The 107136-nt window shown below is 67.9% G+C and carries 91 protein-coding genes and 1 pseudogene; 46 read left to right on the forward strand and 46 right to left on the reverse strand.

Translation table 11 applies throughout. The annotated features are described in order from the left end of the window. Positions 1–72: 72 nt before the first annotated feature. Positions 73–375 (reverse strand): dTDP-4-dehydrorhamnose 3,5-epimerase family protein, encoded by a 303-nt coding sequence (locus tag ACFE71_RS00700; RefSeq protein WP_375426896.1) that lies wholly within the window; start codon positions 373–375, stop codon positions 73–75. A 253-nt stretch (positions 376–628) separates the two neighbouring features. On the opposite strand from ACFE71_RS00700, the gene ACFE71_RS00705 reads away from it, so the two are divergent. The 7 genes from ACFE71_RS00705 to ACFE71_RS00735 all read left to right on the forward strand — a co-directional run bounded on the left by ACFE71_RS00705 (position 629) and on the right by ACFE71_RS00735 (position 10127). Beyond that, entirely contained in the window at positions 629–1495 is an 867-nt protein-coding gene (locus ACFE71_RS00705; RefSeq protein WP_375426897.1) for a class I SAM-dependent methyltransferase, read from the forward strand. 86 nt (positions 1496–1581) lie between these two features. Next, on the forward strand, positions 1582–2907 hold the full coding sequence (locus tag ACFE71_RS00710; RefSeq protein ID WP_375426898.1) for an O-antigen ligase family protein: 1326 nt from the start codon (positions 1582–1584) through the stop codon (positions 2905–2907). Positions 2908–2967: 60 nt separating this feature from the next. Further along, complete coding sequence (locus ACFE71_RS00715) at positions 2968–3678, forward strand: polysaccharide biosynthesis/export family protein (protein ID WP_375426899.1); 711 nt, start codon at positions 2968–2970, stop codon at positions 3676–3678. Positions 3679–3703: 25 nt separating this feature from the next. After that, the gene (locus tag ACFE71_RS00720) at positions 3704–5887 is read left to right on the forward strand and encodes a GumC family protein (protein ID WP_375426900.1); all 2184 of its coding nucleotides are present in this window, start codon (positions 3704–3706) and stop codon (positions 5885–5887) included. A 105-nt stretch (positions 5888–5992) separates the two neighbouring features. Beyond that, complete coding sequence (locus tag ACFE71_RS00725) at positions 5993–7465, forward strand: flippase (RefSeq protein WP_375426901.1); 1473 nt, start codon at positions 5993–5995, stop codon at positions 7463–7465. After that, positions 7462–8877 (forward strand): hypothetical protein, encoded by a 1416-nt coding sequence (locus tag ACFE71_RS00730; RefSeq protein WP_375426902.1) that lies wholly within the window; start codon positions 7462–7464, stop codon positions 8875–8877. Before ACFE71_RS00725 ends, ACFE71_RS00730 begins: the two co-directional genes overlap by 4 nt. 95 nt (positions 8878–8972) lie before the next feature. Further along, complete coding sequence (locus ACFE71_RS00735; protein WP_375426903.1) at positions 8973–10127, forward strand: glycosyltransferase; 1155 nt, start codon at positions 8973–8975, stop codon at positions 10125–10127. Positions 10128–10580: 453 nt separating this feature from the next. Here the strand turns inward: ACFE71_RS00735 and ACFE71_RS00740 are convergent. From ACFE71_RS00740 to ACFE71_RS00775, 8 genes and pseudogenes are all read right to left on the reverse strand, one after another. Then, positions 10581–11111 (reverse strand): annotated as a pseudogene (locus ACFE71_RS00740) (DUF1972 domain-containing protein); the annotation flags it as partial. Beyond that, a complete protein-coding gene (locus tag ACFE71_RS00745) occupies positions 11108–12397 on the reverse strand; it encodes a hypothetical protein (protein ID WP_375426904.1) in 1290 nt (429 codons plus the stop codon). The gene ACFE71_RS00745 and the pseudogene ACFE71_RS00740, both read right to left, overlap by 4 nt. Continuing rightward, positions 12397–12993: a hypothetical protein gene (locus tag ACFE71_RS00750; RefSeq protein ID WP_375426905.1), complete on the reverse strand. Its 597-nt coding sequence runs from the start codon at positions 12991–12993 to the stop codon at positions 12397–12399. Before ACFE71_RS00750 ends, ACFE71_RS00745 begins: the two co-directional genes overlap by 1 nt. A gap of 38 nt (positions 12994–13031) precedes the next feature. Further along, positions 13032–14315, reverse strand: coding sequence for a glycosyltransferase family 4 protein (locus tag ACFE71_RS00755; RefSeq protein ID WP_375426906.1), 1284 nt, complete (start codon positions 14313–14315; stop codon positions 13032–13034). After that, the gene (locus ACFE71_RS00760) at positions 14312–15169 is read right to left on the reverse strand and encodes a glycosyltransferase (RefSeq protein WP_375426907.1); all 858 of its coding nucleotides are present in this window, start codon (positions 15167–15169) and stop codon (positions 14312–14314) included. Before ACFE71_RS00760 ends, ACFE71_RS00755 begins: the two co-directional genes overlap by 4 nt. Next, positions 15166–16275, reverse strand: coding sequence for a glycosyltransferase family 4 protein (locus ACFE71_RS00765; protein ID WP_375426908.1), 1110 nt, complete (start codon positions 16273–16275; stop codon positions 15166–15168). Before ACFE71_RS00765 ends, ACFE71_RS00760 begins: the two co-directional genes overlap by 4 nt. Positions 16276–16295: 20 nt before the next feature. After that, the gene (locus ACFE71_RS00770; protein WP_375426909.1) at positions 16296–17516 is read right to left on the reverse strand and encodes a hypothetical protein; all 1221 of its coding nucleotides are present in this window, start codon (positions 17514–17516) and stop codon (positions 16296–16298) included. Further along, the gene (locus tag ACFE71_RS00775; protein WP_375426910.1) at positions 17513–18805 is read right to left on the reverse strand and encodes a sugar transferase; all 1293 of its coding nucleotides are present in this window, start codon (positions 18803–18805) and stop codon (positions 17513–17515) included. Before ACFE71_RS00775 ends, ACFE71_RS00770 begins: the two co-directional genes overlap by 4 nt. 900 nt (positions 18806–19705) lie before the next feature. Here ACFE71_RS00775 and chrA point away from each other — a divergent pair. Further along, positions 19706–20932 carry a chromate efflux transporter gene (gene chrA / locus ACFE71_RS00780; RefSeq protein WP_375426911.1) on the forward strand — a complete coding sequence of 409 codons (1227 nt, stop codon included), beginning with the start codon at positions 19706–19708 and terminating at the stop codon, positions 20930–20932. A 68-nt stretch (positions 20933–21000) separates the two neighbouring features. On the opposite strand, the gene ACFE71_RS00785 is transcribed toward chrA, so the two are convergent. Next, positions 21001–22458, reverse strand: coding sequence for a hypothetical protein (locus ACFE71_RS00785; protein WP_375426912.1), 1458 nt, complete (start codon positions 22456–22458; stop codon positions 21001–21003). Between the two features lie 83 nt (positions 22459–22541). Between ACFE71_RS00785 and ACFE71_RS00790 the strand changes: the two genes are divergently transcribed. Further along, the gene (locus ACFE71_RS00790; protein ID WP_375426913.1) at positions 22542–23549 is read left to right on the forward strand and encodes a glycosyltransferase family 2 protein; all 1008 of its coding nucleotides are present in this window, start codon (positions 22542–22544) and stop codon (positions 23547–23549) included. Here ACFE71_RS00790 and ACFE71_RS00795 read toward each other — a convergent pair. The 8 genes from ACFE71_RS00795 to ACFE71_RS00830 all read right to left on the reverse strand — a co-directional run bounded on the left by ACFE71_RS00795 (position 23482) and on the right by ACFE71_RS00830 (position 34787). Beyond that, positions 23482–24720, reverse strand: coding sequence for a glycosyltransferase family 4 protein (locus ACFE71_RS00795; protein ID WP_375426914.1), 1239 nt, complete (start codon positions 24718–24720; stop codon positions 23482–23484). The genes ACFE71_RS00790 and ACFE71_RS00795 overlap by 68 nt on opposite strands. Before the next feature lies 1 nt (position 24721). Then, positions 24722–25474: a class I SAM-dependent methyltransferase gene (locus ACFE71_RS00800; protein WP_375426915.1), complete on the reverse strand. Its 753-nt coding sequence runs from the start codon at positions 25472–25474 to the stop codon at positions 24722–24724. Then, positions 25467–26762, reverse strand: a complete 1296-nt coding sequence (locus tag ACFE71_RS00805; protein WP_375426916.1) for a glycosyltransferase family 2 protein — start codon at positions 26760–26762, stop codon at positions 25467–25469. Before ACFE71_RS00805 ends, ACFE71_RS00800 begins: the two co-directional genes overlap by 8 nt. Then, complete coding sequence (locus ACFE71_RS00810) at positions 26759–27970, reverse strand: glycosyltransferase family 2 protein (protein WP_375426917.1); 1212 nt, start codon at positions 27968–27970, stop codon at positions 26759–26761. Before ACFE71_RS00810 ends, ACFE71_RS00805 begins: the two co-directional genes overlap by 4 nt. After that, positions 27967–29664 (reverse strand): ABC transporter ATP-binding protein, encoded by a 1698-nt coding sequence (locus ACFE71_RS00815; RefSeq protein WP_375426918.1) that lies wholly within the window; start codon positions 29662–29664, stop codon positions 27967–27969. Before ACFE71_RS00815 ends, ACFE71_RS00810 begins: the two co-directional genes overlap by 4 nt. 257 nt (positions 29665–29921) lie before the next feature. Further along, complete coding sequence (locus tag ACFE71_RS00820; RefSeq protein WP_375426919.1) at positions 29922–30944, reverse strand: glycosyltransferase family 2 protein; 1023 nt, start codon at positions 30942–30944, stop codon at positions 29922–29924. A gap of 2 nt (positions 30945–30946) precedes the next feature. After that, positions 30947–33361, reverse strand: coding sequence for an NAD-dependent epimerase/dehydratase family protein (locus ACFE71_RS00825; protein WP_375426920.1), 2415 nt, complete (start codon positions 33359–33361; stop codon positions 30947–30949). 295 nt (positions 33362–33656) lie between these two features. Further along, positions 33657–34787, reverse strand: a complete 1131-nt coding sequence (locus tag ACFE71_RS00830) for a zinc-binding dehydrogenase (protein ID WP_375426921.1) — start codon at positions 34785–34787, stop codon at positions 33657–33659. A 191-nt stretch (positions 34788–34978) separates the two neighbouring features. Between ACFE71_RS00830 and ACFE71_RS00835 the strand changes: the two genes are divergently transcribed. The 4 genes from ACFE71_RS00835 to ACFE71_RS00850 are packed head-to-tail and all read left to right on the forward strand — an operon-like array spanning position 34979 to position 39867. Next, positions 34979–36772 carry an IlvD/Edd family dehydratase gene (locus ACFE71_RS00835; RefSeq protein WP_375426922.1) on the forward strand — a complete coding sequence of 598 codons (1794 nt, stop codon included), beginning with the start codon at positions 34979–34981 and terminating at the stop codon, positions 36770–36772. A gap of 43 nt (positions 36773–36815) precedes the next feature. Continuing rightward, positions 36816–37955, forward strand: a complete 1140-nt coding sequence (locus tag ACFE71_RS00840; RefSeq protein WP_375426923.1) for an aldose epimerase family protein — start codon at positions 36816–36818, stop codon at positions 37953–37955. Between the two features lie 26 nt (positions 37956–37981). After that, positions 37982–39154, forward strand: a complete 1173-nt coding sequence (locus tag ACFE71_RS00845; protein ID WP_375426924.1) for a cellulase family glycosylhydrolase — start codon at positions 37982–37984, stop codon at positions 39152–39154. Between the two features lie 26 nt (positions 39155–39180). Further along, on the forward strand, positions 39181–39867 hold the full coding sequence (locus tag ACFE71_RS00850; RefSeq protein WP_375426925.1) for a hypothetical protein: 687 nt from the start codon (positions 39181–39183) through the stop codon (positions 39865–39867). Between the two features lie 12 nt (positions 39868–39879). Here ACFE71_RS00850 and ACFE71_RS00855 read toward each other — a convergent pair whose 3' ends face one another. Beyond that, positions 39880–40617, reverse strand: coding sequence for a FadR/GntR family transcriptional regulator (locus tag ACFE71_RS00855; protein ID WP_375426926.1), 738 nt, complete (start codon positions 40615–40617; stop codon positions 39880–39882). Between the two features lie 153 nt (positions 40618–40770). On the opposite strand from ACFE71_RS00855, the gene ACFE71_RS00860 reads away from it, so the two are divergent. The 3 genes from ACFE71_RS00860 to ACFE71_RS00870 all read left to right on the forward strand — a co-directional run bounded on the left by ACFE71_RS00860 (position 40771) and on the right by ACFE71_RS00870 (position 45665). Further along, positions 40771–41769, forward strand: coding sequence for a family 43 glycosylhydrolase (locus ACFE71_RS00860; RefSeq protein WP_375426927.1), 999 nt, complete (start codon positions 40771–40773; stop codon positions 41767–41769). A gap of 160 nt (positions 41770–41929) precedes the next feature. Further along, positions 41930–44797 carry a TonB-dependent receptor gene (locus ACFE71_RS00865; RefSeq protein ID WP_375426928.1) on the forward strand — a complete coding sequence of 956 codons (2868 nt, stop codon included), beginning with the start codon at positions 41930–41932 and terminating at the stop codon, positions 44795–44797. 7 nt (positions 44798–44804) lie between these two features. Then, the gene (locus tag ACFE71_RS00870) at positions 44805–45665 is read left to right on the forward strand and encodes an SMP-30/gluconolactonase/LRE family protein (protein ID WP_375426929.1); all 861 of its coding nucleotides are present in this window, start codon (positions 44805–44807) and stop codon (positions 45663–45665) included. A 238-nt stretch (positions 45666–45903) separates the two neighbouring features. Here ACFE71_RS00870 and ACFE71_RS00875 read toward each other — a convergent pair whose 3' ends face one another. Then, complete coding sequence (locus ACFE71_RS00875) at positions 45904–46257, reverse strand: DUF1622 domain-containing protein (protein ID WP_375426930.1); 354 nt, start codon at positions 46255–46257, stop codon at positions 45904–45906. A gap of 149 nt (positions 46258–46406) precedes the next feature. Between ACFE71_RS00875 and ACFE71_RS00880 the strand changes: the two genes are divergently transcribed. Continuing rightward, positions 46407–47972: a Na+/H+ antiporter gene (locus tag ACFE71_RS00880; protein WP_375426981.1), complete on the forward strand. Its 1566-nt coding sequence runs from the start codon at positions 46407–46409 to the stop codon at positions 47970–47972. Between the two features lie 10 nt (positions 47973–47982). Here ACFE71_RS00880 and ACFE71_RS00885 read toward each other — a convergent pair whose 3' ends face one another. Both ACFE71_RS00885 and ACFE71_RS00890 read right to left on the reverse strand, forming a co-directional pair. Continuing rightward, positions 47983–50472: an ABC transporter permease gene (locus tag ACFE71_RS00885; RefSeq protein ID WP_375426931.1), complete on the reverse strand. Its 2490-nt coding sequence runs from the start codon at positions 50470–50472 to the stop codon at positions 47983–47985. Then, a complete protein-coding gene (locus tag ACFE71_RS00890) occupies positions 50469–51125 on the reverse strand; it encodes an ABC transporter ATP-binding protein (protein ID WP_375426932.1) in 657 nt (218 codons plus the stop codon). The genes ACFE71_RS00885 and ACFE71_RS00890 overlap by 4 nt, the downstream gene beginning before the upstream one ends. 110 nt (positions 51126–51235) lie before the next feature. On the opposite strand from ACFE71_RS00890, the gene ACFE71_RS00895 reads away from it, so the two are divergent. Further along, complete coding sequence (locus ACFE71_RS00895) at positions 51236–51850, forward strand: arylesterase (protein WP_375426982.1); 615 nt, start codon at positions 51236–51238, stop codon at positions 51848–51850. Positions 51851–51921: 71 nt separating this feature from the next. Here the strand turns inward: ACFE71_RS00895 and ACFE71_RS00900 are convergent, their stop codons facing one another. Genes ACFE71_RS00900 through ACFE71_RS00915 form a run of 4 tightly spaced genes read right to left on the reverse strand, consistent with a single transcriptional unit; the run spans position 51922 to position 57525 of the window. Then, a complete protein-coding gene (locus ACFE71_RS00900; protein WP_375426933.1) occupies positions 51922–54261 on the reverse strand; it encodes a TonB-dependent receptor in 2340 nt (779 codons plus the stop codon). Between the two features lie 60 nt (positions 54262–54321). Then, complete coding sequence (locus ACFE71_RS00905) at positions 54322–55560, reverse strand: MFS transporter (protein ID WP_375426934.1); 1239 nt, start codon at positions 55558–55560, stop codon at positions 54322–54324. A gap of 13 nt (positions 55561–55573) precedes the next feature. Continuing rightward, a complete protein-coding gene (locus ACFE71_RS00910; RefSeq protein ID WP_375426935.1) occupies positions 55574–56677 on the reverse strand; it encodes an LLM class flavin-dependent oxidoreductase in 1104 nt (367 codons plus the stop codon). After that, positions 56632–57525, reverse strand: a complete 894-nt coding sequence (locus ACFE71_RS00915) for an aldo/keto reductase family oxidoreductase (RefSeq protein ID WP_375426936.1) — start codon at positions 57523–57525, stop codon at positions 56632–56634. Before ACFE71_RS00915 ends, ACFE71_RS00910 begins: the two co-directional genes overlap by 46 nt. 69 nt (positions 57526–57594) lie before the next feature. Here ACFE71_RS00915 and ACFE71_RS00920 point away from each other — a divergent pair, with 69 nt between their 5' ends. Continuing rightward, the gene (locus tag ACFE71_RS00920) at positions 57595–58644 is read left to right on the forward strand and encodes a Gfo/Idh/MocA family protein (RefSeq protein WP_375426983.1); all 1050 of its coding nucleotides are present in this window, start codon (positions 57595–57597) and stop codon (positions 58642–58644) included. Beyond that, positions 58641–60023, forward strand: coding sequence for an FAD/NAD(P)-binding protein (locus ACFE71_RS00925; protein WP_375426937.1), 1383 nt, complete (start codon positions 58641–58643; stop codon positions 60021–60023). The genes ACFE71_RS00920 and ACFE71_RS00925 overlap by 4 nt, the downstream gene beginning before the upstream one ends. Here ACFE71_RS00925 and ACFE71_RS00930 read toward each other — a convergent pair. Next, complete coding sequence (locus tag ACFE71_RS00930; RefSeq protein ID WP_375426938.1) at positions 60020–60643, reverse strand: PRC-barrel domain-containing protein; 624 nt, start codon at positions 60641–60643, stop codon at positions 60020–60022. The genes ACFE71_RS00925 and ACFE71_RS00930 overlap by 4 nt on opposite strands. Before the next feature lie 113 nt (positions 60644–60756). Here ACFE71_RS00930 and ACFE71_RS00935 point away from each other — a divergent pair, with 113 nt between their 5' ends. The 6 genes from ACFE71_RS00935 (at position 60757) to ACFE71_RS00960 (ending at position 72346) form a co-directional block, all read left to right on the forward strand. Further along, on the forward strand, positions 60757–63285 hold the full coding sequence (locus ACFE71_RS00935) for an EAL domain-containing protein (RefSeq protein WP_375426939.1): 2529 nt from the start codon (positions 60757–60759) through the stop codon (positions 63283–63285). A 119-nt stretch (positions 63286–63404) separates the two neighbouring features. Further along, positions 63405–65573: a penicillin acylase family protein gene (locus ACFE71_RS00940; protein ID WP_375426940.1), complete on the forward strand. Its 2169-nt coding sequence runs from the start codon at positions 63405–63407 to the stop codon at positions 65571–65573. A 158-nt stretch (positions 65574–65731) separates the two neighbouring features. Next, entirely contained in the window at positions 65732–66157 is a 426-nt protein-coding gene (locus ACFE71_RS00945; protein WP_375426941.1) for an organic hydroperoxide resistance protein, read from the forward strand. Between the two features lie 97 nt (positions 66158–66254). Beyond that, a complete protein-coding gene (locus ACFE71_RS00950) occupies positions 66255–68324 on the forward strand; it encodes a TonB-dependent receptor (RefSeq protein WP_375426942.1) in 2070 nt (689 codons plus the stop codon). A 79-nt stretch (positions 68325–68403) separates the two neighbouring features. Then, on the forward strand, positions 68404–70335 hold the full coding sequence (gene acs, locus ACFE71_RS00955; protein ID WP_375426943.1) for an acetate--CoA ligase: 1932 nt from the start codon (positions 68404–68406) through the stop codon (positions 70333–70335). Between the two features lie 121 nt (positions 70336–70456). Beyond that, complete coding sequence (locus tag ACFE71_RS00960; protein ID WP_375426944.1) at positions 70457–72346, forward strand: potassium transporter Kup; 1890 nt, start codon at positions 70457–70459, stop codon at positions 72344–72346. 109 nt (positions 72347–72455) lie between these two features. On the opposite strand, the gene ACFE71_RS00965 is transcribed toward ACFE71_RS00960, so the two are convergent. The 3 genes from ACFE71_RS00965 to ACFE71_RS00975 are packed head-to-tail and all read right to left on the reverse strand — an operon-like array spanning position 72456 to position 74820. Then, complete coding sequence (locus tag ACFE71_RS00965; protein WP_375426945.1) at positions 72456–73625, reverse strand: glutathionylspermidine synthase family protein; 1170 nt, start codon at positions 73623–73625, stop codon at positions 72456–72458. Beyond that, positions 73625–74371 (reverse strand): PspA/IM30 family protein, encoded by a 747-nt coding sequence (locus ACFE71_RS00970; RefSeq protein WP_375426946.1) that lies wholly within the window; start codon positions 74369–74371, stop codon positions 73625–73627. Before ACFE71_RS00970 ends, ACFE71_RS00965 begins: the two co-directional genes overlap by 1 nt. Positions 74372–74385: 14 nt before the next feature. Next, positions 74386–74820 carry a YjfI family protein gene (locus ACFE71_RS00975; RefSeq protein ID WP_375404053.1) on the reverse strand — a complete coding sequence of 145 codons (435 nt, stop codon included), beginning with the start codon at positions 74818–74820 and terminating at the stop codon, positions 74386–74388. 77 nt (positions 74821–74897) lie between these two features. Here ACFE71_RS00975 and ACFE71_RS00980 point away from each other — a divergent pair, with 77 nt between their 5' ends. Genes ACFE71_RS00980 through ACFE71_RS00995 form a run of 4 tightly spaced genes read left to right on the forward strand, consistent with a single transcriptional unit; the run spans position 74898 to position 77631 of the window. Beyond that, positions 74898–75902, forward strand: a complete 1005-nt coding sequence (locus tag ACFE71_RS00980; RefSeq protein ID WP_375426947.1) for an ion channel — start codon at positions 74898–74900, stop codon at positions 75900–75902. After that, entirely contained in the window at positions 75899–76540 is a 642-nt protein-coding gene (locus ACFE71_RS00985; RefSeq protein WP_375426948.1) for a DUF2491 family protein, read from the forward strand. The genes ACFE71_RS00980 and ACFE71_RS00985 overlap by 4 nt, the downstream gene beginning before the upstream one ends. Positions 76541–76556: 16 nt before the next feature. Further along, the gene (locus ACFE71_RS00990) at positions 76557–76973 is read left to right on the forward strand and encodes a DUF350 domain-containing protein (RefSeq protein WP_375426949.1); all 417 of its coding nucleotides are present in this window, start codon (positions 76557–76559) and stop codon (positions 76971–76973) included. A gap of 10 nt (positions 76974–76983) precedes the next feature. After that, a complete protein-coding gene (locus ACFE71_RS00995) occupies positions 76984–77631 on the forward strand; it encodes a DUF1190 domain-containing protein (protein ID WP_375426950.1) in 648 nt (215 codons plus the stop codon). A gap of 10 nt (positions 77632–77641) precedes the next feature. Here ACFE71_RS00995 and ACFE71_RS01000 read toward each other — a convergent pair whose 3' ends face one another. The 6 genes from ACFE71_RS01000 to uvrB all read right to left on the reverse strand — a co-directional run bounded on the left by ACFE71_RS01000 (position 77642) and on the right by uvrB (position 82758). Next, a complete protein-coding gene (locus tag ACFE71_RS01000) occupies positions 77642–78127 on the reverse strand; it encodes a metallophosphoesterase family protein (protein WP_375426951.1) in 486 nt (161 codons plus the stop codon). 24 nt (positions 78128–78151) lie between these two features. After that, positions 78152–79432, reverse strand: coding sequence for a family 1 glycosylhydrolase (locus ACFE71_RS01005; protein WP_375426952.1), 1281 nt, complete (start codon positions 79430–79432; stop codon positions 78152–78154). A 67-nt stretch (positions 79433–79499) separates the two neighbouring features. Beyond that, positions 79500–79838, reverse strand: a complete 339-nt coding sequence (locus tag ACFE71_RS01010) for a HigA family addiction module antitoxin (RefSeq protein WP_375426953.1) — start codon at positions 79836–79838, stop codon at positions 79500–79502. Then, positions 79813–80094, reverse strand: a complete 282-nt coding sequence (locus ACFE71_RS01015; protein ID WP_375426954.1) for a type II toxin-antitoxin system RelE/ParE family toxin — start codon at positions 80092–80094, stop codon at positions 79813–79815. Before ACFE71_RS01015 ends, ACFE71_RS01010 begins: the two co-directional genes overlap by 26 nt. Then, positions 80091–80498: a DUF2924 domain-containing protein gene (locus ACFE71_RS01020; protein ID WP_375426955.1), complete on the reverse strand. Its 408-nt coding sequence runs from the start codon at positions 80496–80498 to the stop codon at positions 80091–80093. Before ACFE71_RS01020 ends, ACFE71_RS01015 begins: the two co-directional genes overlap by 4 nt. A gap of 64 nt (positions 80499–80562) precedes the next feature. After that, positions 80563–82758 (reverse strand): excinuclease ABC subunit UvrB, encoded by a 2196-nt coding sequence (gene uvrB, locus ACFE71_RS01025; protein WP_375426956.1) that lies wholly within the window; start codon positions 82756–82758, stop codon positions 80563–80565. A 103-nt stretch (positions 82759–82861) separates the two neighbouring features. Here uvrB and ACFE71_RS01030 point away from each other — a divergent pair, with 103 nt between their 5' ends. Together ACFE71_RS01030 and ACFE71_RS01035 are read left to right on the forward strand one after the other, a co-directional pair. After that, a complete protein-coding gene (locus ACFE71_RS01030) occupies positions 82862–84199 on the forward strand; it encodes an amidohydrolase (RefSeq protein ID WP_375426957.1) in 1338 nt (445 codons plus the stop codon). Between the two features lie 24 nt (positions 84200–84223). Next, on the forward strand, positions 84224–84610 hold the full coding sequence (locus ACFE71_RS01035; protein WP_375426958.1) for a VOC family protein: 387 nt from the start codon (positions 84224–84226) through the stop codon (positions 84608–84610). A 131-nt stretch (positions 84611–84741) separates the two neighbouring features. Here the strand turns inward: ACFE71_RS01035 and ACFE71_RS01040 are convergent, their stop codons facing one another. Then, the gene (locus ACFE71_RS01040; RefSeq protein WP_375426984.1) at positions 84742–85989 is read right to left on the reverse strand and encodes an MBL fold metallo-hydrolase; all 1248 of its coding nucleotides are present in this window, start codon (positions 85987–85989) and stop codon (positions 84742–84744) included. Between the two features lie 171 nt (positions 85990–86160). Here ACFE71_RS01040 and ACFE71_RS01045 point away from each other — a divergent pair, with 171 nt between their 5' ends. Continuing rightward, entirely contained in the window at positions 86161–87744 is a 1584-nt protein-coding gene (locus ACFE71_RS01045; RefSeq protein WP_375426959.1) for an amidase, read from the forward strand. Here the strand turns inward: ACFE71_RS01045 and ACFE71_RS01050 are convergent. From ACFE71_RS01050 to ACFE71_RS01060, 3 genes are all read right to left on the reverse strand, one after another. After that, a complete protein-coding gene (locus tag ACFE71_RS01050) occupies positions 87733–88182 on the reverse strand; it encodes a DUF2721 domain-containing protein (RefSeq protein ID WP_375426985.1) in 450 nt (149 codons plus the stop codon). The two genes, ACFE71_RS01045 and ACFE71_RS01050, sit on opposite strands and share 12 nt — an antisense overlap. A 101-nt stretch (positions 88183–88283) precedes the next feature. Then, positions 88284–88976 carry a tRNA (guanine(46)-N(7))-methyltransferase TrmB gene (locus tag ACFE71_RS01055; protein ID WP_375426960.1) on the reverse strand — a complete coding sequence of 231 codons (693 nt, stop codon included), beginning with the start codon at positions 88974–88976 and terminating at the stop codon, positions 88284–88286. Positions 88977–89107: 131 nt separating this feature from the next. Next, the gene (locus ACFE71_RS01060) at positions 89108–90379 is read right to left on the reverse strand and encodes a putative DNA modification/repair radical SAM protein (protein ID WP_375426961.1); all 1272 of its coding nucleotides are present in this window, start codon (positions 90377–90379) and stop codon (positions 89108–89110) included. Positions 90380–90526: 147 nt separating this feature from the next. Here ACFE71_RS01060 and ACFE71_RS01065 point away from each other — a divergent pair, with 147 nt between their 5' ends. Continuing rightward, the gene (locus ACFE71_RS01065) at positions 90527–90919 is read left to right on the forward strand and encodes a hypothetical protein (protein ID WP_375426962.1); all 393 of its coding nucleotides are present in this window, start codon (positions 90527–90529) and stop codon (positions 90917–90919) included. A gap of 10 nt (positions 90920–90929) precedes the next feature. Here the strand turns inward: ACFE71_RS01065 and ACFE71_RS01070 are convergent, their stop codons facing one another. From ACFE71_RS01070 to ACFE71_RS01080, 3 genes are read right to left on the reverse strand one after another with little or no spacing between them, the layout of a single operon-like run. Beyond that, positions 90930–91664, reverse strand: a complete 735-nt coding sequence (locus ACFE71_RS01070) for a DsbA family protein (RefSeq protein WP_375426963.1) — start codon at positions 91662–91664, stop codon at positions 90930–90932. Positions 91665–91694: 30 nt separating this feature from the next. Continuing rightward, positions 91695–92360 (reverse strand): DsbA family protein, encoded by a 666-nt coding sequence (locus ACFE71_RS01075; RefSeq protein ID WP_375426964.1) that lies wholly within the window; start codon positions 92358–92360, stop codon positions 91695–91697. Position 92361: 1 nt separating this feature from the next. Continuing rightward, positions 92362–92883 carry a DUF721 domain-containing protein gene (locus tag ACFE71_RS01080; protein ID WP_375426965.1) on the reverse strand — a complete coding sequence of 174 codons (522 nt, stop codon included), beginning with the start codon at positions 92881–92883 and terminating at the stop codon, positions 92362–92364. Positions 92884–92897: 14 nt separating this feature from the next. Here ACFE71_RS01080 and ACFE71_RS01085 point away from each other — a divergent pair, with 14 nt between their 5' ends. The 4 genes from ACFE71_RS01085 (at position 92898) to ACFE71_RS01100 (ending at position 96999) form a co-directional block, all read left to right on the forward strand. Further along, complete coding sequence (locus ACFE71_RS01085) at positions 92898–93926, forward strand: A/G-specific adenine glycosylase (protein WP_375426966.1); 1029 nt, start codon at positions 92898–92900, stop codon at positions 93924–93926. Beyond that, on the forward strand, positions 93923–95296 hold the full coding sequence (locus ACFE71_RS01090) for a serine hydrolase domain-containing protein (protein ID WP_375426967.1): 1374 nt from the start codon (positions 93923–93925) through the stop codon (positions 95294–95296). Before ACFE71_RS01085 ends, ACFE71_RS01090 begins: the two co-directional genes overlap by 4 nt. Further along, positions 95293–96216 (forward strand): NAD(+) diphosphatase, encoded by a 924-nt coding sequence (gene nudC, locus ACFE71_RS01095; RefSeq protein ID WP_375426968.1) that lies wholly within the window; start codon positions 95293–95295, stop codon positions 96214–96216. Before ACFE71_RS01090 ends, nudC begins: the two co-directional genes overlap by 4 nt. Before the next feature lie 138 nt (positions 96217–96354). After that, on the forward strand, positions 96355–96999 hold the full coding sequence (locus ACFE71_RS01100; protein ID WP_375426969.1) for a PEPxxWA-CTERM sorting domain-containing protein: 645 nt from the start codon (positions 96355–96357) through the stop codon (positions 96997–96999). A gap of 70 nt (positions 97000–97069) precedes the next feature. Here the strand turns inward: ACFE71_RS01100 and ACFE71_RS01105 are convergent, their stop codons facing one another. Next, positions 97070–97960, reverse strand: a complete 891-nt coding sequence (locus tag ACFE71_RS01105; RefSeq protein WP_375426970.1) for a prephenate dehydratase — start codon at positions 97958–97960, stop codon at positions 97070–97072. A gap of 161 nt (positions 97961–98121) precedes the next feature. Here ACFE71_RS01105 and ACFE71_RS01110 point away from each other — a divergent pair, with 161 nt between their 5' ends. Beyond that, positions 98122–98826, forward strand: a complete 705-nt coding sequence (locus ACFE71_RS01110; protein WP_375426971.1) for a c-type cytochrome — start codon at positions 98122–98124, stop codon at positions 98824–98826. Between the two features lie 16 nt (positions 98827–98842). Here ACFE71_RS01110 and ACFE71_RS01115 read toward each other — a convergent pair whose 3' ends face one another. After that, complete coding sequence (locus ACFE71_RS01115; RefSeq protein ID WP_375426972.1) at positions 98843–99736, reverse strand: LOG family protein; 894 nt, start codon at positions 99734–99736, stop codon at positions 98843–98845. 10 nt (positions 99737–99746) lie between these two features. After that, complete coding sequence (locus ACFE71_RS01120) at positions 99747–100388, reverse strand: extensin family protein (RefSeq protein ID WP_375426973.1); 642 nt, start codon at positions 100386–100388, stop codon at positions 99747–99749. Between the two features lie 193 nt (positions 100389–100581). Here ACFE71_RS01120 and ACFE71_RS01125 point away from each other — a divergent pair, with 193 nt between their 5' ends. The 7 genes from ACFE71_RS01125 to ACFE71_RS01155 all read left to right on the forward strand — a co-directional run. Next, on the forward strand, positions 100582–101712 hold the full coding sequence (locus ACFE71_RS01125) for a phosphoserine transaminase (protein WP_375426974.1): 1131 nt from the start codon (positions 100582–100584) through the stop codon (positions 101710–101712). A 150-nt stretch (positions 101713–101862) separates the two neighbouring features. After that, entirely contained in the window at positions 101863–103440 is a 1578-nt protein-coding gene (gene serA / locus ACFE71_RS01130) for a phosphoglycerate dehydrogenase (RefSeq protein ID WP_375426975.1), read from the forward strand. A gap of 75 nt (positions 103441–103515) precedes the next feature. Beyond that, positions 103516–103914: an endonuclease domain-containing protein gene (locus tag ACFE71_RS01135; protein ID WP_375426976.1), complete on the forward strand. Its 399-nt coding sequence runs from the start codon at positions 103516–103518 to the stop codon at positions 103912–103914. Beyond that, positions 103911–105005, forward strand: coding sequence for an ATP phosphoribosyltransferase regulatory subunit (locus tag ACFE71_RS01140; RefSeq protein WP_375426977.1), 1095 nt, complete (start codon positions 103911–103913; stop codon positions 105003–105005). The genes ACFE71_RS01135 and ACFE71_RS01140 overlap by 4 nt, the downstream gene beginning before the upstream one ends. Positions 105006–105075: 70 nt before the next feature. Beyond that, on the forward strand, positions 105076–105372 hold the full coding sequence (locus tag ACFE71_RS01145; protein WP_375426978.1) for a GIY-YIG nuclease family protein: 297 nt from the start codon (positions 105076–105078) through the stop codon (positions 105370–105372). 135 nt (positions 105373–105507) lie between these two features. After that, the gene (locus tag ACFE71_RS01150) at positions 105508–105939 is read left to right on the forward strand and encodes a hypothetical protein (protein ID WP_375426979.1); all 432 of its coding nucleotides are present in this window, start codon (positions 105508–105510) and stop codon (positions 105937–105939) included. A 509-nt stretch (positions 105940–106448) separates the two neighbouring features. Next, positions 106449–107136: adenylosuccinate synthetase (locus tag ACFE71_RS01155; protein ID WP_375426980.1), on the forward strand; the 688-nt coding region annotated here is incomplete at its 3' end.

A 107136-nucleotide genomic window follows, 5' to 3' on the forward strand; every position in this document is an offset into this window, starting at 1 on the left:
GCGACAGGCGGCCAGCTGAGCAAATACCTCTCCACTTTTCCGGGGCAAGTCCATGTGGGTATTCAATCATTTTTATGTCACCCCGGTATCGGACACGAGCGTAACGAAGCGGTGTACGAAACCGGCGGGGACGAGCTGCTGACACCCGTTCCCGCCGACAGTTCGACACCTACTTATCGGCCTCGGCGGCGAGCCGCGCGGCACATCGAGCGCGACATCGAGTATGTGGCCTCGAATGCAGCGCACGAGCTTGCCTTGCGTATACCCGGGGGGCTCTGGACGGGCAGCCAGCGCAGGGTCCAGCCAGGTCGGGAGAGCGAGTGGCCATCTTGGGCGAACACGCGAATCGCTCCGAGCACCCAAAATGCGTCGCAATCGTACATCTTGGTGGGTCAGCCATGCGCGTCGCCATTGCGCTTGGGAGTGATGGGTCGAACCAACGTCGCAGCCTGCTAACGGCGAGGTGGGTGCTAAACAACGCTGCTGGAGTAGGCCCGGGATTCAAACGCGGTTGTTTACGCCGCTTGTTCTGATAACGAGTCCGATCATTCTCACTCGAGGTCCCATGAAAAGCGTCTGCCCGTTCTGCCATACCCATGATCGGTGGAAGCCTCACTATGCTAAAGAGATGATGTTTGGGCGCGGACTGCGGTTCGAATATCGCGAATGTCTGGAATGCAAATCACTGTGGCTTGCTGACGAGCTGACGGCGAAAGATCTGGAAACGTATTACGGCGACGAATACTACTCTTACGCCAAGAGATACGACAGTGGTTTGTTCGCTTGGCTGCTGAAGCAGCGCGATCGCTCGGAACTGGGAGATTGGAACCCGATCGGGTCGGCAATGGCGTATAAGCGTCCTAACAGCACAGTTCAGATGTTAGCAACGCTCAAGCTCCCCCGAAGTGCTCACATCATTGATGTCGGGTGCGGTGGTGGATGGCTACTTGATCGGCTGGCGGTAAAGTTCACCAACCTTATGGGTATTGACCCATACGTTGCGGGAGATCAGACGTCATCGGTCGGCGTACCGATCCGCAAAGGATATCTCACCGATTTAGTCGAAACGTTTGATCTCGTAATGTTTCATCATGCCTTAGAACATACGGCAGACCCGGTGGCGGAACTGGCCGTGGTACGTAAGCATCTCCGGCCCGGCGGACGATGCCTGATCCGAATCCCGACGGTGTCCTCCGAAGCGTGGGATCGTTACGGCGTGGATTGGGTGCAGCTCGACGCGCCTCGACACCTCGCGATCCCGTCGCGTGAAGGGATGGCTCGAGCGGTGGCGGCGGCCGGCTTGCGGGTGATTGACACCATCGACGACTCGACCGCCTTCCAATTTGAGGGGAGCGAGCGGTATCGCGCTGGCGTCCCACTCGTGAACGGCATCTTCGACGTCGCTCCCGCCAGGCGGGCGCAGTTCGAGCGCGAGAGCAAACGGTTGAACGCGCAGGGTCGTGGCGATCAGGCGGGGTTCGTGCTGGCTGTATGAGGGCGTCGGGAGCAAGCGGGCGGACGCGAGCGGCCGTTGATTCGAGCGCGGCGAGATCGCGTCGATTTTTAGGGCTGGTCGCCTTCTTGCTTATCGTCGCGTCGACCGGCGGCGGCTCGCGCCATGACATACTCTCGTTGGTGATCCTCCGGCCAGTCGCTGTCTTGGGCTGCGCGTTCGCGGCATGGCGGCTTGCCCCGGAGCATTTCCGCCAGCATCGCTTCGCCTTCGGATTGATGGCGGCCGTGGTCGCGTTGACGCTTATGCACCTTGTACCGTTGCCACCCGCGATATGGCAGGCGCTGCCTGGCCGCGACCTGATCGTGGACATCGATGCGGGAGCAGGCCTTGTGGGCATGTATCGGCCCGTCAGCCTAGCACCGCCTGAAACCCGTAACGCGCTATTCAGCTTGTTCGTGCCGTTGGCAATCCTACTGGGGGGCGCGGGTTTGGAGCGGCCGCTGCTCGAACGCTTGCTCTTGGTGGTCGTGATGATTGGCCTCGTCAGCGGAGTGCTCGGACTGCTTCAGCTGGCCGATTCGCCCACGGGGCCGTTGTTCCTGTACCGACACACCAACTACGGTGCCGCGACCGGCCTGTTCGCCAATCGTAATCACCAAGCGGTCCTTCTGGCCACGCTGTTTCCCATGCTGGCTGTCTTGGTCACCGCGTACGCTCACACCGAACACGCGGCCCGAGTCCGTTACGGTGCGCTCGCCGCCGGCGTTTTCTTAATTCCGCTGTTGCTCATAACCGGATCACGCGCAGGTATCGTCGCTGGTGTTTTGGGACTCGCGTCCATCCCCTTCCTACTCCGGGCCGGCGGTAAGGGTGCGCCCCCGCTTGCTCCGGCGTCCGGACGACGGTGGCTCCGGTCACCCGCAATACCATTCGCGGTCGGCATGATACTGGCGATCGGGCTGGCCGCATTGACGATCGGCCTTTCGCGCGCCGAGTCGGTCGATCGGCTATTCGCGGTGGGTACAGAAGAGGAGCTTCGGTTTAAGGTATGGCCGGTGATCGCGGCCGCTATCCCCACGTACCTGCCGATCGGATCCGGCATCGGATCGTTCGCGCCGGTATTTCAGATTGTCGAGCCTGACCGCATCCTGCGGCCGACATACCTCAATCACGCGCACAATGAAGTGCTGGAGGTCCTGCTCACCGCAGGGCTGCCGGGTGCGGCGTTGATGCTCGCGGCCGCAGGCGGCTGGATCGTCGCGGCCGGACGCGCTTTTCGGATGCCGATCGATGCGGCGGGAGTGCCGTTCGCGCGGTTGGGCATCGTGGTGATCGGTCTGCTGGCGATCGGCAGCATAGGCGATTACCCGATGCGGACCCCCCTGCTTGCCGCGCTCCTGGCTCTGGCGACACTTTGGTCTGGTAGGCTGAGCCATCGATCGGTTAAGTAGCACGGACGGCGGTCGTCCAGGGTTCCGGACGCTCGCCCTTGCGTATGTAAGGATGAATTCTTGAAACGGTTGGTACTGGCTCTGTGTGTGATGGTGGCTGGTTGCGCGAACGGGCAATCCCGCATTGGTGGTAGCGATGCGGTCAACGCCGTTCCCGGTATCGAACTGCCTGCTCCCGACCGTACCGATCTTGTAGGCGGCGGCCGCCCCTACCTTATCGGTCCGTTCGACAAGCTGACGATCAACGTATTCGGAGTGGAAGAGCTCACCGCGCAAGAGGTCCAGGTAGATGCCAGCGGCCGAGTCTCCTTTCCGCTGGCCGGAGTTATCGAGGCCGGCGGCCAGACACCAAACGAGGTCGCCAGCATCATCCGCGAGCGGCTTCGCGGCCAGTATATCCGCAACCCGCAGGTGACCGTAAACTTGCGCGAGACCGTCAGCCAGGTGATCACCGTCGACGGCCAGGTGCGCGAGCCCGGGCTGTACCCGGTGATCGGCCGCATGACGCTGATGCGGGCGGTGGCGACCGCTAAGGGCGCGGGCGAGTTCGCGAAGCTGGAGGACGTAGTCGTATTCCGCACGGTCCGCGGACAGAAATATGCGGCGCTCTACAATCTTAAGGCGATCCGGCGTGGCGGTTACGCGGATCCAGAAGTTTTTGCTAACGATGTCGTGGTCGTCGGTGACTCACCGGCACGCCGCCTTTTCCGCGATTTGGTATCGGTTGCGCCACTCCTGACCGCTCCGCTCATCATAGCGCTTCAGAACTAATCATTGCCGGAATGGTATCTCAGTTATGCTTCAGCCAAACATGCTCGCCCCGCGGGTGACCGCATCAGCTGAGCGGGGCGGCGGTACACCCGTCGCCACGCCTCTTCTCGTTCAGTATTGGCATGTCGTTCAGCGCTTTAAATGGGTCATATTGGGGGTGCTCGTCGCTTCGGTCGTTGCCGGGCTCGTCGCCACCCTGCTGATGACACCGCGGTATACCGCGACTACGCGCATTGAGATAAGTCGCGACCAGAAGAATATAACCAAGGTCGACGGTCTGGACTCGCCGGAGACCGGTCGCGATTTAGAGTTTTATCAAACACAATATTCCTTACTGCAAGCGCGATCGCTGGCCGAGCGCGTCGTCAAGGAGCTCAAGCTGAGCCGCGACGATGCGTTCTTCGCGGCGCACGGAGTTGATCCCACGCAATTGAGCGCGGGGGCCGATCCCGGGGCGGGTCGCGCGACCGCGCTGGCGACAGGTAGGCAGCGTGCCGCCGTGGATCTCCTGCTCGAGAATATTGCGATCGCCCCGATCCGCGGCTCGTCGTTGATCGACATCAACTACACGACCAACGACCCGGGGATGTCATCGAAGGTTGCGAATGCCTGGGCCCAGCAGTTCGTCGCATCCAGCATGGACCGACGGTTTGCCTCGACGGTGGACGCGCGCCGTTTTCTCGAAGGGCGTCTTGGTGACCTGCGCAGCCGGTTGGAACGCTCGGAACGAGACGCGGTCGGCTACGCAGCAAATAAGGGCATCGTCACTCTCAGCAGCGTTCGCGGTGAGGACGGGCGAACGACCACCGACCGGACGCTCGTAGAGGCTAACCTGGAGGCGCTCAACACGGCGTTAGTCCAGGCTACCGCTGATCGTATCACCGCGGAAAGCCGTGCGATCAGTCGTGCCAGCGGAGGCCAGCAAGGGGCCAGCAACCCCTCGCTCTCGCAACTTCGTCAGAGACGTGCGGAGGTGGCGGCCGATTATGCCAAGCTGATGGTTCAGTTCGAACCCGGCTACCCGGCCGCGCGGGCGCTACAAGAGCAACTTAAGGTCCTGGACGGCAGCATCGCGCGCGAAGAGGGCCGCGGGTTGGCCGGCCGCGACAATGAGTTCCAAGAGGCGCTCCGTCGCGAGCAGACGCTGGCTGGGCAGGTCGACGCGCTCAAAGCACAGTTGGGTAGCCAACAGCGCGCCAGCATCCAATATAATATCTTTCAGCGTGAGGCGGATACCAACCGTCAGCTTTATGACGCGCTGCTGCAGCGGTACAAGGAGATCGGAGTCGCGGGTGTCGGCGCCAACAACATCGCGGTGGTCGATATGGCGCGCCCGCCCGAGCGGCCTTCAGCGCCTAATCTACCGATGAATCTGGCGATCGCGTTGTTAGCGGGTATCGCCTTAGCGGCCGCGACCACGTTTGCGCTAAACCAGGTCGACGAGGGCTTCCGCGACCCGGGGCAGGTCAGCCGGGTGCTGGAAGTGCCGTTTCTTGGCAGCGTGCCCGAAGCGGACGGCGGCAATGGTGTCTTGGCGCTGGAAGACGTCAAGTCGACGCTGTCCGAGGCTTATCTGAGTATCCGGTCCAACCTGGCATTCTCGACCGATCACGGCGTGCCCCGATCGGTCATGGTCACCAGCACGCGGCCGGCCGAAGGCAAAAGCACGACGAGCTTCGCGCTCGCCACTGTGCTCGCGAGAACGGGCAAGCGGGTAGTTCTGATCGACGCGGATATGCGTAACCCTTCCGTTCATGAATACACATCGGTCGCGAACCAGGAAGGGCTCAGCAATGTACTGGCAGGCGACAACGATTGGGATCGGCTGATCGTAAGGCCGTCCACGCTCGCGTTCAGCATCATGACTGCGGGCCCGCAACCGCCTAACGCGGCCGAGTTGCTAAGCAGCGACCGAATGCACTTGCTCGTCGAGCAATTACTGGGTCGTTTCGACCATGTCATTGTCGATTCCCCGCCGATCCTGGGCCTTGCCGATGCGCCGCTGCTTGCGCGGAGCGTCGAAGGCAGCATCATGGTGGTCGAGTCCGGTGGCGTCGCCGCTCGCGGCGTAAAGTCGGCGCTTTCCCGTCTTCAGGGTGTCCAGGCGCACATCTTCGGCGTGGTGCTTACCAAGCTGAAGGACCGTCACGCGGGCTACGGCTATGGCTACGGCTACGGTTATGGTTACGGCAACAAGGCGGACGCCTGATCCGATGCGATCGGGCCGGAGAACCGATGCTCGTCGGAAATTCGAGCGACGTCATCGCCGAGCGTCGCTCGAGTCCGGTCGTCTCGTAACGGTTACGGCACCATAATGGTAAGGAGCGTTTTTTGGAATATGATAGGCATGGTCGCGGTGTCGCTGACCATGCTGATCACCATTCCCCTGTTTCTCCGCTACTTCGGAGCGGAGCGTTACGGAATTCTGGCGACGGTGTGGGTTTTCTTCGGCTATTTCTCGATCCTTGATTTCGGCATGGGGCCGGCGATCGTCAACATCCTATCCAAGCCCGGCCGCGGCGACGGCGAGACAGCATCCAGCGCCTTCTGGACCGCCTGTATTATGAACCTGGTCGTCGGCTTGATATTGGGCGGCGTGCTTTTCGCCGCGCTCCAGCTTGCGGGCTCGCTTGGCGCATTTGCGGCCGGACCGATCCGCGATGAACTGTTCGACGCGCTACCGTGGCTATTGGTGATGATGCCGGTCTCGCTGATCTATCCCATCCTGGTGGGGGCACTCGATGCGCGGCGCATGTTCGGGCTCGCCAACGTCAATCAGGTAGTCGCCACCGTACTCGGACAGGCGTTGCCGCTTATCGCGATCACGGTGGTCGAGCCAACGCTGACGGTGGCGATCGCGGGTTCGGTGATCGGGCGTGCGGTCTCGGCGATCGCGTTGCTCGTGCTCTGCATCCGCAAGCTGGACCTGACCGCTCCCAGGTTCGAGCGGCCGATCGTGCGGGAATTGATGTCGTTCGGCGGATGGGTCGCGCTCAGCTCCGGCGTGGGTTTGATCCTGGACACCGCGGATCGCCTGGTTATCGCTTCGCTGTTAGGTGGTGCGACGGCCGCCTGGTACGCGATCGCGTATAACGTCGTGACCCGGGCCCGTGTCCTGCCCCAGGCGATCGCGCGCGTGCTTTACCAGAAGGTATCTGCCGATCCCGAAGGCAACGCGCACGTTCTGGCAAACGGCGCTCGCGTTCTGACGTTGATCCTCGTCCCGGCGCTGGCGATGGGCATGGTGTTGATCGAACCTCTTTTCCGCTTGTGGATCGGCGGGCAGGCGACGGCGGCCGTCGTGCCGATCGCCCGGATCATGATGCTGGGCGTTTATGCAAACTGCATCGCCTATATCCCTTTGATCGCGCTGCAGGCCCGCGGAGATCCCGATCGACTGGCGAAGATCCATTTAATCCAGATGCCGGTTTTCCTGCTGGCCATGTATCTGTCCACACGGCACTTCGGAGCTACGGGAGCCGCGATCGCATGGAGCGTGCGGTTGCTGGTCGACGCCGTCGTTCTGTTGTGGATTACCGACCTACGGCGCGTCTTGTACGTGGACACGCTCCTTTACCTGCTGGTGCTCGCCTTCGGCTTCGCGATAGCGGCCTTGCTGTCGGTCGGTTGGTGGGTGAACGCCCTTCTGGTCCTGGGTGTCCTGGCGGTCTGGGGATTGGCGGACACGCTCGTTGCCCTTCGGAGCCGAGGATCGGTATCGCTGCTCACGCTAGGTACGTGGGTACGCGCTCGAAGCCCTATTCCTCGTCTCCGAGCCGCCTCATGACCGACCCGCTTCAAGAGGCCGACGCTGCTCGAAGGAGCGTGCTCGGCGGGCTTGCAGGATTGGGATTCCTGCCGATACCTACGCCGCCGGCCCCAACCGCGGCGCTCTCCGATCCGAATGGTGCTCTTCGCATCCGTGACTTCCTGGACGGCGCGCAACGCGCAGCCGCGGCAACAGCGCAGCCGCTGGACTGTACCGCCGCGTTTACCCGCGCGCTTGCCAGCGGGTCCCAAGTGTTCGTCGACCCCGGTCGCTACGCGCTCGATGCGCTTCGCCTGCCCAACGGATCCCGGCTGATTGGAGCGCCTGGGTCGGTGCTCCACCAAGCCAGTCCGACGCGGCCCGCGATCGCGTGCATTTCGGACGTCGCTAGCGGGCAATTAGCCGATCTCCTGATCGAAGGCGTGACGATGGTCGGTCACCCCAAAGCTACCGCGCCGCTGCTGCTGCTGGAGGCAAGAGGCGGTTTCGCGATCTGGCGTTCACGCTTCCGCTACTTCGCGCGGGACAGTTTTCGCGCGCTGGAGATACAGGCATCCGACGCCAATAACGTGTTCGAATGCGAGATCGAAGTAGTTAGTGAAGGCACTCGCGATACTGCGGTGCTGGTGAGGGGTGGCGTCTACAATCGGTATCACCTGTTCCTGACGCAAACGACAGGGTGGGCGTTGGATGACGCGTCCGGTGGATCAGCCATCCGCGTAGTTGCAGAAAACAGCGTAATCTTTCGCGGACAGATCAATCAGATCACTGCGCAGGTCGAAGGAATCGCATCGCCCAAAGCCGCGAGCGAAGCTGCGATCATCGACCGCGGTTTCGGCAATACGTTCATTGCGGCCGGAGTAAACATACCCATCAAGGACGCTGGAAAACTCCGCTATGCTTTTCAGGCATTTCAGCGCAGCATATTCATCAATCCGCAAATCATTGGCGCCGGAGCTCCGCCGCATCCGTTTGGCCCGACCTCTAATCTCCCATTTACGGTCATAGGCGGCCGGAGCGGGTCTCGGTATCCCGTCGATGCGACGTTTGACGGGAGTGACCCGGATCACGACCCGCGCAACATCACGTTCGTAGGTGACGTGCGGGATTTTACCGCGGGCGCGACGCGACCAGGAACGACGGCGGTGCAGCGCTTTACCCCCACGGCCGGCTTCACCGCGTCGATCGCGATCGCGACCCAAGCAGTGATCGTCGATGCGGAGCAAGCGATTCCGGCAATGCAAGTGATGTTCAATTCCGCGCTCGCCCCGCTTGACGGCTGGACGCTCCAAGTGTCGACGACCAACGCCATCGCCCGCATCGACTGGCCTGCAGGACAGCGGTTCGCGCGATTGCCGCGGCACTTGATGCCGGGAGGGCGGTTCAACATGGTTTTTGAGGCCGGGTCCGACCGGTGGTTTCTCCTGTGATTCGCTCGCAGGACGACGCACGTCTAACCGCGTTCATTTTGCTAAGCCATGGGCTCGACGCCGTAACCTACCGCGCCGCGTTCGCGCGCGGGGAAGTGCCCGATGAAAGCCCGTACGGCTTTCACTTGGCAGAGGAGTTCGGCTGGCGGCTTATCTTTTCGACAGATGCACAGGACGGGACTGGGTGCAGGCTGTTGCGACGATGCATTCGTAAGCTGCTCGGGTTCGACCTGATCCACGCTTGGGCAAACCGCAACTCTCTCCGCGCTGCGGACATCGTGTGGACGATGACCGAGAACGAGTGGCTGGCAGCGCGATGTCTTGCGGTTATGGTTCCAAGTACGCGTCGGCCGATCATCGGCAACTCAGTCTGGCTGTTCGATGCTTGGCAAAGGAAGGGTCGGATCGCGCGTCGGCTATTGGCCAAACTGGCTCGGGGGGCGGGAGTGTTGACCGTCCACTCCAACCGTTATGTTCCGCTGGCGCGAGCGGCCCTGCCCGGGGTTCGCGTGGACCGTATGTATTTCGGCATTGCCTTGGAGGAGCGTGATTTTGTTGTTCCAGCGACGCGTCTACGAACCCGGGTCGAGCCGTTGCGCGTCCTCGCGATGGGTAACGATAGGACCCGAGACTGGGATACGTTCCTCGCCGCGTTCGGCAATGATCCGCGCTTTCAGATCGACTTGATCTGTTCGTGGGTAGGACAGGATCAACGGAGCGGCTACGCGAACCTTGTCCATCGCGAGCCAGCGACGGCGCTTTCCCGCCAGGAAGCGACGCGGCTGTATATTTGGAGCGACGTGGTAGTCGTACCGATGAAGGAAAATTCTTTCTCCGGAATCACATCGGCGATCGACGCGTGCGGTCGGGGCAAGCCGGTTATCAGCACACGCACCGGAGGGGTGCCGACCTACTTCGACGAGGGCGAAGTGCTGTATGTGGAGCCGGGCGATGCGGCGGCGCTACGGCATGCTGCGCTGCTTGCCCCGGAGCAACTCGTCCAACTGGCTAGGGCAGGACAGGCACGCTTCCGTCGCGACGATTATACATCACGTGGTATGGTGCGCCGCTACATCAGCCTGAGCGAGCAGGTGCTTGCCGATGATCGACGGTCAAGCAAGCAACTCGACCCCCATTACCTCGAAATAGCGACGTCCGACGATATCCCAAGTGTATCGTCGGCGGGCGATCTCACGCATGATTCGACCCTGCCTTTTTCCGGCGGTGTCATCGAAGCCATCGATGACTGACGCAAGCTCCTTGGTGGACGTAAAATACGTCGCGGCGTTTTCTGTCGTGTGGCGATTATAGGAACAGTCGAAAGCGACGATCGGTACTCCGAAATGCATCATTTCGACCAACGCAGGGTTCGTGCCGCCTGCCGAATGGCCGTGGACGTAGAGCGTCGCGTCGGCGCGCAGGTCGGCGAGCGCCTGCTTATCGAAAACCGGGTCGAGAATGCGTATGCGCGGCTTGTCCCGGTAACGATCGCGCAGCGAACGGCCGTATCCGGATCCCGCCCAATTGCCGACCGCTACCAGTCCGATCGTGCCGGGTCGATCGAATGCGTCCAGAATGAGATGTATATGGTTTTCCGGCTCGATCCGGCAAAGCATCAGGGCATATGCCGGGTTTCCGGCACCGCCGCACTTCAGGTCCTCAATGGAAACCGCCGCTACGGCGTGATCGCCGCCGTAGGGGATGTCTACCGCTTCCCGGCCATAAGCCAGCCGCACATGGTCGACGATACTGCGGTTGTCCGCGACCACGATGTGCGCGCTCCGCACCGCCAGCCATTCGGAAAAGCGGAGGAAACGCGACGCGGCGCGCGACCATTTCGGCCGTTTCCATTCCAGCCCGTCGATATTCACCACCAGCCGAGCGCGCGAGAGAAGACGGACGAGCGGTAGGATGATCGCGCCGGATACCCCTAGAACGAGAACGACTTGTTGCCGGCGCAGAACCGCCGATAAGATCGACCAGATATCGTACAGGATGCTCGACGCGCCGTTCGCACCGACTGGAACGTAGCGTAGCCTGGCTCCTTCGTACCTTTCGGGCTGATCGACATAGGCGTTCCCGCTGCAGTAGACCGTGATATCGCAAGGCAGATCATGCGCGTCGCAAAACGTGACCAGATTAGCTGCGAGCGTTTCGAATCCTCCATATCGGGCCGGCAGACCGACCGTGCCCACGACCGAGACGCTGGTCCGACCCGGTGCGTGCGGTGTCATACGCCGGAGCCCCTTGCGCGTGACAAGGCCGCCGCGGAGTGGACCGTTTCCTCATAGCGGCGACGCTGCGCAAAGCCGATCAGCCAAGCTAGAAGAATTGCGAGTCCATTCAACTCCGTCTTGTTGTACAGACCGGTAATGACGGTCGTCGCCAGCAAGATGATGACGATCAGTCCACGCAGCATTCGATCTTCCGCCGACATATTATTCGACGCGAGCTTACCCAATAATCCAAAACGCAAAACGGAAAGAATGTAGATCATTACCCCAATCACGCCGTATTTGATCAAGATATAATAAAATCCGTTATGAAGAATAGGAAGGTATCGAAATGATGCCTCATCGCTTAAGATGACTTCCTGGCCAAGGTCGACCGTGGCACCGAGACCATTTCCGAACAACTTTTTCAGCGCCGACGCCCGGTCAAACATCAGTTGGGCATTATAGGCCTCGAAACCACGCCAGTTAAGGATCATCTGGGTGGTGTCGAAATTGTCCGTGAGAAGCACCTCCTCAAGCGATCGCCGAAGCTTCACGGCAACAGTGAGTTCTCCGCCTGCATACTCTGGCAAGACCTGCCACAGCAGGGCAAGCAGGATCCCGACAACCACGCCGCCGAGCAGTGCCCGACGCGTGCGCGAGAACAGACCGGCCCAGGCAAGGATCATGGTTGCCGAGGCGATGATGGTGATGCGCGAATTGCTAACCACGACCGCGATGAGGATAAGGGCAAGCAATGCCGCCGCTTGTACTCGCCTTATGCCGCTCTCGTGGCGTGACCTATCCAGCAGGGGCACGATAGCCACCACCCCTATCAGCGGCAATCGGGTCGACTCTTCGCTGGTAAGCTCGCCTACCTGGCCACCAACGACGAACCACAGTATTATCGAAACTAGCGCCATGACGCCTGCGAGCAGTGTCAACGCATCCAAAGCTCGTCGACTCTCCACCGAGCGAACCCCGAGGAGAAAGCCGAGCATCAGGCAGAGGCACAGCTTACCCGCATACCAGACATCCTTACCAATGTCGTAACCCGCATTTCCTGACGACAGTGCCAAAGCCCAAATCGTCATGAGCGCGAACGGCAGCGCAAGGCGGATGGCCGCTCCGTTTGCGGCGGCTGGAGACATAACAAGATACAGAAGCAGAACCGCAGCCAGCAAGACAGTCAGCGGGCCCGTCGGCAGTATCCAACTGGCGGCAAGCATACCGATGAACGCGGCAACGGGGCCGAGCCCGAGCGCTGCGGCGTCAAAGGGGGAGGGTGGCAGGATCCGGGTGGCCATCAGCTGCGCACTCCCAACTGCCGTACGGGCATGCCGCCCAAAATCCGCCTCGAACCATGGGCACCCGGCGTGATCACCGCGCCGGCCGCGACGATATTGTCCGACCCGAGCATTGCCCCGTCGAGCACGGTGGTCTTGGCACCGAACCAATTGCCCGCCCCGATGGTGATGCCTTGTCCGGTCACGCCCTGTTGGCGGATCGGGCGGTCCAGGTTGGAGGTGACGTGCGTTTCCGGGTGAACTGAGACATACGGCCCAAAGATGTTATCCTCGGCGATCTGCAGGCCGTACCCGCCACCGATGTTGCAGAACGGCCCGAACGTGACGTGATCGCCGATCTCGACGCGAGGACAGAAAAAAAGCGGCGACCCCGAGGCGCGCATGACTGAATGGTCTCCGAGCGAGAAATGACGCCCGATAACGACCCGCCCGCAGTAGCGCGCATCAAGCAAAGCATACGCGCCAACCTTCGCCCAACCCTCGAATTTAATATTGGCGAGACCGCGTATGCGCGCGCCGCGATCCATCGCGACGCGGCGAGGGAGACGCAGACGTACGAGGAAATACGCGGCGGCGCGGAGCACCATTACCGCCACCCCCGCATAATAGGCGACCGGCAGACGTCCTTGACCTCTCACCGTGCGTGACCGTGGGTGGCGACCGCGAGGTCGTAAATGTCCGTCCAGAACGCGACGCGATGCCGCCAGCTATATCGTTCGGCGCACGCGATGGCACCGTTCGACAACCGCTCGACGGCTTGTGGATCATCGATCAACCGGTTGAACGCTTCGGCGAAGCCCCGGCTCGTCTCCTTGATCGTGCCCAGAGGGACCCTGACACCGCATGAGTCGCAGATGCTGTCGTGCATGCCGCAATGATCGATCGCCACCGTCGGCACTCCCGCGCTCATCGCTTCCCAAAGGACGGTGGTGTTGGCTTCAGCCAGACTAGTAAGAACATGGACGTCAGTATGGTAGAAGCGTTCGACCGCCTGCTGGCGAGAAATCTTTCCAAGCCATTCGATCCCCCGATCGATGCCGAGGGAACGAGCCTCTTGCATGGCATCGACAAGCAGCGGGCCATCGCCAATGACCGCGAGCGACCACAGCCCCGGTCTGTCCAGATCAGCCAGGGCACGAAGAAGTATCGTGATCGCCTTGCGCTTTTCGATCGTGCCGACCCACGCCATCCGCAACGGTACCCCGTTCGCGGAACTCCGGTGTCTCGCTCGGGCGGCCGGTTCGATCGCATTTTCAGGAACGACGATCGGCGCTCGTCGATAAACGCGCTCGACCGCAAGCGCGTTTTCGGTGGTTGCCGCCAGCAGAACGTCCGAATTCAATATGCCCTGGCGCACCCGACGGCCAAATTTGAACTGCACGTTGTTCACTAGGTTTCGCACAATGGTCCGCAGGCCGTCCGCAAGGCTAAGCCCCATGAAGGCGCGCACCGGCCGAGGAGCAATGCCGCCGATCGGACCCCATATATAAGGCCTATTTAGTCTCCACAGGTAACCCGGTTCGCGAAAGCCGATCGGGCATAGATAATGGACAATGTCGATCTGGCGCTCGGCCAAGATGCGTCGCGCCGCGGCAAGCGCGCTTAAATGCCAATAGCGATAGGCGACATAGAAGCTGAACGGAACGCGCCCGGTCCGGTTGAGATGGTTGGCGATGCGCGCGCGAGCGTCGGGCAGGACCGGCACGAAAGTGACATGCCCGCCGAACTGCTCGGGCGTCACCGCGGCCATCTCCTCAACGTCGCCCATATGGTCGCCGGCAAGGCCATACAGCACCACCAGATCATGATCGTGCGACATGTGGGTGACGTAATTCCATCCGACCGCGTATTCGGATCCGCGCACGGGCGAGATGCTGTACGCCAGCACCAGGATCGTGCGTCGTCCTTCTCCGGTCATGCCGCTTGGCCCCGTTCGCGCCGTGCGGCCCGCAATTCCTCGACCAGGAAGCGAAGACGGCGACGCGCCCCGGATGACAAGGGCGACATCAGCGCTTGGGTCAGCGCACGCGTGCGCAGGATGCGACGCTCCCCTGTAATGGCGGCATAGGTCAGCAGCCCGCGCGCCTCGCGTCGCAGCGTAGCGTCGCGGCTGGTCTCCGACCCGAATGCTTCGTGAAAGACACGCATTTCCTCAAACAGCGTCGGCGGCCCGGCAAGACGGTGCAGGCGCCGTGAAAGCTCCGCCTCCTCATGGTACATGAAGAATCGTTCATCGAAACCGCCGGCCGCCCGGAACAACGACTTTGCGACGATGAAGAACGACCCGACGGGATAAAGGCGATCGCGCCAGACCGCATCGGCCGGAGTGAACGACCGATAGCGACCCTGGAGTTCGCCCAAAACCGTCTTGTACTCGGGCAGGATATCGAACGCGTAGGCACGACCTTCGCTGTCCTCCTGCGTCACCGTGCCCCAGGTCCGGTCGTCCGCGCGCGCGTCGATGGCGTCGAGCGCGTCGATGAAGGCCAGGTCCGGATTCGCGAAAATCAGCGTCCGACCGCTCGCTCTCGCGGCACCGACGTTACATCCGGCACCGAACCCGCGATTGTCGACCTGAAGGAAAGTGACCGGAAACCCGGCGCGTCGCAGCGGGTCGAGCATCGCGTCGGCGTCGCCGTGCCCGGAGTTTTCAACGACCACGAACTCGATTTCCGCGCCGCCCCGCCCTGATCTGGAGTCGAGAAAACTGTCGACGTAGCGCGGGAGTTGCCGGTCGGACCGGTGACTGACGGTGACGACCGACAGGCTCACGCGATCACTCCGCGTCGTTGAAGGATCCCGACGAACTCGTCCGCTACTTCCGGCCACCGAAACGCCGCTCTGACCTTGGGTGCACGATCGGCGGCTTCATGCCGCAAGGCGGGAAGCCGCGCTACGGCCGTCACCACCGACCCGACGAATGCCGCACGGTCGTTTTCGCGCACGGCCAAGCCAGCGTACCAGTTTTCCAGCTCGATCATCGCGGTATTCGCCGCGACCACGCAAGGGACGCCATTAGCGGCCGCCTCGATCACCGGGATGCCGAAACCTTCGCATTCGGACGGGAAAAGAAACAGATCCGCCTCAGCGAACAAGGCATGAAGATCATCCCGCGACACGTCGCTGCGCACCGACACGACGGCACCCGGCACGCGATCGGCAACAATCGCCGCGCGCACCGACGCCGCATACGCACCGCTCGCATCACCCACCAATGTCAGTTCGACTTGGTAGCCCTGCTTGGCGAGCGCATTCGCGGCGGCAACGCACCAGTGCTGGCGTTTGCGGATTTCGAAGCGCGATACGTACAGCAACTTGAGCGGAGCACCGGCGGCGCGCCCCTGAGGTCGGGGCAGGGGCGTCGTGACATCGACCGCGTTGGTCAGCACGTCGATCCGCGCCGGATCGACGCCGAAATGATGGGCGATGCGCGCGCGCGAGTAGGCGGACACCGTGATCACCACGTCGCTGTGCCGTGCCGCCCAACCGAAAAGCAGCTGTCGCATCATGCGGTAACGCCATCCGAAGAGCGCCGGGAAGTCGAGAAACAGCACGTCGTGAATGACCGACACGGTCGGTGCGCTGGAGCGGAACGGCCGAACATACTGGCTAACGACTGCATCCAGTCCCGGTTGCCGCGTCAGTCGCGGCAGCTCGACGAGATTGCGTGCGGCAAAGCCGCCGCGCATTTCCTCGAAGCGGCAAGAAGTTTCGACGAAGCGCGATACGGCGTCCGGATCCCTCGCGGCGCATGTGACGGCGAGCGGCAACGAACGCTTCCGGGCGGCCTCGGGCAAGGCGTCGATCAAGCCTGCCAGGAATGTCGTGGTGCCCTGCGGACCCGCGTCGAAGGTATGGCAGTCGAACAGGAGTTCCACGCGAGTATCGACCTCAACGATCAGCGGAGCGAAGCGAAGGAAACGTCACGCAGGACCAGGCCCGCGTCGGCACCCCCGTCGATGTTGTCGATCGTGAAGCCGATCCGAACCGCCGCGCAGCCCGATGGCACGATGATCGACCGCATCACCGGTGCGGGTTCCTTGGCATCGACATTGAGCGTGGTCAGGTTCGAGGCGGGGCGATCATCCTCGCGCAGGCAGACCAGATCCCAGCGGCCGCCTGCAATCTCGATCCCGTCCGACGGCGCTGCGGCGCCGGCGGTGAACCGGTAACGGCCGGGTGGTCGGACGAGAACCCGGTACACCGCCAATCCGGAACCGCCGGGTCGAACGGTGACCAGGACCGATCGCTCGTCCTCGAGCTCGACGTCCACTCCGTCGCTTTCACCGGCGGCCCAGGTCAGCGGACGCGTCGGCATCCCCCATGTTGCAGGTCCGATACCCGCAGCGTCGATAACGCCCGAGTTCGGACCGACCGAGCGCATGGCTAGCCGGCGAGCCTCCCCGTACCGGCCCTGCCCGGCCATGCGGCTGGCCAGCGCCGCCTCGTAGAGCTTGGCGCTCCCCAGCGCGTTGCGGCCGCTATCCACGCTTGCGAGAAGTGCCGCCACCGCCTCCGGCGCGGTCGTCTCACGAACCGCAGACTCCAAAAACGGGTCCACCCATGGACGTTGTCTCCGCGCAAGTCCGGCTACCCCACGACGAACCTCCGTCTCGGTCAATGCGCTGGTTAGTACGGGAAAGAGCAGCGGGCGAAGGTCAGGGTAGATCGACAGTGCGTGATCGTAATGAGCGAGCGCGGCATCGATGCGATTAGCGCTGACCGAAGTCTCGATCAGCGCCAGTTGGGTCAGAGCATCGCGTCGGGAGACGCGCTCGGCCAATGCCAGCAGCGCACCCGTGTCCTTCCGCGCGGGATCGGTCGCCACCATGCGCACGGTGGCCGAATTGAGCGGTGAAGCGCTCAGGGACGCCCGCGCACGGGCCGCCCAGTTTCCAAACCAGGCGGCCGACGCCGTCGGTTTTAGCATCTGTCGAAAACGGGTGTTGAGCGCCACCGCGTTGGTGGGATCGAGCTGAAGCACGAAGTCGGGGCGCGCGCGCGCCAGCGATTGCACCAGGGCATCACGCACACCGATCCATGCCAGAAAGAGCGCGGCTACGGTAATCAGAGTCGCTCGCCCTAAATCGCGGGCGGCCCATGAAAGCCGGAAAGTCATTTCGCGCCGAAACCCGTCATGACGATCAAGCCAGTCCGAAGGGTGATCAGCACGTCGAGCCACAGCGAAAAATACTTAACGTAGTAAAAATCAAGATACAATTTGTCGCGCACATCGTGGATCTCAGCGACGTGCCCCTGATTGACCTGAGCCCACCCCGTCAGCCCAGGTTTGATGATATGGCGATAATGATAAAACGGAATCTCGCGTTCGTACCACTCAGTTAATGAGTGAGCTTCAGGACGAGGACCGACGAAGCTCATATCACCAAGCAAGATGTTCAACAATTGGGGCAACTCGTCAATGCGATAACGGCGAAGCACGCGTCCGAGTCGAGTGATACGGGGGTCATCATCCGTAGTAATACTATGTCGGTGAGCTTCGTCGTCCTGGACGACCGGCATCAGGTGTGCTGGTATCATCGTACGCAACTTGAAAATGCGGAATGGTCGTGCACGCTGACCGATGCGGGTTTGAGTAAAGATTACGGGTCCTGGCGAGTCGCGCTTGATGGCAATCGCAAGGACGACCAAGAACGGCAACAGTAAAACGAGCAGCACTAGCGCCCCCGCGCGGTCAACGAGCGATTTGATCCGGAGATACAAGGCATTGGGATTTAGCGACCCCAGCGTGTTCTCCGATAGATGGTGTACCTCAACCCGTCCGGTCAGCAGTTCAAACGCATCAGGCGCGTGGTATACGGGTACCCCCGCCAGGGCGAAGTCAGCGATCCGGGACGACCATGTCGGGCTGTGATCATGGCGCAGGTCCACCACGATAGCGTCAAAATCGCTCGTCGGCTCGTTCACCGAGTGCAAACGTCGCCATACGACATGTCTGACTTCCGGCGCACGTTCACCTCGCCCGCCTGGCACGATCCCCAGACGGAGGCGCTGCCGGTCAACGAATGCCATCTGGTACAACGGGAAGAACATAATAGCGACCACATAACTGGTCACGAGTTGTGGGCGACTATAGTCAAGACGAAGCAGTAACATGACAATCGCTAACGCCGCGTATGCTGCGGTAAGGCTCATCAGCATGTAGCCTGACGATGATCCAGGAAAAAGGTGCAGCTTTTGAAAGCTAATAAACCCCATTGTAATGGCTGCGGCGCACCCTAAAGCCGAAATCCCCTGAATATTTGCGATGCGGCCAGCGTTCAAAAGATATACGAATATAAACAAAGGCACCGCCGCTGCTAGCGCCAATCCAAACACATACTGCATTAAGATAGATCTGGAACGGGAAGCACGCCAGCCTGAAGGTTTGGCATAATTTAAATTCATGATTGTTCTACAAAAAGCATCGTGAGAATATGCTGACCTTTCAGAACTTCTGATAAGCCGAATATTCCTATTGGACACTTGCCTCATTTAACGCTGAGGGAAAACGGCGTCCCACACCGGTTGCCGAGCGTAATATAGCCTTGATCTAGGATTGCATAGCCGGACTTTTATTGCACGGTCGACGGTCGACGGTCATTACCAAAGGCGCGACGGTGATCGGTTCCTTAATCGATCGGAGATACCAAGGGGAACCGGGCTACTGGCGACCTAGCGTAAGCAAAGGGTCCGGTATCGACACCGATGTATGGGAAAAACCCGCGGTGGGACTTAAGGTGGAACAAGCCAATCCAGACTGAGGCACTCCGTCACCAAAACAGTAGGTAAGCGACACATCGCGGCACCCTCCATCTTTCCGCCAAAATTATCAACTGAATATCGGTCCTCCGAAGCGGGCACGACGCGCGTCGGGATCGTTCATCCGACTTGCCGAGTTTACCGCCGTGCCTGCGGCTCAGGATGTCGTCACGGCACCACACGTGCCGACGAGCAGATGTCCAGTTCGGTCGGACGCCACGGAAATCAGCGTGATCGCGGGCAGCACGATGACCGTTACGCCCAGCAGCGATTTCCGCATTTCGTCGGCGCTCGTCCGCCGAAGCTCGGCCCGGAGGCGATCCCGGCCTGGATGGCGGCCGCCTGTTCGCGGGGGCGCGATCGCCTATTCCCGGACCGCCGCCGGAACGCCGTAACGGACCTGGCCGCGCGGCCTCATGCGGCGACGCATCACCCCCCTGGAGGGTCGGCGAACCAGTGTGCCCGCGACCATCAATACGACCACAGTGCCGATGACGTCGGATATTCCGGCGTGTCCGGGCGGCGATGGGCGCGTATGGTCCGGCCATGCCCACGCCCGACCGACCCGCGTCGACCGCCTTCGAAGTCCCGGAGCCTCGCCCGCCCGCGCTGAGCCACGCGGCGCTGTTCGTCCGCTTCCTGCGGTTCGGCGCGACCGCGTTCGGTGGGCCCGTGGCGCAGATCGCGACCATCCGCCGGGAGCTGGTCGAGGAGGAACGCTGGATCTCGGGCGAGCGGTTCAACCGGCTCCTCGCGGTCATGCAGGCGCTGCCCGGGCCGGAGGCGCACGAGTTGTGCGTCCATCTCGGCATCCGGGCCAAGGGGCGCGTCGGCGGCGTGCTCGCCGGTCTGGGCTTCATGCTGCCCGGGCTCCTGCTCATGCTGGCGCTCGCGTGGCTGTACACGCGTGCGTCGATCGCGGGAACGGCGCTGGGCGCGACGTTCCTGGGGGTGCAGGCGGCCGTGATCGCGGTCGTCGTGCGTGCGGTCCACAGGATCGGCGAGCACATCCTGCTCGACAAGGTGCTGTGGCTTTGCGCGGTCTTATCCGCCGCGGCCGCCTTCGTCGGCGCGAGCTTCCTGATCGTGCTGCCGGCCGCAGGCGTCTTTCATGCGCTCGCGGCCTCCGGTCGACGGTTCACGGCCGCCATGGTGCTGGCGTTCGCCGCCGCTTGCGCGCTGGCCGCGTCCACCGGCCCGACCGGCCCCCGCGACGCGCTCGCGGCCCAAACGGTCGCGCCCGGCCTTGTCGCCCTATTCGTGGTGGGGCTCAAGGGCGGGCTGCTCACCTTCGGCGGAGCCTACACGGCCATCCCGTTCATCAGGGACGATACGGTGGGTCGGCGATGGCTGACCGATGCCCAGTTCCTGGACGGCCTGGGTCTGGCGGGCGTCCTGCCCGCGCCGCTCGTCATCTTCGCGACCTTCACGGGCTGGGTCAGCGGCGGCCTGGGCGGCGCGCTCGCGATCACGGCGGGCATGTTCCTGCCCGCCTTCGCCTTTTCGCTGCTGTTCTACGAGCGGCTCGAGGCGTTGGCCGAGCATCGGCGGCTGCAGCTGTTCCTGGCGGGGGTCGCCGCCGGCGTGGTCGGGCTGATCGCGCTCACCGTGATCGACCTGGCGCGGACGACGGCCGCGCGCGCGCCTGCCCCGGCCGCGGCGGCGGCGATCTTCGCGGCGGCGCTCGTCATATCGTACCGTTGGAGAAGCAAGTTCGCCGTACCTCTCGTGCTCGCGGTCGGTGCCGGCTGCGGGCTGCTCGCGTTCACCTGAAGCGGGATCTGCGTCGGGAGGAGGCGCTCTCCGTTTTCATCCAGGTCGACCGTTTTGCGGCTTCCCGATCATGACGCGTCGCCGGCATCGCGGCCTCGCGGAGAAAGCAGCGCCAGCCTGAGTGCGATCAGGACGATGACCCAGAGCACCCTGTTTTGATAGCGGATGTCAGGAGCCGAAATGGCGCCGCAGATGGCGTCGTTCGCCAGGATCAATAACAAGGAAAAGGCGACCATCCCCTTCGCCGCGCCGGCGAGGCCGCGCCAGCGCCAAGCGATGAACGCCAAGCTCGCCGCGAGCACGATGCGTTGAACGGCGATCAGCCACGGAGAGGACGTCGGCTCGACGCCGGATTCGACCTCACCGCTCCCGTCAAGCCGAATGGCATGAAAGATTGCGGGATCTATGCCGATCATCGACACTTGCCGCCACAGATTGAGCAATGACGCTTCGAGTTGATAAAATGGGTACGCGGCCAACGCGGAAGCCACGATCGACGCCTCCTCGGCGCGTATCCGATCCATCTGCGCGGGCGTCGCGCGGGTGGAGATGCCGTTGGAGCCCCACAGGAACTCGAAATTACTGGCCGGAATACCGTTCGGATACAGCTCGCATATCGCATATCCACGAGCGGGGCACGCGCGCTCCAGGTACCACAGCGCCGGACCGTCCTCGATCGAGCGCGCGAGCGCGAAGGGGTAATGTTTCGGCGTGACGCTGACCTCGCCGAACCCGACGAAGGACACGGCGAGATTCAAGGCGAGACCCGCTAGGATCGCGATGGCGGCCAGACGCCAGTCGCGGATCGTCGCCATGGCGTTGCCGCGCCACAACGCGATCACATAGTGAATCCCGCCCACCGCGAGAGCGACGAGCGCCAACGCGATATGGCTTTGATGCGCGGCGACGGCGGCGATGACGAGCGCGGCGAGCCACCCGCGCGCGGCATGTCCACGCACTTCCCCGGTCACCAGCCCTGCCAAGGCGGCGATCATCGCGCCCGCGAACACGTCCGGAAGCGCCGTCGTCGCGAAGATCGGCAATGTGCTGCCCACGATCAGCACGCCCGAGGCGGCAAGCATCGGAACCAGCCGGTCGGCATGTCGGCGCACGTCGAGCAGCACGACGACCAACCCTACCAAGGCGAGAAGCTGCGCCACGACCAGCGGTGCCAGGCTCACGCCCGGCCACGACAATATGTAGGTCGCTATCGAATAGACGATCGAACGAAGCCCGCCAACGCGCGGTTTGCCGGTCGCGTCGACCGGGTCGGGAGCATCGGGCGACCTGTTCGCATCCGACCGGGCGTTCATCTTCGGCGCGGCATGCGCGACGGCCTCCGCACCGAACGCGGTCCGCACGGCGGCGCGACCACCGCGATAATAACCCGAGGAGTCATAACCATAGCCGACCGACCCGTAGATCAGCACGGGCCAAGCCATGCCCAGCGCGAGCACGGACACGATCGTGGCGATATTGCCCCGTCGACGTGTTTGCCCCATCACGGCGATGTGCTCTGCCCGCATGAATTTTTCGACTTTCCCCGTTTCGACCATCGTGGCGGTTATGGCCGCTCATGGTCAAGCGCGCGACCGATGCGGACCGACCGGTGAACGATGTTTCGATCACCCCGCGAGTGAGCGTGGTGATTCCCTGCTACCAGGCCGCGTGGTCGATCCGCCGAACGTTGCGGTCGGTGATGGCCCAGCGTTTCACACCGTTCGAGATCATCTTGGTCGACGATGGCTCGACCGATGCGCTGGACGCGGCGATCGAGCCTTACGCCGATAGGATTCGTCTCGTCCGGCAGGATAACCATGGGCTGGCGGCCGCGCGGAATCGCGGCATCGCCCTGGCGCGCGCCGATCTGGTCGCCCCGCTCGACGCCGACGATCTGTGGCACCCTGATTATCTGGCGGATCTGGTCGCCGCGCTCGATGGGGCGCCCGCCGCCCCCTTCGCCTTCGCCGGATCGTTTCGGATCGACGAGGACGATCGGCTGCTTCCCGATCTTCATCTGCGGCGAGCGCCCAGGCACGACTTCGCCGGCTTGGTGAGCCTGAACTCGGTGGGCAGCGGCAGCGCCGCGGTATTTCGTCGCGCGATGCTGCTGGCGGCGGGCGGGTATGACCCCTCGCTGCGCGACCGCGCCGCGCAGGGCGCGGAGGATTGGAAATTGTTGGTCCACCTCGCCGCGATCGCGACGCCGGTGCCGGTTTCGCGCAAGCTGGTCGCCTATCGCCTGACGCGTGCCGGCATGTCGCAAGCTCGTCCGCAACGGCAACTCGCCGCGATCGATGCGGTGATCGACGATCTCGCCCGCGACTTTCCCGCGGCGCCGCGCCGGCTGTTCCGCGACGCCCGGACGATGATGACCGCCTGGCTGCTCCCTGCGTTCTTGCGCAACGGCATGATGGGCCAAGCGTTGCGGGAGGCGTGGCGCGGCTACGTGCTCAACCCACTCTGGTGGCGTAATCCGGAGCTGCTGCTGGTTCATACCGCGCGGCTACGCATGGCGCTGCGGGCTCGACCGGAGCCTTTGGGGCTGCTCAGCGACTGGACGGATGAGGACGGGAGCCGGCCGTTCGGTTTCCTGTCGCCATCAGGAACCGGCTGAGCGCCGTCCCGACCGACTCGATCGCGAAAGCCTCGGCCACCCGCGTCCGCGCCGCCGCCGCGAAGCGCGCGCGCAGTCCCGGGTCCCCCAGCACGCGATCGATCGCCAGGCCGAGCGCCGTCGCGTCTTCCCGCGCGACGACGAGCCCGCAAGGCGCGGCCCCGCCGGTGACGATGTCGGCGACACCCTGCGCGTCGGTCGCGACGACCGGCAATCCGCAGGCCATCGCTTCGAGCGGCGCGACCGGCATCCCTTCGATCCTGGATGCCGACACGTAGCAATCCGCCGCCGTCAGCCATGCTCTAAGCTCCGCTCGATCGGTGGTGTATCGGTCGATCCAGCGCACATTCCCGGTCGCGCCGACCATCGCGCGGAACCGGTCGCGGTCCTCGCCCGACCCGATCACGACCAGCAGATCGTCCGCCTCGCGCCGGCCGGCGGCCCACGCCGCCAGCAACACGTCCAGCCCCTTGCGCCAGATGGAGATCCGGCAATGGGAAATCGCGATCCGTGCCCGTGGCGGCAGATCGAGCATCTCGCGCATCGCATCGCGGTCGCCTCCCCACCACGTGTCGAGGCGGAGCGGATTGCCGATCGGGGCGATCGGCGGGAGGACTTTGTAAGAGGATGCCAGACGCGCTCGTTCGGCGCGCGACGCGACGATCAGCCCGTGCGCCTTCGCGATGGTGCGCGCGCGCACGACGCGTTCGACGCGCGACAGGGTGCGGTCGCCGCCCTGGAACGTCGCGAAGACTGGCAGGCCCATGCCGCGACCGATGCGCACCAGCAGGTCGAACCGGGGGTCCTCATATTCCTGGACGAGGATCGCGTCGACCCGCTCGGCGCGGATCGCGGCCGTGAAGGCCGCGCTTGGCTCGGTCCGCCAACGCGTGATCGCCTGGAGATCGGTCCGTCGATGCGGGACCCGCCGGCCGGGAACGAGCACGATCGGCACGCCGGTTCCGGCATGGACCAGCGTGGTCGTCGTCGTCACCCGGGCGGAGGGTGCGATCACCACTGTCTCGACTGCCGCGGTCGCCAACGCTTCGACGTAGCCGAACAGCCACCCTCCCGTCATCTCGCTTGCGAACCCTTGCGCATCGAGCCCGAGCGGTTCGAGGAAGGTCTCGATCACGTCCCCCCACGGAAAGATCGCGACCCGGAACGTCATCCTAGACGTCCCAGGCGTACGCGGTCTCGCTGCCCTTGCCCGCGCCGCGATCGGTCAGGTACCCGACCAGGGCGAGGGGCGCGGTCGCGGCATAGCCGATCGTTCTTCCGAGCCGCCCCAGCCGTGAAAAGGCCAGGTCGTGATAGATCGCGGCGAGCGGGCCGATGAAGGCCGCGCGCCGGTCCGCGGGTCGGCCGAACAACGCGGCGACCGCGTCCGGCGTATAGCCGCGCCGGACGTGCCCCCATTCCGCCATCAGCTCCGCCTCGTCGCGCGCCACCGCGCGCATGAACCCGTGGTGCGGATAGCGCCAGTCGGCGTCCGGGCAGGAGACGAGGATCGTGCCGCCCGGCCTCGCCACCCGCGCCGCTTCGCGTGCCGCGATCTGGTCATCCTGGATGTGCTCCAGCACGTCGAGAAGGGTGACGACGTCGAAGGAGTCGTCAGGGAACGGCAGGTCGCGGGCATCCCCCACGACGAAGGTGATGTCCCGGTTGGCCGCGTCGTCGGCCAGCGCCGGATCGATGTCGAGGTTCACGATCTCGGCGTCCGGGTAAAGCATTCCCGCCATGCCGCTACGCCCGCCGCCGATCTCCAGGATGCGCAGGCGCTTCCCGTCACCGATCCTCGCGGGCGAGACGCGGTGGATCGCGCGCATCTTCTCGCGATAGAAAAGTCCGTCGGTGAAGCCGTGGGGAAAGGGATTTCGGGCGAGGAACGCCCCGAGCGGCGCGCGCGCCGGTACATCAGTCATCGCGGACCTCCACCATGCGCGCCAACGTCGCTCGCCGACGCCAGCCGCGACGAAACCAGTATGTCGTTCCGGCAAGCCATCCCGCTGTCTCGTCCAAGGCGAGACGCAGTCGTCGCGGGTGCCATTCGATCAGGCTGCCGATGACCGTGCCGACGAGGTAGCGCGGCAAGGCGCGAAAGATGCGCGCGCGATCGCCGGGACTCCCGTACCGATCGTGCTGGACGATCAGCGCGGCGACGTGGCCGCGCATGTACGCCCGTATCTGTCGGCGCAGCCCCGCCATGTCGGCGCGATGGCGATGGTGGACGACGCAACGCGGCTCGTATAGGCAACGCCCACCCGCGGCGAGGATGCGGTACCACAATTCCGAGTCTTCCGAGCACCCCGCCGCGCCGGCGCCGAGCCGTTCGTCGAAAAGGCCGACCCGCGCCAACGCCTCGCGTCGGAACGCCATGTTCGCACCGGCGCCGATCCGCCAAACCGCGGGCGCGTGCGGCCGGGACGCGGCCAGGAATCGCTCGTCGAACATCAGCGGCAGGAAACCCGCGGCCAGCCCGCCGAAGCCGAACTCGAACATTCTCTGCGCCTCGCTGTCGAGCTCGGCGGGAAGCACCAGCCCGGTGACCGCGTCGACCCGGTCCACCGTCAGCGCGCGCTCCATCTCACCCATCCAGCCGGGGTCGGGCCGGGCGTCGTCGTCGGTGAAGGCGATCAGATTACCGGTCGCCGCGCGGATCCCGGCGTTGCGGGCGACGCTGAGCCCTGGACGTGGCTCGTGGACATAACGGCAATGCGGGTGCGCGGACACGACCGCCCGGGCGCTGCCCGCGGCGTCGTTGTCGACGACGATGATCTCGTCCGCCATCGGATCGAGGCGGGCCAGGCTGTCCAGGCAGGAGGCGAGGCCGGTCGGCCGGTCGCGCGTGCAGACGATGACGGAGCAGCGTCGGCGAAGCGGGGACGCGGCGGCGTCGGCGATCCGATCGAGCCGCCCCGCCACATCGTCGGGCGCATCGCCGACCAGGCGCGCATGGCGCTGGGTGCGTCCGTCATGTCCGGCGAAGGGAAGCACGCCGAAGACCGGGTCCCGGGCGGCGAGCTGCGCCGCGCCGAGATCGGCGCCGAGCGCGGCGACCGTCGCGGGTGAAAGCGGCAGTTCGGCCGCCGCGAAGGTCCGGGCGCCCAGGGGAAGCCCGCGCCAGCGGAAGATCAGGCGGACCGGCCCCGCATCGGGTCGCGGCGATGCAGTGTCGCCATGCGCGAGGTCGAGAGAGAGAACCCTAGTCATTCGGCCACCCGCCGCCGGATCGCGGACACGCGGCGCCGTGATCGATCATATTCCCCGGCGCCGCCGACCAGGCCGCCCCTCAGTTCCGCCCAGGCGAAGCCCACTTCCTGTCGCGTGCCGTGACGCCAAGCGCCCAGCAAGCGCCTCAGCTGGTCCGCCAGCCACCAGCGGACCAGCGCACGCTGTCTGGGGCGCAACGCCGGGTCATGCCGGCTCGCCTTGGTGAGGAACGCCGCGAAGCCGAGGCCCCACGTCCAATATTGGCGGCGCAACTGCTCGATGGTCTCGCGGTGCTCGTGGAACACGAGATAGGCCGGCTCGTAGATCATCGGCCGTCCGCTGCGCAGCACGCGATAGAATATATCGAGATCGCCCCCCCCGGGCACCGGCCCACCGGTGTCGAGCGCCTCGTCGAAGCCGCCGAGCGCGACGACCAATCGGCGGTCGAACGCCATGTTGCACCCCGCGCCCATGGTCCCAGCGCCGACCGGGTGAAGCCCGTTCTCGCCATCGTCGCCATGCACCTCGCGTCGCCGGAACCCCCGGCCGAAGCCGCCCCTTTCCTCGAACGCGATCTGCGCGGCCGTGTCGAGGCGATAGGCGAGCACGAGACCGGTGAAGCCGCCCGCGTCCGGCCGACTGCGCCACGCCCGCGCGAGCCCGTGCGCCCAGTGCGCGTCGACGACGACGTCATCGTCGAGATAGGCGATCAAGTCGGTATCGGCCGCGAAGAGCGCGGCGTTGCGCGCGAAGTCGAGCCCCGCCTTCGGCTCGCGGACGTAACGCGCCCAGGGCCGTCGCGCACAGACATCATGCGTGGCGGTATCGGAGGAGGCATTGTCCACCACGATCACACGCGTAGCCGCGAACGGCGATCCTGCCACCACGGGCGCGAGGCCATCCAACAACCGCGCCAGCCGAACCGCACGATCCTTGGTGCAGATCGCGATCGTCAGCGAGGGGAGCGGCGGCGCATCGGCCGGCCGGGGTTCCAGCGCCAGGGCCAATCGACGTTCGGCCACGTCGGCGCCGGCGATTTGCCGAACCGTCTCGCGATCGATCACGGTGCCCGGCGTGAACGCCTGCATGACCGCGCCGATCGGCCGGTCGCCGGATCGGAAACGGAATGCAAGTCCGGTGCGATCCGCAGGGCAGACGACCGCCTCGGGCAGTGCGTCCACATCGAGATCCACGATCGCGTAGCTCATCGCCGACCTCCGGCGCCGGTCTGGAGATCGTGCAGTTCGGCGAAGCGGCCGCGTTCGTTCAGCAGGGCCGACGGCGACCCGTTCTCCACCACGCGGCCGCCGTCCAGCACGACGATCGTGTCCGCCATGGCGACGCTGGCGAGGCGATGCGCGATGACGACCACCGTCCGCCCCGCGCCGAAGGCCGCCATCGCGAGCCGCACGTGATGTTCCGCCTCGGCGTCGAGCGCGTTGGTCGCTTCGTCGAGCAACAGGACCGCGGGATCGCGAAGCAGCACACGGGCAAGCGCGATCCGCTGGCGCTGGCCACCGGATAGGCGATAGCCGCCGGTGCCGACCCGGGTGGCATAGCCGTCGGGCAGCGCGCGGATCGCGGCGTCGACCGCGGCCAGCCGCGCCGCCGCCTCGATCCGCTCGAGCGCCGCCGTGGGGTCGCCGTAACCGATGTTCTCGGCGATCGACGTATCGCGCAGATGCACTTCCTGCGCCATCAGCCCGAGCGCGCGGCGCCATGCCACGACGTCCAGTTGCGTGAGTGGCCGGCCATCCACCAGGACCCGTCCCTGTGTCGGATCGACGAATCGGTAGAGGATGAGCATGATCGTCGACTTGCCCGCGCCCGAGCTGCCGACCAGTCCGGTCATGCGTCCCGCCTCGATCGTGAAGCTCACGTCCCGCAACGCCCAGGGCCCGTCGTCGCGATAGCGGAACCATACCTCCTCGAAAGTGATTCGCTGCGCCACCGTGTCGACGATGACCGGTCCCGACACGATCCCGGGGCGATCGGCTTCCGCCAGCAAATCCTCGACCTGCCGAACGGCGGGCAGCAGCCCGCGGCTCGCGAGCCGGCTGTCGATCAGCATGCGGGCGGGTGCCTGCAACCTGAAAAGGACCGACAGGAAGGCGACCAACGTCGCGACATGAAGGCCAAGCGCGGTGCCGGCCAGGATCAGCAGCGCCAGCGCCGCCACGATCGAGATCTCCGCAAGGGGTCCGGGCAGCGCCCACAGCCCGTCGAGCATGAGCATGCGGCTGCGGAGCGTTTCGGATTCCCGACGGAAGCGGTCCAGCTCCGGCCGCTCGCGCCCGAAGGTGCGGATCAGCTGGAGCGCACCCAGCAGGTCCATCATCCTGACGCCCAGCGCCTTGTTGTCCGTGACGACCGCGCCGCCGGCGTTTTCCGCCACCGTCACGGTCTTGCGCAGCAGGAGCACGATCGCGGCGAACGCCGCCAGTGCCACCAGCGTCAGCCGCCACGACAATGCGGCCATGGTCACGACCAGAACCGCGCCGCCGACCGCGGCCGCGCGAAATCGCAGGCCGTGCGCGACGACCGTGGCCGCCTTCCAGGAACTGTCCGCCAGCACCGACAGGATGTCGGCCTGCTCGTGCCGGCCACCGCGCTCCACCGCGCCGAAGAGCGTTCCCTCGAGCAGCCGCAGCCGCAGGGCGTGCGCAACCTGCCCCTCCGTCCGCTTGATCAGCAGGGTGGCGGCGAACTCGCACGCGTTCTTGGCGGCGACGAACGCCGCCAATACCATGAGGATGATGGGGACGGGTTGCCTGCCCAGCCAATCCAAGGCCTGCCAGCTTGTCCAGTCCGCGTCGGAAGCGCGGGTCAGGCGGCGCACCAATGGGATGAACGTGACGAGCGCGGCCCCGTCGGACAGGGCCGCCAACCCACTGAGCGCCATCACGGCCAAACCGACGCGACCCGGCGGCCTCGTCGCCGCCTCGTACGAGGTGTCGTCCGGCCTCCTCACCGCTCTTCGCGGCCCATGGCCGCTCGTTGCGCGGAGCATATCCCGGCGTGGATGCATCGGTTACCGTTCACGGGCGTCGATCGCCGGCTCGGTCGAAGCCGTAAGCCCGACGCGCCGATGTCTTCACTCGCGCCGCCCACTTGCCTGCGAATGGTGAGGCAGACCGAGGATCTCGACCCGTATGGCGGTCAGTCCGTCGCACGGCTTCGCCTTCGTCGTTTTTGAATGAGAAGCGTCCAGCCGAAGATCTGGCTGGCGTAGATGTGGTACGTCCAATGCATAAGGGCGATGGCGGGGAGCAGATGTGCCGGCACGCGCCGTCGCATGACCGCGAAAAGCCGACGGTTCTGCGCCAGATACGCCGCCGAAGCGACCGCCGCAGACACCAGGAGGGGAGGATAGGCGAAAGCTCCCGCCCACAATACGGGTGCCAGGTGCGCCAGGATCGCCGCGCGCCGTTCCTGGGGAGCGGCATTGAGGTCGACCGCCGGGACCCCCCGCTCGGCGATCAGGCGGGACCAGGGGATGGCGCGATGGAATATGTCGGTGCGCCAAACCCGCATCAGGCTCCACCGCTTGTGGTGGGTTCCCTGGGCGTCGCGGATCAACCGGATACGCCCGCCCGCCGCGATCAACCGCGTGCCGAGTTCGATGTCCTCGATGCTCGGGCGTCCATATCGGCTGGAGAAGCCGCCCGCATCCACGAAGGCGTCGCGGCGGATCGCGCCCAAGCCGGCCCAGAATGTCGTGGCCCGACTATTTCCTTGCTGATGCACCGCATGGTGACGGAGGTTCATGTACAAACTGGCTATGTTTCGCGCAGGAGGCCTATCGTCGTACGAGCCGAAAGCGGCGACGGTGCCGCCGTCGCGCCGCCCTTCGATCGCATGAACCAACCGTGCGATGGCGTCGACGTGCACCACGACGTCGGCGTCCACGAACACCAGCACGTCGCCCCGCGCGATGGCCGCCGCGCGATTTCGGGCCATGCCGGGGCCCAACGGCGCGCCGTCGTTCCGCATCACTCGCGCGCCGACGCTTCGAGCCAGATCGCCGCTGCCGTCGACGGAACCATCATCGAAAAACAGCAGTTCATCCGGGGTAAGCGATGAACCGATGATCGCCGAAAGGCACGACCGCAAGGTCGTTGCGCAATCCAGGCCCGGAACGACGACGGACACCTTCCAGCCTGCCGAAGGTGCCTGCCACACGATCAAGCTACGGCTTTATCTTGCTGAAGGCGCGGCGCGGCCTCCACGTCCTCATGGTAGGTCTGGTCGACGTTCACCGACCAGAGATCATGTTTGGCCCCACGGATGTTCTCGATCGCATACATGGCGGTAAGCATCGAGTGATCTTGATTATTGTATCGATGCATGCCGTTCCGACCGACCATCTGCAGGTTTCGGAACCGGCCCAACCAATCGCGCAACGTGTCCAGTGACGCGCGATAGTGATTATCATAAACGGGATAGGCAAGCGGCTGGCGGATCACCGTACCGTCCACGACGCTGGCGGCCTTGGCCAGACCGAGATGTTCAAGTTCCTTGGCCGCCATGGCCACCAAGTCTTCGGTCGTCATGGTCCAGATGCCGTCGCCCTGATTGCAGAAATACTCCATCCCGATGCTGGACCGGTCCTTATCCGGTACCATGTCCGGGGACCATGAGCGGAAATTCTGTATACGGCCGACATTCACCTCGGGACTATGAATGTAAATCCAGTTGTCGGGAAAGGGATCAGGGTCGTCGAGAATAAGCGTCACGATCAGGAAATCGCGATGACACAATAGTTTCGCCGCGGCTTGGATGGTTTCAGGCGCGGGCGGGTTCATCGCCTGGATCAGTTCGGTGATCGGCATCGACGAGATGAACTCGTCCGCCGCCAAAACCGAATGGGCGCCCTGTTCGTCTTCGACGCAGATAGCCGAGATACGCCGTCCGTCATGACGCACCTCCGTCACGCGCGCCTGCTTACGAACCTCGCCGTCCAGTTCCTGAACGCGATCGGCCATCGCCTCCCACATCATCCCCGGTCCCAAACGCGGATAATCGAACTCCTCGATCAGGCTGGCCGTGTCGTTCGCGCCGGTAAACGCGTTCATCACCGCCTTGCGGAGCGAAAGGTTCTTGATCCGCTGCGCGGCCCAATCCGCCTTGATCTCGGTGCAGGGCATGCCCCACACCTTTTCGGTGTAGGTCTTGAAGAAGTGCCAGAACAGACGACCGCCGAAGCGGTTCGTCACCCATTGCTCGAAATTATCTTCTTCCACGTGCGGCCGACTGCGCCACTTCATGTAGCTCATCAAAATGCGCGCCGACTCATAGACGCCGATATTGCCCAATGCGTTAAATATCTTCAACGGATAGGCGTAGAACTTGTCCTTGTAATATATCCGGCTCATGCGTGGTCGACGAAGGAACTCTTCCGGCATGACCTCCTTCCATATATCCTCCACCGGCTTCACCTTGGTGAAGAAGCGATGGCCGCCTATATCAAAACGGTATCCTTTGTAGTTTTCGGTCCTGGCGATCCCGCCGACCAGCCTGTCGGCTTCGAGAACGATGGGGTGCAGATCGACGCCGCGGGTAAGCGCGACATAGGCGGCGGTCAGACCGGCCGGGCCGCCGCCTATTATCGCGACGGTTCGGCGCGATCCATCGCCGACCGCGCAAGCCGGTCGCGATGCGATATCCGAACGGACCGCGGCGATCATCAGGTCGAGACCGTCGCTCAGCTTGACGTGCGGCGTCCAGCCGAGGAGCGTTCGAGCCTTGCCGATGTCGGGGCGGCGAAGCTTGGGATCGTCCTCCGGCAGCGGCTGCTTGATGATCTTGGAGGTGGACCCGGTCTTCGCGATCACGAGATCGGCCAGTTCCGAAACCGTGAATTCGTCCGAATTGCCGAGGTTCACCGGGCCCACCAGCGCTCCGTCGGCGTCCATCAAACGTATCAGCCCATCGACGGTGTCGGTGACATAGCAGAAGGATCGGGTTTGCCGCCCGGTGCCGAAGACGGTGATCGGCTCGCCTCTCAGCGCCTGGTCGATGAAGTTCGGCACGACGCGCCCGTCCCCGGAAGACATGCGTGGGCCATAGGAGTTGAATAACCGCGCGACGCGAATGGAGACGCCATGCTCGCGATGATAGTCGAAGAACAACGTCTCGGCGGCACGCTTGCCCTCATCGTAACAAGCGCGCGGCCCCGTACAATTGACCGCCCCGACATAGGTCTCGATTTGCGGATGGACCTCCGGATCCCCGTACACTTCGCTGGTCGAGGCTTGCAGCACGCGTGCGCCGTTGCGCAACGCCAGATCAAGCACGTTGATCGCACCGAATACATTGGTGCGCATGGTCCCGATCGGGTCGCTTTGATAATGGCGGGGAGAGGCCGGGCAAGCAAGATTGTAGATGCGATCGACCGGCAGATCGGGGAGCGCCGATCGTACGTCGCCCTCGATCAGATGAAAGCGCGGGGATCCCGACATATGTCGGACGTTATCCCGGAACCCGGTACTGAAATCGTCGAGGCACCAGACTTGATGACCAGTCCGATGCAGCTTCTCACACAAATGTGATCCAATGAAACCAGCACCGCCCGTGACCAGAATGTTGAACGAACCCAACTACTTCTTCCTCTCACTCGGACGCAAAAAATCGCTGCTGCCGACGATCTATCATTGTTTTAGTACACGGGATGCATGAATGCAAAGTGTCGCCTGTCCTGATCTGGATCATTAACTATTCAGCAGTTTGTCGCTGAACGAAGATCACTCCTTATCCTCAATGACTGTGGAATGCCTGATCCGGCACAGGCATTTAGGCCTACAGCTCACGGCGCTTCCGCTAAAAACAAGCGCCTGTGACGAGTGCGACGCGATGACGCCTAGCTGGTGCTGGTAGCGGTCGGCCGACCGGCCCCTAGCGGCTGGGATCGAGCAGGTACTTGGCCCCGGTCGCCTTGCGCGCATAAGCCTCGACCGTCGCCGGCTCCAGCGCCTCGGCGAGCGAGATCGTATGGGTGTAGTGGCTGGCGAAGGTGGTGAGGAGCTCGCGCGCCACCCGGTCCTTCAGTGCCTGCACCGCCTCCTGCCCGATCTTGCCCAGGAACGGCGTGAGCAGGAAGCCGCACACCCCCCAGGACAGCCCGAAACCGCGGTCGATGATCGTCGGCCCGACATCCAGCGAACCATAGATATAGACCTGCTTGAACGTCGCCGATCCGTAACGGCTATAGGTCGCGGCGGTGCGGTTGGCGGCCGCTTCCATCGCATGAAGGATCGTGTTGGCGAGCTTGCCGCCGCCGATCGCGTCGAACGCCAGCGTCGCGCCCGTTTCCGCCACCGCGTCGGTCAGCGCCTCGCGGAAATTCTCGGCCGTGCTGTCGACAATATGCCGCGCGCCGATCTCGCGCAGGATCGCCGCCTGCTCGGCGCTGCGCACGATGTTCACCAGCTCGACGCCGTCCGCCAGGCAGATTCGGTTGAGCATCCGCCCAAGGTTCGACGCGGCGGCCGTGTGGATCAAGGCGGTGTGCCCCTCCGCGCGCATCGTTTCCACCATGGCCAGCGCGGTCAGCGGATTGACGAACATCGACGCGCCGTCCGCCGCGCTCGCGCCCTCGGGGAGGACGATGCAGTCGCGCGCGCGGAGTTTGCGGAACCGCGTGTACATGCTCCCGCCGAGCATCCCGACGCGCTTGCCGACCAGTTCCTGAAGCTCCGGCCCCGCCGCGACCACGGTGCCCGCGCCCTCGTTGCCGACCGCCATAGGCTCGTCGATCCGGGGCTTCATCATGCCCATCCGCTGCGGCGGGATCGTCGCGGTCAGCGTCGGACGATCGCGCGACCCGCCCGCCGTCATCGTCGCCAGGTCGGCGGGGCCGAGCAGCAGCCCCAGATCCGACGGGTTGATCGGTGACGCTTCGACGCGCACCACCACCTCGCCCCGCCCGGGCTCGCCGACCGCGATGTCCTGCAGGTCGAGCACCAGCCGCCCGTCGGCGAACACCGTCGAACGTAGCTCCAGGCCTTGGTATGGCTGATCGGACATGACACGTTCCTCTCCCTGCGACGTGCCCGCCGCGTCTCAGGATATGCTTAACGCCGTGAACCCGCGCTTGTCATGCCTCACGCGACCCGTTTTTTATATGATATATAGGCTTTGTGTCCGCGATGGCGGTCGCTATCTTCGCAAAATGCGCAAGTGGGACGGTCAAGCTCGATGACGAAGGACGGATGCGTATGAGCGGCGACGCCCCGAGCAGCCTGCGCTCGCGCGCGTGGTTCGACGATCCGACCAACCCCGACATGACCGCGCTCTATGTCGAGCGTTATCTCAATTTCGGCCTGTCGCTCGAACAGCTCCAGGGCGGCCGACCGATCATCGGCATCGCCCAGTCGGGCAGCGACCTCGTCCCCTGCAACCGTCATCACCTCATCCTAGCCGAGCGCGTCAAGGCGGGGATCATCGAGGCGGGCGGGATACCGCTCGAATTCCCGACGCACCCGCTCCAGGAGACGGGCAAGCGGCCGACCGCCGGGCTCGACCGCAACCTCGCCTATCTCGGACTGGTCGAGATACTGCACGGCTATCCACTCGACGGCGTCGTGCTGACGATCGGTTGCGACAAGACGACGCCCTCCGCGCTGATGGCGGCGGCGACCGTGAACATCCCCGCGATCGCGCTGTCGGTCGGGCCGATGCTCAACGGCTGGTACAAGGGCGAGCGGACGGGCTCGGGCACCATCGTCTGGCGCGCGCGCCAGATGCTCGCGGCGGGCGAGATCGACGCGCGCGGCTTCATCGAGCTGGTGGCGTCCTCCTCGCCATCGACGGGCTTCTGCAACACCATGGGCACCGCGACGACGATGAACTCGCTCTGCGAGGCGCTCGGCATGTCGCTCCCCGGGTCGGCCGCGATTCCAGCGCCCTATCGCGACCGCCAGCAAGCGGCATGGGAAACAGGCCGCCGCATCGTCGAGATGGTCCGCGCTGACCGCAAGCCGTCCGACATCCTGACGCGCGACGCGTTCCTGAACGCGGTCCGCGTCAATTCGGCGATCGGCGGATCGACCAACGCCCCCATCCACCTGAACGCGATCGCGCGCCATGTCGGCGTCGAGCTGACGCTCGAGGATTGGGAGCGGCACGGCGCGGACGTGCCGCTGCTCGTCAACCTCCAGCCCGCGGGCGAGTATCTGGGCGAGGATTATTACCGCGCGGGCGGCGTCCCCGCCGTCATGGGCGCGCTGATCGACAAGGGGCTGATCGAGGGCGGGGCGCTGTGCGCCAACGGCCTGACCGTCGCCGAGAACTATACGGGCAAACAGAGCACGGACGAGGACGTGATCCGGCCGTTCGACCGGCCGCTCAAGACCCATGCGGGCCTGACCGTCCTGCGCGGCAATTTGTTCGACGCGGCGGTGATGAAGCTTTCCGTCGTCTCGCCCGAGTTCCGCGAGCGCTACCTGTCCGACCCCGCCAGCCCCGATGCGTTCGAGAGCTCCGTCGTGGTGTTCGACGGGCCGGAGGATTATCACAGCCGCATCGACAGCCCCGAACTCGGCGTCGACGAGCGGACGATCCTGGTGATGCGCGGCGCGGGACCGATCGGCTATCCGGGCGGCGCGGAGGTGGTCAACATGCGCCCGCCCGCCGCGCTGATCCAGGCGGGCGTCCATGCGCTGCCGTGCCTGGGCGACGGGCGGCAGTCGGGGACGAGCGGCAGCCCCTCGATCCTGAACGCCTCGCCCGAGGCGGCGGTCAATGGCGGCCTCGCGTTGCTGAAGACGGGCGACCGGGTGCGTATCGACTTGAATACTAGGCGGGTCGACCTGCTCGCGGATGACGCCGAGATCGCCCGTCGCCGCGCCGCGTTGGCGGAGGCCGGCGGCTATGCCTCCCCCGCCTCGCAGACGCCGTGGCAGGAGATCCAGCGCGGCATCGTCGGCCAGTTCGAGACGGGCGCGGTGCTCGAGCCCGCGATCAAGTATCAGCGCATCGCCCAGAAGGGGCTGCCGCGCGACAGTCATTGATGTGGCACGGGCGGATCACGCTCGGCCGGAACGGGAGAGTAGGATGACGGGCAGGTTTCTTCTGGGGCTGCTGGTGGGAGTTGGGGCCATGATCGCGACTCCGGCGGCGGCGGCGACCGCCAAGCGATCGAGCTTCGGCCGACTGCCCGACGGGCGCGAGGTCGCGGCGGTGACGCTCGCCAACGGACGGGGCATGTCCGCGACGCTGATCGCCTACGGCGCGGCGATCCAGTCGGTGATCCTGCCCGACCGCACCGGCAGGCCCGCCGACATCGCGATCGGCCATGCGACGATCGCCGACTACATCGCCAAGCCGCAATATTTCGGGGCCACGGTTGGCCGTTTCGCGAACCGCTTGGCGCTCGGACGTTTCACGCTCGACGGCCGGACCTACCAGACGCCAGTCAATAACGGTCCGAACGCGCTTCACGGCGGCACGCAAGGCTTCGACAAGGTGCTTTGGACCGTGCGCGACGTGAAGTCCGGCCCGACCGCGTCGGTCACGATGCGTCATGTCAGCCCCGACGGCGATCAGGGCTATCCCGGCGCGATGACGGTCGACGCGACTTATAGTCTCGACGAGCGGAACCAGCTCACCATCGAATATCGCGCCACGACGACCAAGCCGACGATCGCCAATATCACCAACCACGCTTATTGGAACTTGGCCGGCGAGGGCGCGGAGGGCGGCGCGATGGGTCATGTCGTGACGATCCCCGCCGACACCTTCCTCCCCACCGACGCGGGCGCGATCCCGACCGGCGAGCGCAAGTCGGTCGCGGGCACCGTGTTCGACTTCCGCCAGCCGACCGCGATTGGCGCGCGCGTTCGCGACGCGTCGGACGAGCAGATGGTGTTCGGCCGCGGCTACGACCATAACTGGGTCATCGGGCAGGAGGTGACGCCCGACCTGCATCTGATGGCGCGCGTCGAGGACCCGGTGTCCGGCCGGGGCTACGAACTCCATTCGAATCAGCCGGGGCTGCAATTCTATTCGGGCAACTTCTTCGACGGAACCAGCATCGGCAAGAACCGCCGCCTCCACCGCATGGGCGACGCGATCGTCATGGAGCCGCAGCTCTTTCCCGACACGCCCAACCAGCAGGGCTTCCCCTCGGCGACGCTCGTCCCCGGCCGGACCTATCGCAACGTCATGGTCTATCGCTTCACGACCGGCCGCTGACCCGTCGCCTCCAGGAGTTCACCCGCATGAAGTTCAAGCTGTCCCTCGCGCTCGCTGCGGCGACGCTGACGATCGCCGCCTCGCCCGCCCAGGCGCGCGATCAGTGGACAAAGGGGGCCGCGAACGGCTGGTACGCCGGCCAGCCCTGGCTCGTCGGCGCGAACTACGCCCCCGCCACCGCGATCAACCAGTTCGAGATGTGGCAGGCCGAGACCTGGGATCCCGCGACGATCGACAAGGAGCTCGGTCTCGCGCGCGGCATCGGCATGAACACGATGCGCGTCTATCTCCACAACATGCTTTGGGAGGAGGACCCGGAGGGGCTGAAGCGCCGCATGGACCAGTTCCTGACCATCGCCGCCAGGCACGGCATCCGCCCGATGTTCGTGCTGTTCGACAGCTGCTGGGACCCGAACCCCGTCGCCGGCCCGCAGCGCCCGCCGATCCCCGGCGTCCACAATAGCGGCTGGGTCCAGTCCCCCGGCGCCGCGCGCCTCGCCGACCGCGGCCAGCACGGAAAGCTCGAAGCCTACGTCAAGGACATCGTCGGCCATTTCAGGAACGACCGTCGCATCGTCGCCTGGGACGTGTGGAACGAGCCCAACAACGAGGGCGGCGGCAATTACGCGCCCACCCCGAACAAGAAGCAGCTCGTCGCCGCCCTCCTCGGCCGCATGTTCGACGCCGCGCAAGGGGCCGACCCGATCCAGCCGCTGACCTCGGGCCTGTGGACCGGCGAGGATTGGGACCAGCAATCCAAGCTCGACGCGGTCGAGCGCATCCAGGTCGCGCGGTCGGACATCATGTCGTTCCACGATTACAACTGGCCCGAGCAGTTCGAGCGCCGCGCGCGCCAGATGCAGACCTATGGCCGCCCCGTGCTCTGCACCGAATACATGGCGCGGGGCAATGGATCGACCTTCGACGGCTCGCTTCCCATCGGTAAGCGCATGAACATCGCCATGATCAACTGGGGCTTCGTCGACGGCAAGACGCAGACGCGCCTGCCCTGGGACTCGTGGAAGAAGCCCTACACCAGCGACGAGCCCACCATCTGGTTCCACGAGGTCTTCCGCGCCGACGGCACTCCCTATCGCGCCGCCGAGACCGACCTGATCCGGCGGCTCGCGGCCGCGCCCAAGGGCGTGGTGCCGCCCGCGCCGACGATGGCGGTGGCGGGCAGGGCGGCGCGTCGCTAATCCCCGACATTTCGGGGAGACGGCGATTGCTCAAGCGGATAGTGATGGCGGCGGCGGTAGGCCTGTGCGCGCAAGGAGCGCGGGCCGACGAACTGCAGGATCGGGTGCTGGCGGGCGCGCGCGCGACGCGGGCGGACTCGCACCTGTTCCGGCGCACCCTGGCGATCGAGCGGACGGGAGCGCCGCGCCAGGTTCGCGTCGAGGAGCATGATCCGCGCCGACCCGCCGCCCAGCGCTGGTCGCTCATCAGCATCGATGGGCGCGCGCCTACCGCGAAGGAACTGGCCGACGCGCGCAAGCAGCGGCGCGGGCCCGTTCCGTCCTACGCCGACATCGCGCGCTGGTTCGGCGCGCCGGCGGTGCGCGTCGCCGCCGCGCCGGGCCATGCCGCCTATCGCTTCGCGCGCCTGCCCAAGGGTGCGCTGAAGCTCGGCCCGTTCGACGCGTCGCAGCACGTGACGGCAGAGGCGATCGTGAACATACAGGGCGCGCGCCCGTTCGTGGAGCGGGTGCGCTGGACCGCGGCCAAGCCGTTCCGGATGATGCTGGTCGCGTCGGTCCGGAACATGGCGATCAGCGCCCGCTATCGCCTCCTGCCCGACGGCTACCCGGTCCCACAGGCCCTGAGCAGCGACACCTCGGGCTCGATGCTGGGCCGGTCGGGGCGGTTGCGGACCGACGCGACCTACGCCGACTTCCGCCCGGTACGATAGAAGGACGCGCCGCTAGGCCGCCGCTTCCGCCCGGTCCATCAGCGCCAGCACGTCGCCGATGATCTTGCGCATCGCCCCGTGCGCGGCATCGGCGTCGCGCGCGACGATCGCGTCCAGCACCGCGCGGTGGGCCGCGATGCTGGCGGAGTGACCAGTCAGCCGGTTGGTGAAGCGGATGGAGGTGCGCAGCGCGGTAGTCACGACGTCGCGGAACTGCACATAGAACGGGTTGCGCGACGCGCGCAGGATCGCGACGTGGAAGTCGATGTCGGCCTCCAGTATCTCGTCCTCGCCCCGGTCGGCCGCGACCATCCGCTCCAGCCCGTCCCGGATGTCCGCCAGGTCGCCCGCGTCCGCGAGGCGCGCGGCCAGCGCCGCCGCTTCCGGCTCGATCGCGATACGCAATTCGTTGAAATGCCGGAGCAGCTCGAGCGAGAATTTACGCTCGAGCAGCCAGCGCAGCACGTCGGCGTCGAACAGGTTCCACGACGTGGTCGCCTGCACGACGGTGCCCTGGCGCGGACGCGCGCTCAGCAGCCCCTTGGCGGTCAGCATCTTCACCGCCTCGCGCGTGACCGACCGGCTGACGCCGTGTTGCCTGGCCAGCTCGCCCTCCGTCGGAAAACCGCGCGCCTCGAACCGGCCACCGACGATCGCGCGCCCCAGACTGTCGAGCAGGCCGTATGTGAGATTGCGCCCCAGCCCCGCACGTATGCCTTCGGGATCGGCCCGGTCTTCCTGCTCGCTCATGATCCTCCGGTCGCGCCCGCTTGCGGGACATGGGTCTAACAGCGGTCGCCATAGGGGCAAGCCGCATCCCCAGGTCTATTTATCCGACTGATCGCACTTGCCCGCGTCCGACCGCGGAGCTTAGCATCCCGGGCTATCCCACGGGAGTTCACGATGATCGCGCGCGGCCTGCTCCTCCTGTCGACCCTGCCGCTATTCGCGTCCGCCCCGCCGCAGGTCGGGACGGGTCCGCGCAACCCCGTCATCGTCGGCGCGGACCCGCATCTGGCGATCGTGTGCGACCGCTATTGGCTATATCCGACCAACGCGACCGACCCGACCGACGGGTTCCAGGCGACCCGCCTTCACGGATATTCCTCGCGCGACCTGCGCGGCTGGACCCGCTCCGCCCCGCTCCTCGACATGGAGGACATCGCCTGGATCGACGATGACGGGGCACCCGAACACTATCTGTGGGCCCCCGCGCTCGCCCAGGCGAACGGCCGCTACTATCTTTACTACTCGGTCGGTCCGCAGAACCCGACGCCCAGCCGGATCGGCGTCGCCGTGTCCGACCGCCCCGGCGGCCCGTTCCGCGACAGCGGCCGCCCGCTCCTGACCGGCGGGCGGGGGTTCGAGGCGATCGACCCGATGGTGTTCGTCGACCCGGCGAGCGGTAGACCGTACCTCTACGCCGGCGGGAGCGCGGGCGCGACGCTCCGGCTGTTCGAGCTCAAGCCGAACATGACCGAGATCGCCCGCGAGATCCACGTCGTCACCCCGCGCAACTTCACCGAGGGCCCGTTCGTCCACCTGCGGAACGGCATCTATTACCTCTCCTACAGCCACGGCCGTTGGAACGACGCGAGCTATTCGGTCCATTACGCGACCGGCCGCTCGCCCGAGGGCCCCTGGACCTATCGCGGTGCCATCCTGACGAGCGACCGGACGCGCAAGGGTCCCGGCCACCACTCGATCGTCCGCGACGCGACGAGCGGCGACTGGTTCATCGCCTATCACCGCTGGGATCGCCCGCGGGGAGATGGCCCGTTCAAGGGCGTCCGAGTCACCGCCGTCCAGCCGCTGGAGCATGACGGGCGCGGCGCGCTACGCCCCATCCGCATGACCAACGCCCCGCCGCCGCCCGCCCCGATCGCCGCACCCGCCTGCTGACCCATGCCGGCGTGCAAACCGTTGCGAAAAGGTTACATCCCCTCACTTATGCGATAAATCCGCCATCCGTTCGCTTGCTGCCCCACCCCAAGCTTGCTCTAGATGAGCGACGCCGAACCGAGCGGGACGTAACCCGCCGTCGATGACCAGGGAGGACGACATGACCGTCAAGACGCAACTGCGCGCCACCACATCCGCCGTGGCCCTGTTCCTTGGCGCCGCGCCGGCCTTCGCCCAGACGCCTCCCTCCGGTCCCGCGACCCAGCCCCCCGCGACCCAGTCTCCGGCAACCCAGTCTCCGGCAACCCAGCCCCCCGCGACCGAGACGCCCGACACCGCTCAGGGGACCCCCGCCGACGCGACCGATCCCGTCGGCGACGAAACGGCGGGAGAGGACGTCGTCGTCACCGGCATCCGCGCCAGCCTAGCCTCGTCGCAAAGCCTGAAGCGCAACGCCCCCCAGATCGTCGACGCGGTGGTGGCCGAGGACATCGGCAAGCTTCCCGACATCGCCGTATCCGACACCGCCGCGCGCATCCCCGGCGTCCAGGTCGTGCGGCTTGGCGGCGAGGCGGCGCAGGTGCTGATCCGCGGCCTGCCCGAGGCGTTCTTCGGCACGCTCTATAACGGCCGCGAGATCTTCACCGCCGAACGCCGCGAGGTCGCGCTTCAGGATTTCCCGTCGGCGGGCATCGCCGCGCTCGAGGTGTTCAAGGCGAGCACCGCCAACCTCGTCGAGCCGGGAGTCGCGGGCCTCACCAACGTCCGCTCGCGCCGGCCCTTCGACTTCACCGGGTTCGAGCTGTCGGGCACGGTCTACGGCCTCCACACCGTCCAGGCGGGCAAGGTCACGCCCAACGGTAACATGCTGATCTCCAATCGCTGGGAGACCGGCATCGGCGAGATCGGCCTGCTCGTGAACGGCTCCTACACCGAGCTCCAGTTCCTCGATTCCGAACCGTCCAACACCGATTTCGTCGCCGACCCGACCATCAACGGTCAACGTGTTCGCTTTCCCGACATCCAGCGGCTCTTCTATCGTTCGGGCAACCGCTCGCGCCCGTCGGGCAACGCCTCGCTCCAATGGCGGCCCAGCCCCGATCTCGAATTCTACGCCGAGGGTCTGTATCAGGGTTTCCGCAACCGCATCGACGATCGGACGATCGAGGTGCCGCTGTTCGGCAACGCGGAGAGCAGGACGAGCTACGGCAACCTCGTCCTCCGCCCGGGCGCCAACCTGCTCGAAAGCGGCACGGTGACCAACTCCGCCGGTGCGCTGTTCGCGATCCAGGGCGGCACCTTTAACAAGACCGACACCTACCAGTTCGCGGTGGGCGGCATCTACGACGTGGGCCCGCTCAGGATCACCGCCGACCTGGCGCGCACGAAATCGAGCTTCACCGGTTCGACCGAGTCGGTCGATCGCACCCTCGCCGGCGGGCAGACGGTCGATTTCGACCTCCGCACGCCGCAATTCGGCATCCCCAGTTTCAACGCCGCCGACACCGCCAATTACTTCTTCGACGGCCTGTACGAAGAGGCGCAGGAGGCCAAGGGCGACGATTACCAAGCGCGGATCGACGCCGAGTACAAGCTTGATGGGGGTTTCATCCGCAGCCTGCAGGTCGGCGCGCGCTACACCACCCGCGACGCCCGCCGCGAGTTCGGCAATCGCTTCGCCGGCTTTCGCGGCCAGAACATTCCCCAAAGCGCGTTGCCACTCGACATCCGCTCGGTCCGCTCGGGCTTCAAGGGCACGGACGTCCAGGACTTCCGCACCTTCCTCGCGCCGACCTACGACAGCATCCGCGCGAACCGCGTGGACCTGCGCCGGTTCGTGCGCGCGCGCGGCGCGGCGAACTTCACCGACGAGGCGGTCGAGCCCAACCCGTTCGAGACGTTCGACGCGACGCTCGAGACGATCACGGGCTACGGCCAGGTCGGTTATGCGGTCGGCGAAGTGCTGGACGGCACGGTCGGCATCCGCGTCGTGCGCAGCGACCTCGGGATCGACGGAACCTCGCTCGTCGATCCGACGGGGGAAGGAGCCGCGACGGCGACGCCCGTGTCGCTCGACGACCGGTTCACCGATTATTTGCCCAACGCCAACATCCGCTGGCGGATCACTCCCGAATTGCAGCTCCGCCTGTCCGCGACGCAGACGCGCACGCTGCCCAGCTTCGCGCAGCTCAACCCGTCCCAAAACCTCGGACGGCCGGGGAACCAGACGCCGAGCGCGTCCAACCCGTACATCAACGCGCGTGTCGGCCGAGGCGGCAACCCGGACCTGCAACGCGCCGAGTCAAACAGCTACGACGCGTCGCTCGAATATTTCTTCTCGAACGCGGGCTTCGCGTCGGTGGCCGTGTTCCGGCGCGATGTCGACAATTTCATCCAGACGCTGACCAATCGCTTCAACGATCCGATCCTCGGTCCGATCGTGATCGAGAACCGGCCTATCAACACGCAGAACGCCCGCATCGACGGCGTCGAGGCGCAGCTCTCGACCTTCTTCGATTTCGACTTCCTGCCCGATTTCGCCCGCAGTTTCGGCGTGCAGCTCAACTACACCTACCTCGACGCCAAGACCGATTTTCCCGTCCAGCGCGAGGACGGCACGACCGCGGTCATCCGCGACCGGATCCAGGAAGTCTCCAAGCACACCTACAACATCGTCGGGCTGTTCGAGCGCGGGCCGGTGTCGGGGCGGCTCACCTACAACAAGCGCAGCCGCTATCTCGACCGGCGCGACGTCCGGTTCGAGGAGGAGGGCCTGCTCTACCGCGAAATCGCCAAGCCCGCCGGGCGGCTCGACCTGTCGACCAACCTGCGCGTCAACGACAACGCGACGATCTTCTTCGACGCGACCAACCTGACGGGCAAGCCGTTCAGGGTCGATTTCAGCTCCGCCCGCCAGATCTCTCCCGGGGGCGTGACGCCGGTCGTGTACGACACCCGCGCCGAGTTCGTCCGGTTCCTGCGCTTCGACGAGCAGACCTTCTCGCTCGGCCTGCGCTTCCGGATCTGACGCGAAGGTGAGCGGCGTCCGCGTGATCCCGCGCGGCGGCGAGCGCGACCGGCTCGGCGAGGGGCTGTTCTGGTCCGCGCGCGCGGGTGCGCTTTATTGGACCGACATCCTTGGCCCCGCGCTCAACCGGCTGTCGCTCGCCGACGGGCGGGTGACCCGCTGGCCGATGCCCGACATGATCGGCTGGGTGATCGAGCGTCGCGACGCGCCCGGCCTGATCGCGGGTTTCCGGAGCGGGTTCGCCGAACTGCTGCTCGACCCCGTCCGGATCACGCCCATCGTCGATCCCGAGCCCGACCTGCCCGACAACCGTCTGAACGACGCCAAGGCCGACGCGCATGGCCGCATCTGGGCGGGAACGATGCCGATCGGCGCGGACCGGCCAACCGGCTCGCTCTACCGCCTCGACCCCGACCGGACGACGACGCGCGTCGATACCGGCTATACGGTCGCCAACGGACCGGCGATCAGCCCGGGGGGCGACTGGCTTTACCATACCGACACCGTGCCCGGCCGTGTCTATCGCTTCGCGCTGGACGAGGCGGGCGTGCGCGACCGCGAACTGTTCATCCAATTTCAGCCCGGCTGGGGCCGCCCCGATGGCATGACCGTCGATGCCCAGGGCGGGCTGTGGATCGCGCATTGGGGCGGCGCGCGCGTCAGCCGCTTCACCCCCGACGGCGCGCTCGACCGATCGATCGCGCTTCCCGCCTCACATATCACCAACGTCTGTTTCGCGGGCGAGGCGTACGACCGCCTGTTCGTCACCTCCGCCGCCGAGGGCGCGGAGGACGAACCGCACGCGGGCGCGCTGTTCGAGATCGATCCCGGCGTCCACGGCGTCCCGCCGCACCTGTTCGGCGGCTGACCCCGCCGCCGCGGCGGGGAAGGGCACTCCCCGCTCATACCGCCTGAACCACGCCGGGATCGCGCGCGCCGTCGCTCTTGATAGGACCGAAACGGCCACACTTCCAATCGGACAAAGGCGACCATAGGTCAGGTTCGTCAGGTTCCGGGCCTCACGCCCGCCCGCCGCCCCGCCGCGCGCCCGCAGGCATGGCCGACGCGATCACCGACCCGGGTTCCCCATCCGCGTGGGTGACGGACTAGCGGGTTCGCCCATCGCCCTTGCCCTGCCAAGGCCAGCGCCCCTCGATCTCCACCTCCAGCGAGAAGCTCAGGAAGGTGCGGATCAGGACGATCCCGGCGAGCACCGCAAGGCTGTCGAGCGTCGGTCGGGTCGCGACCGTGTTGACGATATCGGCGGCGACCAGGAACTCCAGCCCGAGCAGGATCGACCGGCCGAGACTCGACCGGAACTCCCCGATCAGCCGGTCCTTGTCGTCGCGCCGCCTGACCAGGTCGATCGCGAACGTCGCGAGCGATCCGAACGCGCCGACCGTGATGATCGCGATCCCCGTCACCTCGACCGCGTGGGTCACCCATTCGATCCATCCCATCGTCGATGCTCCCCATCCGGCCCGACGCGCCGATCCCGCGTCGGTGTTCCGGCGGCTGAAAACGACCGTCCCGGATATTTGCCTGGAACGGAAATCCTCATTCGCGCGCTGGTCGTCGCACACTCCCCATAGGACAATAAACTATCCTGATCTTCGAGTTACTTCTCGGCCTTCTCGCGCTCTGCCTCCTGCTCGCGCATCTCGCGCGCAAGTTCGACGTGCCGTTCGCGGTGCCGCTGGTGCTGGCGGGCATGGCGCTCGCTTTCGTGCCGGGCCTGCCGGAAGTGGAGTTCGAGCCCGAGCTGGCGTTGGCGCTGTTCCTGCCGCCGCTGCTCCAGCTCAGCGCCTACCGCACCGACTTCCCCGCCTTCAAGAGTCACCTGCGCCCGATCCTGCTGCTCGCGGTCGGCGCGGTGCTGTTCACCGCCTTCGTCGTCGCGGTCGTCGCCAAATGGCTGGTGCCCGAGTTGCCCTGGGGCGCGGCGATCGCCCTGGGCGCGATCCTGGCCCCCCCCGACGCGGTCGCCGCGGCCGCGGTCCTGAAGGACCTGAAGCCGCCCAAGCAGGTTGTCACCGTGCTGGAGGGCGAAAGCCTGTTGAACGACGCCTCCTCGCTCGTCCTGTACCGAGTGGCGGTCGCGGCGACGGTCGCGGGCACGTTCGACTGGGGACAGACCGCGCTCGCCTTCGCGGGAGGGGCGATCGGCGGTGCGGCGATCGGGTGGGTCGTCGGGCGGCTCGCGATGCGCGTGTTCGTCGCGCTGGACGATACGCTCCACGACATCACCGCATCGATCCTGGCGGGGTTCGCCGCCTATTTCGCGGCGGAGGCGGTGCACGCTTCGGGGGTGATCGCGGTGGTCGCGTGCGGCTTCATGCTCGGCCGGCAGCAGCACCATATCTTCACCGCACGCACCCGGCTCGAGGCGAAGGCGGTTTGGTCGTTTGTCGAATTCGTGCTGACCAGCCTCATATTCATGTTGATCGGCCTCCAGCTGAGCGGCGTCGTGGAACGGTTGGAGCGTTACGACTGGACGCAGCTGGGCCTGCTGGCGCTGGCCACCTCCGTCGCGCTGATCGTCAGCCGCTTCGTTTGGATGTTCTTCATCGCCTGGGTGCCGCGCCGCTTGTCCCGCAAGCTTCGCGAGCGCGATCCAATGCCGCCCGCCGCGCATCTGACGATCATGTCCTGGGCCGGGATGCGCGGCGTCGTCAGCATGGCGGCGGCGCTGGCGTTGCCTGCGGGCTTTCCGGGACGCGACATCATCGTGTTCCTCGCCATCTGCGCGATCTTCGTGACGCTGGTGGTGCAGGGAACCACGCTCGGCCCGCTGATCCGCCGATTGGGGGAAGTCGAACCGGATATCGACGGGCCTGCGCCCGAGCAGATGGCCGCCCGGCGGCAAGTCGCGTCCGCCGCGTTGGAGGCGGTCGAGGACAAGCTGAATGACCCAGAGCACGGCGCGGCGGCGGTCGATCTGGTGCAGGAATATAAAGAGCGTGTCGATGAGGCGGTCGCGCTCGAGGACGGCAGGGAGCCCGAGCGCGAGCATGCCGCGCAGCGGCTGCGGTTGCGGCTGGAGGCGCTAGAGGCGGCGCGCGCCAAGCTGGTGGTCGGGCGCGAGGAGCACGACGTGGCGGCGCTTACGCTGTTGACCGAGGAACTCGATCTGGAGGAGGAGCAGATCCGCCGCGAGTTGGGCGAGACCGCCTGACCCCCTCGTCCTAATCCGCCCGAAGCGCCTCGGCCGGGCGGACCCGCAGCGTCGCGAGGTTGCCGAGCACTCCCACGATCATCGTCATCGCGGTCGCCGCCGCCAGCGTCGCCGCGATCGCGACGCCATCGGGCGCGAAGGGCAGCTCGAACACTTGGCGAACCGTGACCCACCCCGCGCCGAGACCCACCGCTAGAGCTACCCCGGCGAGGAGCAGCGACAGCAGGCCGTACTCGATCGCCTGGGCGCCGAGCACCTGCGCGCGCGTCGCGCCGAGCAGCTTCAGGATCACCGCGTCCGCCCGCCTGGCCCGAGCGGAGGCCGCGACCGCGCCGACGAGCACCGCGATCCCCGCCGCGATCGTTGCCGCCGCGGCGATCCGGATCGCGAATGCGATGCGGCCGAGCAGCTCGCCGATCTGCCCGATCACATCGCCCACGCGCACCAAAGTCACCGACGGCAGCGCCTCGGCGACGACGCGGGCGACCGCGCCGTCGCGGATCGGGGGCGAGTAGACGGAGGCGAGCAGCCCGTGCGGCGCTTCCTCGATCAGTCCGGGCGAGAAGACGATCGCGAAATTGAGCCCCAGCCCGCCCCAGTCGATCGTGCGAAGCGCGGCGATGCGCGCGGGCACCTCGACCCCGAGGACAAGCACGGTGATCTCGTCGCCGATCTTCAGTCCCAGCGCCTCCGCCGCGCGATCCTCGAGCGAGACGAGCGGCGGCCCCCTATAATCGGCGGGCCACCAGCGTCCCGCGCTGACCGCGTTGCGCGGAGGGACGACCGCCGACCAGGTGATGGTGCGGTCGCCGCGCAGCACCCACGCGCCCTCGGGCAGGTCGCCCATCTCGTCGACGCGACGGCCCTTCAGCGCGACGATCGATCCGCGTAGGGACGGCGTGACCTCGATCCGTCCGCCGCCCGCTTGCGCCACGGCCGCGCGGAAGGCGGGCGCGTCGTCAGGCTGGAGATCGAGCGCGAAGAAGCGCGGAGCCTTGGCGGGAGCGGTCGACCGCATCGCGTCGCCGAGCGACGAGTTCACCGCCGCCAGCGCGACGAAGATCGAGAAGCCGAGCCCGAGTGCCACCACCAATCGGTCGGTCTGCGCACCGGGTCGATGAAGGTTGGCGAGCCCGAGCCGGAGCAACGTCCCGCGCGGACGCGGCGCGCGCGCGGCCAGCCATTTGACGGCGAGACCCACAAGCCAGAGCGCGACGATCAACCCCGCCGTCGCCGCGACGAACCACGCCGCCAGCCGCCGGTCGCTCGCGGTCAGCACCGCCAGCGCGACGAGCCCGACCGCCAGCAACGCCATTGCGCCCAGCGTGCGGAGCGGAGGCAGGCGGCGCTGGGCGACCGCGTCTCGCAGAAGCATCGCGGCGGGTACCGCACGCGCGCGGGCTAGAGCGGGGAGTGCGAACAATAGTGTTACGATCATGCCGAGCGCGGCGGCGAGCGCGAGGGGGGCGGGGTAGAGCCCCGCGCGGGGCGCGATCGGGAGCGCGTCGCCCGCCAGCGTAGTGACGATCGCCGGGGTCGCCGCGCCCAACAGTAGCCCCGCCGCGATACCCACGCCCGCGACCAGCCCGAGTTCGATGAGGAACGTGGTCGCGATCAGCCCGGACTTCGCGCCCAGTACCTTGAGCGTCGCGATTACGCGCGTTTTGCCCGCGAGGTAGGCCGATACGCCGCTCCCGACGCCGACCCCCGCGATCGCGAGCGCCGCCAGCCCGACCAAAAGCAGGAACTGCCCTAACTGGCCGATGCCGCGCCGGAGACCGCCGCCCGCATCCTCGGCGGTGCGCGCCGACCAGCCCGCGTCCGGGAAGCGGCGCGTCGCGGTCTCGCCCAGCCGCGCCGCATCGGCGGGACGGGGCAGGACGATGCGGTAGCGGCTGGAATACAGGCTGCCCGGCTGGACCAGCCCGGTGCGGTCGAGCGCGGGCAGGTCGACCAGCACGCGCGGGCCGAGGCTGAAGCCCTCGCCCAAGCCGTCGGGCTCGGTGGCGATCACGCCCGCCACCCGGAACCGCGCCGTGCCGATCCGTAGGGGGTCGCCTACGCGCAGGCGCATGCGGTCGGCGAGCGCGCGCGCGACGATCACGCCGTCGCCGATCGGGCGCGGCGCGGTCGCCCCGCGCTCGGCCGTGAAGCGCCCGACCAGCGGCCAGCGCGCATCGACCGCCTTCAGGTCGATCAACGCGGGCGCGCCGTTCGCGGGCTCGGCCATCGCGCGCATCGACACGGATTCGGACATGCGGCCGAGCGACGCGAAGGCGGCCGCCTCCTCGACGGTGGCGCGACGCTGCGACACGCGCAGTTCCAGATCGCCGCCGAGCAGGGTGCGCCCCTGGGTCGCTAGCGCGGCCAGCATGCTCGCCGACACGCTGCCGATCCCAGCCAACGCGGCGGTGCCCAGGAACAGGCACAGCCCGAGCAGCACCAGCCCCCGGCCGCTCCGCCGAAGGTCGCGGAGCGCCAGCGTCCAGGCCAGCCTCATGCGGAGCCCGTGTCCGACACGATCCGTCCATCGCCCAGCGTGATCACCCGCGCGCACCGCGCCGCCAGGCCCGCGTCGTGCGTGATGACGAACAGGGTTGACCCCGCTTCCCGCCCACGCGCGAAGAGCAGGTCCATGACCTCCGCGCCGGTCGCGGTGTCGAGGTTGCCCGTGGGCTCGTCGGCGAAGAGCAGGGTAGGGTGGGGGGCCAGCGCGCGGGCGATCGCGACGCGCTGCTGCTCGCCGCCCGATAGTTGGGCCGGATAGTGCGTCAGTCGGTGACCCAGCCCGACCGCGCGCAGCTCCGCCTCCGCGCGGTTCCACGCATCGCGCGCGCCGCCGAGTTCAAGCGGTACCGCGACGTTCTCCAGCGCGGTCATGGTCGGGAGCAGATGGAACGCCTGGAGCACGATGCCGATGCGCCCGCGCCTCGCCACCGCCAGCGCGTTCTCATCCAAGGCGGTGAAGTCCAGCCCGGTCACCTCGACCGATCCGCCGGTCGGCCGCTCTAGCCCCGACAGCACCGCCATCAGCGACGACTTGCCCGACCCCGACGGCCCCAGCAACGCCACCGTCTCGCCCGCGTCGACCGACAAGGTGACGCCGCGCAGCACCTCGACGCTCGCGGGCGGGCGGCCCAGCGTCAGGGTCACGTTGCGCGCGTCGATGGCGGCATTACCTGACGGGGATGATCGGTCGGGAGAAGTCACTGGTGACGCGATATGGGGCGTGGGGGTGGCTTGTCCACTTGGCGGCGCTGTTGATGCTGCCGACCGCGGCTTGGGCCTCGCCCGAGCGACCGCTGATTTGGGCGCTCGGCGACAGTCTGTTCGCGGGCTACGGCTTGCCGCCGCGCGAGGGTTTCGCGCCGCGGCTGCAGGACGCGCTTCGCCGCGCCGGGGTCGCTGCCGAGGTCCGCAATGGCGGCGTGTCCGGTGATACGGCGGCGCAGGGGCGCGCGCGGCTGCTCTGGGGCCTGCGCGGACTGAAGGCGCGGCCCGACCTCGTCCTGGTCGAGCTCGGCGCGAACGACATGCTCCGCGGCCTGCCGCCCGAGCAAGTCGAGGCCAATCTCGACCGCATCGTCGGCGAGCTCAAGCGGCGGCGCATCCCCGTCCTGCTCGTCGGCATGCGCGCCGCCGCCAATCTCGGCCCCGACTACCGCCGCCGCTTCGACGGGATCTACGCGCGCGTCGCCCGCCGCCAGGGCGTTCCGCTCTATCCGTTCCTGGGCGAGGGCGTGGCGGGGAACCGAGCGCTGTTCCAGGCGGACGGCCTCCACCCCAACGCGCGCGGCGTCGGGCTTGTCGTCGCGCGGATGATGCCGGCGGTCAGGCTGGCGCTGCCGCGACCTTCCTCCTTGTCACCCCGGACTTGATCCAGGGTCCCGCTACCTTGGCCGGCGCAGGAAAAGCGGGACCCCGGGTCAAGCCCGGGCTGACGGAGCTTCTAGAAGTTCACGCGGCCCGTGATGCCGTAATACCGGTCCGCCTCGCGCGGGATGATGTAACGGAAGCTCCCGCCCGGCCCGCCGCTCGTGATCGAGGCGGCGAAACTCTCGTTGAACAGGTTCCGCACCTGCGCGGTCAGCTTGAACCGGTCGTCGCGCTCGATCAGCGACGCCGCCAGGTTGACGAGGCCGTAGCTTCCGATCGTCGTCGCCGCGCGCACCGCCGGGTTGGCATCGAACTGAGCCAGCTGGCTCGACTGGTAGGACGCGTCCGCGCCGAGCCCGAAATCGACCGCGCCTCCGGTGCGCAGGCGATAGTCGGCGGCGAGCGAGCCCTTCCATTTGGGCGCGTAGCCGAGCCGCGTGCCCGGCGGGATCACGCCGGTGGTCACCCCGTTGGTGGGCACGCGGAACGCGTCCACCTTTGCGTCGGTATAGGCGACCCCGCCCGAGATGTTGAAGTCGGGCACCGGACGGAACAGCAGGTCCAGCTCGCCGCCGCGCGTTGATATCTCGCCCGCGTTGGTGAAGCGCGTGACGAGCACGCCCGCGACGACATCCGGGTTGTTCGCCTGGAAATTGTTGTATTTGGCGTAATAGCCCGCGACGTTCAGCACCAGCCGCCCATCGAGAAAGGTGGTCTTGAGCCCGCCCTCGTAGCTGTCCGACGTCTCGGGCTCGATCACGTTGGTGCCGGTCGCGCCGAGGTTGAAGAACACGTTGAACGCCGGCCCCTTATAGCCGCGCGTCCAGCTGCCGTAGGCGGTGACGGCCGGCGCGATGTCGAACTGCGCGCCCGCCTTGCCCGACCAGTTGTCATTCGTCGTCTTGCCGCGAAACGGTCCGAAGCTCGGATTGATGCCCGGCCCCGCCAGGGTCGTAACGCGCTGGTGGAACACCGACAGCTCGTCGTTGGTGTACCGTACGCCACCGATCAGCCTCAGCCGTTCGGTGAGGTTGAGCTCGCCTTGGCCGTAAAAGGCCAGGTTCTTGAACAACGACCCGAAATTGGCGCTCCCGATCGGGAAGGTCGAGGGTGGCGCGCCCGGCGTACCGCACGGCACGAGAATGGCGGGACGCGGGTTGGCGTCGCATGCCACGTCGCGCCGCGTGAAGGTCCGCTCGGTAAACGCGCGCGAATAGAAGGCGCCGACGGTGTAGGTGAGGAACTGGTTGCCCGGCGAAGTGATCCGCACCTCCTGCGTGAAGGTATCCGACACCTGCGGCCCGTCGTCATGCAGCTGGTTCAGGTTCTGACGGCCCGGTACTGCCGGCGTTTGTGTTACCTGCAGCTGGTCCGCGAACGCGCGTGGCAGGAAGTCGCCGTCGCGGATCTCGCGGTTGTCGTACTCGCGGTAGGAGGTGATCGACGTCACCGTCTGGCCCGCCACCGTCGCCTCGATCTGCGCGGAGCCGCCCCAGCTCTTCTCGGTCGTGCGCGTGATCAGGTCCTGCGCCAGGCGCCGCGTCCGGTCGCCGCGCGGGGTGGGAAGCGCGGCCCCGGCAAGCCCGGCGGGAACCGTGCCGATGACCTCGCCGCAGCAATCGTCGTCCGACTCGCGGTAGTCGCCGATCAGCGTCACGGTCACGTCGGGGGTGGGATCGATCACGAACACGCCGCGGACGCCGTAATGCTCGTAGCCGTTGACGCGCGTGCCCCGCGTGACGTTCCGGATATTCCCCGCATAGGTGCCGTAGAAGCCGGTGACGCGGCTCTTGACGGGCCCGAGCGGCAGGTCGAGCGCGACGCGCGTGCGGTACTCGTTCCCGTTGCCGGTGAAGAAGCCGCCCTCCACGTAGCCGCCCAGCGTGTCGCCCGGCCGCTTGGTGACGACGTTGACGACGCCCGCCGACGCGTTCTTGCCGAACAGCGTGCCCTGGGGCCCGCGCAGCACCTCTATCCGCTCGATGTCGATCAGGTCGCTGAACGCCTCGCCCGCGCGGCTGAACACGACGCCGTCGACCACCGTCGACACCGACGGCTCGCCCGCGATCGAGAAGGTCGAGGTGCCGACCCCGCGCAGGAACAGCGACTGGTTGATCGCCGAGCCCGATTTGCGGAAATTGAGCGTGGGGACGAGATACTGCGCGTTCTCGATGTTGACCGCGCCCGACGCCGCGATCGCCTCGCCCGAGATGACGGTAACGGCGATCGGCACGTCCTGCAGCCGTTCGGACCGCTTCTGGGCGGTGACGATGATGTCGGCGAGGGCGGTCGAGGTCGTCTCCTCGGGCGCGGTGACGGGGCCGGTGCCCTGCGTCTCGGCCGCGGACTGAGCCAGGGCGGGCGTCGCGGTCGCGGCCAGCAGCGCGGCGATCAAGCTCGTGGTCGTCTTCATCTTCTCTCCCTTATGGGCGCAAGCCTAGCCCTCCGCTTGTCGCGGGTGAACAAAGAACCGCTAGGCGGCACCCGATCCCGATCTCGTGTCGGTTCGGGGCATGACCAGCCGAAACCACGCATAGGCCGCCATGTACGACACCGCCGCGAAGGCGAATAGCGGCTGGTACCCCCCGCCCGCCGTCAGCACGAGCCCGGTCGCGTAGACGATCGCCATCCCGCCGATATTTCCGCAGAACGACCCGAACGCGGTCACCCGCCCGACCTTGGCGCGCGACACCACGTCGGTGATGACCGAGAACAGGCTGAGCGAGAAGCCCTGATGCCCCGCCAGCACCAGCCCCATCATCACCGCGACCGGCCAGAAACTGTCGAGCCAAAGCACCAACGGCACGGGCAACACGATCAGCGCGGAGACGAGCATGACGGTGCGCCGCACCTTGGCGGGTTCCCACCCGCGCTCGATCAACCGGGTGGAGATCCACCCCGCCAGGAACGCGCCGCCGCCCGAGCCGGCGAAGGCGATCGCCAGCGGCACCGCCAGCTCGGCGGTCGAGAGGCCGTATTCGCGCCGGTAGAAGTCGGGCAGCCAGAAATTCAGGAGCCACCAGGTTGAGTCCGAGATCGCCTTGGCGATTACGATCGCCCAAGTGCGGCGTTCCTTGAGGATCGGTCCGTAGGGCTCTCCGTCGTCGGAATAGTCGGCGTCCGCCAGATCGGCGCGATCGTCGAACCGGATGCCGCGCGCCACGATCAGCCACGCGGCCAGCGTCACGAACCCGCCGACGCCCGCGAAGACGAGCGCGCCACGCCAGCCGACCGTCGCCGCCAGGATCGGTACGCCGAACGGCATCAGGATCGTCCCCGCGCCCGCGATCGCGGTGCCGAGCCCGATCGCGAAGGAGCGGCGCGCGGGGGCGAACAACGTCGCGACGGTCTTGATCGAGAGCGGCGTCTGCACCGCCTCCGTCGCGCCCAGTCCGAGGCGTGCCGCGACCACCTGGGTGCCCGACCGCGCCCAGCCATGCGCCATCGCGGCGATGCTCCAAGCGGTGACGCCGACGATCACCGACCGGCGCACGCCCAATTTGTCGATCATCCAGCCGGTGAAGAGGAAGGAGAGCGCTGCGGCGAACTGGGTGACGGCCGCCAGTTCACCGAACTGCGCGTCGGTCCAGCCCAGATCGGCGGAGATGTCGGGTTTGAGAATGGCGATGACCGGCCGGTCCATAGCGTTGAAGATCCCGGCGACGCACAGTAGGCCGTAGAGCGCCCAGCGCCGCGCCGGGGTGATCGTCACGAGCGGCAGGCGATCACAGGATCAGCGGTCCATGCTCGATCCGGGGAAGCACATGGCGAGCGAACAGGTCGGCCTCGGCCGCGTGCGGGTATCCCGACAGGATGAACGCGTCGACGCCTTCCGCGCGGTAGGCGTTCAGCTTGGCGAGCACCTGGTCCGGATCGCCGACGATCGCCGCGCCGCAGCCCGAGCGGGCGCGGCCGATGCCGGTCCAGAGGTTGTCCTCGATATAACCCGCGTTCCCGGCCGCCTCGCGCAGCTCCGCCTGGCGCGCGACGCCCGCGCTGGCGGAATCGAGCGAGCGGGCGCGGATCGCCGCGCCCTCGGCGTCGTCGAGCTTGGACAACAGCCGGTCGGCCGCCATGCGGGCTTCCGCCTCGGTGTCGCGCACGACGACATGGACGCGGTAGCCGAAGCGGAGCGTCCGCCCGTGCTTCGCTGCCCGGTCGCGCAGGTCGGCGACGATCGCGCGCACGCCCGCCATCGTGTCGGGCCACATCAGGTACACGTCGCAACCCTCGGCGGCGGCTTCGCGCGCGGCGGGGGAGATGCCGCCGAAATAGAAGAGCGGGCAACGGCTCGACACCGTGCCCACGCGCGGCGGATCGACTTGGAGCTTGTAGAACTCGCCGTCGAGATCGAGATGCTCGCCGTTGAGCAGCGTGCGGAGCGCACGCATCGCCTCGACCGTCCGCCGGTAGCGGGGCTCGCTGTCGAGCTTCTCGCCCGGCAGGTCGCTCGAGATGATATTGACCGTCAACCGCCCTCCCAGCATCCGGTCGATCGTCGCCAGCTGGCGAGCGAGCTGGGGCGGCCAGCTTTCGCCGATCCGGACCGCCATCAGCAGCCGCATGCGCTTGAGCATCGGCGCGATCGCGGCGGCGAAGGCGGTGGTGTCGATGCCCAGCTGATAGCCCGACGGCAGCAGGATGTTGTCGAACCCGCCCGACTCCGCCTGCATGGCGATGTCACGGCAATGCTCCCAGCTGGATTTCAGCTTATCGTCGGGGACGCCCAGAAACTCGTAATCGTCATCGCACAACGCCGAGAACCACGACATTTCGCAAGGCGTCACGGCAGCTTCTCCCCCGTGCCCGCCTGCATCACCGCGTACCATTGCTCGCGCGTCCATTCGACCTTGTGGGCGTCGGCCGACGCGCGGACGCGCGCGGGGTTCTGCGACCCGACGATCGGGATGATCCTCGCCGGATGCGCCATCACCCAGGACAGCGCCGCCGCCGTCCCATCGACGCCGTATGCCGAACCCTGCTCCGCCAGCAGCTTGCCCGCGGGCGTGTCGCTCCCGACCAGCCGCCCGCCGCCGAGCGGCGACCAGGCGAGCACCGCGATGTCGTCCGCCATCGCCTGATCGAGCGTGCCGTCATACATCGGCGCGACCTGAAGCGCCGAGAACTCCGGCTGGGTCGACACGATCGGCAGGTCGAGGAACCGTCGCAGCGCCGACGATTCGGCCGGGGCGTGGTTCGACACGCCGAGCGTCCGGACCTTCCCCGCCTCGACCGCGCGGGTCAGCGCGCCCGCGACCTCGTGCGGGTGCGTCAGGAAGTCGCGACGGTGAATCTGGTACAGGTCGATCATGTCGATCCGCAGCCGCCCGAGCGACGCGTCGATCGCCGCCGCCAGATACGCCGCGCTCGAATCGTAGGGCGCGGGCGGCGTGATCCCGCCCTTGGTCGCGATCACCATCCGGTCGCGGAGCGAACCGTCCTCCGCCAGCGCGCGCCCGAACAGCGCCTCCGCCGTCCCGAAGCCCGGCCCGCCGAAGCCGTATATGTCGGCGGTGTCGAACAAGGTGATCCCCGCCTCGAACGCCGCGTCGATCAGCGCGCGGGCGGGGGCGGTGTCCTCTCCCTCCAGCCGCCACATGCCCCAGGACATCGGGGACACGGTCAGTTCGCTCTTGCCGAGCGGGCGTGGTTCGCGTGAAGAGCGCAGCGTGGTCATGGCCGGGGTCATGACATAGGGCGAGTAACGATGGTAGCTCCGATCAGGTATGGTGTCGTGGGGACGGGGATGATGGGGGTCGAGCACCTCCGCAACCTCCTGATCACGCCCGGTGCGCAGATCGTCGCGGTCGCCGATCCGACTCCCGCCTCGCTGCAATGGGCGGCGACCGCGCTCGGCGACCGGGCCGAGGGCGTGGCGCGGTTCGACACGATCGAGGCGTTCGTGGACGGGGCTGAGGTCGATGCGGTGGTCGTCGCCACGCCCAACCACACGCACCGCGCGGTGCTCGAGCGGTTGTTCGACAACGATGTCGCGATCCTGTGCGAGAAGCCGCTCGCGACCACGCTCGCCGACGCGCGCTGGATCGTCGATCGCGCCGCCGCGCATCCGCGCCCCTTCTGGACCGGCATGGAGTATCGCTTCATGCCCCCCGCCGCCGCGTTCATCGCGCAGGTGCATGGCGGGCGCATCGGCACGCTACGGATGCTCGCCATGCGCGAGCACCGGTTCCCGTTCCTCCCCAAGGTCGACGACTGGAATCGGTTGAGCCGCAACACCGGCGGCACGATGGTGGAGAAATGCTGCCATTTCCTCGATTTGATGCGACTGATCACCCGGTCGGAGCCGGTACGCGTCTATTGCTCCGGGGCGATGGACGTGAACCATCTGGACGAGGAGTATGGCGGCGAGCGGCCCGACATCATCGATAACAGCTTCACCACCGTCGATTTCGCCAACGGCGTGCGCGCGATGCTCGATCTGTGCATGTTCGCGGAAGGCGCGGCGCATCAGGAGGAGATGTCGGCGACCGGCGACCGCGCGCGCCTCGACGTGCTGATTCCGCCGGGGGACCTGATCTTCTCCCCGCGCGTCGACTGGCGCGGCCCGAAAGCGCCCGAGCGCACGCATGTGGAGGTCGACCGCGCCGCGCTCGACGCCGGATCGCATCACGGCGCTACTTTCTACCAGCACCGCGCCTTCGCGGCGGCGGTGCGGGGGGAGGGGCCGGTCCAGGTCACCGCGCATGACGGGTTGATGGCGGTCGGGATCGGCATCGCCGCCGAACTCAGCGGGCGCGAGCGCCGCGTGGTCGCGATGAGCGAGCTCGATTTGTGAACGCCCCCACGCGCATCGCCGCGCCGGGAGATCACGTGCTGATCGTCGGCGGCGGCTTCTCCGGCACGTTGCTCGCGATCAACCTGCTCCGTCATGAAGGCCCGGGCGCGACGCTGATCGAGCGGCGTCCGTCGCAGGTCGCGCGCGGCGTCGCCTACAGCGCCGCGCATCCGAGCCACCTGCTCAACGTCCGCGCGGGCAACATGAGCGCGCTGCCCGACGAGCCCGACCATTTCGTCCGCTGGCTGGCCTCACGCGGGGAGGGCGGGCGCACCAGCTTCGTGCCGCGCACCACCTATGGCGCGTATCTGCGCGAGATGCTCGACGCGGCGTGCGCTCGCGCACCCGGCCGGCTGCGGCTGATCGAGGGCGAGGCGGTCGATCTTCGGCACGATCAGGGCGGCGTCGCGCTGACGCTCGCGGACGGCGAGGAGATCGCGGGCGACGCTGCGGTGCTCGCGGTCGGCAACCTGCCCCCGCACGATCCGCCCGGCCTCGGCGCGGACAGCTTGCCGCCCTCCTGCTACAGCCCCGATCCCTGGGCGGTCGATATCGGCGAGGGGCTTGGCGACGACGACACAGCCGTCCTGATCGGCACCGGCCTGACCGCCGTCGACGCCGCGCTGCTCCTCGATGCGGGTGGGTTCGGGGGGCGCATCCTCGCGCTGTCCCGGCGAGGCCTGGCGCCGCATCGGCACCAGGACGGCCTGCCGCATTGCGACCCGGTGCTCGAGCGTCCGTCCGGTCCGCTGTCCGCCGTCGTCGCGCATGTCCGCGCGCGCGCCGCCGAGGCGGGCTGGCGCACCGCGGTCGACGAGCTGCGCCCGATGACTCACATCATGTGGGGCGCGGCGACCGGGCCCGAGCGCGCTCGCTTCCTGCGCCACGCCCGGCCCTATTGGGACATCCACCGCCATCGTCTCGCTCCGGCGATCGCCAACCGGATCGATGCGCTGGTGAGCGAGGGACGGCTGACCTTCGCGGGCGGCAAGCCGGTCGGGATCGAGGCGCACGCGCGCGGCGCGACGCTGCGCTGGCGTCCGCGCGGCACCGCGCAATTGGTCGAAACCCGCGCCGCGCGCATCGTCAACTGCACCGGACCGCAAGGCGACCTGCTTCGCAGCCGCGAGCCGCTGCTCCGCCGCCTGCTCGATGCCGGCGCGATCCGCCCCGATCCTTTGCGCCTCGGTCTCGATGTCGATGCGCAGTCAAGGATCGTGAACCAGGACGGCGCGGTATCCGACCGCCTCCACGCGATCGGCCCCATGACGCGTGGGGGCGTGTGGGAGATCGTCGCGGTGCCCGACATTCGGTGGCAGAGCTGGAATTTGGCACGACGCTTGTCGAACGCGCAATGGGTCGGTGGGGAGGGCCTCTAGCCCACCGTCGCTAGACGCGGGCCGCGCGTCGGCGCATACCTCGCGGCAGCCGGCAGCTCGCTCGGCCAGCGGTCCGCCTCCAGCACGGGAAGCGCGGCGAACTCGGCCGCCGTCAGCCGAGTGACCGCGCCCTCGGGTGTCAGCTCCAACGCGTCGGGATCCAGCGGGTGGAGATCCTCGCCCACCCCGCCCACGCCGCCCCGGCTCGCGACCAGATACACCAGGCGTCCGTCGGCGCGGCACATCATCGCGTCGACCACCGTGCCCAGCCTGTCGCCGTCCGCGTCGCTGACCGATCCGCCCAGCAATTCCGAGGCGGATAGGAGGCTCGGCCCCGCCGCCCGCTCCGACTTCTTCATCGCGCGGCGTCCGCCGTCGGTGTGTTTGGCTTGGCGGCCTAGCCATCGCCAGATGCCTAGCAAGTTCACCAACGTCAGGAAGATGTTGGAGAGCAGCAATTGCTGCTGGCCGGTGACCATCCCCAGGATCGACCAGCCGATCGAGCCGACCGTGAACACCACGAAGCCCCAGCCGGTGACCCGCGCGCCCAGGTTCGCGGCGGTCATGAGCGCCGCGGTGCACGTCGCCACGAGCGCGACCCAGCCGGAGATCTGTTCCATCGTCCCCCAACGTGACCCGGGCCGCGCGCGTTCCCGTCCATAACCAGGGTTTAAGTTGTTCGGGTTAGTCAGGCGGTCACCGACCCTCCCCCGCTTCCGAAAGCCGCCGCGCCTTGGATCAGTCCCCCACCGATTTCGCGCCCTCGCCAGATCGGGAGATCGCGCCTGCGGACGCGTTGGCGAACGGTCCGGCGACCGGGGCGGTCCTGCGCGCGCTGCCCATGGCGATCTACACCACCGACGCCGCCGGCCGTCTGCTGTTCCACAACGACGCGGCGACGGCGCTGTGGGGTCGGCGCCCGCCGCTCGGCGAGACGCGCTGGTGCGGGTGCTGGCGTCTCGAAACGACGGGCGGCGACCCCGTCGCACCCGGGGACTCGCCCGTGGCGGTCGCCCTGCGCGAAGGACGGCCCACCCGCGGCGTCGAGCTGGTGGCGGTCCGCCCCGACGGGACGCGCGTGCCCGTCGTGGTGGACCCGACCCCGTTGTTCGATGGGGAGGGTCGCGTGACCGGCGCGGTCGGCGTCCTTCACGACCTTACCGAGCGCAAGCGCGTCGAGGCGTCCCTGCGCGAAAGCGAGCGGCACTATCGCGACATCGTCGCCTTCAACACGCAGATCCCCTGGGTCGCGGACGCGGACGGGCAGGTCACGGAGGTCTCGGGCCGCTGGTCGGAACTGACCGGCCTGGACGCCGAACGGGCGCTCGCGACAGGCTGGCGCGCGATCGTGCACCCGGGCGACCTCGCATCGATCCACGCGGCGGCGGACCAGGCGGCGGAGGACGGCGTCCTATCCACCCGTTTCCGCATCCGGACCCGGGACGGCGATTATCGCTGGGTGTCGTCGAGCGCGCAGGCACGTCGCGACGCGGCGGGCGCGGTCGTTCGCTGGTACGGCACGCTCGAAGACATCCACGACCGCCTGATCGCCGAGCAGGCGCGCGCCGCGGGCGAGGAGCGGCTCCGCCTCGCGCTTCGGACGACGGGGCTGGGCGTCTGGGACTATGATGTCCGCACGAGGTCGCGCGAGTGGTCGGACGAGTTGAAGGTGATCCTGGGCCTGCCCGCCGATAGCGTCGCGTGCACCGACCTGTACTGGTCGCTGTTGCATCCCGACGACCGCGACGCCGTGATCGCGCGGTATCACGCGTCGCTGCGCGGCGATCTCGCCCACCGCTTTCAGTCGAAATACCGCATCCTGCGCGCCGATGACGGGGCGGAGCGCTGGGTATCCACCGAAGGCCTAGTCCACCGCGACGCGGGCGGCGCGCCCGAGCGCGTGATCGTCACGGTCCGCGACGTCACCGACGCTCATCTGGCGCAGTCGCGCGTGCTGTGGGCCGCGCGGCACGATGCGCTCACCGGCCTGGCCAACCGCGCGCTGTTCGGCGAGCGGCTCGCGGCGGCCGTCGCGCGCGGCGAGCCGTTCGGGCTGCTGTTGGTCGATCTCGATCACTTGAAGCAGGTCAACGACTCGATCGGCCACGACGGCGGCGACGCGGTGATCCGGGGCGCGGCCGAGCGGCTGGTCGCCGCCGCCGCCCGCCCCGACGGCGTGGCGCGCCTGGGCGGCGACGAGTTCGGGCTGATCCTGCCCGGCGTGGCCACGCGCGAGGCGCTGGCGACGGCGGCGGAAGGCCTGCGCCGCCGGCTGGCCGAGCCGCTGGTGGTGGGCGGGCGGGCGCTCGACACGCACGCCAGCATCGGCGCCGCGCTCCATCCCGATCACGGCCGGGTCCCCGGGGCGCTGCTGAAGAGCGCCGACGTCGCGCTTTATGCGGCCAAGACGGGGGGCCGCGGCCGCGCCGAACTGTATGACCGACGCCTGCGCGCGGGGATCGCCCGGCGCGCGGGGATGCTCAAGCGAGCGCGGGGCGCGCTGGCGGCGGGCCGGGTCGAGCCGCACTACCAGCCCAAGATCGACCTCGCGACGGGCCGCACGACCGGGTTCGAGGCGCTGCTGCGCTGGCGCGACGCCACCGGACGCCTGCGCGACCCGGGCGATCTGGCGGCCGCGTTCGAGGATCACGAGGTCGCGGCCGAACTGTCCGACCGGATGCTCGCGCGCGTCGTCGCCGACATGGCCGGATGGCGCGCGGCGGGCGTCCCGTTCGGTCGCATCGCGGTCAACGTCGCCGACGCCGAATTCGTCCGGGGCGACCTGGTCGCGCGCGTCCTGGGCAGCCTGGCCGCAGTCGACCTGTCGACGGGGGCGCTCGAGCTCGAGCTCACGGAGACCGTGCTGCTCGGCAGGCGCACCGACGCGGTCGCGGACACGCTCCACCGGCTGGCCGCGGCCGGGGTGCGCGTCGCGCTAGATGATTTCGGGACCGGATACGCTTCGTTGGTCCACCTTCGGCGCTTTCCCATCCACGTCATCAAGATAGACCGGAGTTTCACCACCGGCCTGGGCGCGGATGCGGGCGCGGCGGCGATCGTCCGCGCGCTGATCGGCCTGTCGCGCGACCTGGGGCTGGAAACGGTGGCGGAAGGGGTCGAGACCTCCACCCAGTTCCGGTGGCTCCAGGCCGAGGGCTGCACGCTCGGCCAGGGCTACCTGTTCGGCCGCGCGCAGCCCGCCGCGCTGGTGCCGTCGATGCTCCGGCAATCGGCGACCGGCGCCGACGCGGTCGCCTGCTAGGGTTCGCCCGGAACCGGAACAGCTCGCCCATGCACGTCCCGCGGCTCTTGGCCGCGCGGCCCGGTCCAATCGCGAGCGCGCGCCTTGCTTTCATCGGTCGGCGGACTAGGCTCAAGACCATGCGGAAGGGAACGGTGCTCCTCACGGCCATGCTCGGCCTGCCGGCGCTGGTCGCGACCACCGGCGCGGCGCCCCGGCCGGCCGCGTCGTCGCGCGACGTGACGATCACCCGCGACGATTGGGGCATCGCGCATGTCCGGGGCCGCAGCGACGCCGACGCGGTGTTCGGGATGATGTACGCGCAGGCGGAGGACGACTTTCCCCGGATCGAGGCCAACTACCTGACCGCGCTCGGCCGCACGGCGGAGGCGGACGGCGAGGCGGCGCTGTGGGCCGATCTGCGCGCGCGGCTGTGGAACGATCCGGCCGAGCTCCGGCGGATGCACGAGCGCGCGCCCGCCTGGCTCCGGCGGCTGACGACCGCCTGGGCGGACGGCCTCAACCATTATCTCGCCACCCACCCCGACGTCCGCCCGCGCGTCATCACCCGGTTCGAGCCGTGGATGGCGCTCTCCTTCACCGAGGGCAGCATCGGCGGCGACGTGGAGCGCGTGCCGTTGTCGCAGCTCCAAGCCTTCTACGGCCGCCGCCCCCTCGCCTGGACCCCGCGCGAACGGGGATTGGTCGCCGCCGAGCCGAGCGGATCGAACGGCATCGCCATCGGCCCACGCCTGTCGGCGAGCGGTCGTCCGCTGCTCCTCATCAACCCGCACACCTCCTTCTTCTTCCGCGCGGAACAGCAGGTGACGAGCGGGGAGGGGCTGAACGCGTACGGCGCGGCGACCTGGGGGCAGTTCTTCATCTATCAGGGCTGGAACGGGACCGCCGGATGGATGCACACCACCAGCGGGGTCGATGCCGTGGACGAGTTCGCGGAGGACATCGTGCGTCGCGACGGGCGGACGCTGTACCGCCATGGCCGGACGGAACGCCTGGTCGAGACGCGCCCCGTCACGATCCGATACCGCGCCGCAAACGGTGCGCTGGCCACGCGGACGTTCGGCACCTACCACACCCACCACGGTCCCGTGACGCGCGCGGAGGGCGGCCGCTGGATCGCCACCGCGCTGATGCACCGGCCCGTGGCGGCGCTGGAGCAGAGCTACCTGCGCACCAAGGCGCGCGATTACGCCGCGTTCGTCCGCGTCGCGACGCGACGGGCGAACTCGTCCAACAACACGTTGTTCGCCGATGCCGGGGGCACGACCGCATTCCTGCTCCCGCAATTCGTGCCCCGGCGCAGCGTGCGCTTCGACTACGCCAAGCCCGTCGACGGTTCCGATCCCGCCGCCGATTGGCGCGGCCTCCACCCGCTCGGCGAACTACCGCGCGTCGTGAACCCGCGCGGGGGCTGGGTGGTCAACACCAACAACCATCCGTGGAGCGCCGCCGGTCCCGACTCGCCCAGGGCCGCCGCCTATCCGGGATACATGGACCGTTTCGGCGAGAACCCGCGCGGCCTGCACGCGCTGGACCTGCTCGGGAAAGCCAGGGCGCTGACGTTGCCCGGCCTGATCGAACTCGCCTACGACCCCGCGCTTCCCGCGTTCGATATCCTGCTGCCCGCGCTGTTCGCCGCTTACGACGCGCTCCCGCCCGATGATTCCCGCCGCGCGCGGCTCGCCGAGCCCGTGGCCGCGTTGCGGGCGTGGGACCGGCGCTGGTCCGCCATGTCGACCGGGACGTCGCTGGCGGTGTTCTGGGCCGAGGACCTTTGGGCCGCGACGACCGGGCCCGATCAGCCCGTCGGCCTCGCCCGCTATCGGCTGGCGGCCCATGCGCGCGCCGACCTGCAGCTCGCCGCGCTGGCGACGGCGGTCGATCGCCTGACCCGCGACTTCGGCGGTTGGCGCACGCCGTGGGGCGGGATCAACCGCTTCCAGCGCCTCGGCCGCGACCGCGTCCAGCGGTTCGACGACGCCGCGCCCAGCATACCCGTGCCCTTCACTTCCGCCCAATGGGGCTCGCTGGCCGCCTTCGGCGCGCGGACCTGGCCCGGCACGAAACGATATTACGGGACGCTCGGCAACAGTTTCGTCGCCGCGGTCGAGTTCGGGCGGCGCGTGACCGCGCGCGCCGTGTCGGCGGGCGGGCAGAGCGGCGACCCGCGCTCGCCGCATTTCGCCGACCAGGCGACGCGTTACGCGGGTGGCGACCTGCGCCCCGTTTACTTCCACCCCGACGAGCTGGAGGGCCACGTCACGCGCCGCTACCGACCCGGCGACTGAAACGCGCGCGTCGCCGCGGTCGACCGGTCGCCCCTGTCCGCGTCGCCATGCCGGCGCTGGCCCATCCACGCCGTCGCCCACGATTCACGGCGGCGATGAACCCGGGTCCCCGGTCGTCCGTTCCACCCGTGCGACCGACCAACGAAGGAGCACCGTCCATGCCCGTGAACGTCATCTACAAGACCAGCGCCACCGCGACCGGCGGCCGCGACGGTTCGACACGCTCCGACGACGGATCGGTCGACGTCAAGCTCGTCGTTCCCAAGGAGATGGGCGGCCCGGGCGGCGAGGGGGCGAACCCGGAGAAGCTGTTCGCGGCGGGTTATTCCGCCTGTTTCCTGGGCGCGATGAAGGCGCTGTCGGGCAAGGTGGGCGTGCCCGTCCCCGCCGACGCCACCGTATCGGCGCAGATCGGTTTCGGTCCCCGGTCCGAGGGCGGGTACGGCATCACCGCCGACCTGACGATCGCCATGCCCGGCACCGACCGCGCCGACGCCGAGCGTCTCGTCCACGCCGCGCACGAGGTTTGCCCCTATTCGAACGCCACGCGCGGCAACGTCGATGTCGGCCTGATCATCGCCTGATCATCGCCTGACCAGCCGCGCGCGCCGGCTTTTGGGGAAGGTGCGGCTGTGTGACGGCGATCGTCGGCGCGGATCCGAAGGATGAAGGAAGCGGTTCATGACGCGTATCGCCCTCCTCGCCCTTCTGATCCCGATCACCGCGCCCGCCTGGGCGCAACGGGAAGCGGAGGGCGCGGGGTCGGACGTGGTCGTGACCGGTCGCGGGCTTGCCGGGCGACCGGGCGACCGGGCGTTCGACATCGTGACGATCGACCGCGAGCGGATCGGACGGAACGCCGCCAACAGGCTCGAAAGCGTGCTCGCCGACGTGGCCGGACTGCAGCAGTTCCGCCGGTCCGACTCGCGCAGCGCCAACCCGACGAGCCAGGGCATCTCGCTGCGCGGGATCGGCGGCAACGCGTCCAGCCGGGCGCTGCTGCTCCTTGACGGCGTGCCGCAGGCGGACCCGTTCGGCGGATGGGTGGCGTTCCCGGCCTACGCCACCGGGCGGCTGGGCGAGGTGCGCGTCACGCGCGGCGGCGGCAGCGGCTATCTGGGCGCGGGGGCGCTGGCGGGCACGATCGAGCTGGAAAGCGCCACGCCCGCCCAGCTCGGGCGCGTCGAGGCGGCGGGTTTCCACGGCAGCCGCGAGTCGGTCGATGCGCAGGGAGCCGCGACGCTCGAGCGGGGGCGGGGCTTCGCGACGCTGTCGGGGGCCTATGCGCGCGGCGACGGCTTCACGCCGATCGTCGCGGAGCGGCGGGGCCCGGTCGACCGGGCCGCTCCGTACGAGCAGGCGTCGGTGGCCGTGCGCGGCGTCGTGCGGATCGCGCCCGCGACCGAGCTTCAGGCGAACGTCACCGCCTTCACCGACCGGCGCGAGCGCGGGACCGCCTTCACCGCCAACCGGAGCGAGGGGGCGGACGCCAACCTGCGTGTCGTCGGGCGCGGACGTTGGGGCTGGTCGGTGCTGGCGTATGGGCAGACGCGGGCCTTCGCCTCGAGCTTCGCGGCGGTGAACGCGGCGCGCACGACCGTCAGCCGGACGCTCGATCAATACAACACCCCCGCCACCGGCCTCGGGGCGCGGCTGGAGGTGCGGCCACCGCTGGGCGAGCGCATCGACCTGCGGCTGGGCGGGGACTGGCGCGACGTGGAGGGGCGGACGCAGGAGAACTTCACCTTCGTGGATGCGGCACCAACCCGGCGCAGGCTGGCGGGCGGGGAGAACCGCACGATCGGCGTGTTCGCCGACGGCGGCGTCGAGCTGGGCCGCGTCACGCTGACGCTGGGCGGGCGGATCGACCGGTGGCGGATCGCGGACGGGTTCCTGGGCGAGCGGACGATCGCGACGGGGGCGGTGCTGACCGACCAGCGGTTCCGCGATCGCTCGGGCACGGAAGCGACCGGGCGCGCGGGGGTGGCGTGGCGCGCGGCCGACGCGGTCACGCTCCGCGCCGCCGCCTATCGCGGATGGCGGTTGCCGACGCTGAACGAGCTGTACCGGCCGTTCCGCGTGGGGCCGGACGCGGTCGCCGCGAACGCCGAGCTCTCGCCCGAGCGGTTGGACGGCGTCGAGGCGGGGGTCACGGCGACGCCGGCGAGCGGCGTGACGCTGTCGGCCACGCTGTTCCACAACCGGCTGGGGAACGCGATCGCCAACGTCACCGCGGGGCAGGGTCCGGGCACGTTCCCCGGCGTCGGCTTCGTCGCGGCGGGGGGCGTGTTCCGCGTCCGGCGCAACCTGGACGCTATCAGTTCGACAGGTCTGGAGGTGGACGCCTCCGCCACGCTGGGCCAGGCCTTCGCGCGGGCGTCCTGGAGCCATGTCGACCCGCGCGTCCAAGCGTCGGGGCCGGCGGGGGCGCTGGACGGCCTGCGTCCCGCGCAGACGCCGCGCGATCTGGTGAGCGGGACGGTCGGGGTGCGCGAGGGTCGGGCGGTGGTGTCAACGACGCTGCGCCATGCGGCGGGGCAGTTCGAGGACGACGCGAACACGCGGCGGCTCGCGCCGGCGACGACGCTGGACGGCTATGCGAGCTTGGCCGTCACGCGCACCCTGGCGCTGGAGGCGCGCGGGGAGAACCTGTTCGACGAGCGGGTGGAGGCCGGGATCTCGGGCGCGGACCTGGTCGAGCGCGCGACCCCGCGGACGATCTGGCTGGGGCTGCGGCTCAGGATCGGATGAGGCAGCTATACATCCGGTGGTCCGCGGGCGCATGATGCGACCGCGCTCGCGGCGGGCGCTTCGATTTGCGAGGGGGCCCATGACCGATCGGCTGTATCCCGTCGGCGAGGCGGCGGACGGGGCGAGGGTGACGCGCGCCGATTACGAGCGACGTCGCGCCGAGGTGGCCGCCGACCCACGGGCCTATTGGCTGGAGGAGGCCCGCTGCGTCGATTGGTCGCGCGCGCCCACGCAGGCCAAGGACGCGTCGTTCGACGAGTCCGACTTCCGCATCCGCTGGTACGTGGACGGCGAGATGAACCTGTCGGCCAATTGCCTCGACCGGCATCTGGACCTGCGCGGCGATCAGGTCGCCATCGTCCGGGAGGGCGATGAGCCGGGCGATACGCGGCGCGTGACGTACCGCGAGCTCCACGCCGAGGTATGCCGGTTCGCGAACGTCCTGAAGGACCAAGGCGTGCGCCGGGGCGACCGGGTGACGATCTATCTGCCCATGATCGTCGAGGCCGCGGTCGCGATGCTGGCCTGCGCGCGGGTCGGCGCGATCCATTCGGTGGTGTTCGGCGGCTTCTCGCCCGACGCGCTGGCGGGACGGATCCAGGACTGCGATTCCAGGCTCGTCATCACCGCCGATCAGGGCTGCCGCGGCGGCAAGCGGGTGCCCCTGAAGGCCAATGTCGACGAGGCGCTCGGCCGGTGTCCAAGCGTCGAACGCGTGATCGTGGTTCGCCGGACGGGCGCGGAAGCGACGATGCGGCCGGGCCGCGACCTGTGGTATCACGAGCTGGTCGAGGCGGCCTCGCCCGATTGCCCGCCCGAGCCGATGAACGCCGAGGACCCGCTCTTCATCCTCTACACCTCCGGCTCGACGGGCAAGCCCAAGGGCGTGCTCCACACGACCGGCGGCTACGCGGTCTGGACCACGAGCACGTTCCGCGACGTGTTCGATTACCGCGAGGGCGAGGTGTTCTGGTGCACCGCCGATGTCGGCTGGGTCACGGGGCACAGCTACGTCGTCTACGGCCCGCTCGCGAACGGGGCGACCACCGTAATGTTCGACGGCGTGCCCAGCTATCCGGACCATGGCCGCCTGTGGCGCACGATCGACGATCTCGGGGTCAACATCCTCTACACCGCGCCCACCGCGATCCGCGCGCTGATGCGCGAGGGCGACGCGTGGGTAACGGCGAGCTCGCGCGCGTCGCTCCGGCTGCTGGGATCGGTCGGCGAGCCGATCAACCCGGAGGCGTGGGACTGGTACCACCGCGTCGTGGGCGAGCGCCGCTGCCCGGTCGTCGACACCTGGTGGCAGACCGAGACGGGCGGCATCCTGATCTCGCCGCTGCCCGGCGCCACCGACCTGAAGCCCGGTTCCGCGACCAGGCCGCTCCCGGGCGTCCTGCCGCTGCTGGTCGACGCGGGCGGGCGCGAGCTGGACGGCGCGGCCGAGGGCAACCTGTGCATCGCCGACAGCTGGCCGGGCCAGGCGCGCACCTTGTGGGGCGATCACGACCGGTTCTTCCAGACGTATTTCTCGACCTATCCGGGCCGGTACTTCACCGGCGACGGATGCCGCCGGGACGCGGACGGCTATTACTGGATAACCGGCCGGGTGGACGACGTGATCAACGTGTCGGGCCACCGGATGGGCACCGCCGAGGTCGAGTCGGCGCTGGTGGCGCACCCCAAGGTCGCCGAGGCCGCGGTGGTCGGCATGCCGCACGAGGTGAAGGGGCAGGGCATCTACGCCTATGTCACGCTGAACGCCGGCGAGGCGGCGTCCGACGAGCTGCGCGCCGAGCTTCGCGGTTGGGTCCGGCGCGAGATCGGGCCGATCGCCACGCCCGACGCGCTCCAGTTCGCCCCCGCGCTGCCCAAGACCCGCTCGGGCAAGATCATGCGCCGCATCCTTCGCAAGATCGCCGAGGGGGACACGTCGAACCTGGGCGACGTCTCGACGCTCGCCGATCCCGGGGTCGTCGCGCGGCTCGTCGCCGGTCGCGTCCCCTGAGCGCGGATTCAGACGCCATCCACGGCTCATCACCCGCCCGGGCCGTTCGGCGACGCCCCTGGGATCGAGGCCGTCGTCCGCGTCGGGACCGTTCCCGAACCCCGAGCGTTGCGCGACCGTGATGACCGACGACCCGCGAAGCTCGGACAAGCTTGGGAACGTGCGCGGGGCGATGCTGCTCGGGGCGCTCGGCATCGTCTATGGCGATATCGGGACGAGCCCGCTCTACGCCTTCCGCGAAAGCCTGAAGTCGGCGGGGGGCGCCTCGGCGGCCACGCAAGGCGCGGTGCTCGGCATCCTGTCGCTGATCTTCTGGGCGCTCATCGTCGTCGTCACGCTCAAATACGTGCTGTTCGTCATGCGCGCGGACAATCAGGGCGAGGGCGGGATCATGGCGCTGCTCGCGCTGGCGCTCCGCAAGGTCGAACGTCGCGGCGCGCGCACGCTGCTGCTGGTGGTCGGCGTCGCGGGCGCGGCGCTGCTCTATGGCGACGGGGCGATCACGCCGGCCATCTCGGTCCTGTCGGCGGTCGAGGGACTGTCGGTCGCGACGCCCCTGTTCGAGCCGTATGTGGTCCCGATCGCGCTGGCGATCCTGGTCACGCTGTTCGCGGTGCAGCGCTTCGGCAGCGGGCGGCTGGGCGGTGCGTTCGGGGTCGTCATGATCGCCTGGTTCGGCGTCCTGGCGCTCATCGGCGTGATCAACGTCCTGCAGGCGCCCGGCGTGCTGGCCGCGATCGATCCACGCCATGCGGTCCGTTATCTGGGCGGGAATGGCTGGGTCTCGTTCGCGGTGCTCGGCTCGGTCTTCCTGTGCGTCACGGGCGCGGAGGCGCTTTACGCCGACATGGGCCATTTCGGGCGCACCGCGCTTCGGCTCGACTGGCTGAGCTTCGTGCTGCCCGCGCTGGCGATCAACTATTTCGGGCAGGGCGCGCTGGTGCTGGCGGACCCGGCGGCGGCGGCGAACCCGTTCTTCCTGATGTTCCCCGCCTGGAGCCTGTACCCCGTCGTCGCGCTCGCGACCGCGGCGACGGTGATCGCCAGCCAGGCGCTGATCTCGGGCGCGTTCACGCTCACCCAGCAGGCGATCCTGCTCGGCCTGCTTCCCCGCCTCCAGATCAGGCACACCTCCAACTCGGAGATTGGCCAGGTCTATGTGCCGCAGGTCAACTGGCTGCTCGCGGTGGCCGTGGTCGCGCTCGTGCTCGGCTTTCGCACGTCGGAAGCGCTGGCGCACGCCTACGGCATCGCGGTCGTCTCGACGATGGTCGCGACCACCATGCTGGCGGGCACGGTGGCGCGGCACGATTGGGGGTGGGGTTGGCCCGCGGTGATCGGGGTCACCGGTTTTTTCCTGGTCGTCGATGTCGCTTTCCTGGCGGCGAACGCGTCCAAGATCCTGGGCGGCGGTTGGCTGCCGCTCGTCGCCGGCGCGCTCATCTTCGCGCTGATGATGACCTGGCGACGGGGGCGGCGCGCGGTGCTAGAGGCGACGGGCGAGGACCGCCCCGACCTCCAGCCCTTCCTCGCCCGGCTCAGTCCCGCCGACTTCCCGCGCACGGGGGGCACCGCGATCTACATGAGCGCCAGGCGCGACACGGTGCCCGCCGCGCTCGCGCTCAACCTGCGCCATAACGGCGTGCTCCACGAACGGATCGCGCTCCTGAACGTCGAGATCGAACGCACCCCGTTCGTCGCGCCGGAGAAGCGCGTCGAGGCGGTCGATCTCGGCAAGGGCTTCTCGTCGCTCACGGTCCGGTTCGGCTTTTTCGAGAGACCCGACGTCGTCGCCGCGCTCGCCGGCGACCCGGACGACTTTCCGATCGACCTGGGGAAGACCTCGTTCTTCCTCGGGCGCGAGCTGCCCATCCCGACGCTCAATCCCCGGCTCAATTTCTGGCAGGCGCCGCTCTACGCCTTCCTCACCCGCAACGCGGTGAGCGCCCCCGAATATTACCTGATCCCGACCGAGAACGTCGTCGAACTGGGCACCCGCGTCGAACTTTGACGCGTCGGCGGCCGATGCGTGAAAGCCGGGCCCAGGCCGACGCGGACCCATCCACGTGGACGGTCGCCGCGCGCGCTTTCGCGGCACCGGTCCGGATCGTGAAAGCCCGCTACTCGATCGCGTGGGGCAGGTACCGCGCCAGGTCGCGCGTGATCGGGCCGTCATCCTCGCGGATCGACAGCGCGACGGGCTCGTCGCCGACCATCCACGATCCGACCACCGCGTGGCGGCCGCCGAACACGGGGAGCGGCGCCAGCGCCTGGACGATCGAGCCTTCCTCGCCGTAACCGCCCTTTGGTCCCGTTTCGCGGGCGTCGCCGTCGACCAGTTCGATATCGGCCCCCTCGCGCGAGAATAGCGGCTTCCTGACATGCCGGTCGCCGATCTCAGCCATTCCCTCGAAGTCATCCGCAAAAGCGGCCGGGAGCAGGTTGGGGTGGTCGCGGTGCCGCTCCCACAGCAGCGGCAGCATGCCCTTGTTCGACAGCACCGCCTTCCAGGCCGGCTCGAGGAACAGGGTCGTCGTGTCGGGCAGGTGCTTCGCGTAGGGTTCGCGGAGCATGTCCTCCCAGGGGTAGAGCTTGAACAACGCCGCGATCAGCACGCCCGCCTCGTCCACGAACCGGCCGTCGCCATCGACGCCGATCCGGTCGATCGCGACGAACTCGGGATCGAGGCCCGCCTGGAGCGCGACGTCCTCCAGATAGCGGACGGTCTGGCGGTCCTCGAGATGCGCCGCGTCGCCCGCGAAATGCAGCACGCTTCCCTTCGTGAGAAGCGCGGCGAGGCGTTCCTTCAAGGCATCGTGCAGGCGGTTATACTGGTCGGTGTCGGCCGGCAGCCGCCCGGCCTTGATCATGTCCTCGAGCCAGCGCCACTGGAACAAAGCGGTTTCGAAGATGCTGGTCGGGGTGTCGGCGTTGTATTCGAGGAGCTTGGCCGGCCCGGCGGTCGCGCCGCCGTAGCTGAAGTCGAACCGCCCATAGAAGCTGGGCGCGCGCGCGCGCCACGAGTTCGCCACCACGTCGCGCATCGCGGGCGGGATGGCGAGCCGGTCCATCAGCCGCTCGCTGCCGACCACCTCCTCGACCAGCGCCAGGCACAGGCCGTGAAGCTCGGCGCTGGGGGTCTCGATGCCCTCTTCCACCTCGGCGAGCGTGAAGCGGTAATAGGCGCGCTCGTCCCAGTATCGCGCGCCGTCGGCGTGGTGGAAGGTGAAGCCCATCTCCTGGGCGACCGCCTCCCAGTCGGGGCGCTCGGCTACTTCGATCCGGTCCACTATTCGCGCGGGAGCTTGAGCGGGTCGCGCGAGCCGTCCTCGATCCGCAGCGGCTCGCCGGAAGGCGGGGCGGAGAGGCGCGCGAGGATGTCGTCGGCGGAGTTCGCGCCGCCCAGCAGCCCCGCGTCGCGCAGCTTGACGTCCAGGTCCGCGCCCGTGCGCATGTCCTCTAGCTCGTTCGCCGCGCGGAACCGCTCCTCGCGGATCATCTGCTGTTCCTTGATCCGCTTCAGGCTGTCGGCGGCCGATCCGAGCGACGATCCCGCCGAACTGTGGGAGGCGGCGACGGCGGCCTGCGCCTTTTGCACGCTCTCGTTGGCGCGCACGACCTCGACCTCGCGGCGCAGCGCCTCGACCTTGCCGTCGCTCTGCTTGATGACGGCGCGGATGCGGTCCTCGGCGGTGCGCATCTCGCCCGCCTGCGGCTCCTTGGTCGACAGCTCGGACTCGATCGTCGACAGCCGCTCGGCGACCTGGCGGGCGAGGTCCATGTCGCCGCGCCCGATCGCGGCGCGCGCCGACGCCTCGTATTTGGATTTCTGGCCGGCCAGCGCCTCCATGTCCTTCTCCATCATCCGCCGCCTGGCGGTCAGCCCGGCCAGGTCGTCGCGTGCCTTGGCCTGTGCCGACCCGGCGTCGCGGATCTGCTGATCGAGGATCGTTAGCGCGCGGGCGTCGGTGACCGACTGCCCCGCCTCGTACGCGCTGCCGCGCACCATGGTGACGAGCTGCTTCCACATCGACATGCGTCCTTTGTCCTTCAGGCGGCGAATTCGGCGCGCAGGTCACCCGCGGCGTCGATGGCGTTCTCGGCGAGGACGCGCAGTTCCAGCGTGATCGCGCTCAACGGGGACTCGATCGCGAGCTCCCCGATCAGCTCGTAATAATCGCGCCCGTCGACCTCGGTGATCGCGAAATTCGACAGCGGCACCAGCTTCTGCGCCTTCAGGATGAAACGGTTGAACGCGTCGGCGTCGGGCTGCTCGTCGACGGGCCACAGCAGCGTCGACACGACGATCTGCTCGCCCGCGACCGACAGGAAGATAGACAGGTCGCCGTGGCGCGGCATCGAAACGCGCAGCACGGACTCGGCACCGTCGATCAGTTCGACCGCGAACTCGTCGGCGAGATCGGGTGAGCGCAACGCCTCGCCGAGGCTGGAGGTAGTCCAGGACTGCGGTGCACCGTCGGTCATTCAACTCTCCCCAAGGGCGCTTGACACCCCAATCATAAGACCGCAGCAACCGGTACGAAAGGGGGGTCGCGTGCCCGATGGGTCGATCCGGTCTGAACGCGCTGCTCCGCCGCCTGTATCTCGCGGCAGGCGAGCTGCATCCGGGCGTCATGCTGGCGCTGCTGCTCGTTCACATGACGCTGGGCTGGCTTTTGCTCGGCTGGGCGGGGGAGGAAGCTCTCGCGCGGCCGGTCGATTACGCTTATTGGTACCTCACCACCGCGACAACGATAGGGTACGGCGATCTCAGCCCCAAATCGGACGGGGGACGGATGATCGCGGCGTTGTTCGTGATGCCGGGCGCGGTGGCGCTGTTCACGGCGGCGCTGGCGCGCTTCTTCGCCGGGGTCGCGGGGCGGTGGCGACGGCGGCGGCAGGGCATGGGAGATTATAGCGAGGTGGACGGGTTGGTCGTCATCGTCGGCTACGACCGCGAGCGGACGCCGCGCATGATCGCCGAGATCACCGCCGACGCGCGCGCCGCCGAGATCGTGCTGGTCGCGGTCGACGCGCTGGAGGTGGACGACCCCACCTACCGCTTCGTCCATGCGGCCTCGCTCACCGCGCCCGCCGACCTGCGGCGCGCGGGCGTGGCGAACGCGTCGCGCGTGGTGGTCTATGCCGCCTCCGACGCCGAGACGCTGGCGGCTACCCTGGCGGTCACCGCGCTGAACGAGGGCGGGCATGTCGTCTGCTTCCTGCGCGATCCCGACACCGCGCGGCTGCTGAACGCGCATTGCCCGGCGGTTGAGGTGGTGCTGACGCCGACCGTCGAGCTGGTCGTGAAGGCGCTGAGCGATCCGGGGTCCAGCCGCTTCATCGCCCAGCTCGCGAGCCATACCGACGAGGGCGCGACGCTTTATGCGACGCGGGCGTCCGGTGAAGGCGATTTCGACGGTCATGCCGCGCGGCTGCGCGCGCAAGGCGCGGTGTTGGTCGCGACCTGCGCGCCGGGCGACCCGTGCCCGCGCTTCGACCTGCAGGCGCCGGTGCGCGCGGGCGACCGGCTGTTCTATGTGGCGAAGGCGAGGGTGGCGGCGTGATCTGGGGCAAGCTGTTCGGCGGCGGCGGCGGGGAGCAGCCCGGGCCGCGCGTGGCCGAGGTCCGCAACATCACGATCGGCCGCCAGGTGCGACTGGACCCGCTCGCCTGGCGGACGCTGGAGGGCGCGACCTTCTCGCTCGCGCGCGACACGTTGGAGATCACCGCGCAGGGGATCATCAAGCTCGACGAGGGCGGGTATGTCCACCGTTTCTACACCGACGACGAGCTGATGCTCCAGGCGGTGAGCCAGGCCGCCGACGGGTCGGACGCCGACGATTTCACGCTGTTCCAGCCCTGGCGCAGCGCCTATCCGGCGAACCGGGGCGAGCGCGAGGCGTTCCTGACCCGGCTGTCGCGGCCGCGTTTCGAGGAGGATGGGCTCCCCGCCTTCGACCGTTACTGGTACGAGGGTGACGAGGGGACGCAGCCGCCCGTGCGGTTGTGGGAGGCCATCTATCACGAGCGGGATGGGGAGCCCGTCCGGCACATTCGCCAGAGCTGCATGTTGTATGTCCGCGCGGTGCCGCCCGCGGGCGAGGAGCTGCTGCTCGCGCTCGCGATGGAGCCCGAGGGCGGCGACTACACGCATGAGATCATGATCGGGCTGGCGGTCTCGCCCGGCGAGTTCGCGGCCTGAGCGAAAAGGAACGACGATGAACCTGAACTTCCAAGCGTTCGCGACGGGGGCCGGCCACTTCCTGGTGGCGTTCGGGCTGGCCGCGTTGTTCCTCGCCGTGTTCAAGCGGCTGTACCAGATGTCGACGCCGTATGACGAGGCGAAGCTGATCGGCGAGGGCAACGTCGCCGCTTCGATCGCGCTTGGGGGCGCGATCATCGGCTTCGCGCTCCCGCTCGCCTCCGCGCTGACGCAGACCGCCGACCCGGTCGAGTTCGCCGCCTGGGGGCTGCTGGCGGGCGTGATCCAGATTCTCGCATCGCTGCTCGTCCGCCGAGTGATCGTGCGCGACATGGTCGAGCGGATCGAGGCGAACAACGTCGCCAGCGCGGTCTATCTCGCGGCGACTTCGATCGGCGTGGGCCTCCTCAACGCCGCCTCCATGACCTATTGAGGATAGGACCATGAGCGATCCCATCCAGCCCATTCGCCGCCGCAAGCGCTCCGTCGCGGCCGGACTCACCGCCGTCGGCGCGGCCGCGATGCTGTCGGGGTGCGACCCCACGCCCAGCGTCGAGCAGCTGTCGCGCGAACAGCACGGCGAGCCGACGCAGGTGTCGGCGTTCCAGTCTGTCTCCGAATGCGTCGCCAGCGGCCCGTTCAGCCAGGTCCAGTGCGAGGAGGCGCAGAAGACCGCCCAGGCCGAGGACGACCGCGCCGCGCCGCGCTTCGCCGACCAGCAGACCTGCGAGGAACAGTTCGGGGGCGGCAGCTGCCAGAACCGCAGCTCCGGCGGGCAAAGCTTCTTCACGCCGCTCCTGACCGGCTTCATGATCGGGCAGCTGCTGAATGGCGGCGGATCGCGCTACCGCTATGGCGGGCTGTACCAGGACCGGCGCAGCGGCGGATATTACACGGGCGGCGGCGCGGCTTTGTTCAACGGCGGCTATGGCGGGCGGTCGACGGGATACCAGATCGGTAACCGCGCGCTGACCAACCCTGTCACGACGCAGCGCATCCAGACGCGCAGCTCGGTCGTGTCGCGCGGCGGCTTCGGCGGCCGCGCCAGCGCGCGTTCGGGCGGATGGGGCGGGGGCAGCCGGGGCGGCTGAGCCCGTCGCCTTAGTGGGCGACCAGCGTCGCCAGCGTCACCGGCCAGAAGCCGCGCGCATCGACGCCGACATCGTATTGGCGAAGCATCGGCTTCAGCCGTCCGTGGCTATGCCCGTGCAGGTTCACCGCGCGTCGGCCCTGGCCGTTCCAGCTGCGGAACGGATAGTGGCATAGCACCAGCGACATGCCCTCGACCGTGATCTCGGCATAGTCAGCCACGTTCGCCCATCCCGCGGCCGTGACGGTGCCGGGCGGGTCGTTGTTGCCGCGGATCAGGTGCTTGGTCCCATGCAGACGCTCGAGCAACGCGGGCACGTCGACAGCGCGGCGTGCTACGTCGCCCAGATGCCAGACCTCGTCGCCGGGCGCGACCGCCGCGTTCCAGTTCGCGAGGAGCGCCTCGTCCATCTCCGCGACCGACGCGAACGGACGGCCGCCGATATTGAGTACACGGTGATCGCCGAAATGCGTGTCGGAGGTGAACAGGACGGCCATGAAGCGGAGGGACGCCCGGCGAAATTAGCCGGTCACCGTGAGCTTGCGGCGGACCCGCTTGGCGGCGACCGCGCGCTGGCGTGCAGCCGAGGGCTCGTCGGCGTCGTGGGGCAGCACCACCGGCACCGACAGGCACATGCTCTGCGTCGGCAGCACGTCCTGCCAGTCGGCGATGAGCTGCTTGTACGCCCGCCCGACCGCGCGGATGTTGCGGTCGAGGTCGAACAGCCCGAGCGGGTTAACGCGGCCGTTCTTCTCGCGCAAAGCCGAGTCCCAATCGACCTGGTCGGTCAGCGAATACCAGGTGAAGCCGACGATTGGCGTTCCCGTATTGCGGACGCGGAGCACGTTCGCCCATTGCTTCCAAAGCCAGTCGACCGCCTCCGTGCCGAGCGGCCCTTCGGACATGTTGGTTTCGGTATGCATGACCGGGAGCATGTAACGGTCGTGATATTGCCGCGTGATCTCGTCGTAACCGAACACCTCGCCCGACGCGGCGGTCGATCCGTCGGCGCGGACCCGGTGCTCATTGGTGACGTAGTAATCGTTGCCCAGGATCGAGTGCTGCTTCAGCCGGTTATTCAGGAAGAAATGATATTCCTCGCGCGTCATGCCGTTATCGAGCAGGTATTCATACATCTCCGAATCGACGCGGCGTCCGTAATTCAGATCGAGCGTCAGGAAACGCTGCGAATTGAGGAGCTCCGCGTGCTTGATCGCGGCGGGGTTCTCCGCATGGTAATATTCGGACGACTCCGACTGGATGAAGATCGCGTCGGGCCGGGCGATCAGGATCGCGCGCATCGCGAGCACGTTCGCCTTGACGATGTTTCCCAGCGCCTTGACGAACGTGACGTCGGTCGTCCCCTGCTCGTTCCACCAACCGTACCGCGCGGAGAAGGTAGCGCAGATGAACATCTCGTTGACCGGGGTGTAGAGCTGCACCCACGGATAACGTCGCGCGAAGTCGCGGGCATAGTCGCCGAACAGCGCGGGAAAATCGGAATTCTGGAAATTTCCGACCCAGTCGGGCACGCCGAAATGGCACAAATCGACAATAGGCACGATGTTGCGCCGCTTGATCTCGGCGAAGGTCTCGTCGGCGAACGCCCAATCGTAGCGGCCTTCGCCCAGCCAGGTGCGATGGATCGGCGGCCCATAACGGAGATAGCCGATCCCCATCTCCTCCACGAGCGCGAAGTCATCGCGCCATCGCTCATAGAAGCGGCAGGACTCCATCTCGTCGACGCGCACGCGCCCGCCGTCGATGGTGGGCACGCTGTTCTCGATGCCCGTCGCGAACATGAAGGGGGCGATAGTGGTTCTCCCGTTGACCTACGGGAACGCGGAGCAACGGGAAGGGGTCCGAGAGCTAAGCGGCGCGGGGCACGATATGATCCAGTTCGCCTTTGATCGCGCGCTTGGCTTCCAGGAGCTCATAATCGATCTGGAGAGAAAGGAAGAAGCCTGGGGACATCCGGAAATAGCGTGCCAAGCGGAGGTCGAGATCGGCGTCCATCCGACGCTTTCCATCCACGACCGAAAGGATGCGCTCCTCGACCACGCCAAGTTCCTCCGACAAGCGCGCGGCGTCCAGCTCAAGCGGCTCCATGAATTCCAACCACAGCATTTCACCGGCATGGGCGTTGTGGAGCCAATCGGCCGGATCGCCGACATCGAACGGGTCAATGGTAATCCGTGATTTCGACATCATCGAGCACCTCGTCGACCGGCGTGAAGGCGATCCGCCACTGCGTGTTGATCCATATAGCATATTGCCCGGCCCGATCGCCATGCAGCGCGTGAAGCTTGTTGCCGGGCGGCTCCCGTAGGTCGCGCCAGTCATGAACGCGGTTCATTTGCCTGAGCAGGCGCGCGGCCTTGTCCTGGATACCGACGGGCAGCTTGCGGCTACGCACACCGGCGAACACCCGTTCGGTTTCCCAGTCGGCGAAGCTTCGGATCATTGCGCTCGCGCGAGCGATACAAGCTTCCTCCACTCGCCGTCACTGGGCCTTCTGACCTCCCAAAAAGTTAGGCCATTTACATTCGTACCGGTGATTGCGCCCGCTGCCGCCGAGGCGGAGCCGAATCTCTTACCTTCAACATCAATCAACTGATTATCGCGAATTTCCGCGTAATGCATCTGACCCTTGTACCGGGCCTTAAGGCGGGAACCGTTCGGCAGGAAGCGGCCGCCCAGTGTACGCCCACCAGTTGTGACTTGGCTCGACGTCGAGCTGGCCGATGCCGCGTCAACGGGACATAGCCCCAACAGCTCTCGTACAACATCGTTATAACTGTGATGCTCGCCGTCTCGTCTGACAGTGAGCAACTTCCATGCCTCAAAATCCACTTCTATCTGCTGCACAGCGGGTCTCCTCAACGAGATACATGGTGCAAGCTTTGCTAATAGTAAATAGCAGCTATAGTAACTAACGAACCGCCTTTCTCCCCGCCCGCACCGCGCTCTGCTTGCCGTAGCGGGTCTTGCGCGTCCCCGGCTTGCCCTCGTTCGAGCGGCCCATGATCGGCGCTTTTTGCTGTTCGGGCGGCAGGCCCAGCTCGTCATTCTCTAGCTGGCGGATCTCGTCGCGCAGGCGGCCGGCGGTCTCGAATTCCAGGTCGGACGCGGCCTTACGCATCTGTCTCTCCAAGTCTTCGATGTACGCGCGCAGATTGTGGCCGACCATGTGCGGGCGGTCCTCGTCGATCGGGATCGTGACCTGGTCCTTGCTCGCGACGTGCGCGATCACGTCGGCGATGTCGCGGCGGATGGTGGTCGGCGTGATCCCGTGTTCGAGGTTGTACGCTTCCTGCTTCTCGCGCCGTCGCCCGGTCTCGAGCATCGCGCGCTCCATCGATCCGGTGATGCGGTCGGCATAGAGGATCACGCGGCCGTCGACGTTGCGCGCCGCGCGACCGATCGTCTGGATCAGCGACGTCTCGGAGCGCAGGAACCCTTCCTTGTCGGCGTCGAGGATCGCGACCAGCCCGCATTCGGGGATGTCCAATCCCTCGCGCAGCAGGTTGATGCCGATCAGCACGTCGTAGACGCCCAGGCGCAGGTCCCGGATCAGCTCGATGCGCTCCAGCGTCTCGACGTCCGAATGCATGTAGCGGACCTTCAGCCCCGCCTCGTGCATGAACTCGGTCAGATCCTCCGCCATCCGCTTGGTCAGGGTGGTGACGAGCGTGCGGTAACCCTTTGCGGTGGTCGCCTTGCATTCCTGGATCAGGTCCTGGACCTGCTCCTCGACGGGCTTGATCTCGATGGGTGGATCGATGAGGCCAGTCGGGCGGATCACCTGCTCGGCGAAGACGCCGCCCGTCTGCTCCATCTCCCACGATCCCGGCGTCGCCGAGACATAGGTCGTCTGCGGGCGCATCGCTTCCCATTCGTTGAAGCGGAGAGGCCGGTTGTCGATCGCGGACGGCAGGCGAAAGCCGTATTCGGCGAGCGTCAGCTTGCGGCGGTGGTCGCCCCGCGACATGCCGTTGATCTGGCCAATCGTGACATGGCTCTCGTCGACGAACAGCATCGCGTTCTCGGGCAGGTACTCGAACAAAGTCGGCGGCGGTTCGCCGGGCAGGCGGCCGGTCAGGAAGCGGCTGTAATTCTCGATGCCGTTGCACGAACCCGTGGCGGCGATCATCTCCAGGTCGAAATTGGTGCGCTGCTCCAGCCGCTGGCGCTCCAGCAGCTTGCCCTCGATCTCCAGCTCCTTGAGCCGTTCGGTCAGCTCGTGGCGGATCGCCTCGGCGGCCTGCTTCATCGTCGGGCCGGGGGTGACGTAATGCGAGTTGGCATAGACGCGGACCGAGTTCAGCGTCGCGTTCTTCTTGCCGGTCAACGGATCGAACTCGACGATCTCCTCGATATCGTCGCCGAAGAAGGACACGCGCCACGCCGCGTCGTCATAATGCGACGGATAGATCTCCAGCGTGTCGCCCTTGACGCGGAAATTGCCGCGCTGGAACGCCGCGTCGTTACGCTTGTACTGGAGCGCGACGAGCTTGCGCACGATCTCGCGCTGGTCGACGCTCTGGCCCTTCTTCAGGTCGAAGATCATCGCCGAATAGGTCTCGACCGAGCCGATGCCGTATAGACACGACACCGACGCGACGATGATCACGTCGTCGCGCTCAAGGAGCGACCGGGTGGCGGAATGGCGCATCCGGTCGATGCCCTCGTTGATCGAGGACTCTTTTTCAATGAACGTGTCGGAGCGTGGAACGTACGCCTCGGGCTGATAATAATCGTAATAGCTGACGAAATACTCGACCGCGTTCTCCGGGAAGAACGACTTGAACTCGCCATAGAGCTGCGCCGCCAGGATCTTGTTGGGCGCGAGCACGAGCGCCGGGCGCTGCAACGCCTCGATCACCTTGGCGACGGTGAAGGTCTTGCCCGATCCCGTGACGCCGAGCAGCACCTGGTCCTTCTCGCCCGCGCGCGCGCTCTCGACCAGCTCGGCGATCGCGGTCGGCTGGTCGCCCGAGGGCGTGTATTCGGTGACGAGCTTGAAGGGCCGGCCCCCCTCGGCCTTTTCGGGGCGCGTAGGGCGGTGGGGGACGAAATCCCCGCCCGTTTCCGGCTCGGCGAGGCTGGTGCGGATCTGGATGGCCATGGGCGACGATATGGGGCCGCGTTCCCGTTTCGTCACGCTCGTTTCCTCATAGGGGTGACGCGCCCGAATGCGCGCGGTACGCTGCCAAAAAGGGGATCACGACATGCAGCTACGCCACCTCGTCCTCGCGGCCGCCGCCGTCGCCGCGCCCGTCGCCGCGCAGACCGATTATGCCGCCGCGGTGAAGGCCGATTACGACCGCGACCTGGGCGCGCTGTGGGACGATTTCCACCGCAATCCCGAGCTGTCGTTCAAGGAGGTCAGGACCGCCGCCCGCATGGCCGCCGAACTGCGCAAGGTGTCGGGCATGGTCGTCACCGAAAAGGTCGGCGGCACGGGCGTCGTCGGCGTGCTCAGGAACGGCGCGGGGCCGGTGGTGCTGGTCCGCGCCGACATGGACGGCCTGCCGGTCGAGGAGAAGTCAGGCCTCGCCAACGCGAGCCGGGCGCGGCAGGTCGGGGTGGACGGCGTCGAGGCTCCGGTGATGCACGCCTGCGGCCACGACACACACATCACCGCCATGGTCGGCACCGCTCGGCGGCTGGTGGCGCTGAAGGACCGCTGGAAGGGCACGGTCGTCTTCATCGTCCAGCCCGCCGAGGAACGCGTGGGCGGGGCCAAGGCGATGATCGCCGACGGGCTCTATACCCGCTTTCCCAAGCCCGACTACGCGGTCGCGTTCCATGTCGACGCGGACGGCGCGGCGGGCGTCGTGTCGGCGTCGGAGGGTATCCAATATTCCTCGTCCGACTCGGTCAACATCACCGTGCCCGGCGTCGGCGCGCACGGCGCCTCCCCGCATCAGGGCAAGGACCCGGTCTATATGGCGTCGCAGATCGTGATCGCGCTTCAGGGGCTGATCAGCCGCGAGCGCCAGCCGCTCGACCCGGGCGTGATCACGGTAGGATCGTTCCATGCCGGGCTGAAGCACAACATCATCTCCGACGAGGCAAAGCTGCAGGTCACGGTGCGCGCCAACAACGAGGCGGAACGCGCGCGGCTGATCGCGGGCATCAAGCGCGTCGCGGCGGGGGTGGGGACGCTGAATGGCATGCCCGCCGACAAGATGCCGCGCGTCGAGGTGCCCGAGGGCACGCCCGTCACCGCCAACGATCCCGCGCTCGCCCGCCGCCTGAACGCGGTGGTCGCGACCGCGCTGGGCGCCGAGCGGGTCAAGCCCTTCGTCCAGGAGGGCATGGGCGCGGAGGATTTCGCCTACCTTGTCGAGGCCAAGCACGGGATCAAAGGCTATTATTTCGGCGTGGGTGGCACGCCCCAGGCGGCGCTCGACGCGGCGAAGGCGGGCGGTCCGCCGGTCGGGTCGCACCATTCGCCCCAGTTCAAGATTTCGCCCGAACCCGCGATCGTGACGGGCACGATCGCGACGGTGGCGACGGTGCTCGACCTGCTGGGGCGGGGCGCGGTCGTGGCGGCGAACTGACATACCACCAGGAGAGGAACGGTCATGATCGGATATACGACGCTCGGCACCAACGACATCGACCGGGCGCTCGGCTTCTATGACGCGCTGTTCGCGGTCGTGGGCGCGGCGCGCATCATGCAGATGCCCGACGACCGCAAGCTGACGCTCTACGGCTCGGGCCCCAACCGGCCGATGCTGGGGGTCGGCAAGCCCTATGACGGTGGCCAGGCCAGCGTCGGCAACGGCGTCATGGTGGCGCTGGCGGCCGACAGCCGCGAGCAGGTGGACGCGCTCCACGCCAAGGCGATCGAGTTGGGCGGCTCCGACGAGGGCGCGCCCGGCGTCCGGCCGCCCGAGGAGTTCAACTTCTACGGCGCGTATTTCCGCGATCCCGACGGCAACAAGTTCTGCGCCTACAAGATGGGGTGAGCGGGTGTCCCTTTCCCACCGGGAGAGGGAGGGAGCGCCAAAGGCGCGGAAGGGTGAGGGTGGAGGCTGGTGCGCTCACCCTCACCCCGCGCCGCTTCGCGGCTTGCCCCTCTCCCGGTGGGAGAGGGGGTTTAGCGCATCGCCTCGACAGCTGGCGTACTTAGGCGGCGGAGCAGTTCGGCGCGCGGCACCGGTGCGACGGGCGCGCGCCGGCCCAGCGGCGGCACCGTGAACGGCCGTCCGATCGCGACCGGCGCGAAGCCGGTCTGCCCCGTCGCCCGCATCGCCTCCGCCAGCAACCGCGGCGGGGTGTCGTACGCCTCGTAGGACAGGCGGAACGTGCCCCAATGGATCGGGATCGCGGTGGTCGCGCCCGTCCGGCGGAACACCTCGACGGCGTCGACCGGGCCGATATGGCTGCCCGATCCCATCTGTCCGGGCGCGAAACGGAATGCGCCGATCGGCAGGAGCGCGAGGCGGATCGGCCCGTGGCTCGCCGCTTCGACGGGCCACTCCCCATCCCCGAACCCGGTATCGCCCGCGAAGAACAGATTGCCGCCCGGCAGCGTCACCACGAAGCTCGACCAGAGCGCGCGGTTGCGGTCGGTGAACCAGCGGCTGCCCCAATGGTGGTTGCGGGTGACGACGATTTTTACGGGATCGGGTGAGAAGCTGTTCGAACCGACCCCCGCCTGCCGGGCCACGACGATCACCTCTCCCCAATCCGCCGCTCGGGCTTCGATCCCCTTGGACCGCAAAATGGCATCGTTGCCCAAGCTGGTCACGATCATCGGACGATCACGCTTCCAAAGACGTTTCAGCGTCGTCAGGTCCATATGGTCGTAGTGATTGTGACTGAGCAGGATCACGTCGATCTTGGGCAGGTCGTCAAACGAAATTCCAGGTGCGGCGACCCGACGTGGCCCCAGTCCCAACGGGCCGGCCTTCGCACTCCAGATCGGATCGGTGAGGATGTTCAGCCCCGGCGTCTGCACCAGCACGGTCGCATGCCCGATCCAGGTTGCCACCATCGGTGTCCGGGCGATTTGATCGGGCGTGGCCGGCACATACACCGGCGGCGGCAGAAACGGCTGTAACAGCTGCTCCGGCTTGGCCGGCGCGACCGCGACCGACGCGGGCCAGGGCGGGCGTCCGTCGCTGCCGGTGAGGTACCGCCAGAAGAAGCTTCCGCGCCCGCCGGGACCGGGCGGGCGAGCGGTGTCCTCGTCGCCGTCGGGGTTGAAGAATCGCTCGCCGTCGAAATGGTCGGTAGCGGGTCCGCGGTGGTAGACGCGGTTCATGAAACGCGGGACGATCGTGACGAGCAGCGCCCCCGCCACGAATAACGCGAGCAGGGTCCAGCCGATGAACTTGAGGATGGCGAGCAAGGAGCGGCTCCGCAGGTGAGTGAGACTAACGCAGGTTGCAGCCGATCGGTCCGTCCCTCCTTTCCCGTCACCCCGGACTTGATCCGGGGTCCCGCTTCTATACGCCGGTGGGAGCGAGACCCCGGATCAAGTCCGGGGTGACGGTTACAGGGGGAAATTCGAATGCGCTTGTTGATCGCGGGTTTGTCGATGGCCGTCGCGCCCGCCGCCGCTCACGCCCGGGACGCCGTCGTCGAGGAACGCTCGATCGACCAGCTCCAGGCCGACATGACCGCGCGCCGCGCAACCTCGGTCGATCTAGTCCGCGCATACCTCAAGCGAATCGAGCAGCTCGACCGGCGCGGGCCGACGCTCCGCTCGATCATCGCGCTGAACCCGCAGGCGCTGGCCCAGGCCAAGGCGCTCGACGCGGAACGCCGGGCGGGGCGGGTGCGCGGACCGCTTCATGGCGTTCCCGTGCTGATCAAGGACAATATCGACACGTCGGAGATGCCGACCACCGCCGGCTCGCTCGCGCTCCGGGACAACCACACCCGCCGCGACGCGCCCGTGGTCGCGCGGTTGCGGGCGGCGGGGGCGGTGATCCTGGGCAAGACCAACCTGTCCGAATGGGCGAACATCCGCTCGAACAACTCGATGAGCGGATGGAGCGCGGTCGGCGGCCTCGTTCGCAACCCATACGCGCTCGACCGTACCGCTTGCGGCTCATCGTCCGGCTCCGGCGCGGCGGTGGCGGCGAGCCTCGCGGCGGCGGCGGTGGGGACGGAGACCGACGGCTCGGTCGTCTGCCCCGCGTCGATCAACGGGCTGGTCGGGTTCAAGCCGACGCTCGGCCTGGTCAGCCGCACGCACGTGGTCCCCATCAGCCACAGCCAGGACACGCCGGGCCCGATGACCAAGACCGTGCGCGACGCGGCTGCGATGCTGAACGCGATGGCGGCGAGCGACCCCGCCGACCCCGCCACCGCCGGGGCGGACGCGCGCCGCCGCGACTATGCCGCCGGGCTGTCGTCGAGCGCGCTGTCGGAGCTACGCGTCGCGGTGTACCGGCCCGAGAATATGGGCGCGGATCTGACCGCGCGCTTCGACGCGGCGCTGGGCGTGCTCCGCGCGGCGGGCGCAGTGCTCGTCGACGTGAAGCGCCCCAAACTGGACGGCTTGGGCGACGCCGAGCTGGCCGTGCTGCTGACCGAGTTCAAGGCCGACCTGAACGCCTATCTAGCCACCACCCCGCCGAGCGTCGGGACGCGCACGCTCGATCAGGTCATCGCCTTCAACAAGGCGAACGCCGCGGCCGAGATGCCGTTCTTCGGGCAGGAGCTGTTCGACCAAGCGGCGGCGACCAAGGGCCTGCGCGATCCCGCCTATCTCGCCGCGCGCGCCAAGTCGCTCCGGCTCGCGGGCGTGGAGGGGATCGACGCGATGCTGAAGACGGCGAACGCGACGATCCTCGTCCAGCCCAGCTACGGCGCGGCGTGGCTCACCGACACCGTGTACGGCGACCAGTATAACGGCCCGAGCGCGTCGGGTCTGGCGGCGGTCGCGGGCTATCCCAACCTGTCGGTGCCGATGGGGCTGGTGGACGGCCTGCCGGTGGGCTTGAGCTTCGTCGCGACCGCGCATGGCGATGGGGCCGTGCTCGGCGCGGGCTACGCCTACGAGCAGCGGTCGCGCGCCCGGACAGCCCCGCGCTATCTCGCGACCGCCGACGCCGGGCCGGGCCTGGAGGGCGCGCTATCTAAGTAAATCCGCGCGCACATGGATCGCCCGCAGGGAGACGCGCACCTCGATCATGAAGCTGGTAAGCGCGATGGTCAGCATCATCATCGCCAGGATGAACGTCACCGCCACCGCCGGCCCGACATGTAAGGAGGTGAGGCTACCGACGAACAGCAGCGCCACGACCAGGCACGTCGCCACCGCGCTCGCCACGGCCAGGAACAGCGCCAGGTTGATGATGGTGATCCGCCGGTCGAGCAGCCGAAGTTCCCATACATGCCGGTCATGCTCAAGCCCGGTCGAGCCGGGATAGAGCGTTTCAAGCGCGCGGGTGCGGTCGATGACGCGCGACAGCCGGCCCGCGAGCACGTTCAGCAGCGCGCAAATCCCCGCCAGCATGAATATCGGCGACAGCGACAGCTGGATCGACTGGGCGATCGAGGACACGGCGGGAAGGGTGGGGATCACGCGCGCCCTGTCGCCCAAGGAGCGGCAGCCCGCAAGGGGCCGACCGCGGACGCCAGCATGGGACGGTCGGCGATGGGGACGGTCGGCGATGGGGGCGGTCAGGCACGGCGATAGCGAAAGTACCATACCTCCCGGCCGTGGCGGCGGGCCTTGCGCTCGTAGCGCGTCTCCGGCCAGTCGTCGGGGCGGGTGAGGAAGTCGGCGGGCGTCCGCGCCGCCCACTCGAAGTCGCGTCGCGTCGTCATCACCGCCATCGCCCAGCGGCAATAGGTCGGGTCGTCGGTGCCCAGCCGGAACTCGGCCCCGGGCGTGAGCTTGGCGGCGATTAGGTCGAGCGGGCCATGATTGACCATGCGTCGTTTGGCATGCCGAGCCTTGGGCCAGGGATCGGGATGAAGCAGGTAGATGCGCGAAAGCGACGCGTCGGGTAGCCGGTCGAGCACGCCCAGCGCATCGCCCATATGCAGGCGCACGTTGGTCAACGCGCGATCGCGCACATGCCCCAGCGCGCCGACCACGCCGTTCAGGAACGGCTCGCAGCCGACGAAGCCCGTGTCCGGCGCAGCTTCCGCCTGCGCCGCCAGATGCTCGCCCGCGCCGAAGCCGATCTCCAGCTGAAGCGGGCGCCCATGACCTTTGGCGTCGCCGAACAGGGTGAACGCATCGAGCGGACCAGTTTCGGGGACGCTCAGTTCGGGCAGCAGCTCTTCGACGAGCGCGGCCTGGCCGACGCGGAGTTTATGCCCCTGGCTGCGGCCGTAAAGCCGACGGATGGTGGCGGGATCGTTCATGCTACCTTCGTCATGCCGGACTTGTTCCGGCATCCATCGTCGTGCGTGCACGGCGATCATGAGCTATTGCGCGACCATGGACCCCGGAACAAGTCCGGGGTGACGAGAATGGCGGGAGCGAGGGGCCAAGCTTAGGCCCCGAACAATTCCAGCTGCTTGACCTTGGGTGCGACGATCGGGCGCAGATCGGCGCGGTCGGTCAGCGCCACCGGCCGCCAATCCTCCGCGACCAGGAACGGTCGGACCTTGGCGATCGAAACGGTGAGCCGCGCCACATCGTCCAGCCTGAGCCGCCGCCAGCGCCTGGCGCGCACGATCGCATCCACCGCCTTGACGCCCAACCCCGGCACGCGGAGCAGGTCCTCGCGCGGCGCGCGGTTGATGTCGACGGGAAAGCGGTCTCGGAACTTCAACGCCCAGGCGAGCTTGGGATCGATGTCGAGCGGCAACATCCCCGTCGCGTCGTCGGCGGCCGCGACCACCTCGTCCGGGCGATAATCGTAGAAGCGCATCAGCCAATCGGATTGATACAGCCGGTGCTCGCGCATGAGCGGCGGGCGCGACAGCGGCAGCACCGCCGAGGCGTCGGGGATCGGGCTGAAGGCGGAGTAATAGACGCGGCGCAGGCCGAACCTGTCATACAGCGTCGACGCGCGCGTGACGATGTCGCCGTCGGTCGCCGCGTCCGCGCCGACGATCATCTGCGTCGACTGGCCCGCCGGCGCGAAGGTCGGCGCGGACTTGTATTTGGCCTTGGCGTCCTTACCGTCGGCGATCGCCGCCTTGGCGTCCGCCATCGCGTCCTCGATCCGCACCGCCGACTTTTCGGGCGCGAGGCGCTTCAGCCCGCCGACGGTCGGCAGCTCGACATTGATCGATACGCGGTCGGCATGGAGCCCCGCCTGATGGACGAGTTCGGGATCGGCGTCGGGGATCGTCTTGAGGTGGATGTAGCCGCGGAACTGGTGATCCTCGCGCAGCGACCGCGCGACCTCGACCATCTGCTCCATCGTGTAGTTCGAGGAACGGATAATGCCCGAGGAGAGGAACAGCCCTTCGATATAATTGCGCTTGTAGAACGATATGGTGAGGTCGACGACCTCCTTGGCCGTGAACCGCGCACGCCTGACGTTCGAGCTCTTACGGTTGATGCAATAATGGCAATCGAAGATGCAGCTGTTCGTCAGCAGGATTTTCAGGAGGCTGATGCACCGGCCGTCGGGCGCATAGGCATGGCAGATGCCCATCCCCTCGGTCGAGCCGAGCCCGACGCCGTCGCGCGAATTGCGCTTGGCGGTGCCCGACGAGGCGCAGGACGCATCGTACTTCGCGGCATCGGCCAGGATGCCGAGTTTCTCCTGAATGCCGATCTGCCCCACAGGTTCGATATATGTTCGCAACATCCGGCGGGCAAGGCGCGCGTTCCGTGCAACTTGTGGTAAGTACACGCAGATTCAGTGGCTTACCTTGCTCGTTCATTAACTCTCGTTTAGTTACTCATGTAGTTTCTAGACGATGGTTGCAGATACATGGTTTCCGATTCTCGACTGATGCGACTGGGTGAGCATCAGACGGTCATCCACGACATCCTCCGGCGCGACGAACAGGTTCTCCGCTCGCCCGAGCGTAACGCCGAGGCGCTCGCCCGGTCGCGTTGGGCGCTGGCGCGAGCGATCATCGCGTACCAGGCGTTCAAGCATCACGAGATCTTCGATCCGGTGATGCGGCGCGGTTCACCGGCCGATGCCGCCGCCGCGCGCCGCCTGAAGGCCGAATGCATCGCGAGCGGCGACGCGTTCCGCACCTATGTCGCCAAATGGAGCAAGGTCAGCATCCTCGACCATTGGACCGAATATCAGGCTGCGGCCCTCGCGCTGGTCGCCGCCGTCAGGTGCCATCTCGCCCGCGAGCGCGCCGCCACGACGGCGTTGTTGCGGGGCTGAACGACCGCGCTCAGGCTCCTGCGGCCTTGAGCGCCTGCTCGACCTGCGGCCACGCCACCGCCCCGGGGATCGGCGCGCCGTTCAGCAGGAAGGTCGGCGTGCCCGTGACCGCGCCGCTCGCCTGCGCGTCGCCCGACGCCTTGGTCAGCGCGTCCTGCGCGGCGGTATCGGCCAGGCAGGCGCGCGCCTTGGCTTCGGGGATGCCGCGCTGCTTGACGAAATCGACCAGCCCCATCGCATCGCCGAGCGCGGCGATCTGCCCGCGCGGCGGCAGCGCCTGGAGCCGCTGCTCGAGCGCGGCACCCCCCTGCTGCAGCCGGTCGAGCGTGGCGGGCTGGGCGGCGTACATCTGGTCGAGCAAAGGAAAGAAAGTCGCCGTCCCCCCGCACTGGCCGAGCAGCGCGGCCGCGAGATCGGGAGCGCCGTGCACCAGGAAGTCGCGGAACTCGAACGACACCTTGCCGCTCGCGACGTAGTTCTTCGCCAGCGGCTCGGCCGCCTCGCGCGAGAACGCGCCGCAGGTCGGGCAGGTGCGCGCGCCGTATTCGACCAGCTTTACCGGCGCGTCGGGGTTGCCCATGCGGTACCCGCCTTCGGGCGTCCGCGTCACCGTCTCCGTCCAGTTGCGCCCGGCCGGCGCGGGCGTGGCCGCCAGGGTCGTGGCGTTGCCGGTCGCTGCGGTCCCGCTCTCGCCCGAACAGGACGCGAGCGCGAGAAGGGGCAGGGCAAGGGCGAAACGGGTCATGAGAGGCTCCTGAAAATCATCGTATGTCGATTACCCGGCGGCGGCGCGCAGTAACGGCTCCAGCCGGATCCAATCGGACGCCGGGGCGAGGCGGCCTTGAAGGAAGAACGTCGGCGTACTCCGCACCTCCGGCGGCATCGCGCCGCTCGCCGCGATCACCCGGTCGATCGCGGCGCGGTCGGCGAAGCAGGCGGCGAGCCGCTGGACGGTGACCCCGTTCGCGCGCCCGATCGCCGACAGCCCCGACCCGTCGGAGAGCGCGCGTAGGCGAACGGCGAGCGGCTGGTCCGCCCCTGTCCGATCCAACGCGGCCCCGCGCGGCAGCCAGTCATCCTGTCCCGCGAAGATCGCGTCGCTGACCTTGGCGAAACCCGACGGCCCCGCGCAGCGCGCGACCACCACCGCCGACAGGTCCAGCGCGTCGCGGATGACATGCCTGAGCTCCAGGTTGGTCGAGCCCGACCGGATCATCACGTCCTTCAGCACCGGCTTCGACTCGACCGCGAAGTGCGCGCAATGCGAACAAGTGTAGCTGGCATATTCGACCAGCTTCGCGCGCGCGGCCGGATTGCCGACGAGATACGCCCCGCTCGGCAGCGGCCGCGCGGTCGCCGACCAGTCGATCGCCCTTTTCTGGGCGGGGGCGGCGCTCGACAAAAGGCACGACGTCGCGAAAGCGAGGAGCGGACGGAACATCTCAACTTATCCTGGGTAGCGAGCCCGACGCGGCGACGCCCGCGGCGAGCGATTCGAGCACCGCCTTCAGCTCCGGGTCGGCGATCGCCTTCAAGCCCGCGCCGAGCTCGGCGGGAACCGCGCGGATCGACGGAGGGGCCGTGCGGGCGGCGGGCTTGGCCACCTCGCCCTGGCGGATCGCCACCCGCGCGACCGCCGGATAGCCGAAGAAGCGGTTCACCCGTTCCGTGATCTCGGGCACGATATGCTGCATGATCACCGCATGCGCGCCACGCACGGTGAGCGTCAGCGTCCCGTCCCGCTTGGACCCGTGCGGGAAGCGGAGCGATTCGGGTTGGCTGACCCCGGCATACCGCTCGCCCACGATCTCGGGCCAGCGGCTAACGATCGACGATTGCACGAAGCCGAAGCGCCGGAATGCCGCGCCACCCACCTGTGGCAGCAACTCGGCCACCTGTCGCGACCGGTTCTGCCGCTCGGGCGGGGAGGGGGGAGGGGAGCGTTTGCTCATCGCGCTGTCCATGCCATAGCGCGCCCGTGGACGCCAAGCGCTCTTCGGTCGCACCCGCCCTCCTCGACTGGTACGACCGGCACCGCCGCGACCTGCCGTGGCGCGCCAAGCCAGGCGAGATGCCCGACCCGTACCGCGTGTGGGTGTCGGAAGTAATGCTTCAACAGACCACCGTCGCCACCGTCCGCCCGCGCTTCACCGCTTGGGTCGCGCGCTGGCCGGATGTCGGGGCGCTGGCGGCGGCGCAGGAGGCCGAGGTCATGGCCGCTTGGGCGGGGCTCGGCTATTATGCCCGCGCGCGCAACATGCACGCGGCGGCCAAGGCGGTGGCGGCGGCGGGCGGCTTCCCGCGAACGGAGGCGGAGTTGCGCATGCTGCCCGGGCTGGGCGCATACACGGCCGCCGCCGTCGCCGCGATCGCCTTCGATGAGCGGACGGTGGTCGTCGACGCCAACGTCGAGCGCGTGGTATCGCGCCTTCATGCGGTCGCCACGCCGCTTCCGCGGTCCCGCCCCGCGATCCGCATCGCCGCCGACATGCTTACGCCCGACATGCGCGCGGGCGATTTCGCGCAGGCGGTGATGGACCTCGGCGCGACCGTCTGCACTCCCAAGCGCCCGCGTTGCCTGCTTTGCCCGGTGCGCGGATGGTGCGACGCCTACGCCACCGGCGAACCCGGTCGGTATCCGGTCAAGCAGCCAAGGGCGGAGCGCCCGCGACGCCACGGCACGGCGTTCTGGCTGGAACATGGCGGCCGCGTCCTCCTCCACCGCCGTCCGCCGCGTGGGCTGCTCGGCGGGATGCTGGCGCTGCCTACCGGACCGTGGGCGCAAGAGCCGCCCGGCTTCGCGAACGCGCCCGGTGCGACCGGCTGGCGCATGCTGCCGAACACGGTCGAGCACGGGTTCACGCACTTCCGCCTGCGGCTGGCGCTTGCCGTCGGGTCGGGCGCGGGGCACGAGGAGGGCGAATGGTGGCCGATCGCGGCGCTGGACGGGGCGGGACTCCCCACCGTGTTCAGGCGTGCGGCCGAAGCGCTGAGGAGCGGGCGATGAAGCGGACGGCGACGATGATGATGGGGACGATGGCGGGGGCGGCGACCCTCATCGCGACCGGTGCCTGGGCGGGGCAGGCGCGGCGCGCGCCCGCGCCGCGGACGCAGACGCAGGCGCGCGCCGCGCCGCTGCCCGTCACCCAGGCGTTGTTCGACGGTTACGTCCGCGACCGCAAGATGCCGGGGATCGTCGCGGCGTTCGGCCGGGCGGGCCGGCCGACCATTTTCGTATCGGCGGGCCGTATCGCCGACGATTCGACGGTCGCGGCCGGGCCGGACACGCTGTGGCGTATCTATTCGATGACCAAGCCCGTCACTGCCATGGCCGCGATGATTCTGGTCGAAGAGGGCAAGCTCGGCCTCGACCAGCCCGTCTCCGACATTCTGCCCGCCTTTCGGAACATGCGCGTCCTCACCGATCCCGCGAACGGGCTCGCCAGCCGCCCCGCCGCGCGGCCGATCACGATCCGCCACCTGATGACGCACACCGCCGGCCTGGGCTACAACATCGTCACCAAGGGGCCGTTGCTGCGCGAGTACGAGCGGCTCGGCATCCTGCCCGGCGCGGCCAACGCGCTGATCGAGGAGCAGGCGCGCCGCGTCCGCCCGACCTCGCTCCAGGCGTTCGCGGGCCGCGTGGCGACGCTGCCGCTCATCGCCGATCCGGGCACGCGCTGGAGCTATTCGATCGGCCTCGACGTGCTGGGCGCGGTGATCGAGCGCGTGTCGGGGATGCCGTACGACCGCTTCCTGCAAGCGCGGTTGTTCACCCCGCTCCGCATGGATTCGACCTATTTCACCGTGCCGGCGGCCGAGGCCGGGCGCTTGGCGACCAACTACGCCTTCATCGGCGCGAACCCGCTTCAACCCGACGCGACCGGCACCACCCGCGTCGTCGCCGATCCCGCCCGGACGTCGGTCTATCTCCGGCCGCCGAGCTTTCCCTACGGCGGCGCGGGGCTCGTCTCGTCGGCGCGCGACTACGACCGGTTCCTCCACATGCTCCAGAACGGCGGCGCGCTGGACGGCGCGCGCGTGATGAGGGCGGAGACCGCGCGCCTCGCCATGTCGAACCTGCTGCCCGCGGGCGTGACCTTCCAGGGCGTCGGCGGTGGAGCCGGTGGCACGCAAGGCGCGGATACGCCGATGGGCTATGGCGCTGGCGGCTCGGTGTACCTCGCCGACAAGCCCGGCGGGCCGGGCAAGGGCACCTACGGCTGGGGCGGCGCGGCGGGGACGATCGCCTATGTCGATCCGGTGCGCCGGGTGCGGGGCACGGTGATGGTCAACTATTTCTCCTCCGAACGCTGGCCGTTGCGCCAGGAGATCCCCGCCGCGCTCGCGCGCGATCTGGAGTCGGTGCGCCCGTGACGTCGGAGGGCTCCGCCGCCGGCCGGGCGCCCCCCGGTTTCACCGGTGGCCGTCTCGATCGCGCGGATCGACTCCGGAACGATCCCGACGCGCTCGCCGCCGCGCTGTCCGACCGGGGCGCGCGCGTCCTCGTCCTGGGTCCCGGCTACGAGCCGCAGGTGACCGAAAAGGGCCGCCTCGCCTGGACAAGCCTTGCCGCCCCGGACCCCGGCGAGGACCCCACCACCGACCCGGCCGCCGACCTCGTGCTGCTCGGGCTGGAGGGCGATCACCCCCGCTTCGCCCGGATCACGAACGAACCCGGCGGTTCGCCCTTCCGCTCGCCGCGCCTGCTGGGCGCGCTCGGCGAAATGCCGCCCGGCGAGGCGGCGACCTACGCGCAGGCGCGCGCCGTGCTGGACTGGCACGCGCGCCACCGCTTCTGCGCCAACTGCGGCGCGCCCTCGGCCGTCGTCCGCGCGGGCTGGGTCCGCCGTTGCACGTCCTGCGCGGCCGAGCATTTCCCGCGCACCGACCCCGTCGTCATCATGATCGCCGAGCACGGGGGCCGCGCGCTGCTCGGTCGCCAGGCGTCCTGGCCGCCGGGCCGCTTCTCCGCGCTGGCGGGTTTCGTCGAGCCCGGCGAGTCGGTCGAGGAGGCGGTCGCGCGCGAAATCCACGAGGAGGCGGGCGTGCGCGTGGAGGACGTGCGCTACGTCGCCAGTCAGCCCTGGCCCTTCCCGTCGCAGCTCATGATCGCCTGCGTCGCGACCGCCGTCGACGACGCGCTGACGCTCGACAAGACGGAGATCGAAGAGGCGATCTGGGTCGATCGCGCCGCCGTCCGCGCGGTGCTGGCGGGCGGGGAGGGGCCGTTCCTCGCACCCCCGCCCTACGCCATCGCGCATACCCTGCTGAACCGGTGGGTCGAGGAGGCGTAAGGACGCTTCCACCAAGAAACGGCCGCCCCGGCGTAGACACCCGCGAAGCTTATTTCTTGTTCGATACAGTATTGCCGGCTGCTGAAAATACGTCTATGTTTCCTGCGGCGTCGAGGAGACTTCGATATGGCGAAGGTCATGACCTTTCTCACGGCTTTAGCCGCAACCGCCAGTGCGCCCGCAGGGGCGGCGACGATCGTTCAGAACTTCTTCGGACCGGGTTCCTACACCGTCGACAAGTTCGATCCCTCCCTGGGAACGCTCAACTCAATCACCGCCAACGTCACCGGCGGATCGGCGACTTATCTGGTCAAGTTGAACGGCCCGCTATTCGCGTCCACGACGTATGGCGCGACCGCATATTTCGGCATCTACCTCGGCCCCCTGACGATTGACGGCAATGTTCAGGGCGCCGGCACCGCGGTGTTCGACCTCGGCGCGACCGAGATCACGTTGCCGGTGGTGCCGTATACGGTGAATATCGGGGTGCCGACCGATCCCAACTCGTCCTTTTACAATGCGCTGATCGGCTCGGGCGGCACGTTTTCGTCGCTTGCGGTCGATCCGCCCTTCAACCTTGTTTTCGGCGATCTCGGCGGCCGCTTCGTCAACGACGTGTCGATCACCTCGAAAAGCGCCGCCTGGTCGCTTGAGTACGATTATACGCCGCTACGCCCCGTCGTCCCTGAACCGGCGACGTGGGCGATGATGATCGTCGGGTTCGGAGCGATCGGCGGCGCGATGCGGCGTCGCCCGGCCGTGGCGAGCATGCGCCCGGCCTGAACGATACCGTCCCGCCGGATCGAACACGCGGCCCGGCCTTCCGGGCACGTGCGTTCGTGAACGTCCGCGCTCACGCACCCCGCTCCCGCGCTCGCCGATACGTTCCCAGCATCCGCACCCATTTGGCGTGGAAACCCAGCTCCTCCAGCGCGCGGTCGAGCCCGGGCTCGCCGGGCCGCCCCTCGACGTCGGCGTAGAACTCGGTCGCCGCGAAGCTGCCGCCGCGCTGATAGCTTTCCAGCTTGAACATGTTGACGCCGTTGGTCGCGAACCCGCCCATCGCCTTATAGAGCGCGGCGGGGACGTTCCGGACCTCGAACACCAGCGTCGTCAACCACGGCCCCGCGCCGACCGGCGGGGCCGCCTCGCGCGCCAGGATCACGAAGCGCGTCGTGTTGTGCTCGGCGTCGGCGACGTCGGTCGCCAACAGGTCGAGCCCGTAGAGCGCGGCCGCGCCCGGCGGGGCGAGCGCGGCCAGCCCCGGTTCGCTCCGCTCCGCGACCAGCGCGGCCGCGCCCGCCGTGTCGGGGTAGGGGACGGGCTCGATCCCCCGGCCGCGCAGCCAGTGCCGACATTGGCCGAGCGCCTGGGGATGGCTGACCGCCTGCCGGACCACCTCGCCCGCGCGGCCCATCAGCGCGTAGCGGATGGGCAGGAAATGCTCGGCCACGATGCCCAGACCCGACTCGGGCAGCAGGAAATGGATGTCCGCCACGCGTCCGTGGAGCGAGTTCTCGATGGGGATCATCGCCGCGTCCGCCCGCCCGTCGCGCACCGCGTCGATCGCGTCGGCGAAGTCGAAACAGGGAAGCGGCGACCCGTCAGGATACGCCTGCGTTGCGGCCAGGTGGCTGTTCGCCCCCGGCGCGCCCTGGAACGCGATCGCGCGGGCGGGATCGGCGGCCGCGACCGCGACCATCCGGGCGACGAGCGGGCGGGCTGGGGCGGGAAATCGTTCCATCGGCGATGGCGGTTAGGCGGTGGGCAAGGGGCGGGCAAGCGCCCGCGCGCGACCCGGGGCTCTTGATCGATGTTGCAACCGGGCCACGCACGGCTTGCGGGCGCGGGCACTATTTTCTAGGTAGGCCGGTAAAGTAACCTCCAAAGGCGTACGTCGACCACATGGATATCAAGACCAATACGATCGCCGGCTGGGCGTTGGCGGCGTGCGGCGCGGCGCTCGGCCTCGCGATCGTCGGCAGCATGGTGTTCACCGGCGAGCGCCCCGAAAAGATGGGCTACGTGATCGAGGGCGTCGCCGCCGAGGGCGGTGCGGAGGGCGCGGCCGCGCAGGTGCCGATCGCGACGTTGCTGGCGTCGGCCGACCCCGCCAAGGGCGCGGACGTGTTCAAGAAATGCGCGGCCTGTCACACGATCAACCAGGGCGGCGCGAACGGCATTGGCCCGAACCTATATGGCGTGGTCGGCGAGGGGATGGCGGCCGGGCGCGGGGGGTACGGCTTCTCCGACGCGTTGAAGGGCGTCGGCGGCAATTGGGATTTCGAGAAGATGAATGCGTGGCTGCTGTCCCCCCGCAAGTTCGCGCCCGGCACCAAGATGACTTTCGCGGGGCTCGGCAACGGCCAGGATCGCGCCAACGTCATCGCCTATCTGAACAGCCAGGGATCGAACCTGCCGCTTCCCGCCGCCCCGCCCCCGGGCGCCGCCGCGACCGAGACGGGTGCGACCGAACCCAAGGCCGTCGAGGCGATCGCCAACGCCCAGGCAAACCCGACAGCCGACATCGCCAACACCGCATCGCCCTCCACCGGCGCGCCGTCGATTGACCCGGCGGCCGCCGAAAAGGGCGCGAAGGTCGGGAATTGATCCCCGAGCAGCCGGCTTAGTAATCCCCCCCCTTCTCCGCCCGCTCGCGGTAGAAACGCTGCACCGTCGCCCAGCCCTCAGCGGCGGTGTCGACGTAGGTAAAGATGCCCAGGTCGCGCTCCGACACCACGCCCTCGTCGACCAGCGCCTGGAAATCGACTACCCGGTCCCAGAACTCTCGGCCGTATAGCAGCACGGGGATCGGCGCGATCTTGCCCGTCTGGATCAGCGTCAGCAGCTCGAACAGCTCGTCGAACGTCCCGAACCCGCCGGGAAACACCGCCAGCGCGCGCGCCTTGAGCAGGAAGTGCATCTTCCGGAGCGCGAAATAGTGGAACTGCGTCGAGAGGCTCGGCGTGACGTACGGGTTGGGTGCCTGCTCATGCGGGAGCACGATGTTGAGCCCGATCGAATCGGCATGGACGTCCGCCGCCCCCCGGTTCGCCGCCTCCATGATCGACGGCCCCCCTCCCGAGCACACCACGAAATGCCGCTGGCCGTGTCCGTCGCGCGGGAAGTTGCTGACCAGCCCCGCCAATTCGCGCGCGACGTCGTACCAGTGCGCCTTGGCGACCAGGCTCTCGGCGATCCGCTTCGACTTCTCGTCGCTCGCCATCGCCAGCAGCGCCTGCGCCTTGGCCGGCTCGGGAATGCGCGCGGAGCCGTAGAAGACGAAGGTCGACCCGATATGCGCCTCCTCCATGATGAGCGAGGTCTTCAAGAGCTCCAGCTGGAACCGCACGGGCCGCAGATCCTCGCGCAACAGGAAGTCCATGTCCTGGAACGCCAAGCTATAGGCGGGATCGTCGGTCTGCGGCGTCGACAGGCCGGTCGCGGCGCTCTCGGCCTCCTGGCGCGCGGGCGCGAAGACGCGGTCGGGTACCGGGCCGGAAACTGGGGTGTCGGTCATCGGCGGCGCGTTAGCGGCAGAAGCGCGCGGCGTCATCCTCCAGATGCAGATGGTCGCGGTGCGCGGCGTTGTAGTCGGGGCTCAGCACCGTGCCGAACCGCCGGCACGCCGACCGCCGGATCGTGCGGAGGAACCCGCGCACCGCCGGGTCCTCCGACGCCCAGTCGTCCGCGATCGATACCCGCCGTCCGTCGCGCAGCGTGAACGCGGCGACATCGACCGCGTTGGCGGTCGCATGTCCCGACCGTCGGTCATCCCGGCCCGCGCCGACGACGTTCCGGCAGGCGTAGGTGCCCATGCCCGCGACCCGCGTCAGTTCGGACCCCAGCCCCTGGTACGCCGCCGGCGCGACCGCGTTTCGGACCCATCCCGCGAACGCCCGCGCGTTGCCGCACCGCATCGCGGTGATCCCCGTCACCGGCACGCCGATGTCGAGCAGCTGCACCGTCCCGTACAGCCCGCACCCCGCGCCCGTCGGCTTGTCGGGCAGCACGCGGAACGCGACCCCCTCGGCGCGCAGGTCGGCGTGGCACTGCGCGATCTCCCGCGCGGGCGGACGCTCGACATCGGCCCGGGGAGGGGCGGGCCGCTCCGAACGCCCGCACGCTGCGAGGAGGAAGGTGAGCGCGACCACGCCCCACTCCCTCGTCATGCCGGACTCGTTCCGGCATCCATCGCTGTACGCACTCCCCACCGTCTGGTTGTTGCCCAACCATGGACCCCGGAACAAGTCCGGGGTGACGGGGAAAAGGGGGATCAACCTTGCCCCCGCACCCATCCACCGCTACCGGCCGGGACGGGCCACGCGGTCCCAACGCCGCGCGCGCTCTCTGTGAGGAGAGACCATGACGAATACCCCGACCCGCCCGGGCTTGAAGCCCGCGCGTCCATTCTTTTCTTCCGGCCCGTGCGTCAAGCCGCCCGGCTGGTCCCCCGGCGAACTCGCCGTCGCCAGCCTCGGCCGGTCGCACCGCTCCAAGCTCGGCAAGCAACGCCTGAAACTCTGCATCGACCTGATGCGCGAGGCGCTCCAGCTTCCCGATACGCACCGCATCGGCATCGTCCCCGCCTCCGACACCGGCGCGTACGAGATGGCGATGTGGACGATGCTGGGCGCTCGCCCGGTGACCGCGCTCGCCTGGGAGAGCTTCGGCGAGGGCTGGGTTACCGACGCGGTCAAGCAACTCAAGATCGACCCCGTGGTCATGCGTGCCGACTACGGCTCGCTCCCCGACCTGCACGCGGTCGATTGGACCCACGACGTGCTGTTCACCTGGAACGGCACCACCTCGGGCGTCCGCGTGCCGAACGGCGACTGGATCGCCCCCGACCGCGAGGGGTTGAGCGTCGCCGACGCCACCAGCGCGGTCTTCGCCTACGATCTGCCCTGGGACCGGATCGACGTCGCCACCTTCTCCTGGCAGAAGGTGCTCGGCGGCGAGGGCGCGCACGGCGTCCTGATCCTCGGCCCGCGCGCGGTCGAACGGCTGGAGACGTACACCCCGCCCTGGCCGCTCCCCAAGGTCTTCCGCCTCGCCTCCAAGGGCAAGCTGGCCGAGGGCGTGTTCGCGGGCGAGACGATCAACACCCCCTCGATGCTCGCCGTCGAGGACGCGATCTGGTCGCTCGAATGGGCCAAGTCGCTTGGGCGGGGCGGGCTGATCGCCAGGTCGGACGCCAACGCCGCCGCGCTGGACCGCATCGTCGATGCGCGCGATTGGCTCGGCCACCTCGCGCCCGACCCGGCCACCCGCTCGCGCACGAGCGTCTGCCTGACCGTCGCGGGCGCGGACGAGCCGCTGATCAAACGCATGGCCGCGCTGCTCGAGGCGGAGGACGCCGCCTACGACATCGCCGGCTACCGCGACGCTCCGCCGGGCCTGCGCGTCTGGTGCGGCGCGACCGTCGACACCGCCGACATCGAAGCGCTCGGCCCCTGGCTCGACTGGGCCTACGCGAGCGCGAAGGCCGCCTGATCTACCCCTCTCCCGCTTTCGCGGGAGAGGGTGGCCGAGCGAAGCGAGGTCGGGTGAGGGCAGGTTGCCCAAAGCACTGCCCTCACCCTGGCGCGTACCGCGCCTGTCCCTCTCCCGCGAAAGCGGGAGAGGGTTTCGAAAGGAACAGAAATGCCCAAAGTCCTCATCTCCGACAAGATGGACCCCCGCGCCGCCGCGATCTTCCGCGAACGTGGGCTGGAGGTCGACGAGATCACCGGCAAGACCCCCGACGAACTGAAAGCCATCATCGGCGACTATGACGGCCTCGCCATCCGCTCCTCGACCAAGGTCACCCGCGACATCCTCGACCACGCGACCAACCTGAAGGTCGTCGGGCGCGCGGGCATCGGCGTCGACAATGTCGACATCCCGGCGGCGTCGGCGAAGGGCGTGGTCGTAATGAACACCCCCTTCGGCAACTCGATCACCACCGCCGAACACGCGATCGCGCTCATGTTCGCGCTCGCCCGCCAGCTGCCCGAGGCGGACCTGTCCACGCAAGCGGGCAAGTGGGAGAAGAACCGCTTCATGGGCGTCGAGCTCACCTCGAAGACGCTCGGGCTGATCGGCGCGGGCAATATCGGGTCGATCGTCGCCGACCGCGCGCGCGGCCTGAAGATGAAGGTCATCGCCTTCGACCCGTTCCTCACCCCCGAGCGCGCGGTCGAGATGGGCGTGGAGAAGGTCCCGCTCGACGAGCTCCTCGCCCGCGCCGACTTCATCACGCTCCACACGCCCCTCACCGACCAGACGCGCGGCATCCTGTCCGCCGACGCGCTCGCCCGCACGAAGAAGGGCGTCCGCATCATCAACTGCGCGCGCGGCGGGCTGATCGACGAGGCGGCGCTCAAGGCGGGACTGGACAGCGGCCACATCGCGGGCGCGGCGCTGGACGTGTTCCAGACGGAGCCCGCGACCGACTCGCCGCTCTTCGGCACCCCCGGCTTCGTCTCCACCCCGCATCTTGGGGCGTCGACGACCGAGGCGCAGGTCAACGTCGCGATCCAGGTGGCCGAGCAGCTCGCCGACTATCTCCTGACCGGCGGCGTCGCCAACGCGCTCAACATGCCGAGCCTGTCGGCGGAGGAAGCGCCCAAGCTCCGTCCCTACATGGCGCTCGCCGAAAAGCTCGGCTCGCTCGTCGGCCAGCTCGCCCACGGCGCGATCCGCTCCGTCTCGGTCGAGGCGGAGGGCGCGGCCGCCGAATTGAACCTGAAACCCATCACGTCGGCCGTGCTGTCGGGCTTCATGCGGGTCCATTCGGACATCGTGAACATGGTTAACGCGCCATTCCTGGCCCGCGAACGCGGCCTGGAAGTGCGCGAAGTGCGCCATGAGCGCGAGGGCGACTATCACACCCTCGTCCGCGTCACCGTCGGCACGGCGGACGGCGAACGCTCGGTCGCGGGCACGCTGTTCGGCGACTCCAAACCGCGCCTCGTCGAACTATTCGGCATCAAGGTCGAGGCCGATCTCGCGGGCCCCATGCTCTACGTCGTCAACGAGGACCGCCCCGGCTTCATCGGCCGCCTGGGCACGCTGCTGGGCGAGGCCGGCGTCAATATTGGCACCTTCCATCTCGGCCGCCGCGACACCGGCGGCGAGGCGATCGTGCTGTTGTCGCTGGACGGACCCGTCACCCCCGACCTCCTTGCCCGCGTCAAGGCGCTGGGCGGCGTAAGGACTGCGATGGGCTTGACCTTCTGACGCGAAAAGCGAGGACGGAGACGACAAGATCTCCCTCTCCCCTCCGGGGAGAGGGCCGGGGAGAGGGGCTGTTCAGTGGACGAAGATAGCGAGAAGAAACGCCTAAGAAACGCCAAGGCCATGCGGAGCAACCCGACTCCGGCCGAGGCGCGGCTCTGGTACAAGCTGAGAGCGAAACGCCTGAACGGCGTCAAGTTCACCCGCCAGGACGTGATCGGCAACTACATCGTCGACTTCGTAGCTCGCGAGCGCAGGCTGATCATCGAAGTCGACGGCGACACGCACGCGGCCAGCGCGGAGTACGACGCCAAGCGAACGGCATGGCTGAAGGGCGAAGGCTACCAAGTCATCCGCTTCGCCAACGCCGACGTGATTGGAAACGAAGAAGGGGTGCTCACCCTCATAACGGTGGCTTTATCGAACAGCCCCTCTCCCCGACCCTCTCCCCAAAGGGGAGAGGGAGAAGAAGAATGACCGCTCTCCTCCCCGAAGGCTTCCGCGACCGCCTGCCCCCCCACGCCGACGCCGCCGCGGCCGTGGAAGCGCGCGTGCTCGAGGTCGCCCGCCTCCACGGGTACGAACGCGTCGACCCCCCGCTCGCCGAGTTCGCCGAGGCGCTGGGCACCCGCCTCAAGGCCGGCGCGCTCCGTGACGCTGTCCGCTTCGTCGATCCCGTGTCGCAAGCGACGCTCGCCATCCGCCCCGACCTTACCGCGCAGGTCGCCCGCATCGCAGCCACGCGCATGGCGCATCATCCGCGCCCCGTCCGCCTGTCCTACGCCGGTCCCGTCCTCCGCCTTCGCGCGCCCGAGCTCAGCCCCGCGCGCGAACGGCGGCAGATCGGCGCGGAGCTGATCGGCCTCGACACCGTCGCCGCCGCGCGCGAGCTGGTCGGCGTCGCCGCCGAGGCGCTGGCCGCGACCGGCGCGACCGGCCTCTCGATCGACTTCACCCTCCCCGACCTGGTCGAGACGCTCGCGCGCGGAGCCATGCCGGTCGATCCGGCCCAGGTCGCCCCCCTACGCGACCGCCTCGACGCCAAGGACGCCGGCGGCGTGGCGGCGATCGCCCCCGCCTACCTTCCGCTGATCGAGGCGGCCGGCCCGTTCGATGCGGCGGTCGCGCGCCTTCGCGCCTTCGACCGCACCGGCGCGCTCGCGACCCGCCTGGACGGCCTCCAGGCGATCGCGGACGGGGTCGCAGGGCTCGCCCAGCTCACGCTCGACCCGACCGAGCGCCACGGCTTCGAATACCAATCCTGGCTCGGCTTCTCGCTCTTCGTCGCGGGCGCCCCCGCCGAGGTCGGCCGCGGCGGCACCTACACGGTCGTCCACGAGGACGGCGCGGAGGAACCCGCCACCGGCTTCTCCCTCTACGCCGACGCGCTCATCGCCTCCGCCCCGGAACGCCGCCGCCTCTTCCTCCCGCTCGGCACGTCGCCCGAGCAGGGCAGGGCGCTCCGCGCGGAGGGCTGGGTCACGGTCGCCGCGTTGGAGGGGGACACGCCCGAGGCGCAGCTCGCGACGCATGTTTGGCGAAACGGAGCGGCGGAGGCGGTAGGGTAGTCGGCGCTGCTGTCCCCCTCGCCGTCACCCCGGGCTTGACCCGGGGTCCCGCTTCTTCTCTCCTGTGTCGATGAGCATGAGACGCGGCGGCTGGGTATACATCATGACCGACCGCTACCGCGGCACGGTCTATATCGGCGTCACCGCCTACCTACCCGCCCGCATTCACCAACACCGCAGCGGCGAGGGCTCCGACTTCTGCGCCCGCTACGGCCTCACCCGCCTTGTCTGGGCGGAACGCGGCGACGACATCGCCGAGTGCATCTCGCACGAGAAACGCCTCAAGAAATGGCGACGCGATTGGAAGTTCGAACTGATCGAGCGCGGCAACCCGGACTGGCGCGACCTGTTCGACGAGTTGGCGTGACGACCATCGGTCAGGAAGGCAGCGGGACCCCGGATCAAGTCCGGGGTGACGGGTGGGGGTGGAACCCGCCGTTAGGACAATGCTGATGCCGAACGTCGGCTTTGCGAACTGGGGCGAGGCCGATAAGATATTCGGATGCCGTCCATGTCGTTCCAAAGGTCGCTGGTCATTTCAGGGGCGGCGTTATTCCTGCTGGGCCTGCTTCAGGGTGCGGTCGTTCAGTCATTCACCAACCCCAGAATGGCGTTGTCGGCGCATCTGACCGCCGTTCAGAGCGGCACGGTACTGATGGTCGTGGGGGTGGTCTGGTCTGTAGTTTCATTGAATGCCGTCTTCTCGAAGATCGCTCGATGGTCGATCATGGTCGGGATGTACGGTCTTTGGATCGGGTTGACGTTGTCGGCCACGACAGGTGCAAGCGCATCGCTGCCCATCGCCGGCGCGGGCCACGATGCCGACCGGCTGACCGAAATGGGGGTGTCGATAATGGTTCTCGGTTCCAGCGCACTGATGACGATCGGCTGGTTCTTCTTCCTGGCGGGACTCATCCGGTCGAAAGGTGACTGAAAGTCCGGACCGACGAGAATAGTGCTTTCCTACACGATCGACTTCTGATCCAAGCTCGACGGTGCCGGACCGAACCGCCTCGACCACCTTACGCGCGATCAATACGCGCGCCGCTTCCCCTGCTAAGCGCCTCCCCGACGGAGGTCGGTACCAAGCCGCGATGGCCCGTTTGGGGAAGGGCGGGTCCCACATCTTCCGTCATGCCGGACTTGTTCCGGCATCCATCGTTGGGCGAACTCGGCGGCGTGGTTGCGCGCACGACCATGGACCCTGGAACAAGTCCGGGGTGACGAAGTGGGATCATGCGTCACGCACCGTCCGTCGCTCGATACAGTCACCTCACCACGCAATTAGGCCAACTAGCGTCACCTTCGTCACCTTCATCCCGCACTCCCCAGCCGCGCTTGGCATGAACTTTAGTGAACTTCCCGCCACCCGCACGCGTCCAAACCCGTGGACCCTCCGGCCGTCCCGCCCTAACGCCCACCCGAACGGCTTGGGAGTAAACAGTGGCCAACGTAGCGGTGATCGGCGCGCAGTGGGGCGACGAGGGCAAGGGCAAGATCGTCGACTGGCTTGCCGAGCGCGCCGACATGGTGGTGCGCTTCCAGGGCGGGCATAACGCCGGCCACACGCTCGTCGTCGGCGACAAAACCTACAAGCTGTCGCTGCTCCCCTCGGGCGTCGTGCGCGGCACGCCGTCGGTGATCGGCGGCGGGGTCGTGCTCGACCCCTGGGCGCTCCAGGCCGAGATCGATCGGCTCGCGGGGCAGGGGATCGCGGTCACCCCCGATACGCTCCGCGTCGCCGACACCTGCCCGCTGATCCTGCCCTTCCACCGCGATCTCGACGCCCTGCGCGAGGACGCCAGCGGCGCGGGCAAGATCGGCACCACCAGACGCGGCATCGGCCCGGCCTACGAGGACAAGGTCGGCAGGCGGGCGATCCGCGTCTGCGACCTGGCGCATCTGGACGACCTCCAGCCGCAGCTCGACCGCCTGTTCGCGCACCACGACGCGCTCCGCGCCGGCTTCGGCGTGCCCCCCGTCGATCGCACTCAGCTCCTAACCGACCTGCGCGGGATCGCCGATTTCGTCCTCGCCTTCGCCAAGCCCGTCTGGCGTGACTTGAACGAAGCGCGCGCGCGCGGCCGCCGCATCCTGTTCGAGGGCGCGCAGGGCGTGCTGCTCGATATCG

This window comes from uncultured Sphingomonas sp. (assembly GCF_964237155.1).
Taxonomy (GTDB): Bacteria; Pseudomonadota; Alphaproteobacteria; order Sphingomonadales; family Sphingomonadaceae; genus Sphingomonas.

Bases quoted from the DNA above. Each gene is read 5' to 3' on its own strand.
- ACFE71_RS00705 (WP_375426897.1), top strand. From the start codon at position 629: ATGATGTTTGGGCGCGGACTGCGGTTCGAATATCGCGAATGTCTGGAA.
- ACFE71_RS00720 (WP_375426900.1), top strand. From the start codon at position 3,704: ATGCTTCAGCCAAACATGCTCGCCCCGCGGGTGACCGCATCAGCTGAG.
- ACFE71_RS00725 (WP_375426901.1), top strand. From the start codon at position 5,993: ATGGTAAGGAGCGTTTTTTGGAATATGATAGGCATGGTCGCGGTGTCG.
- ACFE71_RS00730 (WP_375426902.1), top strand. From the start codon at position 7,462: ATGACCGACCCGCTTCAAGAGGCCGACGCTGCTCGAAGGAGCGTGCTC.
- ACFE71_RS00745 (WP_375426904.1), bottom strand. From the start codon at position 12,397: ATGGCCACCCGGATCCTGCCACCCTCCCCCTTTGACGCCGCAGCGCTC.
- ACFE71_RS00755 (WP_375426906.1), bottom strand. From the start codon at position 14,315: ATGACCGGAGAAGGACGACGCACGATCCTGGTGCTGGCGTACAGCATC.
- ACFE71_RS00770 (WP_375426909.1), bottom strand. From the start codon at position 17,516: ATGACTTTCCGGCTTTCATGGGCCGCCCGCGATTTAGGGCGAGCGACT.
- ACFE71_RS00775 (WP_375426910.1), bottom strand. From the start codon at position 18,805: ATGAATTTAAATTATGCCAAACCTTCAGGCTGGCGTGCTTCCCGTTCC.
- chrA (WP_375426911.1), top strand. From the start codon at position 19,706: ATGCCCACGCCCGACCGACCCGCGTCGACCGCCTTCGAAGTCCCGGAG.
- ACFE71_RS00785 (WP_375426912.1), bottom strand. From the start codon at position 22,458: ATGCGGGCAGAGCACATCGCCGTGATGGGGCAAACACGTCGACGGGGC.
- ACFE71_RS00795 (WP_375426914.1), bottom strand. From the start codon at position 24,720: ATGACGTTCCGGGTCGCGATCTTTCCGTGGGGGGACGTGATCGAGACC.
- ACFE71_RS00800 (WP_375426915.1), bottom strand. From the start codon at position 25,474: ATGACTGATGTACCGGCGCGCGCGCCGCTCGGGGCGTTCCTCGCCCGA.
- ACFE71_RS00805 (WP_375426916.1), bottom strand. From the start codon at position 26,762: ATGACTAGGGTTCTCTCTCTCGACCTCGCGCATGGCGACACTGCATCG.
- ACFE71_RS00810 (WP_375426917.1), bottom strand. From the start codon at position 27,970: ATGAGCTACGCGATCGTGGATCTCGATGTGGACGCACTGCCCGAGGCG.
- ACFE71_RS00815 (WP_375426918.1), bottom strand. From the start codon at position 29,664: ATGGCGCTCAGTGGGTTGGCGGCCCTGTCCGACGGGGCCGCGCTCGTC.
- ACFE71_RS00830 (WP_375426921.1), bottom strand. From the start codon at position 34,787: ATGTCCGATCAGCCATACCAAGGCCTGGAGCTACGTTCGACGGTGTTC.
- ACFE71_RS00835 (WP_375426922.1), top strand. From the start codon at position 34,979: ATGAGCGGCGACGCCCCGAGCAGCCTGCGCTCGCGCGCGTGGTTCGAC.
- ACFE71_RS00840 (WP_375426923.1), top strand. From the start codon at position 36,816: ATGACGGGCAGGTTTCTTCTGGGGCTGCTGGTGGGAGTTGGGGCCATG.
- ACFE71_RS00845 (WP_375426924.1), top strand. From the start codon at position 37,982: ATGAAGTTCAAGCTGTCCCTCGCGCTCGCTGCGGCGACGCTGACGATC.
- ACFE71_RS00855 (WP_375426926.1), bottom strand. From the start codon at position 40,617: ATGAGCGAGCAGGAAGACCGGGCCGATCCCGAAGGCATACGTGCGGGG.
- ACFE71_RS00860 (WP_375426927.1), top strand. From the start codon at position 40,771: ATGATCGCGCGCGGCCTGCTCCTCCTGTCGACCCTGCCGCTATTCGCG.
- ACFE71_RS00865 (WP_375426928.1), top strand. From the start codon at position 41,930: ATGACCGTCAAGACGCAACTGCGCGCCACCACATCCGCCGTGGCCCTG.
- ACFE71_RS00875 (WP_375426930.1), bottom strand. From the start codon at position 46,257: ATGGGATGGATCGAATGGGTGACCCACGCGGTCGAGGTGACGGGGATC.
- ACFE71_RS00885 (WP_375426931.1), bottom strand. From the start codon at position 50,472: ATGAGGCTGGCCTGGACGCTGGCGCTCCGCGACCTTCGGCGGAGCGGC.
- ACFE71_RS00895 (WP_375426982.1), top strand. From the start codon at position 51,236: ATGCTGCCGACCGCGGCTTGGGCCTCGCCCGAGCGACCGCTGATTTGG.
- ACFE71_RS00900 (WP_375426933.1), bottom strand. From the start codon at position 54,261: ATGAAGACGACCACGAGCTTGATCGCCGCGCTGCTGGCCGCGACCGCG.
- ACFE71_RS00910 (WP_375426935.1), bottom strand. From the start codon at position 56,677: ATGGTACGCGGTGATGCAGGCGGGCACGGGGGAGAAGCTGCCGTGACG.
- ACFE71_RS00915 (WP_375426936.1), bottom strand. From the start codon at position 57,525: ATGACCACGCTGCGCTCTTCACGCGAACCACGCCCGCTCGGCAAGAGC.
- ACFE71_RS00920 (WP_375426983.1), top strand. From the start codon at position 57,595: ATGATGGGGGTCGAGCACCTCCGCAACCTCCTGATCACGCCCGGTGCG.
- ACFE71_RS00930 (WP_375426938.1), bottom strand. From the start codon at position 60,643: ATGGAACAGATCTCCGGCTGGGTCGCGCTCGTGGCGACGTGCACCGCG.
- ACFE71_RS00940 (WP_375426940.1), top strand. From the start codon at position 63,405: ATGCGGAAGGGAACGGTGCTCCTCACGGCCATGCTCGGCCTGCCGGCG.
- ACFE71_RS00945 (WP_375426941.1), top strand. From the start codon at position 65,732: ATGCCCGTGAACGTCATCTACAAGACCAGCGCCACCGCGACCGGCGGC.
- ACFE71_RS00950 (WP_375426942.1), top strand. From the start codon at position 66,255: ATGACGCGTATCGCCCTCCTCGCCCTTCTGATCCCGATCACCGCGCCC.
- acs (WP_375426943.1), top strand. From the start codon at position 68,404: ATGACCGATCGGCTGTATCCCGTCGGCGAGGCGGCGGACGGGGCGAGG.
- ACFE71_RS00960 (WP_375426944.1), top strand. From the start codon at position 70,457: ATGACCGACGACCCGCGAAGCTCGGACAAGCTTGGGAACGTGCGCGGG.
- ACFE71_RS00970 (WP_375426946.1), bottom strand. From the start codon at position 74,371: ATGTCGATGTGGAAGCAGCTCGTCACCATGGTGCGCGGCAGCGCGTAC.
- ACFE71_RS00975 (WP_375404053.1), bottom strand. From the start codon at position 74,820: ATGACCGACGGTGCACCGCAGTCCTGGACTACCTCCAGCCTCGGCGAG.
- ACFE71_RS00980 (WP_375426947.1), top strand. From the start codon at position 74,898: ATGGGTCGATCCGGTCTGAACGCGCTGCTCCGCCGCCTGTATCTCGCG.
- ACFE71_RS00990 (WP_375426949.1), top strand. From the start codon at position 76,557: ATGAACCTGAACTTCCAAGCGTTCGCGACGGGGGCCGGCCACTTCCTG.
- ACFE71_RS00995 (WP_375426950.1), top strand. From the start codon at position 76,984: ATGAGCGATCCCATCCAGCCCATTCGCCGCCGCAAGCGCTCCGTCGCG.
- ACFE71_RS01000 (WP_375426951.1), bottom strand. From the start codon at position 78,127: ATGGCCGTCCTGTTCACCTCCGACACGCATTTCGGCGATCACCGTGTA.
- ACFE71_RS01005 (WP_375426952.1), bottom strand. From the start codon at position 79,432: ATGTTCGCGACGGGCATCGAGAACAGCGTGCCCACCATCGACGGCGGG.
- ACFE71_RS01010 (WP_375426953.1), bottom strand. From the start codon at position 79,838: ATGTCGAAATCACGGATTACCATTGACCCGTTCGATGTCGGCGATCCG.
- ACFE71_RS01015 (WP_375426954.1), bottom strand. From the start codon at position 80,094: ATGATCCGAAGCTTCGCCGACTGGGAAACCGAACGGGTGTTCGCCGGT.
- uvrB (WP_375426956.1), bottom strand. From the start codon at position 82,758: ATGGCCATCCAGATCCGCACCAGCCTCGCCGAGCCGGAAACGGGCGGG.
- ACFE71_RS01030 (WP_375426957.1), top strand. From the start codon at position 82,862: ATGCAGCTACGCCACCTCGTCCTCGCGGCCGCCGCCGTCGCCGCGCCC.
- ACFE71_RS01035 (WP_375426958.1), top strand. From the start codon at position 84,224: ATGATCGGATATACGACGCTCGGCACCAACGACATCGACCGGGCGCTC.
- ACFE71_RS01045 (WP_375426959.1), top strand. From the start codon at position 86,161: ATGCGCTTGTTGATCGCGGGTTTGTCGATGGCCGTCGCGCCCGCCGCC.
- ACFE71_RS01055 (WP_375426960.1), bottom strand. From the start codon at position 88,976: ATGAACGATCCCGCCACCATCCGTCGGCTTTACGGCCGCAGCCAGGGG.
- ACFE71_RS01060 (WP_375426961.1), bottom strand. From the start codon at position 90,379: ATGTTGCGAACATATATCGAACCTGTGGGGCAGATCGGCATTCAGGAG.
- ACFE71_RS01065 (WP_375426962.1), top strand. From the start codon at position 90,527: ATGCGACTGGGTGAGCATCAGACGGTCATCCACGACATCCTCCGGCGC.
- ACFE71_RS01070 (WP_375426963.1), bottom strand. From the start codon at position 91,664: ATGACCCGTTTCGCCCTTGCCCTGCCCCTTCTCGCGCTCGCGTCCTGT.
- ACFE71_RS01075 (WP_375426964.1), bottom strand. From the start codon at position 92,360: ATGTTCCGTCCGCTCCTCGCTTTCGCGACGTCGTGCCTTTTGTCGAGC.
- ACFE71_RS01080 (WP_375426965.1), bottom strand. From the start codon at position 92,883: ATGGACAGCGCGATGAGCAAACGCTCCCCTCCCCCCTCCCCGCCCGAG.
- ACFE71_RS01090 (WP_375426967.1), top strand. From the start codon at position 93,923: ATGAAGCGGACGGCGACGATGATGATGGGGACGATGGCGGGGGCGGCG.
- ACFE71_RS01100 (WP_375426969.1), top strand. From the start codon at position 96,355: ATGACCTTTCTCACGGCTTTAGCCGCAACCGCCAGTGCGCCCGCAGGG.
- ACFE71_RS01105 (WP_375426970.1), bottom strand. From the start codon at position 97,960: ATGGAACGATTTCCCGCCCCAGCCCGCCCGCTCGTCGCCCGGATGGTC.
- ACFE71_RS01110 (WP_375426971.1), top strand. From the start codon at position 98,122: ATGGATATCAAGACCAATACGATCGCCGGCTGGGCGTTGGCGGCGTGC.
- ACFE71_RS01115 (WP_375426972.1), bottom strand. From the start codon at position 99,736: ATGACCGACACCCCAGTTTCCGGCCCGGTACCCGACCGCGTCTTCGCG.
- ACFE71_RS01120 (WP_375426973.1), bottom strand. From the start codon at position 100,388: ATGACGAGGGAGTGGGGCGTGGTCGCGCTCACCTTCCTCCTCGCAGCG.
- ACFE71_RS01125 (WP_375426974.1), top strand. From the start codon at position 100,582: ATGACGAATACCCCGACCCGCCCGGGCTTGAAGCCCGCGCGTCCATTC.
- serA (WP_375426975.1), top strand. From the start codon at position 101,863: ATGCCCAAAGTCCTCATCTCCGACAAGATGGACCCCCGCGCCGCCGCG.
- ACFE71_RS01140 (WP_375426977.1), top strand. From the start codon at position 103,911: ATGACCGCTCTCCTCCCCGAAGGCTTCCGCGACCGCCTGCCCCCCCAC.
- ACFE71_RS01145 (WP_375426978.1), top strand. From the start codon at position 105,076: ATGAGCATGAGACGCGGCGGCTGGGTATACATCATGACCGACCGCTAC.
- ACFE71_RS01150 (WP_375426979.1), top strand. From the start codon at position 105,508: ATGCCGTCCATGTCGTTCCAAAGGTCGCTGGTCATTTCAGGGGCGGCG.